Origin of the sequence: Paraburkholderia susongensis (assembly GCF_900177725.1) — a bacterium.
In the GTDB taxonomy this organism is placed as follows: Bacteria; Pseudomonadota; Gammaproteobacteria; order Burkholderiales; family Burkholderiaceae; genus Paraburkholderia; species Paraburkholderia susongensis.
Map to the genome: position 1 here is coordinate 857,483 of NZ_FXAT01000001.1, position 114,020 is coordinate 971,502.

Annotated in this window: 105 protein-coding genes, 2 tRNA genes and 1 other RNA gene (2 of these 108 running past the window's edge); 45 read left to right on the forward strand and 63 right to left on the reverse strand. The window is 64.7% G+C overall.

The genetic code is table 11. The features are described from left to right. The 8 genes from fabF to B9Z01_RS03955 form a co-directional block, all read right to left on the reverse strand. On the reverse strand, positions 1 to 751 hold the 5' portion of the coding sequence (gene fabF, locus B9Z01_RS03915) for a beta-ketoacyl-ACP synthase II (RefSeq protein ID WP_085480912.1). The gene continues 488 nt to the left of window position 1, outside the view; 751 of the gene's 1,239 nt are visible here — the first part of the coding sequence; its start codon is at positions 749 to 751; its stop codon lies beyond the left edge, outside the window. Between the two features lie 255 nt (positions 752 to 1,006). Beyond that, positions 1,007 to 1,246: an acyl carrier protein gene (gene acpP / locus B9Z01_RS03920; protein ID WP_004197638.1), complete on the reverse strand. Its 240-nt coding sequence runs from the start codon at positions 1,244 to 1,246 to the stop codon at positions 1,007 to 1,009. A gap of 151 nt (positions 1,247 to 1,397) precedes the next feature. Continuing rightward, complete coding sequence (gene fabG / locus B9Z01_RS03925; protein WP_085480913.1) at positions 1,398 to 2,147, reverse strand: 3-oxoacyl-ACP reductase FabG; 750 nt, start codon at positions 2,145 to 2,147, stop codon at positions 1,398 to 1,400. Positions 2,148 to 2,259: 112 nt separating this feature from the next. After that, complete coding sequence (gene fabD / locus B9Z01_RS03930) at positions 2,260 to 3,195, reverse strand: ACP S-malonyltransferase (RefSeq protein ID WP_085480914.1); 936 nt, start codon at positions 3,193 to 3,195, stop codon at positions 2,260 to 2,262. A gap of 131 nt (positions 3,196 to 3,326) precedes the next feature. Next, positions 3,327 to 4,316 carry a beta-ketoacyl-ACP synthase III gene (locus tag B9Z01_RS03935; protein ID WP_085480915.1) on the reverse strand — a complete coding sequence of 330 codons (990 nt, stop codon included), beginning with the start codon at positions 4,314 to 4,316 and terminating at the stop codon, positions 3,327 to 3,329. Next, complete coding sequence (gene plsX / locus B9Z01_RS03940) at positions 4,316 to 5,422, reverse strand: phosphate acyltransferase PlsX (protein WP_085480916.1); 1,107 nt, start codon at positions 5,420 to 5,422, stop codon at positions 4,316 to 4,318. Before plsX ends, B9Z01_RS03935 begins: the two co-directional genes overlap by 1 nt. Before the next feature lie 171 nt (positions 5,423 to 5,593). Continuing rightward, positions 5,594 to 5,773, reverse strand: a complete 180-nt coding sequence (gene rpmF, locus B9Z01_RS03950; RefSeq protein ID WP_006051932.1) for a 50S ribosomal protein L32 — start codon at positions 5,771 to 5,773, stop codon at positions 5,594 to 5,596. Positions 5,774 to 5,873: 100 nt separating this feature from the next. Then, complete coding sequence (locus B9Z01_RS03955) at positions 5,874 to 6,512, reverse strand: DUF177 domain-containing protein (RefSeq protein WP_085480917.1); 639 nt, start codon at positions 6,510 to 6,512, stop codon at positions 5,874 to 5,876. 308 nt (positions 6,513 to 6,820) lie between these two features. On the opposite strand from B9Z01_RS03955, the gene B9Z01_RS03960 reads away from it, so the two are divergent. Together B9Z01_RS03960 and B9Z01_RS03965 are read left to right on the forward strand one after the other, a co-directional pair. Beyond that, entirely contained in the window at positions 6,821 to 7,438 is a 618-nt protein-coding gene (locus B9Z01_RS03960; protein WP_085480918.1) for a Maf-like protein, read from the forward strand. Beyond that, a complete protein-coding gene (locus B9Z01_RS03965; protein ID WP_085480919.1) occupies positions 7,435 to 8,154 on the forward strand; it encodes an SAM-dependent methyltransferase in 720 nt (239 codons plus the stop codon). Before B9Z01_RS03960 ends, B9Z01_RS03965 begins: the two co-directional genes overlap by 4 nt. Before the next feature lie 138 nt (positions 8,155 to 8,292). Here the strand turns inward: B9Z01_RS03965 and B9Z01_RS03970 are convergent, their stop codons facing one another. Genes B9Z01_RS03970 through B9Z01_RS03985 form a run of 4 tightly spaced genes read right to left on the reverse strand, consistent with a single transcriptional unit; the run spans position 8,293 to position 11,439 of the window. After that, positions 8,293 to 9,297, reverse strand: a complete 1,005-nt coding sequence (locus tag B9Z01_RS03970) for a S49 family peptidase (RefSeq protein WP_085480920.1) — start codon at positions 9,295 to 9,297, stop codon at positions 8,293 to 8,295. Positions 9,298 to 9,327: 30 nt separating this feature from the next. Beyond that, entirely contained in the window at positions 9,328 to 9,741 is a 414-nt protein-coding gene (locus B9Z01_RS03975; RefSeq protein WP_085480921.1) for a Rieske (2Fe-2S) protein, read from the reverse strand. Further along, on the reverse strand, positions 9,738 to 10,397 hold the full coding sequence (locus B9Z01_RS03980; RefSeq protein WP_085480922.1) for an HAD-IIIA family hydrolase: 660 nt from the start codon (positions 10,395 to 10,397) through the stop codon (positions 9,738 to 9,740). Before B9Z01_RS03980 ends, B9Z01_RS03975 begins: the two co-directional genes overlap by 4 nt. After that, positions 10,390 to 11,439, reverse strand: coding sequence for an RluA family pseudouridine synthase (locus tag B9Z01_RS03985; protein WP_085480923.1), 1,050 nt, complete (start codon positions 11,437 to 11,439; stop codon positions 10,390 to 10,392). The genes B9Z01_RS03980 and B9Z01_RS03985 overlap by 8 nt, the downstream gene beginning before the upstream one ends. 738 nt (positions 11,440 to 12,177) lie before the next feature. Between B9Z01_RS03985 and B9Z01_RS03990 the strand changes: the two genes are divergently transcribed. From B9Z01_RS03990 to B9Z01_RS04010, 5 genes are all read left to right on the forward strand, one after another. After that, a complete protein-coding gene (locus tag B9Z01_RS03990) occupies positions 12,178 to 15,450 on the forward strand; it encodes an Rne/Rng family ribonuclease (protein WP_085480924.1) in 3,273 nt (1,090 codons plus the stop codon). Positions 15,451 to 15,639: 189 nt separating this feature from the next. Further along, positions 15,640 to 16,749: a GTP 3',8-cyclase MoaA gene (gene moaA, locus B9Z01_RS03995; protein WP_085480925.1), complete on the forward strand. Its 1,110-nt coding sequence runs from the start codon at positions 15,640 to 15,642 to the stop codon at positions 16,747 to 16,749. Between the two features lie 11 nt (positions 16,750 to 16,760). Then, the gene (gene mobA / locus B9Z01_RS04000; RefSeq protein WP_085480926.1) at positions 16,761 to 17,387 is read left to right on the forward strand and encodes a molybdenum cofactor guanylyltransferase MobA; all 627 of its coding nucleotides are present in this window, start codon (positions 16,761 to 16,763) and stop codon (positions 17,385 to 17,387) included. Between the two features lie 61 nt (positions 17,388 to 17,448). Continuing rightward, positions 17,449 to 18,762 (forward strand): molybdopterin molybdotransferase MoeA, encoded by a 1,314-nt coding sequence (gene moeA, locus B9Z01_RS04005; RefSeq protein ID WP_085481176.1) that lies wholly within the window; start codon positions 17,449 to 17,451, stop codon positions 18,760 to 18,762. A gap of 117 nt (positions 18,763 to 18,879) precedes the next feature. Further along, positions 18,880 to 19,155, forward strand: a complete 276-nt coding sequence (locus tag B9Z01_RS04010) for a hypothetical protein (RefSeq protein ID WP_085480927.1) — start codon at positions 18,880 to 18,882, stop codon at positions 19,153 to 19,155. Positions 19,156 to 19,353: 198 nt separating this feature from the next. Here the strand turns inward: B9Z01_RS04010 and B9Z01_RS04015 are convergent, their stop codons facing one another. From B9Z01_RS04015 to pncB, 5 genes are all read right to left on the reverse strand, one after another. Then, a complete protein-coding gene (locus tag B9Z01_RS04015; RefSeq protein ID WP_085480928.1) occupies positions 19,354 to 20,802 on the reverse strand; it encodes a DNA recombination protein RmuC in 1,449 nt (482 codons plus the stop codon). Continuing rightward, positions 20,799 to 21,788, reverse strand: coding sequence for a 2-hydroxyacid dehydrogenase (locus B9Z01_RS04020; protein ID WP_085480929.1), 990 nt, complete (start codon positions 21,786 to 21,788; stop codon positions 20,799 to 20,801). The genes B9Z01_RS04015 and B9Z01_RS04020 overlap by 4 nt, the downstream gene beginning before the upstream one ends. A 48-nt stretch (positions 21,789 to 21,836) precedes the next feature. Next, entirely contained in the window at positions 21,837 to 23,273 is a 1,437-nt protein-coding gene (locus B9Z01_RS04025; RefSeq protein ID WP_085481178.1) for a sodium:proton antiporter, read from the reverse strand. Between the two features lie 91 nt (positions 23,274 to 23,364). After that, positions 23,365 to 24,027 carry a LutC/YkgG family protein gene (locus B9Z01_RS04030; RefSeq protein WP_085480930.1) on the reverse strand — a complete coding sequence of 221 codons (663 nt, stop codon included), beginning with the start codon at positions 24,025 to 24,027 and terminating at the stop codon, positions 23,365 to 23,367. Between the two features lie 219 nt (positions 24,028 to 24,246). After that, positions 24,247 to 25,443: a nicotinate phosphoribosyltransferase gene (gene pncB, locus B9Z01_RS04035; RefSeq protein WP_085481177.1), complete on the reverse strand. Its 1,197-nt coding sequence runs from the start codon at positions 25,441 to 25,443 to the stop codon at positions 24,247 to 24,249. 270 nt (positions 25,444 to 25,713) lie between these two features. On the opposite strand from pncB, the gene fdxA reads away from it, so the two are divergent. From fdxA to B9Z01_RS04080, 8 genes are all read left to right on the forward strand, one after another. Then, positions 25,714 to 26,037, forward strand: a complete 324-nt coding sequence (gene fdxA / locus B9Z01_RS04045) for a ferredoxin FdxA (protein WP_085480931.1) — start codon at positions 25,714 to 25,716, stop codon at positions 26,035 to 26,037. Between the two features lie 126 nt (positions 26,038 to 26,163). Beyond that, positions 26,164 to 26,239 (forward strand) — tRNA-Asn (locus B9Z01_RS04050). 62 nt (positions 26,240 to 26,301) lie between these two features. Beyond that, a tRNA-Asn gene (locus B9Z01_RS04055) sits at positions 26,302 to 26,377 on the forward strand. A gap of 234 nt (positions 26,378 to 26,611) precedes the next feature. Beyond that, complete coding sequence (locus B9Z01_RS04060; RefSeq protein ID WP_085480932.1) at positions 26,612 to 27,088, forward strand: CreA family protein; 477 nt, start codon at positions 26,612 to 26,614, stop codon at positions 27,086 to 27,088. Between the two features lie 187 nt (positions 27,089 to 27,275). Next, entirely contained in the window at positions 27,276 to 28,118 is an 843-nt protein-coding gene (locus B9Z01_RS04065; protein ID WP_085480933.1) for a helix-turn-helix transcriptional regulator, read from the forward strand. A gap of 303 nt (positions 28,119 to 28,421) precedes the next feature. Next, positions 28,422 to 29,156, forward strand: coding sequence for an AzlC family ABC transporter permease (locus tag B9Z01_RS04070; protein WP_420814644.1), 735 nt, complete (start codon positions 28,422 to 28,424; stop codon positions 29,154 to 29,156). Further along, positions 29,153 to 29,476 (forward strand): AzlD domain-containing protein, encoded by a 324-nt coding sequence (locus B9Z01_RS04075; RefSeq protein WP_085480935.1) that lies wholly within the window; start codon positions 29,153 to 29,155, stop codon positions 29,474 to 29,476. The genes B9Z01_RS04070 and B9Z01_RS04075 overlap by 4 nt, the downstream gene beginning before the upstream one ends. 196 nt (positions 29,477 to 29,672) lie before the next feature. Then, a complete protein-coding gene (locus B9Z01_RS04080; RefSeq protein ID WP_085480936.1) occupies positions 29,673 to 30,440 on the forward strand; it encodes a DUF4088 family protein in 768 nt (255 codons plus the stop codon). 58 nt (positions 30,441 to 30,498) lie between these two features. Here B9Z01_RS04080 and B9Z01_RS04085 read toward each other — a convergent pair whose 3' ends face one another. Both B9Z01_RS04085 and B9Z01_RS04090 read right to left on the reverse strand, forming a co-directional pair. After that, positions 30,499 to 32,721 (reverse strand): ATP-dependent helicase, encoded by a 2,223-nt coding sequence (locus B9Z01_RS04085; protein ID WP_085480937.1) that lies wholly within the window; start codon positions 32,719 to 32,721, stop codon positions 30,499 to 30,501. Positions 32,722 to 32,960: 239 nt separating this feature from the next. Continuing rightward, positions 32,961 to 33,461, reverse strand: coding sequence for a hypothetical protein (locus B9Z01_RS04090; protein WP_085480938.1), 501 nt, complete (start codon positions 33,459 to 33,461; stop codon positions 32,961 to 32,963). A gap of 407 nt (positions 33,462 to 33,868) precedes the next feature. Between B9Z01_RS04090 and B9Z01_RS04095 the strand changes: the two genes are divergently transcribed. The 5 genes from B9Z01_RS04095 (at position 33,869) to fumC (ending at position 40,272) form a co-directional block, all read left to right on the forward strand. Next, positions 33,869 to 34,087, forward strand: a complete 219-nt coding sequence (locus tag B9Z01_RS04095) for an RNA-binding S4 domain-containing protein (RefSeq protein ID WP_085480939.1) — start codon at positions 33,869 to 33,871, stop codon at positions 34,085 to 34,087. A 373-nt stretch (positions 34,088 to 34,460) separates the two neighbouring features. After that, complete coding sequence (locus B9Z01_RS04100) at positions 34,461 to 35,873, forward strand: MATE family efflux transporter (RefSeq protein WP_085480940.1); 1,413 nt, start codon at positions 34,461 to 34,463, stop codon at positions 35,871 to 35,873. 205 nt (positions 35,874 to 36,078) lie between these two features. After that, the gene (panS, locus tag B9Z01_RS04105; RefSeq protein WP_085480941.1) at positions 36,079 to 37,038 is read left to right on the forward strand and encodes a ketopantoate/pantoate/pantothenate transporter PanS; all 960 of its coding nucleotides are present in this window, start codon (positions 36,079 to 36,081) and stop codon (positions 37,036 to 37,038) included. A 168-nt stretch (positions 37,039 to 37,206) separates the two neighbouring features. Further along, positions 37,207 to 38,856: a phospholipase D family protein gene (locus tag B9Z01_RS04110; RefSeq protein ID WP_208625846.1), complete on the forward strand. Its 1,650-nt coding sequence runs from the start codon at positions 37,207 to 37,209 to the stop codon at positions 38,854 to 38,856. A 15-nt stretch (positions 38,857 to 38,871) separates the two neighbouring features. Continuing rightward, complete coding sequence (fumC, locus tag B9Z01_RS04115; protein ID WP_085480942.1) at positions 38,872 to 40,272, forward strand: class II fumarate hydratase; 1,401 nt, start codon at positions 38,872 to 38,874, stop codon at positions 40,270 to 40,272. Between the two features lie 86 nt (positions 40,273 to 40,358). Here fumC and B9Z01_RS04120 read toward each other — a convergent pair whose 3' ends face one another. Continuing rightward, positions 40,359 to 40,865: an acyl-CoA thioesterase gene (locus B9Z01_RS04120; protein ID WP_085480943.1), complete on the reverse strand. Its 507-nt coding sequence runs from the start codon at positions 40,863 to 40,865 to the stop codon at positions 40,359 to 40,361. A 168-nt stretch (positions 40,866 to 41,033) separates the two neighbouring features. After that, entirely contained in the window at positions 41,034 to 41,177 is a 144-nt protein-coding gene (locus tag B9Z01_RS35420; protein ID WP_167387426.1) for a hypothetical protein, read from the reverse strand. A 262-nt stretch (positions 41,178 to 41,439) separates the two neighbouring features. Between B9Z01_RS35420 and B9Z01_RS04125 the strand changes: the two genes are divergently transcribed. The 3 genes from B9Z01_RS04125 (at position 41,440) to B9Z01_RS04135 (ending at position 45,724) form a co-directional block, all read left to right on the forward strand. After that, positions 41,440 to 42,153 (forward strand): ArsR/SmtB family transcription factor, encoded by a 714-nt coding sequence (locus B9Z01_RS04125; RefSeq protein ID WP_085480944.1) that lies wholly within the window; start codon positions 41,440 to 41,442, stop codon positions 42,151 to 42,153. 169 nt (positions 42,154 to 42,322) lie between these two features. Then, positions 42,323 to 44,839 carry a DUF6600 domain-containing protein gene (locus B9Z01_RS04130; protein WP_085480945.1) on the forward strand — a complete coding sequence of 839 codons (2,517 nt, stop codon included), beginning with the start codon at positions 42,323 to 42,325 and terminating at the stop codon, positions 44,837 to 44,839. Between the two features lie 306 nt (positions 44,840 to 45,145). After that, positions 45,146 to 45,724 carry an NnrU family protein gene (locus tag B9Z01_RS04135; protein WP_085480946.1) on the forward strand — a complete coding sequence of 193 codons (579 nt, stop codon included), beginning with the start codon at positions 45,146 to 45,148 and terminating at the stop codon, positions 45,722 to 45,724. Between the two features lie 121 nt (positions 45,725 to 45,845). Here B9Z01_RS04135 and B9Z01_RS04140 read toward each other — a convergent pair whose 3' ends face one another. After that, a complete protein-coding gene (locus tag B9Z01_RS04140; RefSeq protein ID WP_085481180.1) occupies positions 45,846 to 46,817 on the reverse strand; it encodes a thymidylate synthase in 972 nt (323 codons plus the stop codon). Positions 46,818 to 47,245: 428 nt separating this feature from the next. Continuing rightward, entirely contained in the window at positions 47,246 to 48,640 is a 1,395-nt protein-coding gene (locus B9Z01_RS04145; protein WP_085480947.1) for a sigma-54 dependent transcriptional regulator, read from the reverse strand. Between the two features lie 537 nt (positions 48,641 to 49,177). On the opposite strand from B9Z01_RS04145, the gene B9Z01_RS04155 reads away from it, so the two are divergent. Both B9Z01_RS04155 and B9Z01_RS04160 read left to right on the forward strand, forming a co-directional pair. Further along, positions 49,178 to 49,618 (forward strand): hypothetical protein, encoded by a 441-nt coding sequence (locus B9Z01_RS04155; RefSeq protein ID WP_085480948.1) that lies wholly within the window; start codon positions 49,178 to 49,180, stop codon positions 49,616 to 49,618. A 140-nt stretch (positions 49,619 to 49,758) separates the two neighbouring features. Then, on the forward strand, positions 49,759 to 50,259 hold the full coding sequence (locus B9Z01_RS04160) for a dihydrofolate reductase (protein ID WP_085480949.1): 501 nt from the start codon (positions 49,759 to 49,761) through the stop codon (positions 50,257 to 50,259). Positions 50,260 to 50,388: 129 nt separating this feature from the next. On the opposite strand, the gene pmbA is transcribed toward B9Z01_RS04160, so the two are convergent. Beyond that, positions 50,389 to 51,759, reverse strand: coding sequence for a metalloprotease PmbA (gene pmbA, locus B9Z01_RS04165; RefSeq protein WP_085480950.1), 1,371 nt, complete (start codon positions 51,757 to 51,759; stop codon positions 50,389 to 50,391). A gap of 251 nt (positions 51,760 to 52,010) precedes the next feature. Between pmbA and yjgA the strand changes: the two genes are divergently transcribed. Continuing rightward, a complete protein-coding gene (yjgA, locus tag B9Z01_RS04170) occupies positions 52,011 to 52,631 on the forward strand; it encodes a ribosome biogenesis factor YjgA (protein ID WP_085480951.1) in 621 nt (206 codons plus the stop codon). After that, positions 52,612 to 53,274 carry a molybdopterin adenylyltransferase gene (gene mog, locus B9Z01_RS04175; RefSeq protein ID WP_085480952.1) on the forward strand — a complete coding sequence of 221 codons (663 nt, stop codon included), beginning with the start codon at positions 52,612 to 52,614 and terminating at the stop codon, positions 53,272 to 53,274. The genes yjgA and mog overlap by 20 nt, the downstream gene beginning before the upstream one ends. 51 nt (positions 53,275 to 53,325) lie before the next feature. Here the strand turns inward: mog and orn are convergent, their stop codons facing one another. Next, entirely contained in the window at positions 53,326 to 53,943 is a 618-nt protein-coding gene (gene orn, locus B9Z01_RS04180; RefSeq protein ID WP_085480953.1) for an oligoribonuclease, read from the reverse strand. A 252-nt stretch (positions 53,944 to 54,195) separates the two neighbouring features. Here orn and B9Z01_RS04185 point away from each other — a divergent pair, with 252 nt between their 5' ends. From B9Z01_RS04185 to B9Z01_RS04195, 3 genes are read left to right on the forward strand one after another with little or no spacing between them, the layout of a single operon-like run. Beyond that, positions 54,196 to 55,455, forward strand: coding sequence for a M48 family metallopeptidase (locus B9Z01_RS04185; RefSeq protein ID WP_085480954.1), 1,260 nt, complete (start codon positions 54,196 to 54,198; stop codon positions 55,453 to 55,455). After that, positions 55,452 to 56,450 (forward strand): ribosome small subunit-dependent GTPase A, encoded by a 999-nt coding sequence (gene rsgA / locus B9Z01_RS04190; protein ID WP_085480955.1) that lies wholly within the window; start codon positions 55,452 to 55,454, stop codon positions 56,448 to 56,450. Before B9Z01_RS04185 ends, rsgA begins: the two co-directional genes overlap by 4 nt. Position 56,451: 1 nt before the next feature. Beyond that, positions 56,452 to 56,772, forward strand: a complete 321-nt coding sequence (locus B9Z01_RS04195) for a putative signal transducing protein (RefSeq protein WP_085480956.1) — start codon at positions 56,452 to 56,454, stop codon at positions 56,770 to 56,772. A gap of 114 nt (positions 56,773 to 56,886) precedes the next feature. Here the strand turns inward: B9Z01_RS04195 and B9Z01_RS04200 are convergent, their stop codons facing one another. From B9Z01_RS04200 to rpsP, 7 genes are all read right to left on the reverse strand, one after another. Further along, positions 56,887 to 57,825 carry a CobD/CbiB family protein gene (locus tag B9Z01_RS04200; RefSeq protein ID WP_085480957.1) on the reverse strand — a complete coding sequence of 313 codons (939 nt, stop codon included), beginning with the start codon at positions 57,823 to 57,825 and terminating at the stop codon, positions 56,887 to 56,889. A gap of 128 nt (positions 57,826 to 57,953) precedes the next feature. Beyond that, positions 57,954 to 58,727, reverse strand: a complete 774-nt coding sequence (locus tag B9Z01_RS04205) for an NUDIX hydrolase (protein WP_085480958.1) — start codon at positions 58,725 to 58,727, stop codon at positions 57,954 to 57,956. Positions 58,728 to 58,815: 88 nt separating this feature from the next. Next, a complete protein-coding gene (rplS, locus tag B9Z01_RS04210; RefSeq protein WP_085480959.1) occupies positions 58,816 to 59,202 on the reverse strand; it encodes a 50S ribosomal protein L19 in 387 nt (128 codons plus the stop codon). A 166-nt stretch (positions 59,203 to 59,368) separates the two neighbouring features. Then, positions 59,369 to 60,148 (reverse strand): tRNA (guanosine(37)-N1)-methyltransferase TrmD, encoded by a 780-nt coding sequence (gene trmD / locus B9Z01_RS04215; RefSeq protein ID WP_143808809.1) that lies wholly within the window; start codon positions 60,146 to 60,148, stop codon positions 59,369 to 59,371. Between the two features lie 13 nt (positions 60,149 to 60,161). Further along, a complete protein-coding gene (rimM, locus tag B9Z01_RS04220; protein ID WP_085480960.1) occupies positions 60,162 to 60,887 on the reverse strand; it encodes a ribosome maturation factor RimM in 726 nt (241 codons plus the stop codon). After that, positions 60,880 to 61,008, reverse strand: coding sequence for a hypothetical protein (locus tag B9Z01_RS36620; RefSeq protein WP_275937485.1), 129 nt, complete (start codon positions 61,006 to 61,008; stop codon positions 60,880 to 60,882). Before B9Z01_RS36620 ends, rimM begins: the two co-directional genes overlap by 8 nt. A gap of 14 nt (positions 61,009 to 61,022) precedes the next feature. Continuing rightward, positions 61,023 to 61,277, reverse strand: a complete 255-nt coding sequence (gene rpsP, locus B9Z01_RS04225; protein WP_013090118.1) for a 30S ribosomal protein S16 — start codon at positions 61,275 to 61,277, stop codon at positions 61,023 to 61,025. Between the two features lie 172 nt (positions 61,278 to 61,449). On the opposite strand from rpsP, the gene B9Z01_RS04230 reads away from it, so the two are divergent. After that, entirely contained in the window at positions 61,450 to 62,634 is a 1,185-nt protein-coding gene (locus B9Z01_RS04230) for a PQQ-dependent sugar dehydrogenase (protein WP_085480961.1), read from the forward strand. Between the two features lie 323 nt (positions 62,635 to 62,957). Continuing rightward, positions 62,958 to 63,425 (forward strand): NINE protein, encoded by a 468-nt coding sequence (locus B9Z01_RS04235; RefSeq protein ID WP_085480962.1) that lies wholly within the window; start codon positions 62,958 to 62,960, stop codon positions 63,423 to 63,425. A 22-nt stretch (positions 63,426 to 63,447) separates the two neighbouring features. Here the strand turns inward: B9Z01_RS04235 and B9Z01_RS04240 are convergent, their stop codons facing one another. Together B9Z01_RS04240 and B9Z01_RS04245 are read right to left on the reverse strand one after the other, a co-directional pair. Then, entirely contained in the window at positions 63,448 to 64,593 is a 1,146-nt protein-coding gene (locus B9Z01_RS04240) for a PA0069 family radical SAM protein (protein WP_085480963.1), read from the reverse strand. Positions 64,594 to 64,814: 221 nt separating this feature from the next. Further along, positions 64,815 to 65,303, reverse strand: a complete 489-nt coding sequence (locus B9Z01_RS04245; protein ID WP_085480964.1) for an Lrp/AsnC ligand binding domain-containing protein — start codon at positions 65,301 to 65,303, stop codon at positions 64,815 to 64,817. A 179-nt stretch (positions 65,304 to 65,482) separates the two neighbouring features. Here B9Z01_RS04245 and B9Z01_RS04250 point away from each other — a divergent pair, with 179 nt between their 5' ends. Then, a complete protein-coding gene (locus B9Z01_RS04250) occupies positions 65,483 to 66,769 on the forward strand; it encodes a D-amino acid dehydrogenase (protein WP_085480965.1) in 1,287 nt (428 codons plus the stop codon). A gap of 218 nt (positions 66,770 to 66,987) precedes the next feature. On the opposite strand, the gene B9Z01_RS04255 is transcribed toward B9Z01_RS04250, so the two are convergent. From B9Z01_RS04255 to B9Z01_RS04280, 6 genes are all read right to left on the reverse strand, one after another. Further along, entirely contained in the window at positions 66,988 to 68,778 is a 1,791-nt protein-coding gene (locus B9Z01_RS04255) for an acyl-CoA dehydrogenase (protein WP_085480966.1), read from the reverse strand. Positions 68,779 to 68,876: 98 nt separating this feature from the next. Beyond that, positions 68,877 to 69,812 carry an electron transfer flavoprotein subunit alpha/FixB family protein gene (locus tag B9Z01_RS04260; RefSeq protein ID WP_085480967.1) on the reverse strand — a complete coding sequence of 312 codons (936 nt, stop codon included), beginning with the start codon at positions 69,810 to 69,812 and terminating at the stop codon, positions 68,877 to 68,879. A 42-nt stretch (positions 69,813 to 69,854) separates the two neighbouring features. Then, a complete protein-coding gene (locus tag B9Z01_RS04265; RefSeq protein ID WP_085480968.1) occupies positions 69,855 to 70,604 on the reverse strand; it encodes an electron transfer flavoprotein subunit beta/FixA family protein in 750 nt (249 codons plus the stop codon). Positions 70,605 to 70,840: 236 nt separating this feature from the next. Beyond that, positions 70,841 to 71,638: a MetQ/NlpA family ABC transporter substrate-binding protein gene (locus B9Z01_RS04270; RefSeq protein ID WP_085480969.1), complete on the reverse strand. Its 798-nt coding sequence runs from the start codon at positions 71,636 to 71,638 to the stop codon at positions 70,841 to 70,843. 68 nt (positions 71,639 to 71,706) lie between these two features. Then, entirely contained in the window at positions 71,707 to 72,360 is a 654-nt protein-coding gene (locus B9Z01_RS04275; RefSeq protein WP_085480970.1) for a methionine ABC transporter permease, read from the reverse strand. Beyond that, positions 72,350 to 73,384, reverse strand: coding sequence for a methionine ABC transporter ATP-binding protein (locus B9Z01_RS04280; RefSeq protein ID WP_085480971.1), 1,035 nt, complete (start codon positions 73,382 to 73,384; stop codon positions 72,350 to 72,352). The genes B9Z01_RS04275 and B9Z01_RS04280 overlap by 11 nt, the downstream gene beginning before the upstream one ends. Before the next feature lie 238 nt (positions 73,385 to 73,622). Between B9Z01_RS04280 and B9Z01_RS04285 the strand changes: the two genes are divergently transcribed. Next, entirely contained in the window at positions 73,623 to 74,528 is a 906-nt protein-coding gene (locus B9Z01_RS04285) for an alpha/beta hydrolase (RefSeq protein ID WP_085480972.1), read from the forward strand. A gap of 89 nt (positions 74,529 to 74,617) precedes the next feature. Here B9Z01_RS04285 and B9Z01_RS04290 read toward each other — a convergent pair whose 3' ends face one another. After that, entirely contained in the window at positions 74,618 to 75,427 is an 810-nt protein-coding gene (locus B9Z01_RS04290; RefSeq protein ID WP_085480973.1) for an enoyl-CoA hydratase, read from the reverse strand. A gap of 129 nt (positions 75,428 to 75,556) precedes the next feature. Beyond that, entirely contained in the window at positions 75,557 to 76,480 is a 924-nt protein-coding gene (locus B9Z01_RS04295) for a histone deacetylase family protein (RefSeq protein WP_085481182.1), read from the reverse strand. 359 nt (positions 76,481 to 76,839) lie between these two features. Here B9Z01_RS04295 and mltB point away from each other — a divergent pair, with 359 nt between their 5' ends. Further along, on the forward strand, positions 76,840 to 78,003 hold the full coding sequence (gene mltB / locus B9Z01_RS04300) for a lytic murein transglycosylase B (protein WP_085481183.1): 1,164 nt from the start codon (positions 76,840 to 76,842) through the stop codon (positions 78,001 to 78,003). 125 nt (positions 78,004 to 78,128) lie between these two features. On the opposite strand, the gene cysM is transcribed toward mltB, so the two are convergent. From cysM to gyrA, 17 genes are all read right to left on the reverse strand, one after another. Then, positions 78,129 to 79,031, reverse strand: coding sequence for a cysteine synthase CysM (gene cysM / locus B9Z01_RS04305; RefSeq protein WP_085480974.1), 903 nt, complete (start codon positions 79,029 to 79,031; stop codon positions 78,129 to 78,131). A 299-nt stretch (positions 79,032 to 79,330) separates the two neighbouring features. After that, a complete protein-coding gene (locus B9Z01_RS04310) occupies positions 79,331 to 79,696 on the reverse strand; it encodes a ComEA family DNA-binding protein (protein WP_085481184.1) in 366 nt (121 codons plus the stop codon). Positions 79,697 to 79,774: 78 nt separating this feature from the next. Then, positions 79,775 to 80,767, reverse strand: a complete 993-nt coding sequence (rfaD, locus tag B9Z01_RS04315; protein WP_085480975.1) for an ADP-glyceromanno-heptose 6-epimerase — start codon at positions 80,765 to 80,767, stop codon at positions 79,775 to 79,777. A gap of 121 nt (positions 80,768 to 80,888) precedes the next feature. After that, a complete protein-coding gene (gene rfaE1 / locus B9Z01_RS04320; protein ID WP_085480976.1) occupies positions 80,889 to 81,896 on the reverse strand; it encodes a D-glycero-beta-D-manno-heptose-7-phosphate kinase in 1,008 nt (335 codons plus the stop codon). Next, on the reverse strand, positions 81,862 to 83,265 hold the full coding sequence (locus B9Z01_RS04325) for a UDP-glucose dehydrogenase family protein (protein WP_085480977.1): 1,404 nt from the start codon (positions 83,263 to 83,265) through the stop codon (positions 81,862 to 81,864). The genes rfaE1 and B9Z01_RS04325 overlap by 35 nt, the downstream gene beginning before the upstream one ends. Before the next feature lie 156 nt (positions 83,266 to 83,421). Beyond that, positions 83,422 to 84,597, reverse strand: a complete 1,176-nt coding sequence (gene lapB / locus B9Z01_RS04330) for a lipopolysaccharide assembly protein LapB (RefSeq protein WP_085480978.1) — start codon at positions 84,595 to 84,597, stop codon at positions 83,422 to 83,424. A 69-nt stretch (positions 84,598 to 84,666) separates the two neighbouring features. Then, positions 84,667 to 84,960, reverse strand: coding sequence for a LapA family protein (locus B9Z01_RS04335; protein ID WP_085480979.1), 294 nt, complete (start codon positions 84,958 to 84,960; stop codon positions 84,667 to 84,669). Positions 84,961 to 85,299: 339 nt separating this feature from the next. Continuing rightward, positions 85,300 to 85,623: an integration host factor subunit beta gene (locus tag B9Z01_RS04340; RefSeq protein WP_007180889.1), complete on the reverse strand. Its 324-nt coding sequence runs from the start codon at positions 85,621 to 85,623 to the stop codon at positions 85,300 to 85,302. A 21-nt stretch (positions 85,624 to 85,644) separates the two neighbouring features. Further along, entirely contained in the window at positions 85,645 to 87,360 is a 1,716-nt protein-coding gene (gene rpsA, locus B9Z01_RS04345) for a 30S ribosomal protein S1 (protein ID WP_420814645.1), read from the reverse strand. Between the two features lie 180 nt (positions 87,361 to 87,540). Then, positions 87,541 to 88,227, reverse strand: a complete 687-nt coding sequence (gene cmk, locus B9Z01_RS04350; RefSeq protein WP_085480980.1) for a (d)CMP kinase — start codon at positions 88,225 to 88,227, stop codon at positions 87,541 to 87,543. A gap of 46 nt (positions 88,228 to 88,273) precedes the next feature. Next, entirely contained in the window at positions 88,274 to 89,578 is a 1,305-nt protein-coding gene (gene aroA / locus B9Z01_RS36055) for a 3-phosphoshikimate 1-carboxyvinyltransferase (protein WP_244195915.1), read from the reverse strand. An 18-nt stretch (positions 89,579 to 89,596) separates the two neighbouring features. Next, positions 89,597 to 90,538, reverse strand: a complete 942-nt coding sequence (locus B9Z01_RS36060; protein WP_244195929.1) for a prephenate dehydrogenase — start codon at positions 90,536 to 90,538, stop codon at positions 89,597 to 89,599. A 56-nt stretch (positions 90,539 to 90,594) separates the two neighbouring features. Next, positions 90,595 to 91,722, reverse strand: a complete 1,128-nt coding sequence (hisC, locus tag B9Z01_RS04360) for a histidinol-phosphate transaminase (protein ID WP_085480981.1) — start codon at positions 91,720 to 91,722, stop codon at positions 90,595 to 90,597. A gap of 97 nt (positions 91,723 to 91,819) precedes the next feature. Next, positions 91,820 to 92,899: a prephenate dehydratase gene (gene pheA / locus B9Z01_RS04365; protein ID WP_085480982.1), complete on the reverse strand. Its 1,080-nt coding sequence runs from the start codon at positions 92,897 to 92,899 to the stop codon at positions 91,820 to 91,822. Positions 92,900 to 92,961: 62 nt separating this feature from the next. Continuing rightward, positions 92,962 to 94,044: a 3-phosphoserine/phosphohydroxythreonine transaminase gene (serC, locus tag B9Z01_RS04370; RefSeq protein WP_085480983.1), complete on the reverse strand. Its 1,083-nt coding sequence runs from the start codon at positions 94,042 to 94,044 to the stop codon at positions 92,962 to 92,964. Positions 94,045 to 94,280: 236 nt separating this feature from the next. Further along, positions 94,281 to 94,892, reverse strand: a complete 612-nt coding sequence (locus tag B9Z01_RS04375) for a DUF2059 domain-containing protein (protein ID WP_085480984.1) — start codon at positions 94,890 to 94,892, stop codon at positions 94,281 to 94,283. 123 nt (positions 94,893 to 95,015) lie between these two features. Next, positions 95,016 to 97,646: a DNA gyrase subunit A gene (gyrA, locus tag B9Z01_RS04380; protein ID WP_085480985.1), complete on the reverse strand. Its 2,631-nt coding sequence runs from the start codon at positions 97,644 to 97,646 to the stop codon at positions 95,016 to 95,018. Positions 97,647 to 98,123: 477 nt separating this feature from the next. On the opposite strand from gyrA, the gene ompA reads away from it, so the two are divergent. The 5 genes from ompA (at position 98,124) to B9Z01_RS04405 (ending at position 101,703) form a co-directional block, all read left to right on the forward strand. Continuing rightward, positions 98,124 to 98,768: an outer membrane protein OmpA gene (gene ompA / locus B9Z01_RS04385; RefSeq protein ID WP_085480986.1), complete on the forward strand. Its 645-nt coding sequence runs from the start codon at positions 98,124 to 98,126 to the stop codon at positions 98,766 to 98,768. 259 nt (positions 98,769 to 99,027) lie between these two features. Continuing rightward, positions 99,028 to 99,726 carry a bifunctional 2-polyprenyl-6-hydroxyphenol methylase/3-demethylubiquinol 3-O-methyltransferase UbiG gene (ubiG, locus tag B9Z01_RS04390; RefSeq protein ID WP_085480987.1) on the forward strand — a complete coding sequence of 233 codons (699 nt, stop codon included), beginning with the start codon at positions 99,028 to 99,030 and terminating at the stop codon, positions 99,724 to 99,726. A gap of 56 nt (positions 99,727 to 99,782) precedes the next feature. Continuing rightward, positions 99,783 to 100,496 carry a phosphoglycolate phosphatase gene (gene gph, locus B9Z01_RS04395; protein WP_085480988.1) on the forward strand — a complete coding sequence of 238 codons (714 nt, stop codon included), beginning with the start codon at positions 99,783 to 99,785 and terminating at the stop codon, positions 100,494 to 100,496. A 162-nt stretch (positions 100,497 to 100,658) separates the two neighbouring features. Next, positions 100,659 to 101,028, forward strand: a transfer-messenger RNA (tmRNA) gene (ssrA, locus tag B9Z01_RS04400). A 306-nt stretch (positions 101,029 to 101,334) separates the two neighbouring features. After that, a complete protein-coding gene (locus tag B9Z01_RS04405) occupies positions 101,335 to 101,703 on the forward strand; it encodes a COG4315 family predicted lipoprotein (protein WP_085480989.1) in 369 nt (122 codons plus the stop codon). Between the two features lie 155 nt (positions 101,704 to 101,858). Here the strand turns inward: B9Z01_RS04405 and B9Z01_RS04410 are convergent, their stop codons facing one another. Both B9Z01_RS04410 and B9Z01_RS04415 read right to left on the reverse strand, forming a co-directional pair. Then, entirely contained in the window at positions 101,859 to 102,125 is a 267-nt protein-coding gene (locus B9Z01_RS04410; protein WP_085480990.1) for a hypothetical protein, read from the reverse strand. A gap of 108 nt (positions 102,126 to 102,233) precedes the next feature. After that, on the reverse strand, positions 102,234 to 103,313 hold the full coding sequence (locus tag B9Z01_RS04415; protein WP_085480991.1) for a substrate-binding domain-containing protein: 1,080 nt from the start codon (positions 103,311 to 103,313) through the stop codon (positions 102,234 to 102,236). Between the two features lie 134 nt (positions 103,314 to 103,447). Here B9Z01_RS04415 and B9Z01_RS04420 point away from each other — a divergent pair, with 134 nt between their 5' ends. From B9Z01_RS04420 to B9Z01_RS04435, 4 genes are read left to right on the forward strand one after another with little or no spacing between them, the layout of a single operon-like run. Further along, on the forward strand, positions 103,448 to 103,933 hold the full coding sequence (locus tag B9Z01_RS04420; protein ID WP_085480992.1) for an NAD(P)H-dependent oxidoreductase subunit E: 486 nt from the start codon (positions 103,448 to 103,450) through the stop codon (positions 103,931 to 103,933). Beyond that, complete coding sequence (locus B9Z01_RS04425) at positions 103,930 to 105,504, forward strand: formate dehydrogenase beta subunit (protein WP_085480993.1); 1,575 nt, start codon at positions 103,930 to 103,932, stop codon at positions 105,502 to 105,504. The genes B9Z01_RS04420 and B9Z01_RS04425 overlap by 4 nt, the downstream gene beginning before the upstream one ends. 15 nt (positions 105,505 to 105,519) lie before the next feature. Further along, on the forward strand, positions 105,520 to 108,477 hold the full coding sequence (gene fdhF / locus B9Z01_RS04430) for a formate dehydrogenase subunit alpha (RefSeq protein WP_085480994.1): 2,958 nt from the start codon (positions 105,520 to 105,522) through the stop codon (positions 108,475 to 108,477). An 8-nt stretch (positions 108,478 to 108,485) separates the two neighbouring features. Then, on the forward strand, positions 108,486 to 108,743 hold the full coding sequence (locus B9Z01_RS04435) for a formate dehydrogenase subunit delta (RefSeq protein ID WP_085480995.1): 258 nt from the start codon (positions 108,486 to 108,488) through the stop codon (positions 108,741 to 108,743). An 82-nt stretch (positions 108,744 to 108,825) separates the two neighbouring features. Here B9Z01_RS04435 and B9Z01_RS04440 read toward each other — a convergent pair whose 3' ends face one another. After that, the gene (locus B9Z01_RS04440; protein ID WP_085480996.1) at positions 108,826 to 110,562 is read right to left on the reverse strand and encodes an FAD-dependent monooxygenase; all 1,737 of its coding nucleotides are present in this window, start codon (positions 110,560 to 110,562) and stop codon (positions 108,826 to 108,828) included. A 249-nt stretch (positions 110,563 to 110,811) separates the two neighbouring features. On the opposite strand from B9Z01_RS04440, the gene B9Z01_RS04445 reads away from it, so the two are divergent. Continuing rightward, the gene (locus tag B9Z01_RS04445) at positions 110,812 to 112,659 is read left to right on the forward strand and encodes a tetratricopeptide repeat protein (RefSeq protein WP_085480997.1); all 1,848 of its coding nucleotides are present in this window, start codon (positions 110,812 to 110,814) and stop codon (positions 112,657 to 112,659) included. Positions 112,660 to 112,798: 139 nt separating this feature from the next. Here the strand turns inward: B9Z01_RS04445 and tcuC are convergent, their stop codons facing one another. Beyond that, positions 112,799 to 114,020, reverse strand: the 3' portion of a protein-coding gene (gene tcuC, locus B9Z01_RS04450; protein ID WP_085480998.1) for an MFS transporter. The gene runs 80 nt beyond the window's last position; only the last 1,222 of its 1,302 coding nucleotides appear in the window; its start codon lies beyond the right edge, outside the window; its stop codon occupies positions 112,799 to 112,801.

Genomic DNA, 114,020 nt, shown 5'->3' on the forward strand with positions numbered 1-114,020 from the left:
CGCGCGCCTTCGCGTGCTCGTACTCTTCGAGCACCATCACGCCCGCGCCCTCGCCGAGCACGAAGCCGTCGCGATCCTTGTCCCACGGACGGCTCGCGGTCGCCGGATCGTCATTGCGTTGCGACAGCGCGCGCGCCGCCGCGAAGCCGCCGATGCCGAGCGGCGACACGGTCGATTCCGCGCCGCCCGCGATCATCACGTCGGCGTCGCCGTATTCGATCAGGCGCGAAGCCTCGCCGATGCAGTGCAATCCCGTCGTACAGGCGGTGACGATGGAAAGATTCGGCCCCTTGATACCGAACTTGATCGACAGGTGCCCGGAGATCATGTTGATGATCGAGGCCGGCACGAAGAACGGCGAAATACGGCGAGGGCCGCGATTGAGCAATTCGGTTTGCGTGATTTCGATCATCGGCAGACCGCCGATGCCCGAACCGACCACCACGCCAATACGCTCCGAATTCTCGTCGGTGACTTCGAGGCCGCTGTCCTGCATCGCCTGGATGCCCGCAGCCACGCCGTAATGGATGAACGTATCCATGTGGCGCGCTTCCTTACCGGGGATGTAGTCCTCGATATTGAAGCCCTTCACCTCGCCGGCGAAACGAGTCGAAAAGTTCGACGCATCGAACTTCGTGATATTGGCAATCCCAGATTTGCCGGCGACCAGATTGGCCCAGCCGTCGGCAACATTATTGCCAACAGGCGAAATCAGCCCCAGGCCTGTAACAACAACACGACGGCGGCTCACGGTAACCCCTTTTTCATAGATGACAAAAGCAAAAGCCACAGCGGCCACAGGAATCTGCCCTGCGTGCCCTGTGGCTGTTAAGTCGGCAATCGCGCGGAAAAGTGCGCTGTCAACATCGCTGCCTCCTGCATGGCAAACGGCGCGGCACATGGTGTGCCAACGGACACGCCCAACAGCGCCAGCCCCGCTGGCGCCGACAGGCGGCACGGCAGGGCGTCATGCGCGGCCCGTGCAGAAACGCAGGCGCGAATGACCTTAGGCCTTGACGTTCGCGCGAGCGTAGTCGATCGCTTGCTGAACGGTCGTGATCTTCTCGGCTTCTTCATCCGGAATTTCCATGCCGAATTCGTCTTCGAGGGCCATCACGAGTTCGACGGTGTCGAGCGAGTCGGCGCCGAGATCGTTCACGAACGACGCTTCGTTCTTGATTTCCGCTTCCGCAACGCCCAGTTGTTCCGCGACGATCTTCTTGACGCGCTGTTCGATATTGTCCATTACCCCTCCAAGGGAAAAGAAGTTCAAAAATACAGGTGCGCGCATTTTATCAGGTTTGACCCGGCAAAAAAGCCGCGCATCGGGTTCCTGTCAAGGCATGCGCCTCGTGCTTTTACAAACGCATCAAGGCGCGGATAGTAACCGAATTTGGCTACTGCATATACATGCCGCCGTTCACGTGCAGCGTCGTGCCGGTGATGTAGCCCGCTTGCGGCGACGCGAGAAACGCGACCGCATGCGCAATGTCTTCCGGGCTGCCGAGACGGCCGAGTGGAATCTGCGTCTTGAGCGCGGTCTGCTGCTCTTCCGCCAACGCCTTCGTCATATCGGTATCGATGAAGCCCGGCGCCACGCAGTTCACGGTGATGCCGCGGCTGCCGATCTCGCGCGCAAGAGCGCGCGTCATGCCCGCGACGCCGGCCTTCGCGGCTGCATAGTTGATCTGCCCCGGGTTGCCGGCCGAGCCGACCACCGAGGTGATGTTGATGATGCGGCCACCCTTCGCTTTCATCATCGGGCGCAGCACCGCGCGCGAGAGGCGGAACACCGACTTCAGGTTGGTGTCGATCACTGCGTCCCAGTCGTCGTCCTTCATGCGCATCGCGAGCTGGTCCTGCGTGATGCCCGCGTTGTTCACGAGCACGTGCAGCGCGCCGAATTCCTTCACCGTGCCGTCGATCAGCGCTTCGGCCGCGGCCGCGTCGTTCACGTTGAGCACGGCGCCCCGGCCGTTCACGCCGGCTGCGTTAAACGCCTCCGTGATCGCGGCGGCGCCGCTTTCGCTCGTTGCGGTGCCGATCACCGTCGCGCCCTGGCGCGCCAGTTCCATCGCGATCGCACGGCCGATGCCGCGCGAAGCGCCCGTCACGATTGCGATCTGCTTGTCGAGAGTCTTTTCCATCTGTCAGTCCGGATGCCCTTCGCAAAGGGCTGATTGATTCCTGATGTGGGTCGGCGTCGAGGCGCGCTGCAGTCTTGCTCCGCTGCGCCTCACGCGCTGGCGGAGCACACGCTCAGCCTGCCGTCACGAGCTTCAACGTTTCTTCGAGCGAAGCCGGATCGAACACCGATGCGCCAGCGAGGTTGCCGTCGATACGCCGGGTCAGGCCCGCAAGGACTTTGCCCGGACCACACTCGATCACGTGCGTGACGCCCTGTGCGGCCATCGCCTGGACGCATTCGACCCAGCGCACCGGACCGGCCGCCTGGCGCACGAGCGCGTCCTTGATGCCGGCCGGTTCGTTGACGATGGCAACGTCGACGTTGTTGATGACCGGAATCGACGGCACTCGCACGTCGACGCTCGCGAGGTATTCGCGCAATTGGTCCGACGCGGGCTTGAGCAGCGACGAGTGGAACGGCGCCGAGACCGGCAGCGGCAGCGCGCGCTTCGCGCCTTTCGCCTTCGCGACTTCGCAGGCCTTCTCGACCGCGGCCTTGTGGCCCGCGATCACGACCTGCGCCGGCGCATTGAAGTTGACCGCCTCGACGACGCCCACGGCCGACGCTTCCGCGCACACCGCGCGCACCGTGTCGTCGTCGAGACCGAGAATCGCGGCCATGCCGCCTTCGCCGACGGGCACCGCCGTTTGCATCGCCTGCGCGCGAAAGCGCACGAGCGGCACCGCATCGCGAAACGCAATCGCGCCGGCAGCGACGAGCGCCGTGTATTCGCCGAGGCTATGGCCCGCGACGATCGCGGGCGCCGGGCCGCCAGCCTGCTGCCACGCGCGATAGATCGCGTAAGCGGCGGTCAGCATGACCGGCTGGGTGTTGGTGGTGAGATTGAGATCTTCGGCAGGGCCTTCGGCGATCAGCTTGCCGAGGTCCTGATTGAGTGCGTCGGAGGCTTCCTGAACCGTCTCGCGCACGAGCGCGTGATCGGCAAATGCGTTGAGCATGCCGACCGCCTGCGAGCCCTGCCCAGGAAAAACGAACGCGAATTTCATATCGTCCCCAAAATCGGTTTAATCGGATGTGGCCGCGCGGATGTGGCCGCGGCAAGCGGTTCCCGCGCGGCGCGAGCAGCACGCCAGCCGAGCGGGCGCCGCAAGCGGCGCGCCTCGATGCGTCGCCGCGCCTAGTAGCGGATAACCGACGCGCCCCACGTAAAGCCGCCGCCGACGCCTTCGATCAGCACGTTCTGACCGCGCTTGATGCGGCCGTCGCGCACCGCGACGTCGAGTGCGAGCGGAATGGACGCCGCCGACGTATTGCCGTGCTCGTCCACTGTGACGACCATGCGCTCCTGCGGCAAGCCGAGCTTGCGGCAAGTGCTTTGCATGATGCGGATGTTCGCCTGATGCGGAATCAGCCAGTCAACCTGCTCGGGCTTCAGATTGGCTTTCTCGAGCGCTTCGACCGCGACCTTTTCGAGCACGTTGACGGCGAGCTTGAACACGGCCTGGCCGTCCATATACAGGAACGCGCTGCCCGTCACCACGCCGCCGTTCACGTTGCCCGGCGTGCAGAGAATGTTCGAGTGGCTGCCGTCCGCGTGCAGCGCGCTTGCCAGCACGCCCGGCTCTTCGGACGCCTGCAGGATCACAGCGCCCGCGCCGTCGCCGAACAGCACGCAGGTGGTGCGATCCTTGAAGTCGAGAATGCGCGAGAAGGTTTCCGCGCCGATCACGAGCGCCGTGCGATGCTGGCCGCTGCGGATGAAGCTGTCCGCCGTCGCGACCGCGTAAGCGAAGCCGGAGCAGACGGCCTGCACGTCGAACGCGGCACCATGATTCTTGATGCCGAGCTTGTTCTGCAGCAGGCAGGCCGTGCTCGGAAACACGAAGTCGGGCGTGGAGGTGGCGACGATGATGAGGTCGATCGATTGCGGGTCGATATCGGCCGCTTCGATCGCGCGTTGCGCCGCGATCAGGGAAAGGTCGCTCGTCGTGACATCGGGCTCGGCGAAGTGGCGCGCATGGATACCCGTGCGCGCGACGATCCATTCGTCGCTCGTCTCGACGCCCTCTCTGGCAAGACGTTCAGCCAGATCCTGATTGGTGACGCGATTGGGCGGCAGGTAGCTGCCGGTGCCCAGTACGCGGGAGTAGATTGTGGATTGAGCCATTATGCCTTCGAGGATTGCGCAGCGTAGGGCTCGGCCGGCTGGCCTGCGATCGGGCTTGCGTGACCCGCACCGCTTGCGTCGCGCGCCGCCTGTTCGAGAGAACTCGAGTTCTCTTCCATCGCTCGCGCAAGGCGCTCCAGCACGCCGTTTTTGACGGCATCATACCCGCGTTTGATGGCCCACTCAAACGCATAGGCATCGGCGGAACCGTGGCTTTTGATGACGAGGCCGCGCAAGCCCAGCAGCGCGGCGCCATTGTATTGCCGATGATCGACGCGTTTCTTGAAACGCATCAATACCGGCAACGCGAGCACGGCCATCACCTTGGTGAGCCACGAGCGGCCGAACTCTTCCTTGATGATATTGGACAGCATCTGCGCGAGACCTTCCGACGTCTTCAGCGCGACGTTGCCGACGAAACCGTCGCAGACGATAACGTCGACCGTGCCCTTATAGATATCGTCGCCTTCGACGTTGCCGTGAAAGTTCAGAGTGCTCGCGCGCAGCAGTTCGCCCGCGCGCTTGATGATGTCATTGCCCTTGATGACTTCTTCGCCGATGTTGAGCAGCCCGATGGTGGGCCGCTCCTTGCCCTCGAGCGCGGACACGAGCGCGTGCCCCATCTCGGCGAATTGCAGCAGATGCTGCGGCTCGCAGTCGACGTTGGCGCCCAGGTCGAGCATCATCGTATAGCCATTGGGGTTGGGCAATGCGAACGCGATGGCCGGGCGTTCGATGCCCGGCAGCGTTTTCAGCACATAACGCGAGACCGCCATCAGCGCGCCGGTGTTGCCGGCGGAAATGCAGGCTTGCGCCTCGCCTTCCTTGACGCGGTTCAGCGCCACACGCATGGACGAATCTTTTTTCTTGCGCAGCGCGACCTCGACCGGGTCGTCCATTGCGACGACCTCGGAAGCGGGCACGACGCTCAGCGCCGGCAGATTCTGAGCCTTCAACTTCTTTAGCTGCGCACGAATCGCACTTTCAATGCCGACGAGCAGCAACTGCGCGTCGGGATGCGAACGAACGAAGTTGACGGCAGCGGGAACGGTCACGGACGGGCCGTGGTCGCCTCCCATGCAATCTATCGTGAGCTTTACTGTCATGGAGTGCGACGAATTTCAGGCGCTCTGCATGGGACCGCAGTAAGCGCCAAACCGCCAATTGCGATCGACACAAAAAAGCGGCAGTTGAATGCCGCCTTCTTGCCGAACCGGGAAAATGTCAAGCGAGCCGATCGTCACGCGAAACGCCGAAGGGCGCAACGCAATGAACGATTAGTCGTTCTTCGTCTTGACGACTTTCTTGCCGCGATAGTAGCCGTTCGGGCTAACGTGGTGACGCAGATGCACTTCGCCCGTGCTCGGTTCGACGGCCAGCGGCGCTGCCGTGAGGAAATCGTGCGAACGGTGCATGCCGCGCTTCGACGGCGACTTCTTATTTTGTTGAACTGCCATGACTAACTCCTAAAAATTTTCCGAATTCTAACACAGCACGGCACGGTCTCCGCCACTGGCCGAATGGCCAATGCGCCCGCATCGCGCTCCCTGCAACTGTTCAGTGCTTCTTGTCACCCGGCTCGTCGCGCTTGAGACTTTCGAGCGCCGCGAACGGATTGGTCCGCTCATCGGACTGCTCGGGCTCACCGCCTTCGCCAGCCTCGTCCTCACCTTCGCTGCCGTCCGTACCCGAGACAAGGCTCTCGTGCACTTCGGGACAGACCTCGTGCTTGGGCACGAGCGGCAAGGAAAGCAGCAACTCTTCTTCGATCAAGTCGATGAGATCGAACTGGCGCGAGCCCACGATCACCTCGACTTCATCCTCGTCGAGCGGAAACTCTTCGGCTTCCGCCTCCGTATTGACGATCCGGTAAGTTGCATCGACGTTGAACGTCTGCGAATACGGCCTCAGGCACCGCTGACATTCGAGCCACGCGGCACCATGAATCGCCATCCTCAGATAAGGCTGGGGACCTTCAGTGCCGTCGTCCTGCAATTCCGGCTGCGTCGTCCCTTCGGCTTGCCACGTGAACGCGGTATCGCGATCTGGCGCATCCGCCGGGACTTCGTTTAACATGCGCGGCAGTTGCGAGACGCGCACGATACCCGCGGCCTGACGCCCACTTCGCGCAAATTCGAACAGATCGAGTTCATGCGGGTCGGACAGACCTGCAGGTTTGCCAGGATGTTGAGTCATGTGCGCTCCTGCGTCGGCAAGCATGTTGCCGGGGTGATCCGCGGAGGTCAATCCGCCGCGAAGATAAACCGCTTTGCGAGACAGCCCGCGGGGCTTGCAGCCGTTACGTTCAACGCTGTTCGCGAACCTTCTTCAACTTATTGGACCGCCGAAAACCGCTGAACACGCCCAAGCCCTTCAAGCGCAAGCATACCGTGAAAAGCCCGAAATCATATCCGTTTTGTCTTTTCGAGTCAAACACTTAAGCCCGTACGCGCACAAGCTCCGCGCGGCCCCGTACGACCCGCCTCCTTAGCCGTCCATCAATCATGCCCGATTCCCCCAAACGCCCGCCACGCCTGATTCTGGCGTCGAGTTCGCCGTATCGCCGCGAGCTGCTCGAACGCCTGCACGTGCCGTTCGATGTCGTCGTACCCGCGATCGACGAAACGCCGCTCGCCGGCGAAACCCCCGAAGCAACCGCGTTGCGCCTCTCCGAAGCCAAGGCCCGCGCGGTCGCTACAGGGCTTGGGGCCGGCGAGCGCGCGCTCGTGATCGGCTCCGACCAGGTCGCCACCTACGACGGCTTGCAGATCGGCAAGCCGGGCACCCACGACAAAGCGCTCGCGCAGTTGCAGGCGATGCGCGGCCGCGAAGTGCTGTTCCATAGTGCGCTGTGCCTGTTCGACAGCGCCGCGGACTCGGTGCAGACCGTCGACGTGATTACCCGCGTGCGCTTCCGCGATCTGCCGGACGCCGCGCTCGACGCCTATCTGCGCGCCGAGACGCCATACGACGTGGCGGGCAGCGCCAAATCTGAAGGACTCGGCATCGCGCTGCTGGACGCCATCCATTCCGACGATCCGACCGCACTCGTCGGTCTGCCGCTGATCGCACTGTCGCGCATGCTGCTCGCGGCTGGTTATCCGCTTCTGGAGGCTCGATGAACGGCACGCTCTATCTGATTCCTAACACGCTCGGCGAAGGCGACGCGCATGCGCTCGACGCCGTGCTGCCAGCGCCGGTGCGCGCCCGCGCTGCGTCGCTGCATTACTACATTGGCGAAAACGCGAAAACCACGCGTGCGTTCCTGAAAAAAGTCGGCACGCAACGGCCGATCCAGGAGATCGAGATTCGTGAACTGAACGTCAACACGCCCGCTGGCGAGATCGACCGTCTGCTCGCCCCGCTGCTCGCAGGCACCGACGCGGGTCTCGTCTCGGAAGCCGGCTGCCCGGCGGTTGCGGATCCAGGCGCGCTGCTGGTGCGGCGCGCGCACGAGCGTGGCGTGAAGGTCGTGCCGCTCGTTGGACCGAGTTCGATCCTGCTCGCGCTAATGGCCTCCGGACTCAATGGCCAGAGCTTCGCGTTCCACGGCTATCTGCCGGTCGACGCGACCGAACGCGCCAAGCGCCTGCGCGATCTGGAGCAACAGTCACGCAAGGGCAAGCAGACGCAGATTTTCATCGAGACGCCTTACCGGAATCGCGCACTGCTGGACACCCTGCTGGCGACCTGCGCGCCGTCGACGCTCGTCTGCGTGGCCGTCGACCTGACGTTGCCGACGGAAACCGTCGCGAGTCGCACCGTCGCGGATTGGAAGAAGAAGCCGGAGATCGACCTGCACAAACGGCCGGCCATTTTCCTGATTCTGGCGGCCTGAGCGCGGCGGCCCGGCACCGGCCGGCAGACAGGCTGCGCGAGAAACCCGCGCGATACAGACAAAAGCCCGCGCAATCAGCGATGATTGCACGGGCTTTCTTCTTTCTTATTAGCGGGTCAAGAACGAACCAACCGCGGCTCAGTGCACGTTCAGCTTCGCACCAAGCGCCATTGCCCGAACAGCGCCGGCGCCGACCGCCGCGCCGAACTTGCGCGCGACACGGTCCGTAATGCTCTCTTTTACCGTGTAATCGACGATATCCGGCGCCTTGAAAATCTCGCGCGCGACGTAATCGGCATCGCCGAAACCATCGGCCAGCCCTAGCTCGACGCTCTTCTGCCCCGTCCAGAACAGGCCCGAGAACATATCGGGCGTCTCATGCAGACGCTTGCCGCGCCCCTGACGCACCGCGTCGATGAACTGCGCGTGAATCTGATCGAGCATTTGCTGCGCATGTTCGTCCATCTTCGGCGTTTCCGGCGAGAACGGATCGAAAAAGCCCTTGTTCTCACCCGATGTGTGCAACCGGCGCTGAATGCCGAGCTTGTCCATCAGGCCGGTAAAGCCGAAGCCTTCCATCAGCACGCCGATCGAACCGACGATGCTCGCCTTGTCGACGTAAATCTTGTCGGCTGCAGCGGCAGCGTAATAGCCGCCCGACGCACACATGTCGCCCACCACGACATAGAGCGGGATCGACGGATACTTGCCGCGCAAGCGCCGAATCTCGCTATTGATAATGCCCGCCTGCACCGGACTGCCGCCGGGACTGTTGCAATAGAGGATCACGCCGGCCGTGTCGGAGTCTTCGAACGCGCTATCCAGGGCGGTGTTGATATCTTCCGCGTTCGCACTCGTATCAGTCGCGATTTCGCCGTCAAGCGTCACCATCGCCGTATGACGGCCGCTCGTGGCGACTCGCTCGCCGGAGAAGCTGACCGCACCCCATACAACCAGCGCAAAGACGATCAGCAAAACGAAGCGGAAGAAAATTCGCCAGCGCCGCGCGGCGCGCTGCTCGGTGATCGCCGCGAGCGCGATACGCTCGAGCGCGGCTCGTTCCCACCCCGGCTCGTCGGCAGGCGTACGGGGACGTCCGCTCAGGGTGGGTTCCTTCGGCTCGGGTGTCAAATTATCGGACATGCGGACAGTGGAAAGAGGGGAAAAGGAAAGTCAGGGCGCGGACGGCAGCAGTTCGCCGTCCGGCAGCCAGAATACCGCACGGCCTTCGGGCGTATCACGTTCCTCGACCTGAACCGGACGCAATCTACCGCCGCGGCACGGACCACCGACGCATTTGCCCGTATCCGGCGCGTAAATCGCGCCATGTGTGGCGCACATCAAGTATAAACCGGACGATTCGAAGAACTGTCCCTCCGACCAGTCGAGCTCCATCGGCACGTGGGCGCAGCGGTTCAGATAGCCGTACGCGCGGCCCTCGTAGCGAATGAAGAACACCACGACGTCGTGGCCGCCGAGCCGCGCGTCGTGCCGGATGCCCGCGCCGCCGTCGACCAGCCCTTCCGCGGCGCAGATGCGCACGGCCTGCGCCGCGGCAGTGGTAGCGCCCGCGTCGCCGCTGCTCATGCGTTCTCCCGCAGCCAGCCCGACAGATCGCTCACGCTCGACGCGACGAATTTCGGCGACATCGCGCTCAGCGAGTTGGCCGGATGCGCGCCGTAAGTCACGCCGATTCCCGCCACGCCGGCGTTGATCGCCATTTGCAGGTCGTGTGTCGTATCGCCGATCATGACCGTGCGCGCCGTATCCTGCCCCAATTCGCGGGTCAATTCGTGCAGCATTGCGGGATGCGGCTTCGAGAACGTTTCGTCGGCGCAGCGCGTGCCGTCGAACAGGCTCGTGAGGCGCGCCTGGTCGAGCGCGCGGTTCAGCCCGACGCGGCTCTTGCCGGTCGCCACGGCCAGCAGATAGCCCTGATCGCGCAATTCCTGCAGCATTTCCCGCACGCCTGAAAACAGCTCGGTGGTCTGATCCTTCACCAGATAATGGAAGCGGTAGCGCTCCGATAGGCGCGGATAGTCGGCCGGATCGAGCGTCGGCGCCGCAAGTTGCAGCGCGTCGCGCAAACCGAGGCCGATCACGTAGCTCGCGGCCTCGTCGGCGGGGACCGGCAGGCCGAGGTCGCGGCACGCCGCCTGGATGCTGCGTGTGATGTGCACGGTCGAATCCATCAACGTGCCATCCCAGTCAAACACAATCAGATCAAATTGCTCTCTAGCCATGCGGTGTCGTCTCCGGGTTGGACCCAGTGCGTAGTTCATTGAGTTGTGCGATGAAGCCGCGACAGTCGGCCGGCAGCGGCGCCTCGAGTTGCAGCGGCGCGCCAGTGGCCGGGTGCGTGAGCTTCAGCCGGTACGCGTGCAGGAACATGCGCTTGATGCCCGGCTTCGCGTTGGCGCGCGCCAGCGCCTTGTTCAGCGCGAAATCGCCATATTTGGCGTCGCCGACGATCGGCAGCTCCAGATGCTGCAGATGCACGCGAATCTGGTGCGTGCGGCCGGTCTTCAGCTCGGCCTCGAGCAGCGCGTACTCCGGCCAGCGGTCGATCAGATTGAAAACCGTGTGCGACGCGAGCCCGTCCGGCTGCACGCGCACACGCCGCTCGCCGTCCGACGTCACGTACTTGTGCAACGGCGCCTTGACCGCGCGGCGGCGGCCCCAGTCGCCCGCCCACTCGCCGTGGACGCACGCATAGTAGCGCTTGTCCATTTTGTTATCGCGAATCTGTTCGTGCAGATTGACGAGCGCCGCGCGCTTTTTCGCGAGCATCAGGATGCCCGAGGTCTCGCGGTCGAGCCGATGCACGAGTTCGAGGAATTTCGCCTGCGGCCGCGCCTCGCGCATCTGCTCGATCACGCCGAACGCGACGCCGCTGCCGCCGTGGACCGCCACGCCAGCCGGCTTGTCGATCACGAGCAGATGTTCGTCTTCGAAAATGATGGGAAAACCGCCGGCGGGCACCGGCACGTGCGCCGCGGCTTCATTCTGCTGCGCGACGCGGATGGGCGGTACGCGCACCAGATCGCCCAACTCGAGCCGGTACTGCGCGTCGATCCGGCCCTTGTTGACGCGCACCTCGCCGCTACGCAGGATGCGGTAAATATGGCTTTTGGGCACGCCTTTGCACACGCGCAGCAGGAAATTGTCGATACGCTGACCGGCTGAGCCGTCATCGATCTCGATCAGCGAGACCTGGTCGCTCGCCACCGCGCCTGGAACCGCGCGTGAAACCGATCTCTGGGATGTTTTGCCTAACTCTTTCATTCTGAATATAATTTGCCCAGCAGTCTGCGGCAGACGGCGCAGTGTCCGCACAGCGTCCGGAATGCGGATGGATTGCGCGAGCGCAAGCGATAAACCGTTATTTTACTTGCGCTGGGGTCTGGTTGCTCACCCTGAAAATGAGATGCAACAAGTTGCACGCACGAAGTCAGCCCCCGGCAGGGACGGCGCCCACAGGCGCGTTCGGCCAAGGCCGGCTTCGACGGTAACGGAATTTTGGTAAAAAAGAATTTAACTTTCAGCTTCGCGTTCGGGTGGCATGATGCCCCGCGGTACGAAGCTGCGAGTCGCGAAAATACGGCGTGCGCCCGAGGCGTTTTGTAGAAAGTACAAGACATGGCGACGTCAAAATGAGGCGAGACACCCCCAGCAGGAAAAGACGCGCCGCCTGCGCGAACTTCCCGCTGCGGCATGACCGCAGCCTTCGGCCTCTGCCCGCGCGCCCAGTTGGCGCCTCGGCGAGGAAGAACGAAGGCTTATGAAAGTCTGCCGGCAGAACCCGCGGCGTGTCGGGTCGTTATTTGAAGCCGTGTTCGCATGTGCCCTGCGGCACCGCGCCCATTTTTTAATGGGGCCGGGCCCTCTCAGGCAATTCTCCCGCCATTTTTCCCGCTCCAGCGTGCTTGTGAAAACACAATAAAGACGTGGCACGCCTGCTCCTCCGCTTTCGCGACTGACAACCGCGCAGCTGGGCCGGCGAGGCTGCTCTGGAGCCGTTCAATGAAACGCATGTTGTTCAACGCGACGCAGCAGGAAGAACTGCGCGTCGCCATCGTCGATGGGCAAAAACTCATCGACATCGACATCGAAACCGCCGGCCGCGAACAGCGCAAAGGCAATATTTACAAAGGCATCATTACCCGCATCGAGCCGTCGCTCGAAGCCTGCTTCGTCAACTACGGCGAAGATCGTCACGGCTTCCTGCCGTTCAAGGAAGTCGCCCGCCAATACTTCCGCGACGGCGTCGACATGCGTTCCGCACGCATCCAGGACGCGCTGAAGGAAGGTCAGGAACTGATCGTCCAGGTCGAAAAGGAAGAGCGCGGCAACAAGGGCGCGGCCCTCACCACGTTCATCTCGCTCGCCGGCCGCTATCTGGTGCTGATGCCGAACAACCCGCGCGGCGGTGGTGTGTCGCGCCGGATCGAAGGCGACGACCGTCAGGAACTGCGCGAAACCATGGCGCAGCTGCAACTGCCGGAAGGCATGAGCATCATCGCGCGCACGGCCGGCATCGGCCGCAGCGCCGAAGAGCTGCAATGGGACCTGAACTACCTGATGCAACTGTGGCGCGCGATCGAAGCCGCGTCGCAAAGCGGCACGGCCGGCCAGCCGATGCTGATTTATCTCGAATCGAGCCTCGTGATCCGCGCAATCCGCGATTACTTCCAGCCCGATATCGGCGAAATCCTCATCGACACGACCGAAATCCATGACCAGGCGCGCGCCTTCATGGACATCGTGATGCCGGACAACGTCAGCAAGGTGAAGCGCTACCACGATGACGTGCCGCTCTTCTCGCGCTTCCAGATCGAGCACCAGATCGAAACCGCGTACTCGCGCACGGTGCCGCTGCCCTCGGGCGGCGCGATCGTGATCGACCACACCGAGGCGCTCGTCGCGATCGACGTGAACTCGGCACGCGCGACCAAGGGTGCGGACATCGAGGAAACGGCCGCGCGCACCAACCTCGAAGCCGCCGACGAAGTCGCCCGCCAGTTGCGCCTGCGCGACCTGGGTGGCCTGATCGTGATCGACTTCATCGACATGGAATCGGCCAAGAGCCAGCGCGAAGTCGAGCAGCGCCTGAAAGACGCGCTCAAGCACGACCGCGCGCGCGTCCAGATGGGCAAGATCTCGCGCTTCGGCCTGATGGAACTGTCGCGCCAGCGTCTGCGTCCGGCTCTCTCCGAGGGCAGCCACGTGACCTGCCCGCGCTGTAATGGCACGGGCCACATCCGCGATACCGAATCGTCCGCGCTGCAAGTGCTGCGGATCATTCAGGAAGAAGCGATGAAGGAAAACACCGCGGCGATCCACTGCCAGGTGCCGGTCGAAGTGACCGCCTTCCTGCTGAACGAGAAGCGTGCCGAAATCAACAAGATCGAGTCGCGTTTCAAGGTCAACGTCGTGCTGATCCCGAACAAGCATCTCGACACGCCGCACTACAAGCTCGAGCGTCTGCGTCACGACGACGCGCGCCTCGACGACCCGCGCGCGTCGTGGAAGATGGCCGAGGAAGCGGCCCGCGAGCTCGAATCGGAAACCGGCTACAGCAAGCGCACCGAGGAAGTGAAGCCGAAGCAGGAAGCGGCGGTCAAGGGCATCACGCCCGAGAAGCCGGCGCCGAGCGCAGCGGTTCGTCCGGCGGCAACCCCGGCTCCGGTCGCGGTGACGCAGGCGAGCGGCGGCTTCATCGGCTGGTTGAAGAATCTGTTCGGCATGCAAGCGGCCGCACCGGCGCCCGCCGCGCCGGCTACGACCGACAAGCAGGCCCGTCCGCAACGCGGCGAACGCACGGAGCGCGGTGAGCGCGCGGGCGAGCGTGGCGGCGATCGCAACCGCAACCGCCGTGGCGGCGCAGGCGGCCGCGATGCGGCAGCCCGCGGCGAAGGTATGACGGGCGGCCGTCAAGGGCAAGGTCAGCAGCCGTCGCAGCGTCGCGAGGAACGCGAACCGCGCGAAGGCCGTGAAGCACGCGAAGGCCGCGAACCGCGCGGCAACCGTGAACCGCGTGAGGCTCGTGAAGGCCGCGAGCCGCGTGAAGCGCGTGAGCCACGCGAGGGCCGCGAACGCGACAACCGTAGCGCCGAACGCGCGGAAGCTGCCGAGGGCGCAGCGCGCGCCGAACGCCAGGAACGCGGCGAGCGCCGTGAGCGTGGCGAACGCGTCGAGCGCGGTGAACGTCGCAAGCCGCAGGCGGAAGCCGCAGCAGCAGCGCTGACGCAAACCGAAGCACCCGCGGCCGACGAACTGACCCGCAACCGCATCGTGGTGGACGAAAACGGCGCACCGGTCGATCAGGAAGCGGTGGCGCGTGAAGGCGAAGAGCGTCGCCGTCGCCGTCGTGGCCGTCGCGGCGGCCGTCGTGAGCGCGAAGAGGATGTGAACGGCAACCTCGCCGCGGATGTCGCGGAAGCCGAAGGCGAAAACGCTGGCGAAACCGTTGGCACAGGCGACGAAGCGCCTGTGCGCGCCGCGCAGCCGGCCGAGCACAAGGCTGACGTCAGCGAAGCGAAGGACGTGACGCCGGTCGAAGTGGTAGTCGCCGCTGTTGCGACGGAAACCGTCGTCGTGACCGAGTTGCACGCGACAGCCGAAACGCCGGTGCTAGCCGCGGAAAACGCAGCGAAGATCGAAAAGGCCGTGCCGCTCGAGCAGGCGCCGGCTGCACCGCAACCGGCAGTGGAAGCACCGGTGGCAGCGTCGCAGGCTGTGCCCGCCGCGAGCGAAACGGTTTCGCTGGCCGAACCGGTCGCGCGTGTCGAGGCTCCGGTTCAGGCTGAAGCACCGGTTGCACCAGCAGTCGAAACACAACCGGCAGCGCAACCGGAAACACAACCGGAAACACAACCGGAAACCCAAGCCGCCCCGGCTCCGGTCGCAACCGCTGCTCCGGCCGCCGTCGTCGCGGCACCGGCCGCCGAACCGGCTCCGCAAGTCGAGATCGCCGAACCGCAGCCAGTCGTCGCGGTGGAACCGGTCGCAGCAGAACCGGCCGTGGCCGAGCCGGCGCCCGCCGCAGTTCAGCAAGCAGTCCAGCAAGCGCAGCAGGCACCTGTGAGCCGCGCCGCATCGGCTGACGCACTGAAGCCGATCCTCGAACAGGCCGGCCTGATCTGGGTGAACACCGACGCCGACAAGCTGCGCGCCGCGCAGGAAGTGGCGGCGCAGGCGGTCAAGCCACCACGCGTGGTACGTGAGCGCAAGCCGCTGCCCCCCGTCGACAGCGCACCGATGCAACAGGTCGAAACGATCAAGCATCAGCAGTAAGCTGCGCTGTTGTCCGCAAAAGCCCGCCTCCCCGGCGGGCTTTTTTCATTCTGGAACACGCGAGGCGCGGCGGGCGCGCTATGCCGCTCCCCGTATACCCCGACACGGCCCGCAGCGTGCCTGCCGCTGGAAGCATTTCCGATAGAATGAATAATTCGCTACCCGTTCAAGCATCCGACGAAGCATTTCATGTCCCGACGCATCATTCCTGTTGCCGATCTCAGCACGGCTCCGGTTATCGCCGGCCCGGCGCAGACGCCTAGCGGCGAGCTGCACGACGCGCTCGCGCGTCCGCTGCACGATCTGCGCATTTCGGTGACGGATCGCTGCAATTTCCGCTGCGTCTACTGCATGCCGCGCGCGGTGTTCGACAAGGATTACGCATTCCTGCCGCACAGCGCGCTCCTGAGCTTCGAGGAAATCGAACGGCTCGCACAGTTGTTCGTCGCGCATGGCGTCGAGAAGATTCGTCTGACCGGCGGCGAGCCGCTCCTGCGCAAGAATCTCGAATTCCTGATCGAACGGCTCGCCCGGCTGACCACACCAGCGGGCCGCCCGCTCGACCTCACGCTGACCACCAATGGCTCGCTGCTCGCGCGCAAGGCGCGCAGCCTCAAGGACGCCGGGCTCAGCCGCGTGACCGTTAGCCTCGATGCGCTCGACGACACGCTGTTTCGCCGCATGAACGACGCCGACTTCGCGGTCGCCGACGTGCTCGACGGCATCGCCGCGGCGCATGCGACCGGGCTCGCGCCGGTGAAGGTCAACATGGTCGTCAAACGCGGCACCAACGACGGCGAAATCGTGCCGATGGCGCGTCACTTCAAAGATACCGGCGCGGTGCTGCGCTTTATCGAATACATGGACGTCGGCACCTCGAACGGCTGGAACATGACCGAAGTGCTGCCGTCCGCCGACGTCGTCACGCGCATCGCCGAGCACTTCCCGCTCGTACCGCTCGAAGCGCACAGCGCCGCCGAAACGGCCCAGCGCTGGGGCTACGTCGACGGCGGCGGCGAGATCGGCGTGATTTCGAGTGTGACGCGCGCGTTTTGCGGCAATTGCACGCGCGCGCGTCTGTCGACCGAAGGCAAGTTGTACCTGTGCCTGTTCGCGTCGTCCGGCCACGATCTGCGCGCGCTGCTGCGCGGCGGCGCGAGCGACGCCGAAATCGCCACCGCCATCGCCGAAATCTGGCAGGGCCGCAACGACCGCTATTCGCAACTGCGCGGCAGCCAGCCGGCCGACCCGGACGAACACGCCGGACGCCGCGTCGAAATGTCCTACATCGGCGGCTGAGCGGCCGGCGCATGCAAATCACACGTGAACAGATCACCGGCCTCGTGCTCGCGGGCGGCCGCGGCACGCGCATGGGCGGTGTCGACAAGGGCTTGCAGACGCTGCACGGCGAGCCGCTCGCCGCACACGTGCTGCGGCGTCTCGCACCGCAAACCGGCACGCTGCTGATCAGCGCGAACCGCCATTCCGACACCTATGCTGCGCTCGGCGCGGCCTATCGCGCGACCGTCGTCGCCGACACACTGCCGGGGTTCCCGGGCCCGCTCGCGGGCATGCTCGCCGGGCTGCGCGCTGCCGGCACCGCGTATCTGCTCACTGCGCCCTGCGATTCCCCGTGGCTGCCCGCCGACCTCGCCGCGCGCCTCGCGCACGCGCTGCAAGCGAACCAGGCCGACATCGCCACCGTCACGACCGTCGACGCTCGCGGCGAAGCATCGCTGCATCCGGTATTCGCGCTGTTGCGCACGGCGCTCGCGGACGACCTCGCGGCATTCCTGGCCAACCACGAGCGCAAAGTCCGCGCGTGGTACGCGCGCCACAAGACGGTCGAAGTCGTCTTTGCCGACGAGCGCCCGTTTTACAATGCCAACTCGTTACAAGAACTCGCCGACCTCGAACGTGATCGAGGTCCCGGCTGACATCCGCTCCGGCTGCCCGCCAATGGCCGCGCCCCTCTCCGGTCGCGACGCCCCGCTCTTCATGACCACGCTCAACGACTTTTCCCGCTGCGTCGCGCAGTACGATCCTCACGCGCTACCCGTTTCGGCCGCTCAGGCGATTGTCCGGCAATGGGCAACCCCGCTCGCGGCCGTCGAGCGCGTGGCGTTGCGTGACGCGCTCGACCGCGTGCTCGCCGCCGATATCGTGTCGCCGATCGACGTCCCCGCGCACGACAATTCGGCGATGGACGGCTACGCGTTCAATCGCGCGGCGCTCGCCAACGGCGCGCAGAGCGGCCTGGAAAGCGTCGAGCTGACGATCGCCGGCAAGGCGCTCGCCGGCCATCCGTTCACGCACCGCGTCGCGGCCGACCAATGCGTGCGCGTCATGACGGGCGCCTGCATGCCCGACGATTGCGACACCGTCGTGCCGCAGGAACTGGTGGAGCGTAGCGCGGACGCCGCTTCGATCCGTTTCGCAGCCAGCGCCGTGACGGCGGGTACGAACCGGCGCCGCGCCGGCGAAGACCTTGCGCGCGGGCAGATCGCGTTGCGTGCCGGGCGCATCGTGCGCGCGTCGGACCTCGGTCTGTTGGCGTCGCTCGGGATCAACGAAGTCAGCGTGCGGCGGCGCCTGCGCGTCGCGTTCTTCTCGACCGGCGACGAACTGCGCTCGCTCGGCGAGCCGCTCGACGCGGGCTCGGTGTACGACAGCAACCGCTACACGCTGTTTGCGATGCTGCGGCGCCTGAACGTCGACGCGCTCGACCTCGGCGTCGTGCGCGACGAACCGGCCGCGCTCGAAGCCGCGTTGCGCAGCGCCGCGGCCAACGCCGACGTGGTGCTGACCTCGGGCGGCGTGTCGGTCGGCGAGGCCGACTTCACGAAGCAACTGCTGCAGACCTTCGGCGACGTCGCCTTCTGGAGCCTCGCGATGCGCCCCGGCCGGCCGCTCGCGTTCGGCCGCATCTGGTCCGGCGCGCAGCCGGGGCTCGGCCAGCCTGCGCTATTCTTCGGCCTGCCGGGCAATCCGGTCGCCGTGATGGTGACGTTCTATCAGATCGTGCGCGAAGCGCTGCTGCAGATGTCCGGCGCGACGCCGCGGCCGCTGCCGGTGATTCACGCGACGAGCCGCGAGGCGCTGCGCAAGCGCGCGGGCCGCAGCGAATTCCAGCGCGGTGTCGCCGAACAGGACGCCCAGGGGGACTGGCATGTGACGCCCACCGGCTCGCAAAGCTCGGGCGTGCTCAGCTCGATGAGCGAAGCGAACTGCTTTATCGCGCTCGGCCACGACGAAGGCGACATCGCCGCGGGGGAGCGCGTTTCGATCATGCTTTTCGACGGCCTCATCTGACGTGTGCGCGGCGCATCCATCGGCAATTATCAGCAACCGTCGGCGACCCTCTGCAACCATTAACGGCCACAGGCGACTTCACCTACTACTATCACGACACACACGGGTTTGACTTACATGAAAAAACAGATCTCGTTCATCGCACCTGGACAGACGGCCAAAGCGCTCATCCTTGTGTACCTGACATTCTCGGTGCCGATCGTGCTGCTCGGCGTGGTGGTCGCGTTCGTGCGCTACGGTTCGGTGGAACTGAGCACGGTGTTCAGCGCGCTGCTGCTGAACGCGATTCTCGGCTTCGTGCTGCTGTGGATCGCATGCCATGCGTACAACTGGGTTGCATCGCGCTTCGGCGGCATCGAAATTCATCTGACCGACGCGCCGGAAGAAGCATGATGCCCGCGAAGATCGCGCCGCCACCCCCGTGGACACCAGCGCGATCTTCGCGTTGACCTGCGAACCCGCGCAGTTCGAAAACCTCACGTCTATCTTCATTGCAACCGGGACCTCAACGTCTGCACTCCCGAACACCGGGGAAAACGCGGCCCTTCGGTATCCCGCCCGACTCAGCGCCCTACCCCAACACCGCACTCTTCACTGCTCGTCGGGCCCCGCGCCCGAAAGCGCATCGCCGAGCAACCCGCTCGCGTCCTCGCCCGGCAATGCCTCGACATCGCGCAGCTTGCGATCCATCGCGCGCGTGCGGGTTTGCGCGGCCTCGATCGAGCGCGTAACGGTTTCGAGTTGCGCCTTCGTTTTCGCGAGCACGTCGCCGAACTTGCCGAACTCCGTCTTCACCGCGCCGAGCACCTGCCACACCTCGCTCGAACGCTTTTCGATCGCGAGCGTGCGAAAACCCATTTGCAGGCTATTGAGCAACGCGGTCAGCGTGGTCGGCCCCGCGATCGTCACGCGATAGTCGCGTTGCAGCAGATCCGACAGCCCGGGCCGGCGCAGCACTTCCGCGTAGAGCCCTTCGGTGGGCAGGAACAGCAGCGCGAAGTCGGTGGTGTGCGGCGGCGCCACGTACTTCTCCGCGATCGTGCGCGCCTCCGCGCGGATCCGCGCTTCGAGCGCGCGCGATGCTTCCTCCACCGCGACCGGATCGGCGCGCTCCTGTGCTTCGATCAGGCGCTCGTAGTCTTCGCGCGGAAATTTGGCGTCGATCGGCAGCCACACGGGCGCATTTGCGCCGTCCGGTTCGGAGCGCCCCGGCAGGCGAATCGCGAACTCGACGCGATCGGCGCTCTTCGGCACCGTCGCGACGTTCTTCGCGTATTGATCGGCGGTGAGCAGTTGTTCGAGCAATGCTTCGAGCTGCACTTCGCCCCACGTGCCGCGCGTCTTCACATTGGTGAGCACACGCTTCAGATCACCGACGCCTGCCGCCAGCGTCTGCATTTCGCCGAGGCCGCGATGCACCTGTTCGAGGCGGTCGGAGACAAGCTTGAACGATTCGCCGAGGCGCTGCTCGAGCGTCGCGTGCAGTTTTTCGTCGACGGTGCGGCGCATTTCCTCGAGCCGTGCCGCGTTGTTCGCCTCGATATCCTTGAGCCGCTGCTCGATCGTCGCGCGCACTTCCGCAAAACGCCGGTCGTTCACCTCGGTGAGCTGCCCCAGTTGCAGGCTCAGCGTGTCGCCGAACTGCTTGAGCGAGCGGCCCTGCTCGTCGCGCGCCTGCTGCGCCTGCACCTGCAAGCTGTGCCGCACCGCGTCGAGCTGCTGCGCAAAGCCGTCGATCTTGCCGCCTTGCACCGTCGTCATGCTGCTGAACTGCGCCGCGAGCGTCTGCTGAAACTGCGCGAAACCACCGCTTTGCTCGCTGCGCGATACGCGCGCCGTCTCGGCGATGTCGTTGCGCAGTTGCCGCTCGAGCCGCTCGGCGGTGTGCGCCTGCGCGTCGACGACGGCATCGAGGCGTTCGTTCAACAGCTCGAACTGCGCGCTCTGTTCCGTACGGCCATGCCCGCGCATGAGCAATGCCAGCGCGATCACCAGGGCGACCGCCAGCACCGCGACGGCCGCCACCAGAATCATTGTCATGAACGCGCCCTGCCGATCACGTCGGGATTGATCGGATTCGGCGGCTGGCCGGCGCGCGGCCCTTCACCGAGCGCGGCGATCAGGTTGTCCGCGGCGAGGTCCGCCATCGCGCGGCGCGTCGCTTCGGTCGCGCTAGCGATGTGCGGCGTCAGCACGACGTTCGGCACACCGAGCAGTGCCGGGTTCAGGTTCGGCTCGCCTTCGAATACATCGAGGCCGGCCGAGGCGATGCGCTTCTCGCGCAACGCCTCGGCGAGCGCCGCATCGTCGACGATGCCGCCACGCGCGATATTGGTGAGCGTCGCGCTCGGCTTCATGAGCGCGAGTTCGGCCGCGCCGATCGTGTGATGATTTTCCTTCGTGTAGGGCAAAACCAGCACGACGTGATCGGCGCGTCGCAACAGATCCTGCTTCGACACGTACTCCGCGTTCAGTTCGGCCTCGATCTGCGGCTCGACGCGCGAGCGGTTGTGATAGATCACCCGCATGTTGAAGCCCTTCGCGCGCCGCGCGAGTGCCTGGCCGATGCGGCCCATGCCGATCACACCGAGCGTCGAGCCATACAGGTCGCTGCCGAGGAAGCCGTCGTAGCTCCACTTCTGCCACCGCCCGGCGCGCAGCCAGTGCTCCGATTCGGCGATGCGCCGCGCCGCGGCCATCATCAACGCCCAGCCGAAATCGGCGGTCGACTCGTTGAGCACGTCCGGCGTATTGGTGCCCAGCACGTTCGCGGCGTTGAACGCGGCCATGTCGAAATTGTTGTAGCCGACCGCCATGTTCGACACCACACGCAGACGCGGCGCCGCCGCGAGCACGCCCGCATCGATCATCTCGCCGGCGGTCAACGCACCGTCCTTGTCGGCGATACGGCGCTTCAGTTCGTCGGCGGGCAGAGCGTCGCCCTGATTCCAGTCGACGTCGAAGTACTGTTTGAGCCTGTCGATCACATCGGGAAAGATCGAACGGGCAACGAGGATTTTTTGCATTGCAAGTCTCCGTAGGGCGCGTCGAGCGAAATCGCCTCGGCGTCGAAATCAGTGTCTGAAAAAAAGCCAGCCGGTCACCACGAACAGCGGCACCAGCACCGTGCCGGACCAGGCCAGATACGCAAAAAAACTCGGCATGCGCACGCCGCGCGATTGTGCGATCGCCTTCACCATGAAGTTCGGCGCGTTGCCGATGTACGTGTTCGCGCCCATGAACACGGCGCCGGCCGAAATCGCCGCGAGCGTGGTGGCGCCGCTCGTCATCAGCGTCTGCGCGTCGCCGCCCGCGAGGTTGAAGAACACGAGGTAGGTCGGCGCGTTGTCGAGAAACGAAGATAGCAGGCCGGTCGCCCAGAAGTACATGATGTCGCGCGGCTCGCCGGACGGCTCGTTGACCAGGTGGACGAGACCCGCGAACGCACCGGCCTCGCCCGCGCGCAGCATCGTGATGACCGGCACGATCGTCACGAAGATGCCGGCGAACAGCTTGGCGACTTCCTCGATCGGCGCCCAGTTGAAATCGTTGCCCGCGCGGGCCGCACGCGGCGTGAGCACGAGCGAGAGCAACGTGACGCCGACGAGTGCGACGTCGCGCACCACGTTCTGCAAGGCGACGTGCGTGCCGAATACGTCGAACGCGACCTCTGGCCGCCACAATCCGCTCATCAGCACGAGCGCAATCACCACGGCGAGCAACGCAAAGTTTATCTTGCCGTCGATACCGAACGGCCCTCCCTCCGGTGTCGGATCGAGAAAACGCGAGCCTACCTCTTCGCGCCGGTGGAAGTAGTACGAGTCGAGCGCATAGAAGCCGGCGAGCAGCACCCCGCTCACGAACAGCATCGGCAACGCGAGATGCGTGGTGGTCCAGAAGAAGCTCACGCCTTCGAGAAAGCCGAGGAAAAGCGGCGGGTCGCCGAGCGGCGACAGCGAGCCGCCCACGTTCGCCACGAGAAAGATGAAGAACACGACCACATGGGTCACGTGACGGCGATTGTCGTTCGCGCGCAGCAACGGACGAATCAGCAGCATCGCCGCGCCGGTCGTGCCCATCACGCTCGCGAGCAAGGTGCCGAGCGCGAGAATCGCGGTGTTCAGGCGCGGCGTGCCGCGCAGATTGCCGCGTACGCAGATGCCGCCCGCGACGGTATAGAGCGCGGTCAACAGGATGATGAACGGGATGTACTCGTCGAGTAGCGCGTGCGCGAGCGCGCCGACAGCGGCATGCGCGCCGAAGCTCAGTGCGAACGGCGCGAGAAACGCGAGCGCCCACGCCGCCGCGACCTTGCCGAAATGGTGATGCCAGAAGGCTGGCGCGACGAGCGGAAACACCGCGATGGAAAGCAGCACGCCCGCGAATGGCAAGCCCCATAGCGCGGACAGAAAGGCGCCGTCGAGCGTCGCGGCGAACGTGGGTTGCGACCAGCCCGCGAGCATGAGTGCAGCGGCCAGCCACAGGCTCGCCCGCGCGGCATGCCCTTTCACACCGCTGCCGCGCTGGCCATGATGAGCGGCCGGATATGCCACGTGCACCGCACGTGCCGCACGCGCGTTGAAACGCCGCCGCGCGGCCCGCTCAGGCACTCTGTACGACGATCGCATGCACCCGGTATGGGCCGTGCGCGCCCAACACGATGGTCTGCTCGATGTCACCGGTGCGCGAAGGACCGGAGACGAAATTGACCGCGCGCGGCAACTCGCCGCGCTCCTTGCGGATAAGGCCGAACGCTTCTTCATGACCGGCGACGATGCGCGACGCCGGCACGATCGCGATATGCGTTTCCGGCAGCAGCCCGGCCGACGCGTAGGTCTCAGGACCCGACAGCAGCACGAGCGTGCCGGTCTCGGCGGTTGCGCAGAAGCAGCCGGTAAGACCGACGACGTCGCTGTCTTGCGGCTTGCGGAATTCAACGGTGAGGCCGGCTTCGCCCCAGGGCAGATCGCGCAGCGTTTGCCACGCGATGGCCTGCAACGGCAAGCCGTGCCCGGTCAGATAGCGATGCGCGGCGGCGGGCACATCGGCGAGTGTTTGAACGGTGTCGACCGTGGTCGCCATTTTTTGCGCTTCGTCGATGAAACGCGCGCACAGATCGGCGGGCATGTCCGGACGCGGGCCGGCGGGATGACGCGCCAGATAGTCCGCTGCGGCTTCGCGTTCGGAAGCGCTCGGCTCGGGCTCGCGCCCTTGTGCTGCGCGGATGCGCGCCAGGATGTTGCGGCGGGCAATCGATGTGTCCATATGCGAGATCCTCGTGTCGACAGCCGTGCGATATGGCGAGGATTATACCGGCCGCCTCTCACGCGAACACCCTGGCCGAGCGGCATATTGCCGTGCGCCGCGAGCGCGGCGACACTGGTCGCCAGAGCTATCCAGCGCAACGATCCGAACGTGAGCCGCCCATGAACATGAACGACCCGTGAGCCGAAAAACCAGCGGCAAGGTGCGTCGGCAAGCAGCCTACTTCGCTGCCTCTTCCTCGGGCTGCGTGATGCCGAACACCTGCCGCAGATACGCGAGATAGGCCTTGTCCTCGCACATGTTCTTGCCCGGCGAATCCGACAGCTTCGCGACCGGCTGACCATTGCAGCGGACCATCTTGATGACGATCTGCAGCGGGTTGTAGCCGAGGTCGTTGGTCAGGTTGGTGCCGACGCCGAACGCGAGCTTGCAGCGGCCGCGAAAGCGTTCATAGAGCTGCAGGACCTTCGGAATGTCGAGCGCGTCGGAGAACACGAGAATCTTCGTGCGCGGATCGCAGCGGTTCTCCTCGTAGTGCTTGAGCAGGCGCTCCCCCCAGTCGAACGGATCGCCGGAATCGTGACGCGCGCCGTCGAACAGCTTGCAGAAGTACATGTCGAAGTCGCGCAGGAACGCCTGCATGCCGTACACGTCGGAGAGCGCGATACCGAGGTCGCCGCGATATTCCTTCGCCCACATCTCGAAGCCGAAGATCTGCGAATCGCGCAACCGCGGACCGAGCGCCTGGCAAGCCTGCAGGTACTCGTGCGCCATCGTGCCGAGCGGCGTCAGGCTGTGCTTCATCGCGTAGAAGACGTTGCTCGTGCCGGCGAACTGCTCGCCGAGACCGTCCTTGAGCGTGAGGATCACTTCCTCGTGCCACGGCTTCGAGAAGCGGCGGCGCGTGCCGTAATCGGCGATCTTGCAGTCGGCGAATTCGGGACGCGCGCCGAGCAGCTGGATCTTGTCGAGCAGACGGCCGCGGCCCACGTGGTAGTCAGGCGTTTGCTGGGTGTTGCGGAAATAGACTTCGTTGACGATCGCGAGCACCGGAATCTCGAAGAGGATCGTATGCAGCCACGGCCCCTTGATGTCGATTTCGATTTCGCCATTGCCCTTCGGCGACGGCGTGATCGAAATGTACTTCTCGTTCAGATGGAACAGCGCGAGAAACTCGATGAAGTCGCCCTTGATGAAGCGCATGCGCCGCAGGTAGTCGAGTTCGTCGTCGGTGAAACGCAGTTCGCAAAGCTTGCGCACTTCGTCGCGAATTTCGCCGATATACGGCACGAGATCGACGTTCGGCGTGCGGCAGCGGAAGCGGTACTCCACGTTCGCGGCGGGAAAGTGATGCAACACCACCTGCATCATCGTGAACTTGTACAGATCGGTATCGAGCAGCGAAGTAATAATCATGATGTACGAACTGAACCGCTGGAAAACGGATGGGCTCACACGACCCATTCAACGGACGCGCGTACGTCAGCCGTGCGCGTCAACCTCACGCATGTTACCCGAATGCGCCCGTATTCAGCGCGCTGGCGGCTCCCGCGCAACGCGCCATAAACTAATCACAAAAACGTATAAAAGGCGCTGCCCGATGCTTCATACGCCTCTTGACGTTACGTTACAATAGCGCTTTTGGCGTTTGCGCCTTCCCTGATTCCGCATGCAGGAGCTGCCTGAATGACTCACGTTGTGACCGAAAGCTGCATCAAGTGCCGCTATACCGACTGCGTCGATGTGTGCCCGGTGGACTGCTTTCGCGAAGGTCCCAACTTCCTCGCGATCGACCCCGATGAATGCATCGACTGCGCCGTGTGCGTGGCCGAGTGCCCGGTGAACGCCATTTATGCCGAAGAAGACGTGCCGGGGGACCAGCAGGACTTCATCCCGCTGAACGCCGATCTGGCGAAGAACTGGCCGAGCATCACGAAGACCAAGGCGCCGTTGCCGGAAGCCGACGAATTCAAGGACGTGAAGGAAAAGCTCGCGCTGCTCGCGCGCTAAGCAACGGCTTGGCTTGGCCTGTCACCCGCCCCGCCGGCTCCGGATTTAATATCGGGATAAGCGCAGGGTATTGACAGGCGCATGAGCTGCTTCTACAATTTCGCTTCTCTGCTGTTGTTGTTCTGTTCCTCGATAGCTCAGTCGGTAGAGCGCCGGACTGTTAATCCGTAGGTCCCTGGTTCGAGCCCAGGTCGAGGAGCCAAGAATTGCAAAAGCCCGTTAACCAAGACGGGTTTTTTTATGTAGATCAAGTTGCACCACTGTTCCTCGATAGCTCAGTCGGTAGAGCGCCGGACTGTTAATCCGTAGGTCCCTGGTTCGAGCCCAGGTCGAGGAGCCAGAATTTTGAAAGGCCCGCATCCGTGCGGGCCTTTTTGTTTTAGCGGCTGCTTTTTCGAGTAAAGCTATTTCGTGCACCGCGTGTTGAAGACCCCGGCACACGAAGCCCGGGTGTGACGGCGCGAATCATCGCCACGCAGGTTTGCATGTTCGGCCCGCACGCCGTTATACGATGGCAGCTTCGAGGCGCAATTCCCGCGCCCACTCCACTCCAGGCACCCAACCCGGCAAGCTCATGAAATCCACCTCGTTGCGCATCGCGCTCTCCGCCGTCGGCGCACTGCTGCTGTCTTCGGCGCACAGCGAAGAAGTCGCCAGCGTCAATACGAATTTCCGCATCACCGGTTCGGATCGCGTAGTCGTCGAGGCTTATGACGATCCCGTCGTGCAAGGCGTCACCTGCTACGTGTCGCGCGCGCGGACCGGCGGCGTCAAAGGCACGCTCGGCCTCGCCGAAGATCCGACCGAAGCGTCGATCGCGTGCCGCCAGGTCGGGCCGCTGCATTTCACCGGTCCCGTGAAGCAGCAGGCCGACGTGTTTTCGGTGAGCATGTCGCTGATCTTCAAGTCGCTGCACGTGGTGCGCGTGGTCGATGCGAAACGCAACACGCTGGTCTATCTGACCTACAGCGACCGCGTCGTCAGTGGCAGCGCGAAAAACAGCGTAAGCGCCGTACCCATGCCGGCCGGCACGACGATCCCCGTCAAGTGACTGGCGTCCGCAGTACCGCTGCGGACGCATTCGTGCCGCGCGTCTCGCTGTACCTGTCCCCGCCGGCGACGCGCCCGCCGATTATTTCGTCGCCGTCCGGCACGCCCAGCGGGATTTCCAGTTTGACCGGCACCCGCCGCGCGCACTCACGACGCGCTACACTGATCGGTCCAGCCGGACTTTCGTCATGACCGCCACCCATCGTTTCCGCGATTCCGCCCGCTACTGGCGCACACCGCTGCTGCCCGGCGCGGATCTGCTCACCGCCGAATATCGGGATCACGAGTTCGCGCCGCATTGGCACGACGCTTACACGATCCCGGTGATCGTCGCGGGCGCGGAATGCTACCGGTATCGCGGCGAGCACCATGTCGCCGAGGCGGGCAGCGTGCCCGTCATCAATCCGGGCGAGCTGCACACGGGGTCGAAGGCCGTCGAGGACGGCTGGCGGTATCGCGTGATGTATGCGCCGGTGGAGTTCATCCGCGATCTCGCCAATGAGGTGAGCGGCAAACCGCAAGCATTGCCGTGGTTCGCGCCCGGCGTGATCCGCGATCCCGATCTCGCGAAGCGTCTCGCGCACGCCCACCGTCTGCTCGAAGCGGGCGACGACGAACTGGCCGCCGAGGCTGCGATGCTCGACGCGCTGTCCACGCTGCTCGTGCGCTATTCTCAGACACGGCCGGCGCCCGCGCGCATCGCCACCGACGACGCGCGAGTCGCGCTCATGCAGGAGCGGTTGACCGGCGATCTGCTCGAGCCTGTGACGCTCGCCGAGGTAGCGAAAGCGGCGGGGCTGTCGCCGTTTCACGCGGCGCGCCTGTTCGCTCAGACGACCGGCTTGCCGCCGCACGCGTGGCGCAATCAGGTGCGCTTGCAGCGCTCGCTCGCGCCGCTGCGCGCCGGCGTCTCGGTGACGGATATCGCCGCCGCGAGCGGCTTCACCGACCAGAGCCATTTCACGCGACATTTCCGCCGCATGTTCGGCGTGCCGCCCGGCCAGTGGCAAGGGAGCGGGCGCGGAGCGTAAGCGCACGCGACAGGGCGCGGGCTTCGCCGGTTGTGCCCGCGGCGACCGGCGCAACCGCTGCAACCATTGCATCTGCCCTACCCACAGCCACCACCGGCACCCGCCTCCTCGCCCCGCGCACCCACAGCCACCACCGGCACCCGGCTCGCCCTACGCACCTCCACAGCAACTACTATCGCCCGCGTCACCCACCTGCCTCCCCCACGCCCCCGCCGCAAGAACGTACAAGCCCGCCGCACCCGTCCCCGCTATGCTTCCGGAATCAAGGAGGCCAGATTGAGCGATTCCACCCCAGCCCAGCCCATGCGGCCGGGCCATCTCAAAGAATTCACCGCCGGCGCGCGCGACATCATTCCGATGATGGTCGGCGCCGCGCCGTTCGGCGTCATTTTCGGCACGCTCGTGACGTCCGGCCCGCTGCATCTGTGGCACGGCCAGTTGATGTCGCTCATCGTATTCGCCGGCTCCGCGCAATTCATCGCGCTCGGCCTGATCGCCGGGCACGCGAGTTTCGCCGTGATCTGGGCGACCACGCTCGTCGTCAATCTGCGTCACGTGCTGTATAGCGCGACGCTCGCGCCGCACGTCGCGCATCTGCCCAAGCGCTGGCGCTGGGCGCTCGGCGCGCTGCTCACCGACGAGGTCTTCGCGGTTGCGTGGGAGCACTACCGGCATCGCGAGCCGGGCACGGTCGGCCCGTATTATTTCTTCGGCGCGGGCGCGGCGATGTATCTGAACTGGCAGCTCTGGACCATCGTCGGCCTGCTGTTCGGCGCGGCCTTCCCCGGCCTGCAATCGCTCGGCCTCGATTTCGCGATGGTCGCGACGTTCATTGCGATCGTCGTGCCGCAACTGGTCGCACTGCGCTTTATCGCGGCGGCCGCGACCGCGGGCACGCTGGCGTTTTTCTGGCAGGCGTGGCCGTACAAGCTCGGTCTACTTGGCGCGGTATTCGCAGGCGTTGCGGTCGGCGTACTGCTGTCGAGCTCGCGTCTGAACCTGCGCGGCTCGCGCACCACAGCGGAGGCCACGCGATGAGCTACGTCGTTCTGATCGTCGGCATGGCGGCTATTACGTGGCTGATCCGCGCCGCGGTATTCGTGCTCGGCGACCGGCTGGTGTTCCCGCCGCTTTTGCGCACCGCGCTGAGCTTTGTGCCCGTCACCGTGCTGACTGCGATCATCGTGCCGATGGCCGTTTCCCCGCACGGCAACAACGCCGAGCTGACCTGGCGCAATCCGCAGCTGGTCGGCGCGCTGGCCGCTGTCGTCGTCAGTGCGACGACGCGCCGGCCGCTGCTGACCATCGCGGTCGGGCTGGCGGTGTTCTTCGTCTGGCAGTGCTTCGTGCTGAAGTAGCCGCTGGGCTGCTGGCCCCCTCAAGTTTCCCTCAACCCCGCCGATAAGCAGTCGAGGTCCGCGCATCGGGATTCGTCCTGCTGGTTACGCGGCAACAGGCTGGAATAACCGCGCCGGCATCCGGTGTCGCGTAGCCCTGGTCCGCGTGCGGCCGGACACGCGACGAGCGCCGCGCGGCAGAAAAACGGGATAACACATGGGTCAAATCACCCTCAAGCTCAAGGACGAGACCATCGCTTCGCTGCGCAAGGACTTCGAGGCCTTTCTGCGGGTATCGCTGAAGCTCGATCCGCAATTCGCGACGCCGTCGTTTGAGGATTTCTTGCGCGCGAAGCTGCTCGACAACATGGTGCCGCTGACCGAGCACGCGGTGCAGCGGATGCTCCAGGGCGGCCAGTACGCATGGGCCAAGCGCACGCTCGACAAGGAGTTTCCCGACGTCGTCGCGATTCTGATGCGGCAGGCGGGAGAATTCGGCTTCGGTTTCGCGGCGCGCCCGGAATGGACGCCCGAGGAGCTTGCCAAGCAATGCCGCGACTGGGCGGCGGCGATCGTCAAGGAAGCCGAAGGCGACGCGGTACTGGTCGATCCGCTCGCCGCGCAGATCAAGAGCGCGGCACAGGACATCCAGACGCTCGAGGAAGTGATGCAGACGCCGGCCTGGCGGCTCGTCGAATCGCTGCGCCAGCGCGTCTACGAGGCGAAGGTCGCGTGCGAGACGAGCGTGGGCAGCACCGCGCGCGAGAAGCTCGGCGAACTACGCGGGCTCTTGCGCCTCGGCATTGCGCACGGCACGTTCCAGAAGCAGGAAGCGCAGCAGATCATGGAATATCTGCGCCTGCTCAAACCCGAGATTTTCGTCGAGGAGCCGTACGACGTGTTTTCCCGGCTCGCCGCGTGGTTGCGCAATTTCTTCGTGCCGCCGCGTCCGGTGACGCCGCAGCAGCAGCGGCAGTCGCGTTAAGCGCGGGTAGAGACGAATAAGGGCGAATAAGCACGAGTAGGCGCGCAGCGCTACTGGCTCAATCCCACATCTTCCTCAGTTTCGCGCCGATTTCGAGCTTCGCCCGCGCGGCAGCGGCGAGCCCCGCCGCGCTCGGCGCTGTCGGCACCGGCACGCGCGGCCACGCGTAGGCGTCGAACAGTGGCAGCATCGCCGTGGAAATGAAGCGCGTGCGCGACGCCCACACGTGACGGTCGCCGAGATGCGTCTGGTTGTGCACGTAAAAGCGCTGCGGCACGACGATATGCAGATCCTCCTTCGCGCGCGTCATCGCCACGTAGAGCAGGCGCCGCTCCTCGTCGATCTCCTCGTCGCTGCCCGTGCCGAGATCGGACGGAATGCAGCCGTCGACGCCATTGAGCACGAACACGTTGCGCCACTCCTGCCCCTTCGCCGAATGGATCGTCGACAGGATCAGGTAGTCCTCGTCGAGCAGCGGCACGCCGGATTCGTCGCTGGTCGCGTCGGGCGGATCGAGCGTCAGTTCGGTGAGAAAGCGCTCGCGCGATGGATACGTGCCGGCGATGCTCTCCATCTGCAACACGTCAGCGTGACGGATCGCGGCGTCTTCGTGATTGCGTTCGAGATGCGGCTCGTACCAGCGCCGCACCATTTCGAATTCGGCGGGCCACGGCGTTTGCCGCCCATATACGCTCGACATGAGCTTGACGAACGGATGCCAGTCCTCCTGCGCACGCGCGGGAGGACTAAACCCGGCAAGCGCGGCGAGCGCGCCGCCGGCTGTCGTGGCCATCGCGGCCGGATCGCCCGCGCCCGTGCCTGTGCCCGCGCGCGCCGCGATTTCGTCGAGCAGCTTCGCCGCGGTGGCGGGACCCACACCCGGCAGCAATTGCGTGACGCGAAAACCGGCGACGCGGTCGCGCGGATTCTCGGCCCAGCGCAGCACCGCGAGCACGTCCTTCACATGCACCGAGTCGAGAAATTTGAGTCCGCCGAATTTGACGAATGGAATGTTGCGGCGGGTCAACTCGATCTCGAGCGCGGCGCTGTGGTGCGCGGCGCGAAACAGCACCGCCTGTGACTTGAGCTTCATGCCCTGCTCGCGTGCTTCGAGCACCTGTTCGACGACGTAGCGCGCCTGCGCGGCTTCGTCGGCGACCGTGACGAGGCGCGGGCGCTGCGCCGACGCCTTGTCGGTCCAGAGATTCTTCGTGTAGCGCTCGCTCGCGAGTTCGATCACCGCGTTCGAGGCCGCGAGAATCGGCGCGGTCGAACGGTAATTGCGCTCGAGCGTGACTTGCCGCGCGGGCGGATCGAACTGCCCGGGAAAATCGAGGATGTTGCGCACGGTCGCGCCGCGAAACGAGTAGATCGACTGCGCGTCGTCGCCGACCACGGTGAGGCCGCGGCCGTCCGGTTTCAGCGCGAACAGGATCGACGCCTGCAGGCGGTTGGTGTCCTGATATTCGTCGACGAGCACGTGATCGAAGCGCGCCGACAGATCGGCCGCGATGGCCGGCTCGGCGGCCATATGCGACCAGTAGAGCAGCAGATCGTCGTAGTCGAGCACGCTCTGATTCTGCTTCGCGTCGACATACGCGGCGAACAGCCGGCGCAGATCGTCCTCCCATTCGCGGCACCACGGAAACGCGCTCTCGAGCACCTGGCCCAGTGACGCGTCCGTGTTCACGACACGTGAATAGATCGCAAAACAGGTGCTCTTCGCCGGAAAGCGTCGCTCTTTCGCGGACAGCCCCAACTCGTGGCGCACGAGATTCATGAGATCGGAGGAATCTTCGCGGTCGTTGATCGTGAAGGCGGGCGCGAGGCCGATCAGCTCGGCGTATTCGCGCAAGAGCCGGGCGCCTACGCTGTGGAACGTGCCCGACCACGTGAGCCCCTGCGCGAGCGCGGCTCCCGCGCCGGCTGTGGTGGCCGCGGCGGCCGTGATGCGCGTGACGCGGCGCGTCATCTCGAGCGCCGCGCGGCGCGAAAAAGTCAGCAGCAGGATGCGGTGCGGATCGGCGCCCTTCACCACCAGATTGGCGACGCGGTGCGCGAGCGTGTTGGTCTTGCCGGAGCCGGCGCCCGCGATCACGAGCAGCGCGCCGGGCGGAGCGTTCGGCGTGTCGGCCCCGTATTCGACGGCCTCGCGCTGCGCGTCATTGAGCTTCGCGAGCCAGGCGGCGGTATCGAACGGCGGAGCGGATTCGGCGACGGTGGACACTGATCGGTTTGCGCGTTGGGTGGATTCAGATGGCGACGCATACTGTATATCCATACAACTACTCGCGACAAGCGCCCTTTTTTGCGGGACGTGCGGGCGCGGATTGCGCGGTGACCAGCGGGAGGGTTGCGGGAGGGTTGCGGGCTACGGCCGGACATGACTCCGCCGGGAAATTCCCGGTGGAAAATCGGCGCCGGAACGCGCGGGTCTCCACGACCCTCACGCGCTCCGGAATCAAGGTTTAACGGCCTAAAACTAAAACCTGTTCACGCCAATAACGGGCTTGCGAAGGCTCAATGCTTGACGTCGGCCCCATCGGCCTGCGCACCCGCCTGCCCTTCCATGTTCATCTTCATTTCGTTATTGGCGGTCTGCTTGTCGGCCTTCTTATTGAGCTTCGCACCATGCACCTGCTCCTTGTACTGCGCCTTCGCGGCTTTCTGCTGCGTCCTCATTTCCGTCTTCGACGCCTTCTTCGATGCGCGATATTCCGCGTTGGCCTTCGCGTCGGCATCGCGTTTCTGCACGAGCGGATCGGTCGAATCCGGGGCCGTCAGACCGGCCGACGGCGGCGCAACCGGCTGCACGCCCTGGGCGGCGGGCGCTGCCGGGGCCTGCTGCATCCCCTGCGCGACAGGTGCCATAGGTGCCGGTGGCGCGGCGTCGGCGCCTTGCGTCTGGACCTGCCCCTGAGCGCCAATGCCCGCGGCCGGCTGGGCGGTCTGTGCGACAGCGGCCGTCGCGGCAAAAGCAGTGAGGGCGGTGCCGATCAGGAGCGAACGAATCTGGGTCATGGCTTGGGTCATGGCTAATCCTCTCTAAAGTTGTTGTGACGCGGACGTGCTGTCTGGCGCCGCAGTGACGGGGTGCCCCACGCGCCTCGTCCGGTCTTGCATCGCTGGACCGGTTGCCGACCGTCGGCTACCGTCATCCAGCGTGCTTTGCTGCAGAACTGCACTTTAGGAGTGAAATTCATCCAATACGACCGGTGTTACGGAGCGTTTCATTTTCCGACAACTGTATAACATCTGCTTTCAATTGCTTGCCGGCAAGCCGGTGTCATCATCGGGTTGATGCGCGGCGGCCTGTGTCACAGCTTTTGCCCTGCTTTTGCCGCGCTTCTGTCCTGCTGCTCTGCCGCTATCCGCTTGTGCTTTATGATGCGAACCCCAACCGCCTCCAGCGCCAAGGCGCAACCGCCATGCCAAACCTCAATTTCACACTCACCGGCGATTACGTCGAACTGCACAATCTGCTGAAGATAACGGGGCTCGCGGACAGCGGCGGCTCCGCGAAAATGATGGTCGCGCAAGGGGCCGTCACGGTCGACGGCCAGATCGAAACGCGGAAAACGTGCAAGATCCGCGCGGGCCAGGTCGTGCTGCTCGGCGACACGCGCATCGCGGTTCACGAAGCCTGACGCTGGCTGAAGCGGCCTGACGCCATCCGAAGCATTCGGCAGTAGTCTGCAACCGCAGTCCGCCACCCGCGCCGCACTCCGGAGATTCGCAGGAAAGCGCGCACCAGAATCGTGCGTTTGCCATCGACATCGGCCGGGCAAGACAATAAGCTGTCGGTTTCGACAGGTAAATCGACAGGCAAACGACGGACCACACCACCGGCCAGCGGAGTCGGCTAACCGGCTCGCCACGGATTCCCTCATCCGCTCCCGCCAAGTTGCCGAGCCGCCGGGCGCGCAGCTCCATGCAACGCGCCGCAGCTTTTGACCGCAGCTTTTGACCGCCGCGTTTGCCCGCCCCTCGCTGTCGCCACTTTCCGCCGCCAGGCATTTCATGACCCAATCCGGCTTCGCCCGGCTGGCCTCCCGGCCGCCGACCCTATCCCGCCACGCGGCCGACACCGCGCGGCTCGCCGCACCGCTCGCGATCGCGCAACTGTCGCAGATGGCGATGAGCGTCACCGACACGATCCTGCTCGGCTCGCTCGGCCCCGACGCGCTCGCCGCCGGCGGCCTCGGCGCGAACCTCTTTTTCGTCGTCGTCACGCTGTTGCAGGGCGTGCTGACCTCGGTCAGCGTGAGCGTCGCGCATGCGCGCGGCGCGCAGGACGACAGCCGCGTGCCGCATATCTACTGGACCGGCTTCGTGCTGTCGATCCTGCTGTCGGTGCCCGCGTTCATCCTGCTGTCGTTCGCCTCGCAGATCCTGCTCGCGTTCGGCGAACCGGGCCTGCTCGCGCACAACGTCGGCAAATACGCGGCGGTGCTGCGCTGGGCCGCGCCCGCGAGCTTGATCGGCGTCGGCCTGATGCGCTCGTTCCTGCCGGCGATCGGCGCGGCGCGGCGGCTCCTGTGGGTGTCGATCGCGAGCGTCGGCGTGAACGGCTTCCTGAACTACGGCCTGATTCACGGCGCGTACGGGCTGCCGCGGCTCGGCTTTCTCGGCTCGGCGGCCGCGACCACGATCACGGTATGGCTGACCGCGCTCGTGCTGATGGCGCTCCTGCATCTGCGGCCGCGCTTCAAGCATTTCGTCGTCGCGACGCGGCCGAAGCTGCCGCTGATGGGCGAGCTGTTCGGCATCGGCTGGCCGGTCGCGATTACCTACGGCGTCGAGTCGACGCTCTTTCTCGCCACCGGCCTGATGGTCGGCCTGCTCGGCGAGTCGCAGCTGGCCGCGCATCAGATCGCGCTGAACGTCGCGTCGGTGGCCTTCATGGTGCCGCTGTCGATCGGCCAGGCGGCCAACGTCCGGGTCGGCTTCTGGGCCGGCGCCGGCCAGCCGCTCGCCGCGCGTCATGCGGGCTTCGTCGCGATCGCGCTCGGCGTCGGCTTCATGTCGCTGTCGGGCGTCCTGCTGATCACCGCGCCGCACTGGATCGTCGGCCTCTATCTGCATCTCGACGACCCAGCCAACGCGCCGACCATCGCGCTCGCGAGTTCGCTGCTCGGCGTGGCCGCGATTTTCCAGATCGTCGACGGCATGCAGGCGGTCTGCTCCGGCTGCCTGCGCGGCCTGAAGGACGTGCGCGTGCCGATGATCGCCGCGGCGTTCGGCTACTGGGTGATCGGCTTTCCGACCGGCTACCTGCTCGCGTTTCACGCCGGGTTCGGCGCGCGCGGCCTGTGGTGGGGGCTCGCGGCAGGCCTCGCGAGCGTCGCGCTGCTGATGACGCTGCGGTTTCACAAGCTGAGCCTGCGGCAGACACCGGCGGCATCGGTCGCGCCGCCGGCGCAGTCGGTTTGAGCGAAGCCGCGGCAAACCCTACTCCTGAAGCGCTCCCTGCAAAAGGTAAAATGGCCGCCTCGGCACGCGAGCGTTCACCCGCGTTCGCGCGCTCCGGCGAAACCAGCGCCGGAGCGCCCGCAGCCTGAAACCGGCTCACCCGGCCGACGCGGGCTCCCCCCGTAGCACCGACTTCTCACGATAAAAAACCCAAGGACCCCTCGTCATGCTTGCCCGCGTCACCCGCCTGTTCCCACTCTGGGCCGTGCTCGTTTCGATCGCCGCGTATTTCTCGCCGGCGTCGTTCTCCGGCGTCGCGCCGCACGTCACCACGCTTCTCACGATCATCATGCTGGCGATGGGCGTCACGCTGTCGGCGTCCGACTTCCTGCGCGTATTCACACGGCCCGCGCCCGTGATCGCCGGCATCGTGCTGCACTACCTCGTGATGCCGCTCGCCGCGTGGGTGATCGCCAAAATGCTGCGCATGCCGCCCGATCTGACCGCGGGCATGGTGCTCGTCGGCAGCGTCGCGAGCGGCACGGCGTCGAACGTGATGATCTATCTCGCGCGCGGCGACGTTGCCCTGTCGGTCACGATCAGCGCGCTGTCGACGCTCGTCGGCGTGTTCGCGACACCGCTGCTCACGCGTCTGTACGTCGACGCGTCGATCGTCGTCGACGTGCACGGCATGCTCATGAGCATCCTGCAGATCGTCGCGCTGCCGATCGTCGCCGGTCTCGTCATCAACCATCTGTTCGGCAAGCTCGTGCGCAAGATCGAGCCGGTCCTGCCGCTCGTCTCGATGGTCGCGATCGTGCTGATCATCGGCGCGGTGGTCGGCGGCACGCAGAAGAGCATCGCCTCGGTCGGTCTCGTCGTGATGGTCGGCGTGGTGCTGCATAACGGCATCGGCCTGCTCGGCGGTTACTGGGGCGGCCGGCTGCTCGGGTTCGACGAAGCCATCTGCCGCACGCTCGCGATCGAAGTCGGCATGCAGAACTCCGGCCTCGCCGCGACGCTCGGCAAGCTCTACTTCACGCCGCTCGCGGCACTGCCGGGTGCGCTCTTTTCGGTGTGGCACAACCTCTCGGGGTCGCTGCTCGCGGGCTACTGGGCGGGACGTCCGGCGAAGGGTTCGACGTATCCCGAAGGCGAGCGCGCGCTGGACGCGGGGCGCGGATAAGTTGCGGCTCGCGCGCCGCGATGGCCGTTCTGGCAATCGCGGCGCGAAGCCGTGGGCGAAGAACGAAAACTACCCCGCCCGATTCCCTTAGAATGGTTTTCCCGACAGCGTGAGCGATCCATCCGCGCTGGCCGCCACGAGACGCTTGCGAAAAAGGGAGAACACCACGTGCAAGGGCATCTCGAACAGAACCAGAACACGCTGCGCCGCCAGCGGGCATTCAACACAACGAGATATTTTTTCCTGCTGTGCTGCGTCACGGCATTTTTGACTGCCTGCGCCACCAAGCCGCCCGCCACCGCGTACGACCGCGAAGTCACGCACGCACTGCCCGCCACCGCCGACACCCCGCTGCGCGCCGCGCTCGCGCCGCTCGAAGCGAAGCATCCGCAACAGTCGGGCTTCCGGGTGCTCTCGAGCGGCACCGACGCACTGCAGATGCGCATCGCACTCGCGCGCGCGGCGACCAAAACCCTCGACATGCAGTACTACATCGCCAACGAGGACACCACCGGCAAGCTGCTGCTCGGCGCCGCGCTCTACGCGGCCGATCACGGCGTGCGCGTGCGCATGCTCGTCGACGATCTGAACTTCAAGGACATCGACCGCATCATGGCGGGCCTGAACACGCACGACAACATCGAGATTCGCGTGTTCAATCCGTTCGGCAGCGCGCAGGAAGGCATGTTCGAGCGCACCGCGAACCTGTTCACGCAGATCGGCCATTTCACGCGCCGCATGCACAACAAGGCGATGATCGCGGACAACCAGCTCGCGATCGTCGGCGGCCGCAATCTCGGCGACGAATACTTCAGCGCGAGCGAAACGCTGCAGTTCCGCGACCTCGACGTGCTGGCGGCCGGTCCGATCGTCGCCGACGTGTCCGCGAGTTTCGACGACTACTGGAACAGCGGCCTCGCCTATCCGCTGCGCGTGCTCAACAAGCAGAAGTTCGATCAGAAGGAACTCGACCAGACGCGCGACGATTTGCGCCAGCACTGGCGCGTGAACGCCGACCCGTACGACGCCAAGCCGCTGAACGCGACGCCGCTCGCCGCGCAGATCACGAGCGAGCAGCTGGGCCTCACGTGGGCGCCGGCCGAATTCAGGGCGGATCTGCCGGAGAAGATCGAGCATCCGTCACCGGACTACGTGAGCCCGCCGATGCAGCGGCTGCGCGAACTGATGCGCGACGCGCACCACGATTTCCTGATCGTGTCGCCCTACTTCGTGCCGCACGAGGCGGGCGTGGAGGCGGCCGGCGAACTCACGCGGCGCGGCGTACGCATCGCCGTGCTGACCAATTCGCTCGCCGCGACCGACGCGGTCGCCGTGCAGGCCGGCTACAGTCCGTTCCGCGTGCCGCTCCTGCAACAGGGCGTCGAGCTGTACGAATTCAAGCCGCACCAGGAAATGCGACGCGTGAGCCTCGTGGGCTCCAGCTCGCGCGCGAGCCTGCATGCCAAAACCTATGTGATCGACCACGAGATTCTGGTGATCGGCTCGATGAATCTGGACCCGCGCTCGGCCAATCTGAACACCGAGCTCGCGCTCGTGATCCATAGCCCGGAACTCGCGAATCAGGTCGCGAAAATCTTCGACTTCGCCACCGAGCCCGAGCAGAGCTATCGCGTGACGCTCGCCGACGGCGCGCAGCTCGCCTACCTGCGCTCGATCGGTGCGCCGCTCTCGCCGCTCGTGTGGACCGACGTCGAGGACGGCCAGAAACACACCTACATTTTCGATCCGCAGGCGGGTTTTTACCGGAACGCGCTAACGGGTCTATTCTCCCTATTGCCTGTCAATGGAGAACTTTGAAAAGCGGAGTGCAACATGACTGAAGACGTACGAATGGAACGCGACACGTTCGGCGAAATCGCGGTGCCGAACGCTCGCTTGTGGGGCGCGCAAACGCAGCGTTCGCTGCAAAACTTCCGGATCTCGACCGAGAAACAGTCGCCCGAGCTGATCACCGCGCTCGCCGTCATCAAGCGCGCGGCGGCCGCGGTCAATCTCGGCCTCGGCGTGCTCGACGAAAAGAAAGCCCACGCGATCATGCAGGCGGCCGACGAGATCATCGACGGCAAGCATCCCAGCGAATTTCCGCTTGCGGTCTGGCAAACGGGCTCGGGCACGCAGACCAACATGAACCTCAACGAGGTGATCGCGAACCGCGCGAGCGAGCTGCTCGGCGGCGAGCGCGGCGAGGCGCGCAAGGTGCATCCGAACGACGACGTGAATCGCGGGCAATCGTCGAACGACGTGTTTCCGACCGCGATGCACGTGGCCGCCGCCTACGCGATCGTGAAACACCTGCTGCCCGCGCTGAAGACGCTGCGCGACACGCTCGACGGCAAGGCGAAGGCGTTCGCCGACGTCGTCAAGATCGGCCGCACGCATTTGCAGGACGCGACGCCGCTCACGCTCGGCCAGGAGTTTTCGGGCTACGTCGCGCAGCTCGATCACAGTATCCGTCACGTGGAATCGGCGCTGCCGCATCTGTACGAGCTTGCGCAGGGCGGCACCGCGGTCGGCACGGGCCTGAACGCGCATCCGCAGTTCGCGGACAACGTCGCCGCCGCGATCGGCAAGCTGACCAGCCTGCCGTTCGTGTCGGCGCCGAACAAGTTCGAGGTCATGGCCGGCGCCGACGCGCTCGTGTTCGCGCATGGCGCGCTGAAAACGGTGGCGGCGAGCCTGAACAAGATCGCCAACGACATCCGCTGGCTCGCCAGCGGCCCGCGCTGCGGCCTGGGCGAGCTGTCGATTCCCGAAAACGAGCCGGGCAGCTCGATCATGCCGGGCAAGGTGAATCCGACGCAGTCCGAAGCGCTCACGATGCTGTGCGCGCAGGTGTTCGGCAACGACGTCGCGGTGAACATCGGCGGCGCGAGCGGCAACTTCGAACTCAACGTGTTCCGCCCGATGATCGCGCACAACGTGCTTCAGTCGGTGCGTCTGCTCGCCGACGGCGCGCACAGCTTCAACGACAACTGCGCGGTCGGCATCGAGCCGAATCGCGAGCGCATCGATACCTTGCTCAACGAATCGCTGATGCTCGTGACGGCGCTCAATCCGCACATCGGCTACGACAAGGCCGCGCAGATCGCGAAGAAAGCGCACAAGGAAGGCACCACGCTGAAAGCGTCGGCGCTCGCGCTCGGCTATGTCACCGAACAGCAGTTCGACGAATGGGTGCGGCCGCAGGATATGGTCGGGCGCCCGGCGGGGTGAGTGGCTGAAGGTTCGCGCGAGCGGGTGGCTGCAACGGCCGCCTCGTCCGCTTCGCGCGATCCGTTCCGGTGCCGCCCCCGCTTCGCTTAAACCTTCCCCTGCGCCACTTCTTCCGGCTTCAGCTCGACGATCGCGTCGAGCGCTTCCTTGACGTCCATCGCGTACTTGGCGAGGCGTTTCTGCTCATCGGTTTGCGGCACGAACGCCGGCACCTGCACCGGATGGCCGTTCTCGTTGACGGCGACCATCACGACCAGGCAGTCCGTGGTTTGCAGCAGTTCGCCGCCCTTCGGATCGCCCGCCTGCACCGACACGTGAATGTGCATGCTCGTGCGGCCCGTCGCGACGACCCGCGCGCGCAATTCGACGAGATTGCCGACGAGGATCGGCCGCCGGAAGCGGATGTTGCCGACGCTGACCGTCACGCAATAACGCCCCGACCAGACCGCCGCACATGCGTAGGCGGTTTCGTCGATCCACTTCATCAGTGCGCCGCCATGCACCTTGCCGCCGAAGTTGACGGAGATCGGCTCGGCGAGAAAACGGAAGGTGGTTTCCGAACGATCCAGCGGTGCTGTGGAAAGAGTGCTCATCTTGACTCCGGTCAATCGGATGCGTTGAAAGGGGGCGATTATACGAGCGCAGATTGCCTGCGGCACGGCGTCGAGTGGGCGGAGAACAGGAATTTCGGCTGCGGGAAGCCGGGTGTGGGCCGATGCGCGGCGCAACCGCGCACAATCCGGCAAGGCCGCGCCTCACGCCTACTTATTATGGATGCTGATGCCCTCGTCGATCGTGCCGTACATATCGATGCTGCCGCTGCCCGCCGAGCCCGACCCGGCTCCGCCCTGAGCACAGGCGCTAAACAGCAGAGCCGCCGCGGCGACGGCCAGAAGAATTTTCATCACACCGTATTCCTGCAAAGACAGGCTTCGATTCTAGCCTGGCGGGCCGATACGGCGCCGCAACGCGGGCGCGGGGACGGCGCGGCCGGGGCGCTGTAGTTACCGCATTCGTTGCGGTATTCGATTGTTCACCCCAGACTGAAACATCGAATCGCGCAGGCGGATACAGTGGACAACATGGCGCGCAGCATGGCCGCCGTGTGCCGCTCGCCGCTGCCGCTCATCGCCCCCCATCGCATTCAGCAAGAACCAGGAGTCCCCCATGATCCCCCCCGCCACGGACGACCACAACCATTTCCCCGGTTTGAGCCGTATCGGCGCGCTGCTCGCCGACCCCGGCCGCGCCGCGATGCTATGGGCGCTGATGGACGGCAGCGCCCGCCCGGCCGGCGAACTGACGATGATCGCGGGGTTGTCGCCCTCGGCGGCGAGCGCCCATCTCGCGCGCCTCACCGACGGCGGCCTGCTCGCGCTCGAAGTGCGCGGGCGGCATCGCTATTTCCGCATCGCGACGCCGGAGATCGCCGCGTCGATCGAAGCGCTCGCCAACGTCGCGCAAGTCAGCGCGCCGCAACGGGCCGCGCCGCGCCCCGCGCGCACCGTGCCGCTCGAAATGCGCTACGCGCGCACCTGCTACGACCACATGGCGGGCGAGCTGTCGGTACAGGTGTTCGAGCGCATGCTCGCGCGCGGGCTGCTCACGCAGCACGGCGCGTCGCTCGAGGCCACCGCGCAGGGCGCCGTCCGTTTCGCCGATTGGGGCATCGATCTGTCCGCGCAGAAGAGCCGCAGGCGGCGCTTCGCCTGCACGTGCCCGGACTGGAGCGTGCGCCGCCCGCACTTGGGCGGTGCCCTCGGCGCGGCGCTGCTGGACGCGTGGTCGGCGCATGGCTGGGTCGAGCGGGCCGAGCGGCCGCGCATCCTGCGTATCACGCCGGCGGGCCACCGGCATTTCGACGCGTTTCTGGCGGAATGAGCGTTCGCTCCCGCGCGATAAAAGACGCGGTAAGGCTTGGTGAGACCTCGTGAGACCTTTTGTTACATGCCAGCGAATCCGCCTTACAAAAGTGGGGCCCTTGAAACATAGGCGGAGGGTAGAGTGACTTACGGACCCGGCGGATTGCCGCGTCCGTCGGAGATAAATCATGACAAACGTCACTCAGCCTGCCATGAAACACGGGATCGAACCCGCGACCCAACGCCGGATATCCGGCTATACGCTGATCGCCGCCGCGGTCCTCGCGCTGGCCGCGCAAACCGGCTTCGCGCAGCAAGCCGAACCCGCGGCGCCGGGCACGGCCGCCACGCAGAGCGGCGATCCGCCCGGACGCATCGCCCGTCTGAACTACACCGCCGGCACCGTGACCACCGAGCCCGCCGGCGCCACCGACTGGTCGTACGCGCAGATCAACCGCCCGCTCACGACCGGCGACCAGCTCTGGAACGACCAGAACGCACGCTCCGAGCTGCACATCGGCTCGACCGCGGTGCGCCTCGGCCAGAACACGAGCCTCGACGTGCTCAATCTCGACGACACGAGCGCGCAGCTGAAAGTCGCGCAGGGCACGCTGTCGACCCGCGTGCGCGAACTCGCGCCCGGTTCGTCCTATGAAATCGATACGCCGAACCTCGCGCTCGGCATGAACGGCCCCGGCGACTACCGCGTCGATGTCGCGCCGGACGGCAGCAGCACCACCGTCACCGTGCGCAGCGGCAGCGCGATCGCTTACGGCGATGGCGGCCAGGTGCCGCTCGCGGCGGGCCAGCAGATCCGCTTCGGCGGCACCAGCCTGCAGCAGCTCGCAGACAACCGGGCACCCGCTCCCGACGACCTCGACCAGTGGGCGGCCAGCCGCGACGCCACGGAAGACCGTTCGGTGTCGGCGCGCTACGTGTCGCGCGACATCCCCGGCTACGAGGACCTCGACGCCAACGGCACGTGGCGCGACAGCCCGCAATACGGCGAAGTCTGGGTGCCGCGCGCGACGCCGGCCGGCTGGGCACCGTATCACGACGGTCACTGGGTCTGGCAGGCGCCGTGGGGCTGGACCTGGGTCGACGACGAACCATGGGGCTTCGCGCCCTACCACTACGGCCGCTGGGCCCAGGTCGACGACACTTGGGCATGGGTGCCGGGTCCGCTTGAAGACGATGCGCCGCCCGTCTATGCGCCCGCGCTCGTGGCATTCGTCGGCGACGATGACGGAGGCGTCGACTGGGGTGTCAATCTGGCGATCGGCGGCGCCATCGCGGCGGGGGTCGCCTGGTTCCCGCTTGGACCGGGCGAGCCGTGGCATCCGCACTGGGGCGACCACGACCGCTGGAGCCCCGGGTACTACAACCGCGTGAACCGCACGACGATCGTCAACGACTACCATCGCGACGTGACGAACGTGAACATCCGCAACACGTACGTGAACTATCGCGCGCGGGGCGGCGTGACGGCCATGCCGGCGACGGCGTTCGTGCATGGTCAGCCGGTCGGACGTTTCGCGCAGAAGGTTGATCCGGGTCAGTGGCACAACGCGCGGATCAACCCCGGCGCGCCGGGCATCGCGCCGGTGCGCGAGAGCTTCGGGGCGGATCTGCGGCGCGCGAATTACCGGCCGTCGGCGAGCGTCGTCGCGCGGCCGGTCGTCGGCACGCGTAATCCCGCCATGCCGGCTGCCTGGCACGACGACCTCGCGCAGCGTTTCGCGCAGCAAAGCGGCGGACGGGTGCCGGGCGGCGGCCAGCCGGTCGTGCGGACTTCGGTGCCCGCGCATATGACGGGTGCACCGGGCGCGCAACAGGTGGCGAACGTGCGGGTCGTGCAATCGCATATCCCGGGACGGCCGCCGGGTATGGCGCCGGGTGCGCCGAATCCGGGTGCGCCTCGCGGTATCGAACAGGCTGGACAGCGGCCGGGCGAAGGCGCCGCTCCGGGGCCGCATGGCGCAGGGCCGCAAGAAGGGCCGCAAGCACGGCCTGGTGTGCCGCCGTCGATGGCTGGTAACGTACGCGAGCCTCAGGCGGCCGCAATCGCGCATCCGTCGAACGGCGTGCCGCGTCCGCCGCAGGCGGGCGGCGGCAATCCCGCCATTGCGCAGCAGCACGGCACGCCGCAGCAATGGGGCGCGGTCGGGCGCTCCGAGCCGGCATGGACGCAGCCCCATGCGCCGATGGCTCAGCAGGCACCGCGTGCACAACAGCCGGGTACGCCGCCGCAGCAACAACCGGGACGGCCGGGTTTCGCGCAGCAGCCTGGCGTGCCGCATCCGGTGGAGAATCCGGCCGCGCAGCAGCAGGCGCGTCAGCCGGAGTTTCATCCGCAGCCGATGCAACAGCCGCCGCGCGCTCAGGTGCCACAACAGTCACCACAACAGCCGCCACAACGGCCACCGCAACAACAGGCGCAGCAGCCGCGTATCGAGCCGCGTCCGCAGCCGATGCCGCAACAAGCGCGTCCCGAACCGCAATTCCGGCAAGCGCAGCAGCCGCATTTCGAACCTCGCCCGCAGCCGGCGCCGCAGCCTCGCCCTGAGCCGCGCCCGCAACAGGTGCAGCAGCCGCGTCCCGAACCGCGTCCCCAACAGGTGCAACAGCCACGGCCGCAACCGCAGCAACAACATGCCGAGCAGCACCAGGGCGGCGGTAATCGCGACGAGCATCACAAAGGCTGAGCGTAGCGGTAGCGGGCATCCCGCTACCGCTGCTACGGCAGCACGCGCAAGCGTGCAATAAATTTTGTACTCTTCACGATGCTGATGGTCGTTCGCGCGGTGCAGGTACGCAGAAGCTCCTGAAGCGCGCCAACGGCTCATGAAGGAGTCGAGCGGCTGCTTTTACAGGCTCGATGGTCCCGACAATGGGGCAATTGCGGGAAATGGGTGCCGGGGCTGCGCGAGCCTCCGCGCCCGTGTTGGCACAGCCAACGTCATGCGGGACAATCGCGACTATCTGGCGACATTTGTCGCGAGGAGCCTGCCATGTCGGTACTGATAGTCGGGTTGGTGATATTCCTTGGTTTGCATTCGGTCCGGATCTTCGCGGAAGAATGGCGCAAGGCGCGAATCGCTCAGATGGGCGAGAAGGGCTGGAAATCAGCGTATTCGGTCTTGTCCATCATCGGACTGGCGCTGATCGTCTGGGGATATGGCATTGCGCGGCGCGAACCTGTCACGCTGTGGTCGCCGCCGGCATGGGCGCCGCATGTCGCAGGCGTCCTCACTCTCGTGTCATTCATCCTCTTCCCGGCTGCGTACGTCCGGGGCAATCACTTCAAGGCGCTGCTCAAGCATCCGATGGTGATCAGTGTCGTGCTGTGGGCATTCGCTCATCTGCTGGCGAACGGGACACTGAACGCGGTTTTGCTGTTCGGCGCATTCCTCGTTTGGGCGCTCGCCGATTTCGCCGCTGCCCGGCGGCGGGATCGTGTCGAAAGTATTGTCTATCCCAATGGGATGCTCTCACGCGATGTGATTCCAGTCGTCGTTGGCGTCGTCGCGTGGATTGCGTTCGCGTTCTTTTTCCACGAGTGGTTGATTGGCGTCAAGCCGATGGCGTGAGGCCGAGGGCGTAAAGCGCGCGTCCCGCGGATGGTCTCACCAGCGGGCGCGCGTTCAACCAGGCACGATCTCCACCGCATCGTCAGCCTTTGCCGGCATCCCGCGCCGGCTGCACTCGGCGTCAGATCGCCATTGGTGCGGTCAGCGGTTCATGGTGCCGGTAGCCGGCCAGCGAAAAATCCGCCGGCTCGATTTTCTCGAGCCATTCCGGCTCGTACACGCCGGTTTTCGCATACTCGGGCACCCGCTCCGAGATCACGAGTTGCGGGCTCTCGTACGGCTCGCGCTGAAGCTGCTGCTGCAGCATGTCGAGCTGGTTCTCATAGATGTGCGCGTCGCCGATGAAATAGCTGAACCAGCGCGGCGTATAGCCCGTTAGCCGCCCGACGAGATGCAGCAGCGCCGCGCCTTCGGTCAGATTGAACGGCGTGCCGAGCCCGACGTCGTTGCTGCGGATGTACAGGCACAGCGAAATTTCACGGCGCGTGACGTTCGGCAGGAACTGATAAAGCAGATGGCAGGCCGGCAGCGCGATCTGGTCCAGCACGGCCGGATTCCATGCATGAAACAGAATGCGCCGGTCGGCGGGGTTTTGCATGATCGTGTCCAGACACTGGCGCAACTGGTCGATCGCCTTGTAGAGCAGCACCTTCGCGCGGCCGTCTTCCTCGAATTGCGTCATCACCCGGAAGCCGCGTGCCTGCGCATCGGCGAGCTGTGCGCTCGCATCGGCGTCGAGCACCTTGTAGGCCGGCCACTTGCGCCATTGCACGCCGTACACGTCACCGAGATCGTCCGGGCCTTCACGATACGGATTGGCGAGCCACTGTTCGTTCTGGTTCGCATTCGCGTCCCACACCTTGCAGCCGAGGTCGCGGAAATCCGCGGCGCTGCGCGATGCGCGCAAAAAACCGACCAGTTCGCCGACCGCCGACTTGAACGCGAGCTTCTTCGTCGTCACGGCGGGAAAGCCCTGCTGCAGATCGAAGCGCAGCATCGCGCCCGGCATGCTGATGGTACGGACGCCGGTGCGGTTTTCCTGCCACGTGCCGGTGTCGAGAATCGTGCGGACGAGGTCCAAGTATTGTTTCATGCGGTTTCCTTCGACGAGGCGCAAGCAAGGCTCGATCTGCGCCACGGGATTGAGCAAAACCCAATTCTAGCAAGCGCGACTGGACGACGTCCGGCTATGGAGAGCGGCGTTGGCGATTTCGGGAGGCTTCGGACGAGGCTGTAGACGGAAACGGGACGGCGCGTGACGGGTAAAACCGGGCACAACCCGCGGGGAGAACGGGCGCAAGCACAAACGCAAGCGGCAAGCGGACGAAACCCGCGCAACAACACAATGGAGCCGGCCACGCGGCAATCGAAGCGCGCCGCCATCTCGCTGCACCGGTATTGCGCCAGGTAGACAGACCCGATAGAAAAGACCGGCCTTGCCGCCACGACACGGCGGCCCATCATTCACAGGCCGCCGCCTTCATGGCACAGCAGCGCGTTAGCCGCGCATCCGCCCATGTCTCAAAGATGCTGCACCGAAGCCGGCAAATCGCCGTGCGGCGCCGCCATCGGCTCGCCTTCGATATGACGCATGCCGTGTGAGCACAAGAGCCGGTACAGCGTCACACGCGAAATACCGAGTTCCTGCGCCGCGTCGCCAAGCCGCCCGCGGTGGCGCAGCAGCGCGAGCTCGATCGCCTGCCGCTCGGCCGCTTCACGCGCCTGCGCAAGCGACACCGGCACGATCTCGACGTACTCGGCGAGTTCGAGGTCGCGCGCGGTGATCGCGCGGCCCTCCGACATCACGATCGCGCGGCGCACCCGGTTGATCAGTTCGCGCACATTGCCCGGCCAGCCGTAGTTATGCAGCGCCGCGATCGCGTCGGGCGCGAAACCGCGCAGGCGGCGGCTCGCATCTTTCTTGAAACGTTCCAGCATGTGACGCGCGAGCAGTTCGATGTCCTTGCCGCGCGCGCGCAGCGGCGGCTCGTCGATCTGCAGCACGCACAGCCGGTGGTACAGGTCCGAGCGGAAGCGCCCTTCGATCATCGCCGCGGTCATGTCCACGTGCGTGGCCGAGATGATGCGCACGTCGACGTCGATCGCGCTATGCCCGCCGAGCCGCTCGACCTTGCGCTCCTGCAGGAAACGCAGCAGGCTAGCCTGACTCTCGAGCGGCAGATCGCCGATTTCGTCGAGAAAGAGCGTGCCGCCGTTGGCCGCTTCGACGCGGCCGATCTTGCGCTGATTGGCGCCCGTAAACGCACCGCGCTCGTAGCCGAATAGTTCGGACTGCAGCAGATGAGGCGGAATCGCCCCGCAGTTGATCGGCACGAACGGCGCGTTGCGCCGCGCCGAGCGCTCGTGAATCGCCACCGCCGTCAGTTCCTTGCCGGTGCCCGACTCGCCCGAGATGAACACCGGAGCGTCGGTCATCGCGACCTTGCGGATCGAGCGGAACAGCGCGAGCATCGCGTCGCACGAGCCGACCATCTCGCCTTCGGCGCCCTGCGAGCCGTTGCTCGAGGCCGTTTCGCCGAGCGAGATCATGCCGTACGCGTGCCCGACCGAGTCGACGATGCGATCGCCCGAATACGGCACCGTGACGTAATCGAAACAGTAGTCGCGCACGAGCCGGCGCAACGCGGCGTCCTGCAACTGGCCAGGCGTGGTTGCCGCGACCCAGCCGACGTTCGGCATGGTCAGGCAGGATTCGAAAGCGGCGATCTCGTGCGGCTGGAAATCGCAGGAAAGATCAAGAAGGCCGCCAGCCGCCATGCCGGCGCGAACCGCCCGGCGCGCATCACGAGCCGATCCCACGACCTCGACATGCCAGCCGCGCTGATGAAAACGCGTATTCAACTCCGCGCTCGGATCGCGCGAAACGTAAATCAGTTGCCGCGTTGCGGGTTCCATTATTCAGATCCTCTCGTCAACGAACGTTAAGGACGACGCATGCACCTGAAACTTTAGTTCAGACACGCTGACTCGTTCGGGATTCGCGAATCGCAAAAACCGAACGGCCATTCCATTCCGTGCGGACAGCTGATCCCCAAGAAAGCGGCGTGTGTGTTTGAGACGGCCTGTTATGGGCCTTTTTTAAATTCAAGGCTGTTTTCGAGAGCTTACTATAGGTACGCCGCTTCGAAAACAATTATGCGAATTTAATCCCGAGTCCCTTATTCACCAAGGCTCAGCGCTCGATATCGAATTATTCAGCCGACAAATAAAACAATAGTGGAAACGCTTTTCCTGGCGTTCTCCCGAAGGGATTTCGTAACTTTCGGAATAATGAATTAAAGGTATTCTCTGCCGGCCCGTTTCACCACTGAAACGTTTTTCCCGATTTTACCGACACGACTCCTTCTTTAGCGGGCCGCATCCAGACGTATCAAAGGATTGCGGGCGATGGCACACGTTTCGCTAAATGGCCCCGTACCAGGGAGAAATTTCATGTCAATCGTTTTCCGCATTACTTTAATAAACCGGGCATCGTGCTTCGCAATTTGCGCAGTAATCGCCGTAGTAATCGCATTAAGCACGTTGCCGGCGGGCGCCAGCGCTCAGAGCGCACAAGCCGTATCGGCTCGATCCGCCGAGGCGGCGAAGCCAGAACTCACGGCGCGCGTTCCCACGGATGCCTGCAGCCAGTCCGACGCCCGCGTGCCGGGCGCATCCGGCGATGCTGCATCCTTGAACGATATTTTGCCCGGCGACCCGCCGCTGTCGCAGCAACGCGGCGGCGCGCCCGGCATGCTGAGGGTGGCCGCGATGTCGCAGCCCATGCAGGACGACGGCAACCAGGTGACGTTATGGGACGAAATCGCGCCGCCTTTGCCGCTGCCGGTTCCGGTCGACGCCGCGCACGCCGCTCAAGGCAACATCGGCATGTAGCAGGGACAGTAGCGCGAACGGCTCGACATGCGGGACCGGCCGCCGCGCTGGACCACATGAGCCACGCGCCGCCCCCTCGCGCGGCGGCCCTCGCCGGCGCGTCGGGTAGAATCGTCCGGTTACGTTCCCTTTTCCATTCGATGACGACGCTCACCCTGATCGTCGCTCGCGCCAGCAACGGCGTGATCGGCCGCGACAACCAGTTGCCCTGGCGACTGCCCGAAGACCTCGCGTTCTTCAAGCGCACGACGATGGGCGCGCCCATCATCATGGGCCGCAAGACGCACGAGTCGATCGGGCGGCCGTTGCCGGGACGCCGCAACATCGTCGTGACGCGCGACGCCGCGCGGCGCTTTCAGGGGTGCGACACCGCCACCAACCTCAAGGACGCGCTGCTGCTCGCCGGACAGGATCAGGCGCCGCAAGCGTTTCTGATCGGCGGTGCGCAACTGTACGACGAAGGTCTGCGTCACGCGGACAAGCTCATCGTCACCGAGATCGCCGCCGATTTCAGCGGTGACGCGACCTTCCCCGCCATCGACAAAAACGTGTGGGAAGAAATCGCGCGCGAAACGCATCACGCCCACGCGCCGAACGACTTCGACTACGCGTTCGTGACGTACCAGCGCAAGGACGTCTGAAGGCGAGCGCGGCGGCCGGCTCGTCCGGGCAGCACAACGCTTCCAGTAAAAAAGGCCACGCAACCTTCGTTGCGTGGCCTTTTCATTGCTACGGAGCGAGCGGGCCGAAGCCCCTGAGACTCGCCCCGCTCACTGTCCCGCGATCGTCATCCGCTCGATCAGCACCGAGCCGGTCTGCTTGGTGCCGCGCGTAATCGTATCCGCGCCGATCGCGACGATGTGGCGGAACATTTCCTGCAGCGTGCTCGCGACCGTGATCTCCTCGACCGGATACTGAATCTTGCCGTTCTCGACCCAGAAGCCCGAGGCGCCGCGCGAGTAGTCGCCTGTCACGTAGTTCACGCCCTGCCCCATCAGCTCGGTCAGCAGAAGACCGGTGCCGAGCTTCTTCAGCATGGCTTCGAAATCGTCTTCGGGACGCGTGTTCGAGCTGAGCAGCGAGAGGTTGTGCGAGCCGCCCGCGTTGCCGGTGGTCTGCATGCCGAGCTTGCGCGCCGAATAGGTGGACAGGAAGTAGCCTTCCACGACGCCGTTCTTGACGACCGAACGCTGGCGCGTGCGCACGCCTTCCTCGTCGAACGGCGCGCTGCCCATCGCGCGCGCGACGTGCGGATCTTCGAGCACCTGCACGTGCGGCGCGAACACCGGCTTGCCGAGGCTGTCGACCAGAAACGAGGTCTTGCGATACAGCGCGCCGCCGCTCGTCGCCTGCACGAATGCGCCGAGCAGCCCGGCCGCGAGCGGCGCTTCGAACAGCACCGGCACCTTACGCGTATCGAGACCGCGCGCGCCGATGCGCGCGAGCGCGCGCTGCGCCGCGTAGCGGCCCACCGCTTCGGGGTCCGCGAGCTCGCCGGCGCTGCGCGTCGACGTGTACCAGTCGTCGCGCTGCATGTTGCGGCCGCTGCCCGCGATCGGCGCGCACGCAATGTAGTGGCGCGAATACGGATAGCCGGCGAGAAAACCGCGCGACGTAGCCAGCACGAACTGCGAGTGCTGCGCCGACACGCTCGCGCCTTCCGAATTTTTGATCTGCGGATCGGTGGCGAACGCGGCGTCTTCGGCGCGGCGCGCGATTTCCACCGCTTCGTCGGCGGACAGGTTCCACGGGTGATAGAGATCGAGGTCGCGCGGCGCGGTTTCGAGCAGTTCGGCTTCGGCGAGGCCCGCGCAGTCGTCTTCGGCGGTGAAGCGGGCGATGTTGTAGGCCGCCGCGACCGTGTCCTTCAACGCTTGCGACGAAAAGTCCGAGGTGCTCGCGTTGCCGCGCTTCTTGCCGATGAACACCGTCACGCCGACCATCTTGTCGCGGTTGTGCTCGATCGTCTCGACTTCGCCACGCCGCACGGAGACGGACAGGCCATCGCCCTCGGAGATTTCGGTTGCGGCATCGGTGCCGCCGAGCGCCTTCGCGTGACGAAGGATGTCCGAGGCGATTTCCTTCAGTTCGTCCTGGGTATGCGGAAAAAAGCGCTGCTTGACGTCCATGTCTGCTGCCATTGTGGTTGCCGTCCTGTTCGGGGCCGCGCGGCCCTGGGTAGGCGCGCTCTGCTCGCCCTTGCCACGCGAAGGTGCGCGTGACGGCGTATGAGCGCGGAATAAATATATCCCGCGATCATAGCAAGGTACGCGACGCCGTACCTGGCATTCGCGAGCGCGCGTAAGGGCTTCGCACCCGCGCCGCCGCCGCGGCGGTAAATCAGCGGACCCGCGCGGCCGGTTGGGCACACGCCGCACGTTACAATATCGGCATGACACGCAAAACCCGCATTCAACCCATCGAATCCGTCGTGACAGAAGTCGACGAGAACGGCTACGACCGCCCCAGCAAGTCCCAGATCAAGCGCGAAATGCATGCGCTGCAGGAACTAGGCGCGGCGCTCGTCGAGCTGCCCAAGGACGCGCTCAAGCGCATGCCGATGCCCGAAAAGCTCGACGAAGCCGTGCGCGAAGCGCGCCGCATCACCGATCACGAAGGCAGGCGCCGCCAGATCCAGTACGTCGGCCGCGTGATGCGCACGCTGCACGGCGAGGAAACCGCCGCGCTGCGCACCGCGCTCGACGCCTACAAGGGCGTCAACAAGGCGGAAACGGCGAAGCTGCACTGGGTCGAGCGCACCCGCGAGAAGCTGCTCGCCGACGACGCCGCGCTCACCGAGTTCATCCGTCAGCACCCGGGCGCCGATCCGCAGCAGGGCCGTACGCTGATCCGCAACGCGCGCAAGGAAGCACTGCAGGGCAAGCCGCCGCGCTACTTCCGTGAACTGTTCCAGTGGATCAAAAACGCGGCCGGCACGGACGAAGCCGACACCGACGACGCTCAAGACGCTGACCTCGCCCCGGAAGACGACGATGACGACCGCGACGCCTGATCCACGCAAGCAACGTAATCACCCCGACGAAATCGTGATCGGCCTCGTGTCGATCAGCGACCGCGCATCGGCGGGCGTGTACGAGGACAAGGGTATTCCGGCGCTGCAGGAATGGCTCGGCCAGGCGCTGACGTCGCCGTGGCGGGTCGTCACGCGGCTGATCCAGGACGATGCGCCGACCATTTCCGCGACGCTGATCGAACTCGTCGACGTAGTGAACTGCGATCTCGTGCTGACCACGGGCGGCACGGGTCCGTCGCGCCGCGACGTGACGCCCGAGGCGACGCTCGCGGTCGCGACGAAGGAGATGCGGGGCTTTGGCGAGCAGATGCGGCAGATCAGCCTCAATTTCGTGCCGACCGCGATCCTGTCGCGTCAGGTCGCGGTGATCCGCGAAACGGCCACGCACGCGGCGCTCATCATCAACCTGCCGGGGCAGCCGAAGTCGATCCGGGAAACGCTGGAAGGTCTGCGAGACGGCGCAGCGGGAGAAACGGGCAAGGCGGCGCTCAAGGTGCCGGGAATTTTCGCGGCGGTGCCCTACTGCATCGATCTGATCGGCGGCCCGTACGTGGAAACCAACGCCGACGTGGTCAAGGCGTTCCGGCCGAAGAGCGCGCTGCGCGCTCCACGGCCGGACTGAGGTTTGGCTGGCGCTTATCCGCCGTCGTTACCGGCCGTCGTTATCCGCCGCCTATTCGGCGCTCGCGGATGCGTCCGGCGCCGGCTGTGACGGCACGAGGAAATGCTCGCGGTAGTACTTCAGCTCGTCGATCGACTCGTGGATGTCGGCGAGCGCCGTGTGCATCGCGCGCTTCTGGAAGCCTTTGTAGATGGCCGGCTGCCAGCGCCGGCACAGTTCCTTGAGCGTGCTCACGTCGAGATTGCGGTAATGGAAGAAGCGCTCGAGGTCCGGCATCCAGCGCGCCATGAAACGGCGGTCCTGGCAGATCGAATTGCCGCACATCGGCGACTTGCCGGGCGGCACGTAAGCGCCGAGAAAATCGCGGATCAGCTCGGTAGCATCCGCCTCGCTGACCGTCGACGCCTTCACGCGATCGATCAGCCCCGAGCGGCCATGCGTGTTCTGGTTCCATTCGTCCATTTTTGCGAGCGTTTCATCGCTCTGATGGATCGCCAGCACCGGGCCTTCGACCATCCTGTCGAGCGTCGAATTCGTCACCACCACCGCGATTTCGATGATGCGGTCGGTGTCGGGCTCGAGCCCGGTCATTTCCATGTCCAGCCAGACGAGATTCATGTCGCTGCGCACGAGCGGCGGCTGTTCGGTGGATGCGAGGATGTCAGTCATGAAGGCAACCCTGATGGCCTGGCGGCGGAGTTCGCTGGAAACCCGCGCCGCGGCGTGTGTTCGTTTGAAATGGATTCGCTGTTCGAGCCGGCCCGTCGGCGCTGAAGCGGCGGTCGCGGACCGCTGCTTTGGAGCAGCGCTTCGAAGCGCCGCCTTGCATTGCTGTCTTGAACCATTGCTTTGAGCCGTATCGCCCCGCCGCGAAGCGGGAAGAAACATATAATTCTCGCATAGATACCACGGAATCCCCGGATGCCTACCCTGTACTTCACCGCTCTGTTCGTCATCGCCGTCGTCGCGATGGTCGGCACCAAACTCTGGCTCGCGTCGCGGCAGATCCGCTTCGTCGCCGCCCACCGCGAACAGGTGCCGAGCCAGTTCGCGACCACTATCGCGCTCACCGCGCACCAGCGCGCCGCCGACTACACCGTCGAGCGCACGCGGCTTGCGATGATCGAGATCGTCGTCGGCGCGGCCGTGCTGATCGGGCTCACGCTGCTTGGCGGCGTGCAGGCGCTCGATCTCGCGATCTCCGACTGGCTCGGGCGCGGCTATGCCGGCCAGATCGCGCTCGTCGCAGCCGTCATCGCGATCACGGGAGCGATCGACCTGCCGTTCGATTACTACCGGCAGTTCGTCGTCGAGCAACGCTTCGGCTTCAATCGCATGAGCAAAGGCCTGTTCTTCTTCGACCGGCTCAAGGGCGCCCTGCTCGGCGTCGCGTTCGGTCTGCCGCTGCTGTTCGTCGTGTTGTGGCTCATGAACCGGGCCGGCAGCTTGTGGTGGCTGTGGGCGTGGGTCGTGTGGGTCGCGTTCCAGATGTTCGGTCTGCTGATTTTCCCGACCTTCATCGCACCGCTCTTCAACAAGTTCGAGCCGCTCAAGGACGACGCGCTGGTGAGCCGCATCGAAGCGCTGATGAAGCGCTGCGGCTTCGCCGCCAAGGGCCTGTTCGTGATGGACGGCAGCCGCCGCTCGGCGCACGGCAATGCGTACTTCACCGGCTTCGGCGCGAGCAAGCGCATCGTGTTCTTCGACACGCTGCTCGCGCGCCTGTCGGGCCGCGAGATCGAAGCGGTGCTCGCGCACGAACTCGGCCACTTCAAGCGCCGTCACGTGATGAAGCGCATGCTCGTCACGTTCGCGATCAGTCTCGCGATGCTCGCGCTGCTCGGCTGGCTGACGCAGTGCGTGTGGTTCTACGAGGGGCTCGGGGTGCGGCCGTCGCTGATCGGCGGCAATAGCGGGCTCGCGCTCGTGCTGTTCTTCCTCGCGCTGCCGGTGTTCATGTTCTTCGTTACGCCGCTCGGCAGCCTCAGCTCGCGCAAGCACGAGTTCGAAGCCGACGCGTTCGCCGCGACACAAACCGACGCGCAAGATCTCGTCAATGCGCTCGTCAAGCTGTACGAGGACAACGCGTCGACGCTGACGCCCGATCCGCTCTACACCGCCTTCTACTACTCGCATCCGCCGGCCTCGCAGCGGATCGACCGACTGCTGCGGCACGCATGAGCGGCCGCGCCCCGAAGAAGGCGTCGCGCGGCGCGCAAGCCGCCGCGTCCGGCACGCATGGCGCGCGCACGGGCGGCCTCGTGGTGGCCGCGCATGGCCGCCACTATCTCGTTGCGCCTGAAGACGGCGGTGCGTTGCTGCAATGCTTCCCGCGCGGCAAGCGCAGCGAGGTGGCGGTCGGCGATCGCGTGATCTACGAGCCGACTTCCGCGGATCAGGGCGTGATCGTCGAGATCGGCGAACGGCGCAACCTGCTCTATCGCTCGGATCAGTACAAGTCGAAGCTGTTCGCGGCCAATCTCGACCAGTTGCTGATCGTGCTCGCGACCGAGCCGCATTTCAGCGAGGACCTGCTCGGCCGCGCGCTCGTCGCCGCCGAGGAGAACGAGCTGAAGCCGCTGATCGTGCTGAACAAGATCGACGTGACCGATGCTTTGGACGGCGCGCGCAGGCGGCTGGAACCGTATCGCGCGCTCGGCTATACGGTCCTCGAAGTGTCGATCCGGATGCAGCCCGAGGCCGCGCGCGCCGTGCTGACCGAACATCTGCGCGGTCACGCGACGCTGCTGCTCGGCCAATCCGGCATGGGCAAATCGACGCTCGTGAACCTGCTGATTCCGGACGCCGAAGTCGCGACGCGCGAGATTTCAACCGCATTGAACAGCGGACGGCATACCACGACGTTCACGCGTCTTTATCCGCTGCCGACCCCGGACAGCACGGACGGCATGGTTCGCGTGAATGGCGCGGCCGGCGCATTGATCGATTCGCCGGGCTTCCAGGAATTCGGCCTGCATCACCTGACCGAAGGCAAGCTCGAACGCGCATTCCCTGAATTCCGGCCGCTGCTGCCGAACTGCCGCTTCTATAACTGCCATCACTTGCACGAGCCCGGCTGCGCGATTCTCGAAGCCGTCGCGGACGGCCGCATCCGGCGCGAACGGCATGCGCTCTATGCGCAGCTCGTGCACGAAGCCAGCCAGATCGTTCGCTGACATGAAGCTGATGCGCGCGCCGAACCTGATCACCGGACAGCATTGGGTCAACGTGCTCGAGACCGCGGGTATTGCGTGCGAATTGCACAACCGCTATCTGAACGGCGCGCTCGGCGAGATTCCGGCGGATCAGTGCGCACCGGAGTTATGGCTCGTCGACGAACGCGACGAGGCGATCGCGCGGCGTCTGATCGAGGCGGCATCGCAGGGTCCGGCACCGGGCGCGCCGGGCTGGCGATGCCAGCATTGCGGCGAAATGCTCGAAGCGCAGTTCACCGTGTGCTGGCAATGCGGGACTGCGCGCGATCCGCTGAAGGGATGACGCGAAGGCAGGCTGGTCGCGATGCTTGCCGCGCTATCCGTAGGGCGGCCGGGAATTGAAAAAGCCAGGCGATACCCCGGCTTTTTCATTTGATGCGCGAGCGACGCGGCGGCTTCAGGCAAGCCATACCGCGATGGTCAGCATCAACAGCAGGATCATCCATAGCACGACTGCGCGCCATACGAGACCCACCGCCGATTGCAGCGTGCGCGGCGTGCAGTCGTCGCCGACCTGCATCGGACCGCCGTCGCCAGTGGCGAGTGCGTCGAGGCTCGACGGTTCCGCGAGCGGCCCGGCGAGGCGCGCGCCGAGCGCCCCGCTTCCCGCGGCGAGCAGTACGCCATCGTTCGCATCGGGCCATTGCCGCGCGTGATTGCGCCACGCGTAGATCGCGTCCTCGAAATTGCCGACGATCGCAAAGCCGAGCGACGTCAGCCGCGCCGGCACCCAGTCGATCACGAAGAACGCGCGCTGAGCGAAGCTCGAAAAGGCGACGGTACGATCGTCGGCCGGCCGCGCCCATGCGCGCGCGAGGTATTCGGCGCAGCGGTACAGCACGGCGCCCGCGGGACCGACCGGAATCAGGAACCAGAAGAACACGCCGAACACGTGACGGTGCGACGCGACCACCGCGTGAATCAGCGTATGACGCACGATCTCGCTGACCGGCATGTCGACGGTATCGAGCCCGGTCCATTCGTTGAGGATTTCGCGCGCGCGCGGCACGTCGTCGTTGTTCAACGCGAGATGGATGTCGGTGAAGTAATGGCTGAACTGCCGGAAGCCGAGCGTGAAGTACAGCACCACGACGTTCCACATGAACGCCAGCAGAAAGTGAATGTGATACAGCACGTAGTAGACGAGCGCGACCGCGAGCGTCCAGGGCACCACCACCACGAGCCATGCGAGCAGACCGTGTCGTTGCTTGCCGGCGTCGAATCCGTGCGCCGCCGACTCCGCATGGTATTGAAGCAACGCGGACACCGGATTGTTCGGTGACAGTGCGCGTACCTGTTCAATGATCAGAGCCAGCAATACGGAGAAAAAAGTCATGCGGTGCGCCGTGCTTTTTGAGTTTTTACGATTGTTTTATAACGATAGCACAGGGTCGGATGCGACTGAACGTGGACACTGACAAACCACCGACAACTGCATCGTCCGCGCAACTCTGCCCGTCCAACTCATGCGGCGAGGAAGCGATACAGGTTGCGCAGCATCGCCGCCGTCGCGCCCCAGATGAAATGATGGCCGCCCTGCACGGCTGTTTGTTCGCTTGCTGCTTCCGTTGCCTGTAGGCTTGCCTCGCCGCTTCGCCGTTGCGTGGGGTTTATCGTTGCCGCCAGTTCATCGCGCGGATACGGCATCGCGAAAAAGCGGCGCTCGCCGCCTTCGTAACGGAACAGACGCTCTTCGTGGTTCGCGGGGTTCATCAGGAATGCGAGCGGCACTTCGAACACCTCGGCCACTTCGAGCGCATCCATCTGCAACGTGAACGGCGGATGCACGAGGCCGATCACCGGCGACACGCAAAAACCGGTGCCCGTCAGATAGTCGGGCAATGCACCGAGAATTTCCACGCGCGACGCATCGAGGCCGACTTCCTCGCGCGCCTCGCGCAGCGCGGTCGCGATGGCGTCGGCGTCGAACGGTTCCTGACGGCCGCCGGGAAAACTCACCTGGCCGGCGTGATCGTTCAGATGGTCCGCGCGCTGCGTGAGCAGGACCGTGAGGCCGTGCTCACGCACCACGAGCGGCACCAGCACCGCGGCCACGCGCGGATCGATCTCGGTATTGCGCCACGGCGCATCGGCAATTTTCTCGGGGGTCCAGGCAAGCGGCCGCTCGAAGCGTGCCCGCAGTGCATCGGGCGTAAGACGGTCGCCCGCCACCGCCGGCAGATCGGCGCCGGTCGCGATGACAGGCAGGCTTTCGGGCTCAAAGACGGGGCGGATCAACGGGTTCTCTGATGAGCGGGTGGGGATACCGCTATTTTGACCTGGCAAACAAAAAAGCACCCGCGAGGGGTGCTTTTTCTTACAGCATTTACGCTTCCGGAGCAGCGCGGTTTTTCGAAACCAGCTTTTCCTTGATTCGAGCCGACTTGCCCGAACGCTCGCGCAGGTAGTACAGCTTTGCACGACGCACGTCACCGCGACGCTTCACGACGATGCTTGCCAGCAGCGGCGAATACGTCTGGAACGTACGCTCGACGCCTTCGCCCGACGAAATCTTGCGGACGATGAACGACGAATTCAGACCACGGTTACGCTTGGCGATCACGACGCCTTCGTAAGCCTGCACACGCTTACGCGTGCCTTCAACCACGTTCACGCTGACGATGACCGTATCGCCCGGACCAAAATCGGGAATGGTCTTTTCGCCGAGAACGCGCGAGATTTCTTCCTGCTCGAGTTTTGCAATCAGATTCATCACTGACTCCTAGATCCATCTTGTCGGCGTTCGTACCTGCCTTGCGCTGGTTTCCCGCAGGTTGCCCTGCTGCGCTCGGCTACGGCCCCGATAGAGGATGGGTTCACATCTGGCGCCGCACACGCATGTACGGCACCGCCTTGTGTCCGCTCGAAAGACCGGGGCCTCAGGCCTTCGGTTCTCCCTTCGCGAGACTTGCGAGCCATGCCTCGTCGGCACGGCTCAACATCTTGTTCTTCCTGGCCTTCACGATCAGATCGGGCCGTTTGTTCAGCGTGTTGCGCAACGCTTCGCGCCGCCGCCACGCTTCGATTTCCGCATGATGGCCGCCGAGCAGCACATCGGGCACCCGCACGCCCTCGTATTCCTCGGGCCGCGTGTAATGCGGACAATCGAGCAGCACGTCGACGAAGCTGTCCTGCACCGCCGACTGCGAATCGTTGAGCACGCCGGGCAGCTGACGCACGACCGCGTCCATCAACGCCATCGCAGGCAACTCACCGCCCGACAGCACGAAGTCGCCAAGGCTGACTTCCTCGTCGACGACACGGTCGAGCAGACGCTGGTCGATCGCTTCGTAACGACCGCACAACAGGATCAGACCGGGTTCGGCCGCGAACTTCATGACGCGCTCGTGATTGAGCGTTGCGCCTTGCGGCGACATCATCACGACGCGCGGCGTACCAATGCCCTGTTGCGCCTGCGCCGCTTTCGCGGCATCGATCGCTTCTTCGAGCGGTTTCGCCAGCATCACCATGCCGGGGCCGCCGCCGTACGGGCGATCGTCGATCGTACGGTAGTTGTCGGTTGTGAAATCGCGCGGATTCCACGTGCGCAACCCGTAGCGCTCCTGCTTCACTGCCCGGCTGGTGATACCCCAGTCGGTCAGCGCACGGAACATCTCAGGAAAGAGCGTCACGACATCGAACTGCACCGCTCTCTCCATTCAACGAAAGATTTCAATAATCGGCTTCCCAGTCGACGACGATCTGCTTCGCTGCCTGGTCCACCGTTTTGACATAGACGCCGACGAACGGGATCATGCGCTCGCCTGCTACCGGCTTGCCGCTCTTGTCGGTAGCCGGATATTCGATACGCAGCACCGACTGCGCGCCGTTGTCGATCATGCTTGCCACCCTGCCGAGGTTGAGCCCGGCGAGGTTCACCACATCCATGCCGATCAGGTCGACCCAGTAGAATTCGTCGGCTTCGAGAGCCGGAAATTCGTCGCGGCTGACGTACACGCGAAAGCCGCGCAAGGCCAGCGCCACGTCGCGGTCAGCGACGCCGCCCAGATGGGCAACCACACTGTCGCTATGAGTTTTGGCCTGCAAGGCCGGCACCGATCTACGCTCGCCGTCTTTGAGCAGCCACCAGCGTTTCGCGCTCAGCAAGGCGTCGCCGCCTCGCCCGGCACCTGCATGCGCGGCCACCTTGACCCAGCCTTTGAGGCCGTAAGCGTCGACGATCGCACCGACCTCGATCACGTCGGCCGGCCAGCTTGCCGCCGTTTCCGTGCGCATTTCCGCGGCTTCGGAACCAGCGTTTGCCGCAAGGGCTTTCGCCTTGTCTTCGGTCCGTTCGACCGGCTTGCGGACGAATGCACCGAACGACGTCTGACCAGACGCCTTTGCGCGCGAAGCTGCTCCGGCGCGACCAGAACTGCCGGAATCACGCTCAGACATGAGATAACCTCGGAGACAACGTCGCCGCCAGCTTTGGCGTCTGTTTCAGTAAAACAATTTGCGCATCGAACTGCTCACGCAAGCTGCGCGAGCCGCCGGCCGAACCGACGACGATACGCACACGAGCCGCCATTATCAGGCAGCCGGTTGCGCCTTTTGCGCTTCCTTCACGAGACGCTCGACGGTCGGCGACAGTTGCGCGCCAACACCTTGCCAGTACGTCAGGCGGTCCTGAGCGATACGCAGGGACTCGCCCTTCGTAGCGACCGGGTTGTAGAAGCCAACGCGCTCGATGAAGCGGCCGTCACGACGGCTGCGCGAGTCGGTGGCAACGATGTTGTAGAACGGGCGCTTCTTGGAGCCGCCACGAGCCAAGCGGATGATGACCATACTAGAATCCTTGAAAACCGGGGTTCGGAACGACTGAAACACGCGATTATAGCTGGAAACTGACGCCATAACAAACACTTACCGGGATAAACTGAGCAACCGGGCTGCGCCGGCCACCGGCCAGGGGGCCCGCGAACCCGCCCAAACGCCCGGAATACCTGAAGGAGCGCTCGTGAAACGCCTGCAGCCCATCCCGGTTCTGTCCGTTTTTTTGCTCTTTTTCGTGCGCTTTTCGGGACTTGCTTGCGCTGCGCGAGGCCGCGTTCTACGCGCGGCGGCCGCGACGCTCGTCGCCACACAGGCCCTGACGGCGGCCGCGGCACTGCCCGTCGAGAAAATCAGGGTCCCGCCGGGCTTTCATATTGAAGTGTTGTCGGACGAAGTGCCGAGCGCACGCGCGATGACACTTTCGCCGAAAGGCATTCTCTATGTAGGCAGCCTTGACGGGCACGTCTACGCGCTCGAACTGCAAAACGGCCATGTGACGGGCCGCCACGTGATTGCTTCCGGCCTGCAGTTGCCGGCTGGAGTGGCATGGCACGACGGCGCGCTATATGTATCCGCAGTGTCGAAGATCGTGCGCTTCGATGCGATCGACTCCCACCTGAGCGATCCGCCGCAGCCCGTTATCGTGACTGACAAGCTGCCCACGGAGACGCATCACGGCTGGAAATTCATCGCTTTCGGTCCGGACGGCAAGCTGTACGTGCCGCAGGGCGCGCCGTGCAACATCTGCGAAAAAGACCCCAACCGGTTTGCGCTGATTGGCCGCATGGACCCGGACGGCAGCCACTATGAGGTCGTGGCGCGCGGCATACGCAATTCGGTCGGCTTCGCGTGGCATCCCGTCACACACGAACTGTGGTTCACCGACAACGGCCGCGATCTGCTCGGCGACGACATCCCGAGCGATAAGCTGAACCGCGCGCCACGAGTCGGGTTGAATTTCGGTTTTCCGTACTGTCATGGCGGCGACACGCCGGACCCCGAATTCGGCAAGGACCATCCGTGCAGTGATTTCACGCCGCCCGTGGTCAAACTCGGCGCGCACGTGGCTTCGCTCGGCATGCGTTTTTACGATGGCCCAATGTTTCCACCCGACTACCGCAACAGTATTTTCATCGCCGAGCACGGCTCCTGGAACCGCAGCAAGAAGGTCGGCTACCGCGTCGTGCGCGTGATCGCCAATGCGGACGGCAGCAACGCGCGCCAGGAAGTCTTTGCCGAAGGCTGGCTGCAACCCGGCGAAGCCGTCTGGGGCCGGCCCGCCGACGTGCTGCCGCTGCCGGACGGCTCGCTGCTCATCAGCGACGATTACGCCGGCGCGATCTATCGCGTGACGTATTCGGCGCCTTAGTGCCCGTCAAGGCGCTGACCTTGGTGGTGGGCGAACCCTTCGCGAAGCCCGCCGAGTTCGCAGCCGCGCCAAAGACAATCCCTCCGGCCCGTACATCGGCTCCGGCACGAAGGCACCAAAGCTCCCTCTCCAACCCCGACATCCGCTTCGCCGCGGAGGCATCAAAGACGTCCAGCCCGCGCCGCGCGCCGCCGCTACCCGTCTTCGGCCCTTTGCCCACCCGCGACGTGACCGCCGGCGCGCGGCAGGCGTAGAATGCGCGTCGGTCCGCGCCCTGCGGCGCGCCGCTCCTTTCGACCGCCCATCACTCTGCCCAAGCGTCCATGTCCACCGTTGCTTCGACTTCCCCACGCTTCAGATCCAAGACGATTACCGCCGCGCTGGCGTTCTTCTTCGGCAGCCTCGGCGCCCACCGCTTCTATCTGTACGGCGCCCGGGACATTTACGGTTGGGCTCATCTGATCGGCACGTTGATCGGCATTCCCGGCGCAATGCTGCTCGTGGCAACCGAGCGCGCTTCGATGCTCGGCTGGGCGCTGGCGACCCTCGGCGCAATTTCGCTTCTTGCCGCGTTTCTCGCCGCAATCGTCTACGGGCTGCGCCCCGACGAAAAGTGGGACGCGCAGTTCAACGCCCACACGCAGCGCAAAAGCCGCTCCGGCTGGACGGTTATCTTCATCGTCATCTTTTCCCTGTTGATCGGCGCCTTCCTGCTCATGAGCGGTCTCGCCATCTCGTTTCAGACCTACTTCGAGAGCCAGGTGGAAGCGGCCAAAACGATCTCGCAGTGACGGCGACAAGCTCCGCGAGGCGCTAGAAAAGCCTTAGTTGCGGATTGTCGTGTGACGGCCCCCGCTCACGCGACGGCTCACCTCGCCGAAAGTGCGACATGTCGAGAATGCCTCGCTCGCGCCCGTTCAATCCCAGACGGCGCACGGCCTTGTGAAAGCGCTGCTTGAGCATGTCCGCCCATAAGCCCTCTCCTTTCATACGCGTCGAGAACGACGAATCGTAGTCCTTGCCGCCCCGCATGTCGCGCACGCGGCTCATGACCCGTTCGGCCCGGTCGGGAAAATGCGCGGCGAGCCAATCCTTGAACAGCGGCGCGACTTCCCAAGGCAGACGCAGGACGATATAGCTCGCGTTGCTCGCGCCCGCTTCCGCGCAAGCCTCGAGCACGCGCTCCATGTCTGGTTCGGTGACGAACGGAATGACCGGCGCAATGCTGACGCCGACCGGAATGCCCGCCTCGCTCAAAGTGCGGATCGCACGCAAGCGCCGCGACGGCGTGGCCGCCCGTGGTTCGAGCGTGCGCGCGATGTCCGCGTCCAACGTCGTGATCGTGATCGCGGCCATGAACTGCCCGCGCGCGGCCATCGGCGCGAGCAGATCGATGTCGCGCTCGATCAGCGACGATTTGGTGATTGCCGCGAATGGCTGGTTGCGCTCGCTGAGCACCTCGATCACGCGGCGCGTGAGGCGCAAGTCGCGCTCGGCCGGCTGCCACGCGTCGGTGGCGACACCGAGCGCGATCGGCTCCGGCACGTAGGACTTCTTCGACAATTCGCGCTCGAGCAGCTCCGGCGCATTGATCTTCGCGTAGATGCGGCTTTCGAAATCGAGCCCCGGCGACAACCCCAGATAGCTGTGCGTGGGCCGCGCGAAGCAATAGATGCAGCCGTGCTCGCAACCGCGATAGGGATTCAGCGACACGCTGAACGGAATATCCGGCGAGGCATTGCGCGTAAGGATCGACTTCGCGCGCTCTTCGAACACCTGCGTGCGCAACCCTTTCGGCTCGCCGTCTTCTTCGGCGGCTGGCTGCCAGCCGTCGTCAACGGCTTCGCGCTGGTCGACCTCATAGCGGCCTTGCAGGTTCGTCACCGCTCCACGCCCTTTGCGAGGCGCGGGCGGCGCGATCGGAAATTCAGGAACGGAAGAAGTATCGGAATCAGTCACGGCAGGCCACGGCTAGAGCACTAAAAACGGCGCAACAAAGAAATACGAACCGGAAATACAGCCCGCAGGACAAACGCGCGCCCAACAAAAAACGGCGCAAAACACCTGTATAAATATACAGTGTTTACGCCGTTTGTCGAGTCCCGCTTTTCCGCCCGCGACCCGGCCGCGAACCCGCTACCAGGACCGCCGTGATGTTCCGGTCCGCGCTTATTACGTCCCTATTCGCCCACCGCGATCGTCAGCGTCTCCTTGATCTCCTCCATCACCACATAGCTCTTCGACTGCACCGCGCCCGGCAACTGCAGCAGGATGTCGCCGAGCAGCTTGCGGTAATCAGCCATTTCGCCGATGCGCGCTTTGATCAGATAGTCGAAGTCGCCCGACACGAGGTGGCATTCGAGCACCTCGGGAATCTTCTGCACCTCGCGCCGGAACTGGTCGAACATGTTGCCGCTCTTGTGATCGAGCGTGATCTCGACGAACACGAGCAGCGCCGCGCCCAGTTCGACCGGGTTCACGCGCGCGTAATAGCCCATGATCACGCCGTCGCGCTCCATCCGCTTGACCCGCTCGATGCACGGCGTCACCGACAGCCCCACCTGCTCCGCGAGGTCTTTCATCGCCATCCGGCCGTCCTGCTGCAGGAGCCGCAGGATCTTGTGATCGAGCTTGTCGAGAGCCCGCACGGGCTGCCGCTGTGTACGCATGATGTTTCTGCTGAAAATGATGAAAATACGATAACAAAACCTGCCTGACTGTTAATAGTATAGCGGTTAACACTGGGCAAACCGCGTTATACCTCGGGTTACGACTCGTTAGCCGAACGAGATCGAATCCACCGACGAACGCCGTGCCCTCCCAACCTTTCTGAATACCTGGAGCAGCTATGCGAGTCGTCGTTTTGGGCAGTGGCGTCGTCGGTGTGACGAGCGCGTATTACCTCGCGCGCGCCGGTCACGAAGTAACCGTCATCGACCGTGAAGCCGGCCCGGCGCTCGAAACCAGTTTCGCCAACGCCGGCCAGATCTCGCCGGGCTATGCGTCGCCGTGGGCCGCGCCGGGCGTGCCGTTGAAGGCCGTCAAGTGGATGTTCCAGAAGCACGCGCCGCTCGCGATCCGCCTCGACGGCACGGCATTCCAGCTGCAATGGATGTGGCAGATGCTGCAGAACTGCACGACCTCGCGCTATGCGGTGAACAAGGGCCGCATGGTGCGCCTCGCCGAATACAGCCGCGACTGCCTGCAGGCGCTGCGCGCCGACACCGGCATCCAGTACGAAGGCCGCACCGGCGGCACGCTCCAGGTGTTCCGCACGCAGCAGCAATTCGACGGCGCCGCGAAAGACATCGCCGTGCTGCAGGAAGCCAACGTGCCGTACGAACTGCTGTCGGCGGAAGAACTCGCGAAAGCCGAGCCGGCGCTCGCCGCGGTATCGCACAAGCTCACGGGCGGCCTGCGCCTGCCGGGCGACGAAACCGGCGACTGCCAGATGTTCACGACGCGCCTTGCCGCGCTCGCCGAGGAATTGGGCGTCAAATTCCGCTACAACACACCGATCGACGCACTCGCGATGGCGGGCGACCGTATCGCCGGCGTGCAGTGCGGCAGCGAACTCGTGCGCGCGGATTCGTTCGTCGTCGCGCTCGGTTCGTACTCCACGCGCTTCCTCGACGGCATCGTGAAGATTCCGGTCTATCCGCTGAAGGGCTATTCGATCACCGCGCCGATCGTCGACGCAGCGGCCGCGCCGGTGTCCACGGTGCTCGACGAGACCTACAAGATCGCGATTACGCGCTTCGACGACCGGATTCGCGTCGGCGGGATGGCGGAGATCGTCGGCTTCGACAAGTCACTGCGCAAGGCGCGCCGTGAAACGCTCGAACTGTGCGTGAACGACCTGTTCCCGGGTGGCGGCGATACGTCGAAAGCGACGTTCTGGACCGGTCTGCGGCCCATGACGCCGGACGGCACGCCGATCGTCGGCCGCACGCCGGTCGCGAACCTGTTCCTGAACACGGGGCACGGCACGCTCGGCTGGACCATGTCGTGCGGCTCGGGCCAACTGCTGGCCGATCTGATGTCGGGCAAGCAGCCGGCCATCCGCGCGGACGATCTGTCGGTGCATCGTTATCTCGGCGAGACGGCCGGCGAGCATCGTCCGGCTTATGCCTAAGCTAAGTGACGCCAGGCGGCAAGCGGATGCGCTGATGCACTCGGCGCGTTAATCAGCGCATGCGGCGGAATCGAAGCAGTAAAAAAGTAACAGCGAAGTAGCAGCGAAGCAACAGCGACAAACGGCGCCTCGCGAGGCGCCGTTTGCATTGAAGCCGGGATGAATATCCGCACAACATCTGAATATCGTCCGGCCACGATCACGTCATCAACCCGCGCTCAGAACTGATCCTCCGACAACGCCAGCACGCCTTCCCCACCCTTCGCACTGACAATCGCCACTTCGAGCGCCGCCGCCTGCGGCAATACGTGCTCCGCATAGAACCGCGCGGTGGCGATCTTCGCGTCGTGGAACGCAGGATCCGCGTCGCGCCTGACCGCAGCCGCGAGCATCGCACGCGCCATCTGCCAGCCTCCGAGCACGATGCCCGCGAGCTTCAGATAAGGCACGCTGCCCGCGAACACCGCGTTCGGATCGCCCTTCGCATTCGCGACGACGAAATCGACGACCGCGCTCATCGCGCGCTGCCCCTGCGCAAGCTGCGTCTTCATCGACGCGAATGCCGGCCCCTGCTGCGCACCGAGCGCGTCGACTGTCTGTGCGATACCGGCAAGCAGTTCTTTCGCGACCTTGCCGCCGTCACGCAGCGTCTTGCGGCCAATCAGATCATTCGCCTGAATCGCGGTCGTGCCTTCGTAGATCGGCAGGATGCGCGCATCGCGGTAGTACTGCGCGGCGCCGGTTTCCTCGATGAAGCCCATGCCGCCGTGCACCTGCACACCGAGGCTCGCGACGTCGATCGACAGTTCCGTGCTCCAGCCCTTCACGATCGGCACGAGGTATTCGTAGATCGCCTGATGCGCGGCACGCGTCGCTTCGTCCGGATGACGATGCGCGAGATCGCAATGCGACGCCGCGACATAGGCCAGTGCGCGCGACGCTTCGGTCAGGCCGCGCATCGTCGACAGCATGCGGCGCACGTCCGGGTGCTGGATGATCGCGACCGGCTGCTTCGCCGAGCCATCGACGGGGCGGCTCTGCACGCGCTCCTTCGCATACGCGACCGCCTTCTGGTACGCGCGGTCCGAGATCGCGACGCCCTGCATGCCCACTGCGAAACGCGCGGCGTTCATCATGATGAACATGTACTCGAGCCCACGATTCTCTTCGCCGATCAGTTGGCCGATCGCGCCGCCATGATCGCCGAACTGCAGCACCGCGGTCGGGCTCGCCTTGATGCCGAGCTTGTGTTCGATCGACACGCAGTGAACGTCGTTGCGCTCGCCGAGCGAACCGTCCTCGTTGACGAGAAACTTCGGCACGATGAAGAGCGAGATGCCCTTCACGCCCTCGGGCGCGCTCGGTGTGCGCGCGAGCACGAGATGCGCGATGTTCTTCGCCATGTCGTGCTCGCCCCACGTAATGAAGATCTTCGTGCCGAACAGCTTGAACGAACCGTCGGCCTGCGGCTCGGCGCGCGTGCGCACGAGCGCGAGATCGGAGCCGGCCTGCGGCTCGGTCAGGTTCATCGTGCCGGTCCATTCGCCGGAAATCAGCTTCGGCACATAGGTCTGTTTCTGCGCTTCGCTGCCCGCGGTCAGCAGCGCTTCGATCGCGCCGTCGGTCAGGAGCGGACACAGCGCGAACGACAGGTTCGACGCGTTGAGCATTTCGACGCACGGTGTCGCGATGAGCTTTGGCAGCCCCTGCCCTTCGTAGTCGAGCGGATGCTGCACGCCCTGCCAGCCGCCCTCGGAGAACTGGCGGAACGCTTCCCTGAAACCCGGCGTCGCGGTCACGACGCCATCCTTCCAGCTGCTCGGATTGCGATCGCCGTCGACGTTCAGCGGCGCGAGCACTTCGCCGCACAGTTTCGCCGACTCGTCGAGCACGGCCTGAGCCGTGTCGAGGTTCGCGTCTTCGAAGCCGGGCAGCCTCGCGATGTCTTCGAGTCCGGCCAGTTCTTGCATCACGAACAGCATGTCCTTGATGGGCGCCGTATAGCTCATTTCGGTTCTCCTCCCTTGATATGAAAAAAGGGCGCGGGACTTGGTCGGTCCAGCGCCCTTCGCTTGCTGTCAGCCGCCTGTTCGAGGCGCTGCGGCGCTTAGCCGAGTTCGCTCACGAGCTCCGGCACGACGGCGAACAGATCGCCGACCAGACCGTAATCGGCGACGCTGAAAATCGGCGCTTCCGGATCCTTGTTGATCGCGACGATCACCTTCGAGTCCTTCATACCCGCCAGATGCTGGATCGCACCCGAGATGCCGACCGCCACGTACAGTTGCGGCGCGACGATCTTGCCGGTCTGGCCGACCTGATAGTCGTTCGGCACGAAGCCCGCATCGACCGCGGCGCGCGAGGCGCCCAGTGCCGCGCCGAGCTTGTCCGCGAGCGGCTCCAGCACCTTCGTATAGTTCTCGCCGTTGCCCAGCCCCCGGCCGCCCGACACGATGATCTTCGCGCTCGTCAGCTCCGGACGGTCCAGCTTCGTGACTTCACGGCTAACGAACTGCGAGAGGCCGCTGTCGGCCGCGGCTTCGATCTTCTCGACTGCTGCGCTGCCACCTTCGGCTGCAACCGCGTCGAAGCCCGTCGAGCGCACGGTGATGACCTTGATCGGGTCAGCCGATTGCACGGTCGCAATCGCGTTGCCCGCGTAGATCGGACGCTCGAACGTGTCTGGCGAATCGACTGCGGTGATGTCGCTGATCTGCGCGACGTCGAGCTTTGCCGCGATGCGCGGTGCGATGTTCTTGCCGTAGGCGGTGGCCGGCGCGAGGATGTGCGAGTAGTTCTTCGCGATGTTCAATACGGTCGCTTCGACGTTTTCCGCGAGACCCGCTTCGAGTTGCGGCGCATCGGCGAGCAGCACCTTGCTGACGCCCGCGATCTTCGCTGCCGCATCGGCCGCAGCCTGCGCGTTGTGACCCGCAACCAGCACGTGAATGTCACCGCCAATCTTTTGTGCCGCTGCGATCGTATTCAGCGTCGCGGCCTTGATCGACGCGTTGTCGTGTTCTGCTATTACCAGATTCGTCATTTGCTCTGTCTCCAGTCCCATGCAACATAGTTGCCGTTCTACTTAAAGCACCTTCGCTTCGGTCTTCAGCTTCTCAACCAGCGTCTTCACGTCCGGCACCTTCACGCCGGCGGAGCGCTTCGGAGGCTCGGCGACTTTCAGCGTCTTCAGACGCGGCGTGACATCGACGCCGAGATCTTCCGGCTTGACGACTTCCAGCGGTTTCTTTTTCGCCTTCATGATGTTGGGCAGCGTGACGTAGCGCGGCTCATTGAGGCGCAGGTCGGTGGTGACGACCGCCGGCAGCGTCAGCGACAGCGTTTCGGCGCCGCCGTCCACTTCGCGCGATACGGTGGCCTTGCCGTCTGCAACGACAACCTTCGAGGCGAACGTCGCCTGCGGCAGGTTCGCGAGCGCGGCGAGCATCTGGCCGGTCTGGTTGGAGTCGTCGTCGATGGCCTGCTTGCCGAGGATCACCAGTTGCGGCTGCTCCTTCTCGATCAGCGCTTTCAAAAGCTTCGCCACCGCGAGCGGCTGCAAATCCTCACTCGATTCGATCAGGATCGCGCGGTCCGCGCCGATCGCGAGCGCGGTGCGCAGCGTTTCCTGCGCCTGCGTCACACCGGCCGACACGGCAATCACTTCGGTCGCCACGCCCGCTTCCTTCAGACGCACGGCTTCTTCCACCGCGATTTCGTCGAACGGATTCATCGACATCTTCACGTTCGCAATGTCGACACCCGTGCCATCCGACTTGACCCGGACTTTCACGTTGTAGTCGACCACTCTCTTCACTGGCACCAGGATTTTCATGCACACGCTCCAAAGTTACGAATACGTCAACCCGACGAACATTATAACGACTGCCTCATGGCAGCCCTATCGCGGGCCCATTAGCGGGAGGATATCGCTCCTCTGCGGCGCGACGACAATAGCGAACGATCGTTCTATTTTAATCTCTAAAAAACCCGGGCGGCAACCCCGGGTTCCGACTCGCACTTCTAATTTCGCATTGCCGTCGTCTTCCTGCGAATCTGGCGGGCGGCGGCTTACCAGGCGGTAATGACCGAGCCGCCGAATTTGTTGTCGATGAACTGCTTCACTTCCGGCGAGTGGTACGCGGCGACCAGCTTCGCGACCCACGGCTTGTTGCGGTCGGCCTCGCGGATCGCGATGATGTTCACGTAAGGACCCTTCGGGTCTTCGATCGCGATCGCATCCTGCTTCGGCTTCAAGCCCGCTTCCATCGCGAAGTTGGTATTGATCGCGGCCGCATCGACGTCGCCCAGCGAACGCGGAATCTGCGCCGCGTCGAGTTCGACGATCTTCAGTTTCTTCGGATTCCCGACGATGTCGAGCGGCGTCGCCTTCAGCCCCGCATCGGCGCGCAGCTTGAGCAGGCCCTGCTTTTGCAGCAGCAGAAGCGCGCGGCCGCCGTTGGTCGGATCGTTCGGCACGGCGATCTTCGCGCCCGGCTGCAATTCGGCGAGCGACTTGATCTTTTTCGAGTAGATACCCATGGGGTACGTGACCGTGTCCGCGATACGGATCAGCTTGTAGCCGCGGTCCTTCACCTGCGCCTGAAGATACGGGTCGTGCTGGTAGCTGTTCGCATCGAGATCGCCGCTCGCAAGCGCCGCGTTCGGCTGCACGTAGTCGGAGAACTCGACGATCTTGATGGTGAGGCCGTTCTTCGCCGCGACGCTCTTCACGACGTCCATGATCTGCGCGTGCGGGCCGCCGGTGACGCCGACCTTGATCGTGTCGTCGGCATGCGCCGCGGTGGCGGCGAAGAGCGTTGCCGCGCCGAGCGCAGCAGCGAGCTTGAGAATGAAGCGACGTTGCATGATGGGTCTTTTCCGAATCTGCGAATCTTGTAAATGAGCTGCCGGTCAGGGTTGCCGGCAACCGTTGTTCATTTGTGGCTCAGGCGACGCACGAGCCAATCCCCAAACGACTGCACCAGTTGCACGAACACGATCAGGATCACGACGACCGTCAGCATCACTTCAGGCAGGAAGCGCTGATAGCCGTAGCGGATGCCGAGGTCGCCGAGACCGCCGCCGCCGATCGCGCCGGCCATCGCCGAATAGCCGACCAGCGACACGAATGTGATCGTGAGCCCGGCGACCACGCCCGGCAGCGACTCGGGCAGCAGCACCTTGAAGACGATCTGGCCGGTGGTCGCGCCCATCGCCTGGGCCGCTTCGATGAGCCCGCGATCGACCTCGCGCAGCGCCGTTTCGACGAGCCGCGCGACGAACGGCGCGGCGGCGATCGTCAGCGGCACGATGGCGGCCGCCGTGCCGATCGACGAACCCACGACGAGCCGCGTAAACGGAATCACCGCGACGAGCAGGATGATGAACGGCGTCGAGCGCACCGCATTGACGATCACGCCCATCACACGATTCAGGGCGACGTTTTCGAGCACGCCCTGACGGTCGGTCAGATACAGCAGCACGCCGAGCGGCACGCCCGCCACGGCGCCGATCAGTCCGGAAATGCCCACCATGATGAGCGTTTCCCAGAACGACTGGACGAACATATCGAACATTTCACTCAACATGCGAAAGCTCCTCTACCACCACACCCTGTTCGCGCAGATACGCGAGCGCCTGCGCCACCTTGGCCGGTTCGCCGCCCGCGAGCACCGCGAGCGAGCCGAACGCCTGCCCCTGGATCTCGTCGATCTGGCCGTGCAGGATGTTGAAGTCGAGTTCGTAGCGGCGAATCGTTTCAGACAGGATCGGCTGATCGACGCCCGAGCCCGTGAACGCAAGGCGCAGCAGATGACCGCTGCCGGTCTTCAGACGCTGCGCGACGCGCGCTTTCATCGCGGGCGGCAGCTCCTGCGCGATCACGTCGCCGATCAGCGCGCGGGTGACTTCGTGATGCGGTTGCAGGAATACGTCGATGACCTTGCCCTCTTCGACGACGCGGCCCGCGTCGAGCACCGCGACACGGTCGCAGACCTGCTTGATCACATCCATCTGGTGCGTAATCAGCACGATCGTGAGGTTCAGTTCGCGATTGATGCGCTTGAGCAGTTCGAGGATCGCGCGCGTGGTTTCGGGGTCGAGCGCGGAGGTCGCCTCATCCGAGAGCAGCACCTTCGGCTTGCTCGCGAGCGCGCGCGCAATGCCCACGCGCTGCTTCTGGCCGCCGCTGATCTGCGCCGGATAGCGGTCCTTCTGTGCCGACAGCCCGACGAGGTCGAGCAGCGGCAGCACGTTCGCTTCGATTTCGTCGCGCTTCATGCCGGCGAGTTCGAGCGGCAACGCGACATTCTCGTACACGGTGCGCGACGACAGCAGGTTGAAGTGCTGGAAGATCATGCCGATCTCGCGGCGCGCCTCGCGCAACTGCGCGGCGGGCAGCGTCGTCAGATCGCGGCCGTTGACGACGATGTTGCCTTCGGACGGCCGCGTGAGCAGGTTGATCGTGCGCACGAGGGTGCTCTTGCCCGCGCCGCTGCGGCCGATGATGCCGAACACCTCGCCGGCCGGAATCGACAGATTGACGTTGTGCAGCGCCTCGACCCAGCCCCGGGGCCCGGCAAACCGCTGGGAGATATTGCGTATTTCAATCATGGAAAACGAAACGGCGGCGACTGCCGGCGAGCGTATTGCTCCCGGCAAGCGGCCGCCGTTGCTTTTATTGGGATTTGAGGCCGCTATTCTACCGCAGCGACGACATACTCTTTAATAATCAATTCCGATCTTTTCATAACCTGAGGGCATTAGAGGGGCGCACGATGCGCGATGCTCGCGCACGCTGCGCCGCTGCGACTATGATCGGGCGACATCCAATCAGGACAAGCCGCAAACCATGCAGACATCCCCGAGCCACACCGTGCGCGCGAGCGCGGGCAACCCCAGTAGCGACGTACCGCAGCGCACCTCGGTCACGGCCGCCGACGGCGTGCAGTTGCCGCTCTATCGCTGGCAACCCGGTGGGCCGGCGCGCGCGACGGTCGCGCTGCTGCACGGTCTCGCCGAGCACGCCGGCCGCTACGCCGCGCTCGCCGGCCGGCTCAACGGGGCGGGCATCGAACTGGTCGCGATCGATCTGCGCGGCCACGGCCATGCACCCGGCAAGCGCGCGTACGTGAAGCGCTTCGACGACTACCTGCTCGACGCGCAGGCGCTCGTCGACGCCGCCGCCCAAAGCTGCGTGCCGCTCTTCCTGATGGGACACAGCATGGGCGGCGCGGTGGCCGCGCTCTATGCGATCGAACGACTCGCCGAGAGCGGCCGTCGATTGAGCGGCCTGATCCTGTCGAGTCCCGCGCTCGCGCCGGGCCGCGACGTGCCGCGCTGGATGCTCGCGGCGAGCCAGGTCATCAGCCGCCTCTACCCGGGCTTCCCGGCAATGAAGATCGACGCCGCGCTGCTCTCGCGCCTTCAGCCGGTGGTGAACGCCAATCGCAACGACCCACTCGTGCATCACGGCGCGATTCCGGCGCGCACGGGCGCCGAGCTGCTGCTCGCGATGAAGCGGATCGAGCACGGCCGGGCGGGTCTGCGCATGCCGCTTTTCGTCTATCACGGCACCGCCGACAAGCTGACCGAGCCCGACGGCAGCCGCGCATTCGGCGAGCACGCGGGTTCGCCGGACAAGACGCTCACGCTATACGAAGGCAGCTATCACGAGACGATGAACGACCTCGACCGCGACCAGGTGATCGGCGCGTTGATCGAGTGGATCGAAAAGCGGGTAGTGGGACGAAGCTGAGCCGGGCTCGCAGCGCGCTCTCGCCGTGACATCGAATTGGCGGCTGCGCCCAGCCACGGTTGATGAACCAAACCAGCGTTTGCAACCGCCTAGCGCTTCCAGTCCGGCGCGCGCTTGTCGATGAACGCCTGCACGCCTTCGAGCGCCGAGTCGTCCATCATGTTGCAGGCCATCGTCTGGCCGGCGAGCTGATACGCGGCCTCGATGCCCATTTCGAGCTGCCGGTAGAAAAGGCCCTTGCCCGCGCTCACGGCTTCGACCGGCTTCGCGCAGATGCTCGCGGCGAGCCGCGCGAGTTCGTCGTCGAGCATGTCCGCCGGAACCGTGCGGTTCACGAGACCCTGCTGCTGCGCTTGCGCAGCGTCGATGAAATCGCCGGTGAGCAGCATTTCAAGCGCCGCCTTGCGCGACAGGTTCCGCGACAGCGGTACCGACGGCGTCGCGCAGAAAAGCCCGAGGTTCACACCCGAGACGGCGAAGCGCGCAGTATCGGCGGCCACCGCGAGATCGCACATCGCGACAAGCTGGCAGCCGGCTGCCGTCGCGATGCCGTGCACGCGCGCGATCACCGGCTGCGGCATGCGCTGGATCGTCATCATCAGCTTCGTGCAGCGCGCGAAAAGCTGCTGGTAGTAAGCAAGCGACGGCGCCGCACGCATTTCCTTCAGATCGTGTCCCGCGCAGAACGCGCGCCCCGCCCCGGCGATCACGACGACGCGCGCATCCGTCCGCGCAATCGCACTCAGGCTCTGCTGAAGTTCGTCGAGCAGCGCCTCGGATAGCGCATTGAACGCATCGGGCCGGTTCATCGTCACGCGCACGACGCCCGGCACGCGATACGCGTCGTGTTCGATCTCGACCAGTGAAGCGTTGCCGCTGTCTGCGGGACTGGCGTTCATGGCTCGCTCCTCGCTGCGTTGCCTGACTGTGTTGCCTGACTGTGTCGCTTTACTGCGTTGCTTGCCCACGTTGCGCTACGTTACGTTGTGCCGTTCAGGATGCGCCGAATACCGGGACCGCTCAGAGATTCAGATACCGGCGAGCGCACGCACGTGCGCGACCACGCTGCGGCCGAGCGCCGACAGGTTGTAGCCGCCCTCGAGACAACTGACGATGCGCCCGCGCGCGTAGCGCGTCGCGATCTCGCGCATCTGCTCGGTAATCCACGCGTAATCGTCTTCGACGAGCCCCATGTTGCCGAGGTCGTCCTCGCGATGCGCATCGAAGCCGGCCGAGATGAACAGCATCTCCGGCTTGAATTCGTGCAGGCGCGGCAGCCACAGCATGTCGACCGCCTCGCGCACCGCCATGCCGTTCGAGCGTGCCGGCATCGGCACATTGCACATGTTGGGCGCCTGGTTGTCGGCGCCCGTGAACGGATAGAACGGATGCTGGAAGATGCTGCACATGAGTACGCGCGAGTCGCCCGAGAACGCGGCCTCGGTGCCGTTGCCATGATGCACGTCGAAGTCGATGATCGCGACGCGCGCGAGGCCATGCACCTCGAGCGCGTGACGCGCGGCGATCGCGACGTTGTTGAAGAAGCAGAAGCCCATCGCGCGCGCCGGCTCCGCATGATGGCCGGGCGGCCGCACGCTGCAAAATGCGTTGTCGTAGCGGCCTTCGAGCACCGCGTCCGTCGCGGCCACCGCCGCGCCCGCGGCGCGCAGCGCGGCTTGCCACGTGTGCGGGTTCATCGTCGTGTCGGGGTCGATCTCCGCGGTGCCCTCGGTGGGCGAACGGCTGCGGATGTAATCGACATGCGCCTGCGTATGCACGCGCAGCAGCGCGGCTTCGTCGGCGAGCGGCGGCGATTCGCGCCCGATCAGCGCGTCGATGCGGCTCGCGATCAGCTGGTCCTCGATCGCCTGCAGGCGCGCGGGACATTCGGGATGCCACTGCCCCATGTCGTGCAGCAGACAGTCGGCGTGGGAATAAAAGCCTGTTGCCATAGTTCTCTTGTTTCTCTTGTGCGCCTCTTCTACGCGCGGCGCATTCGATGCGCGCAGCGTGTCTCCGTCGAGCGGCGCGCGCCCCGGCGCGCCGATATTCATCAAGTTACCACACGATGGCGCGGTAGGGCCGCTGCGCCGCCGCTGTGGCGTGTTCGGCACGGTTTTGCGGAGGGCGTCGGGTATACTGCCCCCGGCCCGTTTCCTTCGATTACCCTCGGCGTTCCCCGTCGCCCCCCGTCTCTCACGCACTGCGCTTCCTGCTCACTATGACCGTCAAGCTTGCTCTGCCCGCACGATCCACATGCAACCGGTTACGCCTTGGCATGCTGGCCGCCTCACTGTCCGTCGCATCGTGCATGTTCATGGCAGCCAGTCCGGCGAATGCGAAGAAGTCGCCGGTGCAGATCGCGCAAAGCCAGCCGCAGCAGCCGGTGCAGCAAGGGCAGACGTTCGAGGAAGAGATCATTCCGCAGCGCTACGCGAACAACGCGAATGTCGATGCGTTCATCAACGAGATGGTGGCCCGCTACGACTTCGACGAAAACGCGCTCCATGCGCTCTTTGCCGGCGTCAGCTATTCGGCGACCGCGGTGAAGCTCGTCACGCCGTCGCCCTCGCCGTCGGTCAAGAACTGGCGCGTGTATCAGGCGCGCTTTCTGGACCCTGTGCGCATCAATGCCGGCGTGCGTTTCTGGCGCGAGAACCAGGCCACGCTGCAACGCGCGTATCAGGAGTTCGGCGTGCCGCCGGAGGTGATCGTCGGCATCATCGGCGTGGAAACGATCTACGGCCGCTACATGGGCAACTTCCGCGTGCTCGATGCGCTGACCACGCTCAGCTTCGATTATCCGAGCACGGCGAATCGCGCGGACCGCCAGGCCACCTTCCGCAAGAATCTCGAAGACTATCTCGTGTGGACGCGCGACGCGCAGATCGACCCGACCACCGTGCTCGGCTCCTACACCGGCGCAATCGGCATTCCGCAGTTCCTGCCGAGCAGCATCGTGCAATACGCGGTGAATTACGACGGCAACAAGCGCATCGATCTGCGCACGAGCGAGGCGGATGCAATCGGCAGCGTCGCGAATTATCTGCGTCAGAACGGCTGGGAGAGCGGCCGGCCGGTGGTGTGGCACATCGCCACGGACGCGGGCAGCCTCGGCGTCGCGCAAGCGGCCGCCAACGGTCAGCCGGAGCCGCGCTGGCCGCTCGAACAGTTGCTGCGCGCCGGACTCGTGCTGAACGAGCCGAACCTCGATATCGCCACGGAAGCGGGTACGCCGGTAACGGTGGTCGATCTGCCGTCGCCGGGACGCGGCACCGAGTTCGTGCTCGGCCTGAAGAACTTCTATGTGCTGACGCGCTATAACCGCAGCTTCTTCTATGCGCTCGCGGTGTATCAGTTGGGTCAGCGGGTGAAGGCGCAGATGCAGGCGATGGATGCGGCGAATAGTGCGGCGCCCCAAGGTTCGCAGGGACCGCAAAGCCCGGTCAATTCGCCGAACACCGATTCGCAATAAGTTCGGCTGCCGGGGCTCAGCGTGCGCCCCGCCTCGAGCGACATGACAAAAGCGCCGGCTTGACCGGCGCTTTTCATTGGCTCACGCGACCCGTGTGACTCATGTGACTCGCGCAACTCGCTTGCTCAGGCGGGAAACACGCCCGTGGACAGGTAGCGGTCGCCGCGATCGCAGACGATGAACACGATCGTCGCATTCTCGACCTGGCGCGCGACACGCAGCGCGACTTCACACGCGCCGCCCGACGAAATGCCGGCGAAGATACCTTCGACCGAGGCGAGACGCCGCGCCATTGCCTCAGCAGCGGACTGGCTCACGTTCTCGACGCGGTCCACGCGGCTGCGATCGAAAATTTTCGGCAGGTAGGCTTCCGGCCACTTGCGGATGCCGGGAATACGCGAGCCTTCCTCGGGCTGCGCGCCGATGATTTCGATCTGCTGATTCTGCGTTTTCAGATACGTCGACACGCCCATGATCGTGCCGGTCGTACCCATCGACGACACGAAGTGCGTGATGCGCCCTTCGGTGTCATGCCAGATTTCCGGGCCCGTGCCCTCAATATGCGAGGCCGGATTGTCCGGATTCGCGAACTGGTCGAGGATGATCCCCTTGCCTTCGCGCTGCATCTGCTCGGCCAGATCGCGCGCGTATTCCATGCCGCCCGTAACCGGCGTGAGAATGATTTGCGCACCATATGCAGCCATGCTCTGACGGCGCTCCACCGACAGGTCTTCCGGCATGATCAGCACCATCTTGTAGCCGCGGATCGCGGCCGCCATGGCGAGCGCGATGCCGGTGTTGCCGCTCGTCGATTCGATCAGCGTGTCGCCCGGCTTGATGCGCCCGCGCGCTTCCGCTTTCTTGATCATCGACAACGCCGGGCGATCCTTCACCGATCCCGCGGGGTTATTCCCCTCGAGCTTCGCAAGGACTACGTTATTGCGGCTGCGGATCTCGTCGTCGGGAAGACGGACGAGTTGCACGAGCGGTGTATTGCCGATCGTGTCTTCAATCGTTTTGTATGCCATGTCGGGTTCTGAATCTATCGATGTGCGTTTGTCTTCAATCTATCGATTCTAAACCACCATGTTCAACGCTGCCGTGCAGCCCTTCTGCGCGTATGGATGCCTGCGTTTGCGATGCAATAGACCCGCGGCGGTGAACCGCGGGAGCCAGTCATGTGAATGACAGTTCAAGAAGTGCCCGTTCACTCCACTAGCGAAGGAGGAATGACAGCAGAAAAAAGCGGGAAACGATCGTGGACCGCGCGCCCGCAGACCAGCGGCGCTTGATTACGCAGGGTTGCATACACGCGGCCCGCCTCCGCTTACTTCTTCACCGCCACGGCAGGGTTGTTTTTAGCCGTGGCGGCTGGAACGGCCTCGCCCTTTGTCGGCGAAGTCGCCGCAACCTGCGTGCCAGCAGCCGCGCCAGCCGGACCGACAGCGAGACCCTCCGCCTGCAGGCGCTCGACGGTATGCCCGCCCATGCCCTTGACGCGCTTGCCGAGATCGGCCATGTCCTTGAACGGACCATGCGCGGTGCGCTCTTCGAGAATGGCTTTCGCTTTCGCGGCGCCGATGCCCTTGACGCCGCGAAGCGCGTCTTCGTTAGCCGTATTGACGTCGACCATCGCATACGCGTGGCCGAAAGCGGCGAGCATGGCCGCGGTAACCAGAACTTTTCGAAACATATTGGAATCTCCCTGTTCGTACTGACCGGCGACCATCACCGGTCAGGAGATTCCAGTTTAAAGAGGACTGCGAAATATTTACACCTGGCCGAACAGCCAACGTACATAGCGATCGACACCTTCCTGCACGCTCAGAAACGGCGCGTCGTAGCCGGCCGCGCGCAGCTTCGACTGATCGGCCTGCGTGAAGCACTGATACTTGCCGCGCAGTGCATCGGGGAACGGAATGTATTCGATCAGCCCGCGCTGCACCTGATCCGCGAGCGACAGCGCCGGCTCGTTGTTCAGCGCGCGCAGCGTGTTGACCACGGTGCTCGCGATGTCGTTGAACGGCTGCGCGCGGCCGGTGCCGAGATTGAAGATGCCCGACTTCTCCGGGTGATCGAAGAAGAACAGGTTGACCTTCACGACGTCTTCGACCGAGATGAAATCGCGCGTCTGCTCGCCGGCCGCATAGCCGTTGTATTCGCCGAACAGCTTGACCTTGCCCTCGGCGCGGAACTGGTTGAAGTTGTGAAACGCGACCGACGCCATGCGCGCCTTGTGCGTTTCGCGCGGACCGTACACGTTGAAATAACGGAAGCCCGCGATCTGGCTCTTCGCGCTGGGCAGCACGCGGCGGATCACCTGGTCGAACAGGAACTTCGAATAGCCGTACACGTTCAGCGGCTGCTCGACTTCGCGCTCCTCGACGAAGCGGCTCGAGCCGCCATACGTCGCCGCCGACGACGCGTACAGGAACTGGATGTTCTGCGCGAGGCAGACGTCGAGCACGTCGCGGCTATAGCGGTAGTTGTTGTCCATCATGTAGCGGCCGTCGGTTTCCATCGTGTCCGAGCAGGCGCCTTCGTGGAAGATCGCGCGCACCTTGCCGAAGTCGCCGCGCTGGAAGCGTTCGACGAATTCGGTCTTGTCGAGATAGTCGTCGATTTCGCAGTCGACCAGATTTCTGAACTTGTCCGCGCGCGTGAGATTGTCGACGGCGATGATGCGTTGTTCGCCGCGCTCGTTGAGCGCCTTCACGAGATTGCTGCCGATAAAACCGGCCGCGCCGGTGACGATGACGGTCATGATGATCCTGCGGTAGTGAGCGTTGCGTGGGATTGGAGTCAGCCAGCGTTCGGCGAGCCCCTCGCGCACGTTGCGCACTGCAAACGCACCTGCACACGCGAGGGGAACCCGGCGGGCTGCATCAATGAAAGAGTTCGTCGTAGTCGACGGTGGCGGTGCCGAGTTTGCCGACCACGATGCCGGCTGCCCGATTCGCGAGCCCGACCGCGTCGACGAGCGAGAGACCCGCGCCGATCATGGCGGCGAGCGTCGCGATCACGGTGTCGCCCGCACCCGAGACATCATACACTTCGCGCGCAACGGCCGAAGCGTGCAGGATGCCGTCATCGGAGAAGAGCGTCATGCCCTCTTCCGAGCGCGTCAGCAGCAGTGCCTTGAATTCGAGTTCGGCGCGCAGCCTGGTCACGCGCGCGATCAGATCCTCTTCGGATTTCCACTGCCCGACCACTTCGCGCAACTCGGCGCGATTCGGCGTAATCAGCGTGGCGCCGCGATAGCGCTCCCAGTCGTCGCCCTTCGGATCGACGAGCACCGGCTTGCCCGCAGCGTGCGCCTTCGCGATCATCTGCGTGACGTGCGTGAGGCCGCCCTTCGCGTAATCGGACATCAGGATCACGTCGTGCGCCGGCAGCAGTTCGTCGAAACGCGCGAGACCCGATAGCAGCACCTCATGCGCCGGCGAGTTCTCGAAGTCGACGCGCAGCAGTTGCTGCTGACGCGACAGAACGCGCAGCTTGATCGTCGTGAGCAGCGCCGGGTCGCGTTCGAGATGCGGCGTCACGCCGCTTTCGTCGAGCAGTTGCACGATGCGCTCGCCCGGCTCGTCATGGCCGACCACGCACAGCAGGCCCGCCTGCGCGCCGAGCGCGACCGCATTGCGCGCAACGTTCGCCGCGCCGCCCAAGCGATCTTCCTGACGCTGAACATGCACGACCGGCACCGGCGCTTCCGGCGAAATGCGGTTCACGTCGCCGAACCAGTAGCGGTCGAGCATCACATCGCCGACCACGAGCACGCGCGCCGCGCCAAGCTGCGCGCGCGGCACCATGGTGAGCTTCGACTCCGGCGTGGACGCGGGCGCGGCAGGCATGGCCTCAGGCATCGGCCGGAAGTTCAGAGGGTTGGGCATAGGGGCGTCCAATCGCGTGATAATCGATGCCGAGTTCGGTCATCGCGTCGGGCTCGTACAGATTGCGGCCGTCGAAAATCAGCGGCGTCTTTAGCACCGATTTCAGATGCACGAAGTCCGGACTCTTGAATTCCTTCCATTCGGTCACGATCACGAGCGCGTCGGCGCCCGTCAGCGTTTCGTCCTGCGTGCTCGTGAAGGTGAGACGCGCGAGCTGCTCCGGCGCCGCGTGCAGATCCATCGCGAACACGCGGCGTGCTTCCGTGACCGCAACCGGATCGTACGCGCGCACCTGGGCGCCGCGCGCGAGCAGCTCGCCGATCACGCGGCGGCTCGGCGCCTCGCGCATATCGTCGGTATTCGGCTTGAACGCGAGGCCCCACACCGCGAACGTGCGGCCGCTCAGATCCTCGCCGAGCTTCGCCGCGATCTTGCGCACGAGCACGTCCTTCTGCTCATGGTTCACTTCCTCGACCGCTTCGAGAATACGCAGATTGTGGCCGCTTTCGCTCGCGGTGCGGATCAGCGCCTGCACGTCCTTCGGGAAGCACGAGCCGCCGTAGCCGCAGCCCGCATACAGGAAGTGATAGCCGATGCGCGGATCGGAGCCGATGCCGCGGCGCACCGCTTCGATATCGGCGCCCACTTTATCCGCGAGATTCGACATCTCGTTCATGAACGAGATGCGCGTGGCGAGCATCGCGTTGGCCGCGTATTTCGTGAACTCGGCGGAGCGCACGTCCATGTACAGCGTGCGTTCGTGATTGCGGTTGAACGGCGCGTACAGACGCTTTATCAGTTCGCGCGCACGCTGGCCAGCTTCGTCTTCGTCGATGCCGATCACGATGCGGTCGGGGCGCATGAAGTCGTCGACGGCCGCGCCTTCCTTCAGGAACTCGGGATTCGACACGACCGAAAAGCGATGCTGCTTGCTGTTCGCGAGGCCACGCTTCGCGAGCTCTTCCTCGACCACCGCGCGCACGCGCTGCGCGGTGCCGACCGGCACCGTCGATTTGTCGACGATCACCTTGAAGCCGTTCATCGTGCGGCCGATATTGCGCGCCGCCTCGAGCACGTATTGCAGATCGGCCGAGCCGTCTTCGTCGGGCGGCGTGCCGACCGCGATGAACTGGATGTCGCCGTGCGCGACGCTCGCTTCGACATCGGTCGAAAACGTGATGCGGCCCGCCGCGCGCGTACGGGCGATGATCTCCTGCAAGCCCGGCTCGTGAATCGGCACGCCGCCGTTGTTGAGGATGTCGATCTTGCGCGGATCGACGTCGAGACAGAAGACGTCGTTGCCGATCTCGGCGAGACACGCGCCGGTGACGAGGCCCACATAGCCCGTGCCGATAATGGTGATTTTCATATGCTTTCCGGTAGAGGGTTCCGGTGATGACTGCCGTTCATGAGGCCGGCGATGAACTCGTGGCGAAATGCGCTCGCGCGGGCGCGACCGGCATACAGGCGGTACAGCGGGTGCACTACCGCTGCCGCCGCGCTTGCCGGTCCGGCCGGCGCAACGTCAGTTCGGCGCCGTGATCGGTTCGACGCGACGCGGCGCATAGGTTTCCCAACCGCTGCAACCCGGGCACTGCCAGTAGAAAAGCCGCGCCCTGAAACCACAATTCTGGCACGTATACCGCGGCAGATTCTTGGTGCGCTGGCGGATCAGCGTACGCATCAGTTCCAGCTCGCTGCGCCGCGGCTCTTCCGCGACCGCCTGCTGCGCTTCGAGCAGACGCGTCATGCCGGCCAGATTCGGCGACTTCTGCATCTGCGTGCGCGCGAGCGCATGGGCCGCGTCGACGCCGCGCAGCGACTCGACGTACTGATAGGCAACGTCGAGCAGGTCGTTGCTCGGATGACGGTCCACCCAATTCGTGAGCAGGTCGGCACCCTCCTGCGGACGGCCGAGCGCTTCGTACGCCTTCATTATCTTTTCGGCGACGAGCGGCAGATACGCGGGGTTCTGCTCCTCGACGCGCCGCCATTGCGCGATTGCCGCTTCGGGCGCGTCGCCGGTTGCGTCGACGTCGCCGAACAGGATCGTCGCGCGCACGTTGGTCGGGTTCGCCTTCAGCGCGAAGCCAAGCTGACGGCGCGCCTCGTCCGGCTTCTTCTGCTGCAACGCTTCCTGCGCGAGTTCGCAGTGGAACTGCGCGATTTCCTTGTCGAGCGAGGGAGCGCCCATCGTTTCGAGATGACGCGCGGTGTCGATCGACTTGATCCAATCCTTCTCGATTTCGTAGATCGTGAGCAGCGCGCGTTGCGCGCCCAATGCGTAGTCGCCGGACTGAAGCGAGCGGAAGGTTTCTTCCGCGCGATCGAGCAGGCCGGCTTTCAGGAAGTCCTGCCCCAACTCGTAGAGCGCGTGATCGCGTTCGCTGACAGGCAGGTCCGCGCGGCTCAGCAGATTCTGATGCACGCGAATCGCGCGGTCCGTTTCGCCGCGGCGCCGGAACAGATTGCCGAGCGCGAAATGAAGTTCGATCGTTTCAGGGTCGAGCTTGACGACTTCGATGAACGCGTCGATCGCCTGGTCCGGCTGCTCGTTGAGCAGGAAGTTCAGGCCGCGAAAATACGAACGCGGCAGGTTCGCGCTTTCGGACAGCAGCGTCTTGAGGTCGTAGCGCGCCGCCATCCAGCCGAATGCGAATGCGACGGGTATGACGAGCAGCCACCAGAAGTCTAGATCCATGCGATTAATGCAAATGTTCGGGAAAGCGGAAACGAAAAGCCGCGCTCAACGCGCGCGGCACAGGAAAGCTCAGATCAGCGGCGGCAGCGGCGGCTGTTCGACGACGGCCGGGGTTTCGCGCGCCACGCGCAACTCGCGCTTGAGACGGCCATTTTCCATGCGCAAACGCACGGCGGCCGGCATTGCCGACACGAGCCCCGCGAGCAAGCCGACCACGAAAAACGCGAGGCCAATCAGAATCAAAGGCGCCGACCAGGTATAGCCGGCGAAGAAATTCAGCGTAGCAGGTTGCGCGTTGGAGAGCGCCAGCACCAGCAGCAGCACGAACACCAGCACACGGATCAGCCAGACGATAAATTTCATGAGTAGATCTCTTGACGGCAGTTGCGGGGTGACGCCGGCTTGATGACGCGTCGCGCCACGGTGTTGCCCGCGCCGAAGTGACCCGTATTGTAATTGAAGCCCTCGTGGCTGGGCAGGAAGTGACTGACCGGGGGTATGTGGCCGCGAGCGCGAGTATGGATGGTTATAAAACCAGCAAACCCGTTTAGCTGCGAAGCGGCGCTGGAATAGCCATGGACCCGCGACCCGCAAATCACAAACGAAAAAAAAGCGCCCGAAGGCGCTTTTTCTGATCTTTTGCCGACTGGCTTTGGCCGCTGACGCTGCCTGTGCCACGCTGCAAGACGCTCAGCGGAGCATTTACAGGTCGTCATCCGGCTCTTCGGCCTTCAACGGCTCGCCCGCGCGACGGTCCACCCGTTCGCGCAATTCCTTGCCTGGCTTGAAGTGCGGCACGTACTTCTCGGGTACCAGCACCTTCTCGCCCGACTTCGGATTACGTCCGACGCGGGAGGGACGGCGATTCAGGCCGAAGCTGCCGAAGCCGCGAATTTCGATGCGATGACCGTTGGCAAGCGCCTCCGACATCGCATCAAGCATCGTCTTCACCGCGAAATCCGCATCTTTGAGAACAAGTTGCGGAAATCGCGTAGCCAGCTGGGCGACCAATTCCGATTTGGTCATACTGCAGCAGACCTCTCAGGCTTACTGGTTCTGGCCGTCGAGCTTGGCCTTCAGCAGCGCGCCGAGGTTCGTCGTGCCGGTGGCGGCTGCGCTCGAATCCGAAGCAGCGAGGCCACGGATAGCTTCCTGCTGCTCAGCCGAGTCCTTCGCCTTGATCGACAGGTTGATGCCGCGCGACTTGCGATCGATGTTGATGATCATCGCGTTGACCTTGTCGCCTTCCTTCAGCACGTTGCGAGCATCTTCCACGCGGTCTTGCGCGATTTCCGAAGCGCGCAGGTAGCCTTCGACTTCAGCCGACAGCTGAACCACTGCACCCTTCGCGTCCACCGTCTTGACCATGCCGTCGACGATCGAACCCTTGTCGTTCATTGCAACGAAGTTGCTGAACGGGTCGCCTTCGAGCTGCTTGATACCGAGCGAAATGCGTTCCTTCTCGACGTCGATGCCGAGAACGATCGCTTCCACTTCGTCGCCCTTCTTGTACTTGCGAACCGCTTCTTCGCCCGTTTCGCTCCACGACAGGTCCGACAGGTGAACCAGACCGTCGATGCCGCCCGGCAGACCGATGAAGACGCCGAAGTCGGTGATCGACTTGATTGCGCCTTGCAGCTTGTCGCCCTTCTTGAAGTTGCGGCTGAAGTCGTCCCACGGGTTCGGCTTGCACTGCTTCATGCCGAGGCTGATACGGCGGCGGTCTTCGTCGATCTCGAGAACCATGACTTCGACTTCGTCGCCCAGTTGCACAACCTTCGACGGTGCAACGTTCTTGTTGGTCCAGTCCATTTCCGACACGTGGACGAGGCCTTCGATGCCCGATTCCACTTCGACGAATGCGCCGTAGTCGGTGATATTGGTGACCTTGCCGAACAGGCGCGTGCCCGACGGGTAACGGCGCGAGATGCCTTCCCACGGATCGTCGCCCAGTTGCTTGATACCGAGCGAAACGCGGTTCTTTTCCTGGTCGAACTTGAGGATCTTCGCGGTGACTTCCTGGCCAACCGACAGAACTTCGCTCGGGTGACGCACACGACGCCATGCGATGTCGGTGATGTGCAGCAGGCCGTCGATGCCGCCGAGGTCAACGAACGCGCCGTAGTCGGTGATGTTCTTGACCACGCCTTCCACGATCGCGCCTTCCTTCAGCGTTTCGAGCAGCTTCGCGCGCTCTTCGCCCTGGGTCGCTTCGATCACGGCACGGCGCGACAGCACGACGTTGTTACGCTTGCGGTCGAGCTTGATGACGCGGAATTCGAGGGTCTTGCCTTCGTACGGGGTCGTGTCCTTGACAGGACGCGTATCGACCAGCGAACCCGGCAGGAACGCGCGGATGCCGTTGACCATGACGGTCATGCCGCCCTTGACCTTGCCCGTGATCGTGCCGGTCACGAGTTCGTTGTTGTCGAGCGCTTTTTCCAGCGACAGCCACGAAGCGAGACGCTTCGCCTTGTCACGCGACAGGATCGTGTCGCCATAGCCGTTTTCCAGCGCGTCGATCGCGACGGAAACGAAGTCGCCCGCCTGCACTTCTACCTCGCCCGCGTCGTTCAGGAACTCTTCGAGCGGAATGTAGGCTTCGGACTTGAGACCAGCATTAACGACCACGAAGTTGTGGTCGACACGCACGACTTCGGCGGAGATCACTTCGCCAGCGCGCATGTCCTGCTTGGTCAGCGACTCTTCGAACAGAGCCGCAAAAGATTCGGTATTCGGGGTAGAGGTTTGCAGGTCGGACATAAAAATCAGAATTTGCACGGTTTTCGCAGCGCCTGGCTCACCGGACTGGTCAGCGACTTCGGCAAACACGCGAATGCCACGCGGGGTTAAAGGGTTAAACACAACGCTTCGCGACCATCGCGAAGCACCTACCAGCAACGGAACTGCCTTGCTTCGCCGCTGATGCGTTACCGTTTGAGGTCACGCATGCGGGACCAGCGCTTCATACCATTGCACCACCTGCTCGACCGCCTGGTCGACCGACAATGCAGAGGTATCAAGCAGCTTCGCATCCGCCGCGGGCTTGAGCGGCGCGGCCGCGCGCTGACTGTCACGCTCGTCGCGCTCACGCAAATCCCGGAGCAAGTCATCTATATTAGCAGAAAATCCTTTTTGGATCAATTGCTTATGCCGGCGCGTCGCGCGGGCCTCGACGCTCGCGGTCATGAATACCTTGAGCACGGCGTCCTGGAAGATCACGGTGCCCATGTCGCGGCCGTCGGCGACCAGCCCCGGCTCCTTGCGAAACGCCCGCTGACGTGCCACCAGCGCAGCCCGCACGGGCGCGTGCACGGCGATCGCCGAGGCCCGGCTGCCCACTTCCTCGGCGCGAATTTCGGTTGACACATCGACGCCGTCGAGCTGCGCGAGCCCCTCGCGAAACGTGATGTGGAGGTCGTCGATCAGTTCGACAAGAGCGTCGGTATCGTTCCCGGCGATGCCATAGCGCAGGCTCGCGAGCGCCGCGAGCCGATACAGCGCGCCGCTGTCGAGCAGGTGAAAGCCGAGGCTGGCGGCGACCAGCGCGGCCACGGTGCCTTTGCCGGAGGCGCTGGGGCCGTCGATCGTAATGACGGGCGTCTGGTGAAAGGGACGGGTCGGTTTCATCGAAAAAGTCGCACGTCAGTCGATTCTGGAGCGAATCTGGGTTGGATCAGGATTGGGCCAGCGCGGTGAAGCGCTCGAAATAATCAGGAAACGTCTTGCCGACGCACTTCGGGTCGTTGATCCGGACCGGCACGCCGCCGAGGCTGACGAGCGAAAAGCACATCGCCATGCGGTGATCGTCGTAGGTGTCGATCGCGGCATTCGGGATCAGCTTTTCAGGCGGCGTGACGACGAGGAAATCCTCGCCCTCCTGCACCGTCGCGCCGACCTTGCGCAGCTCGGTCGCCATCGCGGCGATCCGGTCGGTTTCCTTCACACGCCAGCTCGCGATGTTGCGCAGCGTGGTCGTGCCGTCCGCGAACAGCGCGGCGACGGCAATCGTCATCGCGGCATCGGGAATCAGGTTGAAGTCCATGTCGATCGGATCGAGCTTGCCGTGGTCGTTGCCGACGCCGCGCACCTCGATCCAGTCCTCGCCCATCTGCAGGTTCGCGCCCATCCTGATGAGCGCATCGGCAAAGCCGACGTCGCCCTGGATGCTCGCGCGGCCGACGCCCTCCACTTTCAGCGGCCCGCCGCCGAGCGCACCCGCCGCGAGGAAATAGGACGCCGACGACGCGTCGCCCTCCACCATGATCGTGCCCGGCGACTGATAGCGCTGCCCCGCCGGCACGACGAACTGATGCCAGCCGTGGCGCTCGACCTTGATGCCGAAGCGCGCCATCAGCTTGATCGTGATCTCGATGTACGGCTTCGAGATCAGTTCGCCGTCCACCTGCACGGTGCTCACGCCGCTCGCGGTGCGCAGAAGCGGCAGCGTCATCAGAAGCGAGGTCAGGAACTGGCTCGACACGTCGCCGCGCACGCGGATCGGCGCCTCGGCGGAAATCTGCGCGGGACGGATGCGCAGCGGCGGATAGCCGTCGTTCTGCTCGTAGTCGATGGTCGCGCCGATCTGGCGCAGGCCGTCGACGAGATCGCCGATCGGCCGCTCGTGCATGCGCGGCACGCCGTGAATCCGGTAGTCGCCGCCGTTCACGGCAAGCGCCGCGGTGAGCGGGCGCACCGCCGTGCCCGCATTGCCGAGGAACAGGTCGGCCGTGCGCGCGGTGAATGCGCCGCGCGTGCCGGTCACGACGCAGGTGTCGCCGTCGCGCTTCAGACGCACGCCGAGCTTTTCGAGCGCGTCGAGCATCACCCGGGTGTCGTCGGAATCGAGCAGATTCGTGATCGTCGTCTCGCCCTCGGCAAGCGCGGCGAGCAGCAGCACGCGGTTCGAAATGCTCTTCGAGCCTGGCAGACGAACCGTGCCGGACGCACGGGAAAAAGGTCCGAGATCGAGGAATTCCATGATGAGTCCAGTTTCCGGTTATTTCGACGCGTCGCTGCCGGCTACGCCGGACGCGCGCTGTTCCTGCCACTGACTGCGCGCCACGCGCGAGCGGGCGAACACGGCTTCGAGCGCGGCGCCGTCGCCGGCTTCGATGGCCGAGCGCAGACGCGCGAGCACCTCGGTGTACGCGTCGAGTTCGTCGAGCAACGCAACGCGATTGGCGACGCACACGTCGCGCCACATCTCCGGGCTCGACGCGGCGATGCGCGTGAAGTCGCGAAAGCCGCCCGCCGCGAACGAGAATTTCAACGCGGCGTCGGGAGAATTGAGAATCTGCTCGACCAGCGCGAACGACAGCACGTGCGGCAAGTGACTGACCGACGCGAACACGCGGTCGTGCTGCTCGGGCGTCATGTTCCGCACGAGCGCGCCGGTTGCGCGCCACATCGCCGCGACGCGCTCGACCGCCGCCGGGGCATTCTCCGGCAACGGACACAGCACGACGTTGCGATTCACGTACAGATCAGGCAGCGCGGCATCGACGCCGCTCGACTCGCGGCCGGCGATCGGATGTCCCGGCACGAACTGGCCGATCCGCGCGCCGAGCGCCGCGCGCGCGGCGGCGACCACGTCGGACTTGGTGCTGCCCGCATCGGTAACGATCGTGCCCGCTTCGAGATACGGCGCGATGCGCTCGAGCAACGGCTGCGTCTGCGCGACGGGCGCCGCGAGCAGCACGAAGTCCGCGCCGGCGAGCGCGTCGCGCAGCGCGGCATCGTCGTCGAGCGCCGCGGCGCCATCGATCACACCGAGCGCCAACGCACGCTCGCTCGACGCGGAGGTCCGCCCCACACCGATCACCGTGCGCGCCCCATCGGCTTCGCCGCGTTCACGCAACGCGCGCGCGAGCGATCCGCCGATCAGGCCGACACCGAAAATCACGAGCTTGTCAAAAGAGTAGGCGGCCACGTCGGTCACAAAATAAGCGCGCTGGCCTGGCTGGCCGGACGCGCGGGTCAAGAATCAGCGCTTGCTCACAGCAAACGCGTGGCAGGCGCGACGAGCGTCTTTTCGAGCGCCGCGATAAACGCCTCGTTTTCTTCGGGCAGCCCGATCGTAATGCGCAGCCACTGCGACAAGCCGTAGTTGTCGACCGGCCGCACGATCACGGCCTGCTTCAGCAACGCGAGGTTCACGCGGGCGCCAGCAGCGTCGTCGTTGCCGACGCGCACGAGCACGAAATTACCTTCGGACGGCACATATTCGAGGCCGAGCCGGTCGAACGCTTCGGTCAGACGGCGATAGCCCTGTGCATTCAGTGCCGCGCTCTTCTCGAGAAACGCGCGGTCGTTGAGCGCGGCGATTGCCGCGGCCTGCGCGAGCGTGTTCACGTTGAACGGCTGACGCAGGCGGTTCAGCAGATCGGTCAATTCAGGCTGAGCGATCGCAAAGCCGATGCGCAGGCCCGCGAGGCCGAACGCCTTCGAAAACGTGCGCGACACGAGCAGATTCGGGTAACGGCGCACCCATGCGATCGAGTCGTAGCGCTTGTCCGCCGACAGATATTCGGTGTACGCCTCGTCGAGCACGACGACCACATGGCGCGGCACCTTGTCGAGAAACGCCTCGAGCCTCGGGCCTTCGATGAACGTGCCGGTCGGATTGTTCGGATTCGCGACGAAGACGAGACGCGTGTCGCCAGTGATCGCGGCAAGCATCGCGTCGAGGTCGTGACCATGACGAAGCGCCGGCACGACGATCGCGCGCGCGCCGACGCCTTGCGTCGCGAGCGCGTAGACCGCGAACGAATACTGCGAGAACACGACCGACTGGCCCTTCTCGACGAACGCATGCGCGGCGAGTTCGAGGATGTCGTTGCTGCCGTTGCCGAGCGTGATCCACTCGGCCGGCACGCCGTAGCGTTCGGCGAGCGCGGCCTTCAGCTCGAAGCCGTTCGAATCCGGATAGCGGCCGAGATCGCCAATCGCCTGCGCCATCGCGCGCTGCGCCGACTCGGGCATGCCGAGCGGATTTTCATTCGATGCCAGCTTCACGATGCTCGCCTCTTCGAGGCCGAACTCGCGGGCCACTTCCGAAATCGGCTTGCCGGCGATATACGGCGCGATCGCACGCACGTAGGAAGGGCCGAAAGACGCTGTCATGAAAATCTCCGAACGACGATGGGTGATGGAATATACAGCCGGAATATACAGCCGGGCAGCGCGCTGGACGCCGCCCGGACTGCGCTGCCGAAGACCGTTAGCGGGCGCGCGGATACGAGCCGAGTATCTTCAGGAACGCGGCCTTCTCGCCGAGTTCGGCGAGTGCGGCGGCCACGGCCGGGTCGTCGCGATGTCCCTCGACGTCGATGTAGAAGTAATACTCCCATGTGCCGATACGCGCCGGACGCGATTCGAAACGCGTCATCGACACACCGTGGCGCGCGAGCGGCTCGAGCAGCTTGAACACCGCGCCCGGCTCGTTCATGACCGAGACGATCAGCGAGGTCTGGTCGCGGCCGCTCGGGCCGGTCGGCTGCTTGCCGATCATCACGAAGCGCGTGCGGTTGTGCGGGTCGTCGTGGATCAGCGCATTGGTGACCTGCAAGCCGTAGTGGATCGCGGCGCGATCGCCGGCAATGGCCGCTACGGTCGGATCTTCGGCGGCCATGCGCGCAGCTTCGGCGTTACTCGCCACCGCCTGACGCTTCAGATGCGGCGCGTTCGTCGACAGCCAGCGCTGGCACTGCGCGAGCGCCTGCGCATGCGCGCACACGCGCGTGACGCCAGCGAGACCATTCAACGTCAGCAGATTGTGGTGGATCGGCAAGGCCAGTTCGCCGCCGATGATGAGCTGCGTTTGCAGCAGGAGATCGAGCGTGCGCGAGACCGCGCCTTCGGTCGAATTCTCGACCGGCACGACGCCGTAGTCGGCGGCGCCCGCCTCGACCGAGCGGAACACTTCGTCGATCGACGGACACGGCAGCCCTTCGATCGACTGACCGAAGTACTCGTGCATCGCCTGTTCGCTATAGGTGCCGACCGGCCCGAGGTAGGCGGCCTTGAGCGTCTTTTCGAGCGCGCGGCTCGCCGCCATGATCTCGCGCCAGATCGCGCCGATGTGTTCGTCCTTGAGCGGCCCAGCGCTCATCTCCTGCAGACGCGCGATCACCTGCAATTCGCGCTCGGGGCGGAACACCGGCGCATTGAAATGCTTCTTGACCTCGCCCACTTCGAGCGCCACCGCCGCGCGCTGGTTGAGGAGCGCGATCAGTTGCGCGTCGAGCGCGTCGATGCGATCGCGCAGAGGTTTGAGTCGTGTATTGAGTTCGTCGTCCATGCGTGAAAACGGTTCTGCCGGGTAACTGCTGGAAAAGATGCGCGCGCGCCGGTGAATACGGCTCAGGCGCTGCGCCGCTCGAATTCCTTCATGTATTCGACAAGCGCTTTGACGCCTTCGAGCGGGACGGCGTTATAGATCGACGCCCGCATGCCGCCGACGGACTTGTGGCCCTTTAGCTGCACCAATCCCCGCGCTTTCGCGCCGGCCAGGAAATCTTCGTTGCGCGACTCGTCGGCGAGGAAGAACGGTACGTTCATTCGCGAGCGCGAGCCACGCTCGACCTTGTTCAGATAGAAGCTGCTCGAGTCGATCGCGTCGTACAGCAGTTTCGACTTTTCGAGATTGCGCGCTTCCATGGCGACGAGGCCGCCCTGCTTCTTCAACCACTTGAACACGAGCCCGGCGATGTAGATCGCGTAGGTAGGCGGCGTGTTGTACATCGAATTGTTCTCGGCGACGGTCTTCCATTCGAACGCCGACGGGCAGATCGACATGGCGCGATCGAGCATGTCTTCACGCACGATCACGACGGTCACACCCGCCATGCCGATGTTCTTCTGCGCGCCGCCGAACAGCACGCCGTATTTGGCGATGTCCATCGGGCGCGACAGAATGTGCGACGACGCATCCGCGACGAGCGGGATGTCGCCGAGATCGGGAATCTCGAAGGTTTCGACGCCGTGAATGGTCTCGTTCGTGCACAGATGCACGTAGGCCGGGTCGTCCGACAGTTGCCATTCCGAGCGCGCCGGCGCGCGCGTAAAACCATTCGCGCTCTGGCCGGTCGCGGCCAGATGCACGGTGCCGTATTTCTGCGCTTCCTTGAACGACTTCTGCGACCACGAACCGGTAATGACGAAGTCCGCACGCGGTTTCGCGCCCAGCAGGTTCATCGGCACGATTGCGTTTTCGCCGAGCCCGCCGCCTTGCAGGAACAGGATGCGGTGGCTTGCCGGCACCTGAAGCAGTTCACGCAGATCGGTGAGCGCTTCCTCATGGATCGACATGAATTCCTTGCCGCGGTGGCTCATTTCCATCACGCTCATGCCGCTGCCGTGCCAGTTGAGCATCTCGTCGGCTGCCTGGCGCAGCACTTCTTCGGGCATGGCCGCCGGACCGGCGGAGAAATTAAAGACGCGCATGTGGAGTCCTGGAAGCGGGCGCGAAAAACACGGATCGCGCGGAAATCGGCAAAAAGATCGGCGAAATTGCTCGCCGAAAATAGAAAATGGCCGTCTGCGCGTGTGCGCAAACGGCCATTATCGCATTGTCGCCGCTAACCCGCCACGCCGTATGGCCCAGCGGGTGCGCCTTGCGGGCACTTGCCCGGCGGACGCGGCGGCAGGCTGCCCAATAGAGGCAGCCTTGCGAGCGGAATTTACTTGGCAGCCGGCTTGACCGATGCGACTTCCTTGTCGGCCTGGTCACGCGTTGCCTTGATCGATTCCGGCATGTACTTCTGCATCAGGCTGTTCACGACGTCGCGGCCAACCTGGTCTTGCACCTGGATGAATTTGCGGCCGGTCGGGCTCTTGTAGAACGTGGTCAGATCCTTGATTTCCGACGTGCTGTAGTACTTCGCGTAAGCGTCGTACTGAGCCTGCATCGCATCCTGACGGAAAGAGTCCGTTGCGAAGACCTGGCCCGCGCTGTCAACCAGCTTCGGCACCGTGTTCTTCTGCAGCGTCGGCACGGCAGCCTGCTTCTGCTTGTCCGTCATCGTCTTGTTTTCGCTCAGCGCGTCCGACAGGATTGCCGGCACGAGCTGCTTGGCTTGCATCTGTGCGCTGTTGCCGATTGCGCCGACCAGCTTCTGCGCGTCGATGGCGTCGAGCAGGTCTTTGATAGCAGCCTGCTTGGCCGGATCAACCGGTGCTGCGGCAGCAGCCGGAGCCGCTGCGGCCGGTGCCTGGTTCTGCAGCGCTTGAGCCATAGCGAAGGTCGGCACGACGGCAGCCAGCAACATCAGTTGTTTGAATCGTTTTTGCATCATTACTCCCTAAGAGAAATTAACTTGAATCGCGCGCCGCGCGGGGAGGCGTATCGGCCCGATACGCAATGATTCCCGGCGCAGCTTTCAACTTGTTACTGAGACTGCAAGCCGCCACGCGGATCAGGCCGCATCGCCGCCTTCCCCGTCGTTGTCACTTTCGGCGGGATTGTCGGAATCGCTTTCCGCCTCGCCCTCAGCCTCAGCCACCTGTTGCAGACCGGACAGCTTGGTCCCTTCGTCAAGGCTGATGAGTGTAACACCTTGGGTCGCACGTCCCATTTCTCGAATTTCCGACACGCGCGTACGGATCAGCACGCCCGTCGTGGTGATCAGCATGATCTGCGCCTCCTGATCCACGAGCGTGGCGGCGACTACCTTGCCGTTACGCTCCGAGGTCTGGATCGCGATCATGCCCTTCGTGCCGCGGCCGTGACGCGTGTACTCGGTGATCGGCGTGCGTTTGCCGAAGCCGTTTTCAGTGGCGGTAAGCACCGACTCCTGCTCGTCGCCGGCCACCAGCAACGCGATCACGTTCTGCCCGTCTTCGAGCTGCATGCCGCGCACGCCGCGCGCCTCGCGGCCCATCGGACGCACGTCGTTCTCGTCGAAACGCACTGCCTTGCCCGAATCCGAGAACAGCATCACGTCGTGCTGGCCGTCCGTGATCGCGGCACCAATCAGGTAATCGCCCTCATCGAGACCGACCGCAATAATACCCTTGCGCAGCGGACGGCTGAATGCTTCGAGCGGCGTCTTTTTTACCGTTCCTAACGCAGTCGCCATGAACACGAACTTGTCGGCCGAGAATTCCTTGACCGGCAGCACGACCGTGATCTTTTCGCCTTCCTGCAACGGGAACATATTGACGATCGGGCGGCCGCGGGAATTCCGCGAGCCCTGCGGCACTTCGTAGACCTTGACCCAGTACACGCGGCCACGGTTCGAGAAGCACAGGATGTGGTCGTGCGTATTCGCGATGAAGAGCGTGTCGATCCAGTCGTCTTCCTTCATGGAAGTCGCCTGTTTGCCGCGACCGCCGCGCTTCTGGGCCCGATATTCGGACAACGGCTGCGATTTCACGTAACCCGCGTGCGACATGGTCACGACCATTTCCTGCGGCGTGATCAGGTCTTCGGTGTTCAGCTCGGTTGCGTTCAGCTCGATCTTCGAGCGGCGCGCATCGCCGAATTCGGCCTTGATCGACGTGAGTTCGTCGACGATGATCGCAGAAATGCGCTCCGGGCGAGCGAGGATGTCGAGCAGGTCGGCGATCTGCGCCATCACGTCGCGGTATTCGCCGATGATCTTGTCCTGCTCGAGACCCGTGAGGCGCTGCAGACGCATCTGCAGGATTTCCTGCGCCTGGGTGTCGGACAGACGGTAGAGGCCGTCGGCCTGCATGCCGAACGACGGGTTCAGACCCTCCGGACGGTAGGCTTCGCGGCCGCCGGCCGTCGCGTTCTCCGTCTCGGCGCGCGACAGCATTTCGCGCACGAGCGATGAATCCCACGCGCGCGCCATCAATTCCTGCTTGGCGATAGGCGGCGTCGGCGCGGCCTTGATGAGCGCGATGAATTCGTCGATGTTCGCGAGCGCAACCGCGAGGCCTTCGAGCACGTGACCACGTTCGCGCGCCTTGCGCAGTTCGTAGACCGTGCGCCGCGTCAACACTTCCCGGCGATGCGACAGGAAGCACGACAGCATTTCCTTCAGATTCAGGAGCTTCGGCTGGCCGTCGACGAGCGCGACCATGTTCATGCCGAAGGTGTCCTGAAGCTGGGTCGCCTTGTACAGGTTGTTCAGCACGACCTCGGGCACTTCGCCGCGCTTCAGCTCGATCACGACGCGCATGCCGCTCTTGTCGGACTCGTCGCGGATGTCGGAAATGCCTTCGAGCTTCTTCTCGTTGACGAGCTCGGCGATGCGCTCGAGCAGCGAGCGCTTGTTCACCTGGTACGGCAGCTCGTCGACGATGATCGCCATGCGCTGGCCGCGGTCGATTTCCTCGAAGTGCGTGAGCGCGCGCATCACGACGCGGCCCCGCCCCGTGCGATAGCCGTCGCGCACGCCGGCCACGCCGTAGATGATGCCGGCGGTCGGGAAGTCGGGCGCGGGAATGATCTCGATCAGCTCGTCGATCGTCGCCTCGGGGTTCTTCAGCAGATGCTGACAGGCGTCGACGACCTCGTTGAGGTTGTGCGGCGGAATGTTGGTCGCCATGCCGACCGCGATGCCGGACGAGCCATTGATCAGCAGATTGGGAATGCGCGCGGGCAGGATGGCCGGTTCGTTTTCGCTGCCGTCGTAGTTCGGCACGAAGTCGACGGTTTCCTTGTCGATGTCGGCAAGCAGCTCGTGGCCGATCTTCGCCATGCGGATTTCGGTGTAACGCATCGCCGCGGCGTTGTCGCCGTCGACCGAACCGAAGTTGCCCTGGCCGTCCACGAGCATGTAGCGCAGCGAAAAGTCCTGCGCCATGCGAACGATGGTGTCGTAGACAGCCGTGTCGCCGTGCGGGTGGTATTTACCGATGACGTCGCCGACGATACGCGCCGACTTCTTGTACGCGCGGTTCCAGTCGTTGTTCAACTCGTGCATCGCGTACAGCACGCGCCGGTGCACCGGCTTCAGGCCATCGCGGACATCGGGAAGCGCTCGCCCTACGATCACGCTCATCGCGTAATCGAGATACGAACGGCGCATTTCCTCCTCTAGGGAGATTGGCAGAGTCTCTTTGGCGAATTGATCCATTATCCGTATCTTTTACGTGCGAAGGCGGCGAGTTCGCCGCACCTTCGCGTAAGCATTGCAGGCGCAACGCATCACGCGATTCTAACATGCCGCGCATTCGCCCCCGGCGATGGTACGTATACATATTAGAGGGGCAGCCGAAAATGCCGCCCCGGCATTCCACTTTTCGCAACGATCGGGCTCGATTCGTGCGTGCGGCAATTTGCCCGCTGAGCCAGAGCTGGCGCACTCCTGCGGCGAATGCATTTGTTGCGCATGCACCACAATTGGAAGGGGATTTGATGGGGGGCAGATTTTTTTTTCGTCGGAAGGGAACGATATGGCAAAATGCCAACGCACAAAGAGTCAGACGCTGCTCGAAGTCTACACAAACGGTTTTTGTTCCGCACCAATGTTATACTTCGAGCAATGTATGACTTGTCTTCGTCAACAGGCTCGCAGTAAACCTGCGGTAATCTCAATTTCGAGAGGAGAAATATGAATAAACTTTCAAAGCTCGCGTTCATTGCAGCTACCGCAGTTATGGCTGCATCCGCCGCGGCGCAATCCGTGCCGGCGTCGCGACAAGCTGTCAACGACAACTGGGTGAATGGTACGGGCGAATACGTGTGGATGAACGGCACGAACGAGCTTTGCTGGCGCGATGCATTCTGGACGCCTGCAACGGCTAACGCCAAGTGCGACGGCGCCCTGGTTGTCCAGGCTCCGACGCCGCCGGCTCCGGCTCCTGCGCCGGCCATCTCCAGCGAAAAGATTACGTACCAGGCTGACGCGCTGTTCGATTTCGACAAGGCAATCCTGAAGCCGGCTGGCAAGGAACGTCTGGGCGAACTGGCAGCGAAGATCGAGGGTATCAACCTCGAAGTCGTCGTGGCAACGGGTCACACCGACCGCATCGGCACGGACGCGTACAACGACCGTCTGTCGATGCGCCGCGCTCAAGCTGTGAAGGCATTCCTGGTCAGCAAGGGCATCGAAGCCAACCGCATCTACACGGAAGGCAAGGGCAAACGCAACCCGGTCACGACTGGTTGCAACCAGCGGAATCGCAAGCAACTCATCGCCTGCCTCGCACCGGATCGTCGCGTGGAAGTCGAAGTTGTCGGCACGCCGAAGCAGTAAGCTGCAAATTACCGCAGTATCGAAAGCCCCGCTCAGGCGGGGCTTTTTTTATGCGCGCTTATCCAACGGTCGCAGCGCCCGCACCGCTTTCCGGCACGACGCGCAACGCCTGCCGCGGTAAGCGGCGCAGGCGTCCGCTATCACATGCCTGCACGCGCGCCTTGGCAAGCCGCCCTTTTGCCGCCCTTTCTCTCGCCCTATATACTCGGGTTTTATCCTCGAGCGCTCGCTCACCGCTCTCATCGAGGCAGCTTTCGCCATGACCAACGCCGACCCCCACGAACTACAGAAATTCAGCGACCTTGCGCATCGGTGGTGGGACCCGAATGCCGAATTCAAGCCGTTACACGAACTCAACCCCATTCGTCTGAGCTGGATCGACACACACGCGCATCTCGCGGGAAAGAAGGTATTGGATATCGGTTGCGGCGGCGGCATTCTGTCGGAATCGATGGCGGGTCTCGGCGCCCATGTGAAGGGCATCGATCTGTCGACGCAGGCTCTCGGCGTTGCCGATCTTCACAGCCTTGAAAGCGGTGTAACCGTCGACTACGAAGAAATCGCCGCCGAGGCGCTCGCTGCCCGCGAACCGGCCAGCTACGACGTGATTACCTGCATGGAAATGCTCGAGCACGTGCCCGAGCCGGCTGCAATCGTCCAGGCATGCAAAGAGCTCGTGAAGCCGGGCGGCTGGGTATTCTTCTCCACGTTGAACCGCAATGTGAAGTCGTACCTCTTCGCGGTGATCGGCGCTGAATACATCGCGCGAATGCTTCCCAAAGGAACGCACGACTACGCGCGCTTTATCCGCCCGTCGGAACTGGCGGGCTTCGTGCGCGCCGCTGGCCTGCACACGAGCGATATCAAAGGCATTGTCTACAACCCGCTCAGCAAGCATTTCACGCTGTCGGCCGACACGAGTGTCAACTACATGCTCGCCTGCCGCCGCGACGCCTGAGCCACCCCGCCCGAACCTGTCCGAATTTGCCTTGACCCGCCGCCCCCGAGCGAACAATGAGCGACCCGACTCCCCTGCCCCAACGCGAAGATAACGACGACGTGCTCGGCCTCTGCCAAGCCGTGCTTTTCGACCTCGACGGCACGCTAGCCGACACGGCGCCCGATCTCGCGGCCGCCGTCAACAAGATGCGCCACGACCGCGGACTGGAGATGGTTCCGCTCGAACAGCTGCGCCCGCTCGCTTCCGCTGGGGCGCGCGGGCTGATCGGCGGCGCGTTCGGTATTGGCCCCGACAACCACGAATTCACGTCGATGCGCGAGGAGTTCCTCGCGAACTACGAAGCCGATTTGTGCATCGAGACCACGCTGTTCCCCGGCATCGCCGAACTGCTCGACGAACTCGACGCGCGCAGTGTGCGCTGGGGCATCGTGACGAACAAGGTCGCGCGGCTCACCGAGCCGCTGGTCGCGCAACTGGGTCTCGAGGAACGGGCCGGCTGCGTGGTGAGCGGCGACACGACCCCGCATTCGAAGCCGCACCCCGCGCCTTTGCTGCATGCTGCACGCGAGCTGGACGTCGCGCCGGAGCGCGTCGTCTATGTCGGCGACGATCTGCGCGACGTGCAGGCAGGCTTCGCCGCCGGCATGAAAACCGTCGCGGCGGCGTACGGCTATTGCGGCAACGACATCCCGCCGACGCAGTGGCACGCGCAGCATGTCGTCCAATCGCCGGCTGAGTTGCAGAAGCTACTGCGTGAAATCGGCTGATGCGCGCGGCGCATCCCCGCGCATCACGCCCCGCATCAGCGCTACCTGACACACTTGCGCGGCGTGGGCGGCCCCGCTAACAGAAAGGAAGCGATAACGGGACGCGGCCGTCAATCTATTGTAAAATCTGCGTTGGCTCATATGTTCTGAGCAACGAACCGCGGGGGCGACCTGGTTTCGACAGGGGTTGCGAAGCGGCTAGGGCATGTCGAGGACCCGTCACCTCGTTAATCAATGGGAAAAACGTAACTGCAAACGACGATACGTTCGCACTGGCAGCCTAAGGGCCGCCGTCCTCTGCCTAGTTCACTGACGGGCTAGTGTCGCAAGACCGGTAGCAATACCGACAGAGGTCATATACGTCAGTTAAGCCTTGGCGGCGTCACGACGTCCGGGTCGAAAATTTAGTGAATCGCCGTAGCGCAGCGTGTTCGTCCGCGTCGCTGCGGTTAAATCAAAAGACAGAACTAAACATGTAGAACTAGTCGTAGAGGACTTCTGGACGCGGGTTCGATTCCCGCCGCCTCCACCAAACACCTTCGGACGTTCATCAGGAACGCCCCTCAAACCCCGGCAGCAACCCTGCTGGGGTTTTTCATTTCAATGGCGTGAAAGCGTCCAGCCGCCCCTCGCTTCCTCGGCCCGCCCGCGGAATACTCCCCGCCCTCACCCGTTCATTCCATTGCACACGCAACAGCGGGCCGCGACTCCATCCGCCGAGTCTCCATTCGCTGCCTATACTCGAACCGAACCATCTCAAACGCGATCTCAAGCACGATCTCAACCGCGCTGTCAAAACCGCACCCTCCAACCCGTCGCCGACACAGGAGCCCGCATCATGCGCAAGTCGATCCTCTTCCTGGCCCCGCTTGCATTAATTGCGCTGCAACAGAGCGCCTTCGCCGATCCACCCAAAGTGAACAGCGGCCGCTTCGTCAATGCTGACGGCATGACGCTCTACACGTTCGACAAAGACACCACGCCAGGCGTAAGCGCCTGCACGGGCGGCTGCATGAACTACTGGCCGCCGGCGACGGCGACCTCGACGGACAAGCCGTCCGGTGACTTGACGCTGGTCCCCAATGCGGACGGCAAACAGCAGTGGGCGTACAAAGGCCATCCGCTCTATCGTTATGCGGCCGACAAGCAGGCGGGGGATACGAAGGGAGACGGTTTCAAGGACATGTGGCACATCGCCAAACCTTGAGCGGACACCTGCGGAAAACGTCGGCCGGTATAGACCAGCCGCAAAGGACCGCAAAGGACCGCAAAGCGCCGCAAGGGGTCGCAAGACCCCGCAAAGCACAACGCCGGCGTAAAGCCGGCGTTGTATCAGGCATCGAGCGGATTCGATGCGAAATCCTAGTTGTCTTGAGGGCACTGCAGATTGCAGCCGTTCGGATCCCCCATGTCACCGCGCTTACGGGCCGCCGAGCGTGTGCCATGCTGATACTTGGCTGACGGCGCGGAAGCCGCGAACGGCATTTGCGGATGCTCGTTGAGACGGAACTCGTCCTGCAGGATGCCGCCCGGCACGCCGGGCGAATTCTGCGCGAAAGCAACGGAGACGGTGGCGCAAAGCACACCTGCCGCTGCAACTGCGGCACATGCGTGGAGAAGGGCTTTCATATCGGTTCAGCGCAACGTGGCGCGCGGTTAAAGCGGAAGCGAAGCTAACAGAGTATCCGAAACGAACGCACTTCGCAGCGGTACCGGCAGCCTTATGTTTACAGCCTCTTACGCCACCGCTTCGCCGAGGCCCTCGGCCAGATCCACGAGCCGGCCGCAGTCGCGCGGATCGTAACCATCGAGCAGCTCGACACTATGGCGAAACGCGCTGCCGCGCAGCAGCCCGATCACGGACGCAAGCGGCGTGCGCGTGAGATGCGCGCGGTCGCAGGCAAAGTAGTAGTCCTCGTCGACGACCGGAATGAAGTCGAGCCCGAAGTGATGCGCGGCCGGCTCCACGCCGAAGCCCACATCCGCCATGCCGCTCGCGACAAAGGCCGCAATCGCCGAATGCGTGAGCTCGGTCGACGCATACCCATTGACCCGGTCCGGGTCCACGCCGATCCGGCGCAGCGCGAGATCGAGCAGCATGCGCGTGCCGGAGCCGGGCTGCCGGTTGACGAAGCGAATGTCGTCGCGGGCGAGATCGGCGAGGCCGGCGATCCGCTTCGGATTGCCCTTGCCGATGAAAAGCCCCTGTTTGCGCCGCGTCAGATGCACGAGCACATGACGCTGCGGGTCGAGCCAGCGCCGGTAGGTATCGGCGCAGGCCGCGCGAAATTCGCCGAGCGGCAGGTGAAAGCCCGCCAGATCGCATTCGCCGCGCGCGAGCGCGCTGACGGCGTCCGCACTATCCCGGTATTTGATGTCGACCGGCAGATCGCGCGCGACGAGCGCTGTCACGAGCGCGGCCACCGCGTAACCGTGCGATGCGTGGATGCGCACGTCGTCGGCGGGCGGCGCGAGCCAGCGGTTCAGATCGCTCGCCACCTCGCTCGCGAGCGCCTGCAGATTGCCGTCGAGCCGCTCGCCGCACAGCCGCTGCGCGCGCAGCACCGCCTGGCCGAGCTCGGAGAGCACGGAGCCGCGCCCGCGCTCTTTCGCGATCAGCGCCCCGCCCAGACGCTCCTCGATGCTGCGCAGCAACCCCCACGCGTGCCGGTAGGACAAACCCTTAAGCGCCGCGGCCTGCGCGATGCTGCCCGATTCGTCGACGAGCGCGAGCAGCGGCACCACGTCAGACAGGCTGGCCTCGCGGCCGTCCGCGCCCTTCACCACCAGTTCGACCTGGCATTCGATCCTGACCATATATGCTCAACTCTTTCCTATTGCGCGTACCGTCTGGCCCGCCTATCGTTCAGCTATACCATATCGGATAAGCGAAGCATACGTGCACACATTATGAATAACAAGTGCATATATCGCTTTGAAGGAGCCCCCAATTGGATGATTCTCTCGCCCTCGCGCCGGATCAGCTCGTGCAGCGTCACGCGCAGCCGGGCAGATCGCTGCTGACCATCCTGCACGCGATCCAGGACGATCTCGGCTACGTGCCGCCCGCCGTGGTTGAACCGCTCGCTCGCGCGCTGAACCTCTCGCGCGCGGAAGTGCACGGCGTCATCACCTACTACCACCATTTCCGCACCACGCCCGCTGCGCCCGTGACCGTGCAACTGTGCCGCGCCGAAGCATGCCGCAGCATGGGCACCGAAGCACTCGCACAGCACATCGAGGCGCACACCGGTTGCCGTTTCGACACCGGGCATCAGGACGGCGCCAACGTGGAACTCGAATCGGTGTACTGCCTCGGCCAATGCGCGCTATCGCCGGCGCTGATGCTCAACGGCACCCTGCACGCGCGCGTGTCACCGCAAAAATTCGACGCGCTGTTCGCCGCGGCCCGCAAGCGCGTGGAGGTGCCGGCATGACGCGCATCTATGTCCCCCGCGATTCATCGGCGCTCGCGCTCGGCGCCGATGCGCTTGCTGAAGCCATCGCGACCGAGGCCACGCGCCGCGGCATCGACATCGAACTCGTGCGCAACGGCTCGCGCGGGCTGCTGTGGCTCGAACCGCTCGTCGAGGTTGCGACGCCCGAAGGCCGCATCGGTTACGCGAACGTCGAAACGCAAGACGTCGCCGCGCTATTCGATGCGGGTTTCGTCGACGGCGGCGAGCATGCGCGGCGCGTCGGCGTGGTCGACGAGATTCCGTATCTGAAGAAGCAGCAACGCCTGACCTTTGCGCGCATCGGTATCACCGATCCGCTGTCGATCGACGACTACCTCGCCAACGGCGGCCTCGACGGCCTGCGCGCGGCACTGCAAACCGACGGCGACGCCGCCTGCGCAGCGCTGATCGAATCCGGCCTGCGCGGTCGTGGCGGCGCGGCGTTTCCGGCCGGCATCAAATGGCGCACGGTGCGCGGCGCGAAGGCGGCGCAGAAGTACATCGTCTGCAATGCCGACGAGGGCGACTCGGGCACCTTCTCCGATCGCCTCGTGATGGAAAGCGACCCGTACATGCTGATCGAAGGCATGATCATCGCGGGCGTCGTGACGGGCGCCACGGTCGGCTACATCTACGTGCGCAGCGAATACCCGCATTCGATCGCGACGCTCGAAGCGGCCATCGCCCACGCGCGCAAAGCGGGCTGGCTCGGCGACAGCGTGCTCTCGAGTACGCACCGCTTCGAGCTGTTCGTCGCGAAAGGCGCGGGCTCATACGTGTGCGGCGAAGAAACCGCGCTGCTCGAATCGCTCGAAGGCAAGCGCGGCATCGTGCGCGCAAAGCCGCCGGTGCCGGCGCTTGCCGGTTTGTACGGCCAGCCGACCGTCATCAACAACGTCATCACGCTCGCGACGGTGCCGATCATTTTCGCGCGCGGCGCGGCGTTCTATCAGAACTTCGGCATGGGCCGCTCGCGCGGCACGCTGCCGTTCCAGCTCGCCGGCAACATCAGGCGCGGCGGGCTCGTCGAACTTGCGTTCGGCGTGACACTGCGCGAGTTGCTCGAAGACTACGGCGGCGGCACGGCGAGCGGCCGGCCGGCGCGCGCGGTGCAGGTGGGCGGCCCGCTCGGCACGTATCTGCCGCAAAGCCAGTGGGACATTCCGATGGACTACGAAGCGTATGCGGCAGTCGGCGCGGTGATCGGCCACGGCGGCCTCGTCGTGCACGACGACACCTCGAATCTCGCCGAACTCGCGCAATACGCGATGCACTTCTGCGCGCTCGAATCATGCGGCAAATGCACGCCGTGCCGGATCGGCTCGACGCGCGGCGTCGAGGTGATCGCGCGGATTCGCAACGGCGACACATCCACGCGCCAGGTGCAATTGCTGCGCGATCTGTGCGACACGATGGTGTCCGGTTCGTTGTGCGCGATGGGCGGCATGACGCCGTACCCGGTGCTGTCCGCGCTCGATCATTTCCCCGAAGACTTCGGTCTCGCCGGCGATCACACTGCCGATCACGCCACCAAAGCGGCCGCGGCCTGACCCAGGAGCCACATCATGTCCGATCAGTTCAACTCCTCCACTGGCGGCTGCGGTTCAGGCAATTGCGCGTGCAAGTCGCAGGCGCAAGCACGCGCCGCCAACCCCGCTTTGAACCCCTTCGCCGACGACATCGATTACGGCACACCCGAGCGTCACGCCGACGTCGACGTCACGCTCGAAATCGACGGCCAGGCGGTGACCGTGCCCGCCGGCACGTCGGTGATGCGCGCGGCGATCGAAGCCGGCGTCAACGTGCCGAAGCTCTGCGCGACCGATTCGCTCGAACCGTTCGGCTCGTGCCGCCTGTGCCTCGTCGAAATCGAAGGACGGCGCGGCTATCCGGCTTCATGCACGACGCCGGTCGAAGCCGGCATGAAGGTGCGCACACAGACTGACCGTCTGCAGACGCTGCGCCGCAATGTGATGGAACTGTACATCTCCGACCATCCGCTCGACTGCCTCACCTGCCCCGCCAACGGCGACTGCGAGCTGCAGGACATGGCGGGCGTGACGGGCTTGCGCGAAGTGCGCTACGGCTTCGACGGCGCGAATCATCTGAAGGACCAGAAGGACGAATCGAATCCGTACTTCACCTACGATCCGTCGAAGTGCATCGTCTGCAATCGCTGCGTGCGCGCGTGCGAGGAAACGCAGGGCACGTTCGCGCTGACGATCGCCGGACGCGGCTTCGAATCGCGCGTCGCGGCCAGCGAAAACCAGCCGTTCATGGAATCGGAGTGCGTCTCGTGCGGCGCGTGCGTGGCCGCGTGCCCGACCGCGACCCTGCAGGAAAAGAGCGTCGTCATGCTCGGCCAGGCCGAGCATTCGGTCGTCACGACCTGCGCGTATTGCGGCGTCGGCTGCTCGTTCAAGGCCGAGATGAAGGGCAACCAGGTCGTGCGGATGGTGCCGCACAAGAACGGCCAGGCCAACGAAGGCCATGCGTGCGTGAAGGGCCGCTTCGCCTGGGGCTACGCGACGCACAAGGACCGCATCACGAAGCCGATGATCCGCGCGAAGATCACCGACCCGTGGCGCGAAGTGAGCTGGGACGAAGCGATCTCGTATGCGGCGTCGGAATTCCGCCGCATCCAGACCAAGCACGGGCGCGATTCGATCGGCGGCATCACGTCGTCGCGCTGCACGAACGAAGAAACGTATCTCGTGCAGAAGCTCGTGCGTGCCGCGTTCGGCAACAACAACGTCGACACCTGCGCGCGCGTGTGCCATTCGCCGACCGGCTACGGCCTGAAGACGACGCTCGGCGAATCGGCGGGCACGCAGACGTTCGCGTCGGTCGATAAAGCCGACGTCATCATGGTGATCGGCGCGAATCCGACCGACGGCCACCCGGTGTTCGGCTCGCGGCTAAAGCGTCGCGTGCGCGAAGGCGCAAAGCTGATCGTCGTCGATCCGCGCAGGATCGATATCGTCGACACACCGCATGTGAAGGCATCGCACCATCTGCAATTGCGGCCCGGCACCAACGTCGCGATCATCAACGCGCTCGCGCATGTGATCGTCACCGAAGGTCTGCTCAACGAAGCATTCATCGCCGAGCGCTGCGAGACGCGCGCGTTCGAGCAGTGGCGCGATTTCGCCGCGCTGCCGGAGAACGCGCCGGAAGCAACCGAAGCAGCGACCGGCGTGCCGGCCCAGCAGGTGCGCGAAGCGGCCCGCATCTACGCAACCGGCGGCAACGCCGCGATCTACTACGGGCTCGGCGTCACCGAACACGCGCAAGGCTCGACGATGGTGATCGGTATCGCGAACCTCGCGATGGCGACCGGCAACGTCGGCCGCGAAGGCGTCGGCGTGAATCCGCTGCGCGGCCAGAACAACGTGCAGGGCTCGTGCGACATGGGCTCGTTCCCGCACGAGTTGCCGGGCTATCGCCATATCGGCGACACGGTGACGCGTTCGCTCTTCGAAGACGCATGGAGCGTCACGCTGCAACCCGAGCCCGGCCTGCGCATTCCGAACATGTTCGACGCCGCGCTGCACGGCAGCTTCATGGGTCTCTACTGCCAGGGCGAGGACATCGTGCAGTCGGACCCGAACACACATCATGTGGCGGCGGCGTTGTCGTCGATGGAATGCATCGTCGTGCAGGACATTTTCCTCAACGAGACCGCCAAGTACGCGCACGTGCTGCTGCCCGGCTCGTCGTTCCTCGAAAAGGACGGCACCTTCACGAATGCCGAGCGCCGTATCTCGCGCGTGCGCAAGGTGATGCCGCCGCTCGCAGGTTACGCGGACTGGGAAGTCACGCTGCTGCTCTCGCACGCGCTCGGCTACGAAATGAACTACACGCATCCGTCGGAGATCATGGACGAGATCGCGCGACTCACGCCGACCTTCCACGGCGTGTCGTATCGGAAGCTCGACGAGCTCGGCAGCCTCCAGTGGCCGTGCAACGAAGACGCGCCCGACGGCACGCCGACCATGCACGTCGATACCTTCGTGCGCGGCAAGGGCCGCTTCGTGATTACGAAGTTCATCGCATCGCCGGAAAAGGTCACGCGCAAGTATCCGCTGCTGCTGACGACCGGCCGCATCCTCTCGCAATACAACGTCGGCGCGCAGACGCGCCGCACCGACAACTCGCGCTGGCATGACGAGGACCGGCTCGAACTGCATCCGCACGACGCGGAAGAACGCGGCATCAAGACAGGCGACTGGGTCGGCATCGAATCGCGCGCAGGCCAGACCGTGCTGCGCGCGAAGGTGACTTCGCGGATGCAGCCGGGCGTGGTCTACACGACGTTCCACTTCCCCGAATCGGGCGCGAACGTGATTACGACCGACAGCTCCGATTGGGCGACCAACTGCCCCGAATACAAGGTGACCGCGGTGCAGGTGATGCCGGTCGAGCAACCGTCGCAATGGCAGAAGGACTATTCGCGCTTCAACCACGAACAGCTCGAATTGCTCAGGCAGCGCGAGTTGGCCAACGTAAGCGCGGGCAAGTGAGGCGAGCGATGGACAATCGGAATCTGATCGACATGGCGAACCGGATCGGCGACTTCTTCGAATCGATGCCGGACCACGAAGAGGCGCTGACCGGCGTCGCCGAACACATCCGCCGCTTCTGGGAGCCGCGCATGCGGCGCGCGCTGCTCGCGACGCTCGACGAAGCGCCGGATGCGTATGACATTGCGCTATCGGACTTCGTGCGCGAGGCGATCGTCGGGCATCGCGCGCAGTTGACGCCGGTGGAGACCTCGACGACGGCTTAGGTCGCTTCGGCGTCTCAGCCCGCTACGGCGATTTAAGCCGCCGCGGCCCGAGCCGCAGCTCACGCCCAGGCGGCGCTCGCCATCACAACGCCACCCGCTCCGGCACCTCGCCCCCCACCGCGAACCACGCCTCGCAGTGCCGCAGCAGACCGAGCAGATCCGATCCGGTCCGTCCGCGCGCACTGATATACCCATCGGGCCGCACGAGATAAAACGACGGCCGCGTGCGTCCATACGATTCGGCAAGCGCGGGACCACCGTCACCGCTCGTATCGGTAATGCGCCAGATCCGCACCGCGCCCGGCAGCAGGCGCTCGATCTCGGCCGCGAGCTTCTCCACCTCCGGGTCCGGCGGCGGCGCATGCTTCGCGGCGGGATCGAGCGGCGTGCCGTCGACGGGCAACGGCGGCACGAGCAGAAACAGCGAGAAAAACGCCGGATCGTGCAGATCGAAGATGCAACCCACGCCGGGCGCGCGCCCAAGCGGCCCATCGACGACATGCACGAGCGCATCGGGTGCGCGTTCGCCCGCACGCGGGCCGCCGTCGAGCACGCGCTCGAACGTGAGCGGACTGCGCCGGTACTGGATCGACAACTCGCTGATCGTCGCGCGCGCGGCGTCGCGCAGCGGACCGAGCGCGGCGAGCACCGGCATCACGCGCTCGCGCAGCAGCTTGAGCGGACCATGACCAGCCTCGGCCATCTGCATGATGAAGCCGGTCTGGCGCAGCACCTCGCGCTCGATCGGATGCCGTTCGAGGTGATACGTGTCGAGCAGGCGGTCCGGCGCCGCGCCGCGGATCACGCGCGCGAGCTTCCAGCCGAGGTTGAGCGCTTCCTGGATACCCGTGTTCAAGCCCTGCGCACCGGCCGGACTGTGCACGTGCGCGGCGTCACCGGCAAGAAAGATGCGGCCCACGCGCAGGCGGTCCACCATCCGGCTATTGACGTGGAAATACGAGGACCACGCGAGATCCGATACGTCGACGCGCTCGCGCACGCGCCGCGCGATCAGCGCCTTGCATTGTTCGAGCGACGGCGCCAGGTCTGGGTCCAGTACCGGGGCCGACGGTGACTCGCCGGGCGCCGCGGACGCCGGCGGTACGGCGATGCCGAACGGCCGGGCCGCATGATCGGCGATCAGCCGATGGCGGCCGTGGCCCATCGGAAAGAGCGCGACCAGCCCCTCGCCGGACGCGAAGATGTGGAACTCGTCGTCGGGCCAGTCGGTTTCGGCGCGCAGGTCGGCGAGCAGGAAGGTCTGCTCGAAGGTCTTGCCCTCGAAGCTCAGGCCGAGCCGCTGGCGGATCGAGCTATGCGCGCCGTCGGCGGCGATCAGGTACGACGGACGCATCGGTTCGGTGTGGCCGTCCGCGCGGCGCAGCGTCGCCTGAATGCTCGCCGAGCCTTGCATGAACATCGTCAGTTCGACGCCGCGCTCGACCGTCACGCCGAGCGTGGCGAGATGCTCGGTGAGCAGCCGCTCGGTGGTCGATTGTTCGAGAAACAGCAGATACGGATAGCGCGTGTGCAGCGGATCGAAATCGAGCTGCGCGAGCCGCATGCCGTTCGAGAAGAGATTCGCGACGCGCGCGCGATGGCCGAGTTCGAGAAACGGTTCGATCAGCCGGTGCTGCTCGAGCAGCTCGAGCGTGCGGGCCTGAATGCCGATCGCGCGCGAATGCGGATTCGGCTGCAGCGCCTTGTCGATCAGACGCACGGGAATATGGGCACGCGCGAGACTCAACGCTGCGGCAAGTCCGGTGGGACCGGCCCCGACGATCAGCACTGGCGACGCATCGTATGCGGCAGCGTCCATGCAGAACTCCGGCGGCAACAATGCGCTCTAGTGTACGCCGCCGATAATGCACACACGCGTGCGCTGCATCAATCGTGGAAGCGGCTGGTGGGGTACGGCGGCGCATCGTGCATCGCACAGGCAAGTCGTGTTGCCGGCCATCGTGCCGTACCTTGCCCCGTCCTTCCGGTCCCCCGCCCAAATCCGGGCTCCCCGCGCCAAGTGTGGGAAAATGCGGCCTCAGTCTGATCCGAATGCCATTCCTCCGTCATGCAACCTGTATTTGACCGCGCGTTCGCGGCGCATCGTGACGGCCGCCTCGACGACGCCGAGCGCGACTACCGCGCCACGCTCGAGCACAATCCCAGCCACGTCGACGCGCTGCACCTGCTCGGCGTGCTGCGCCATCAACAGGGCCAGCACGAGGAAGCCGTGGCGCTCGTGCGGCGCGCGGTCAATCTGCGCCCCGAAGACGCCGCGCTGCAACTGAACCTCGGCAACGCGCTGAAGGCGCTCGGCCAGATCGACGCGGCGATCGAACAGTTCCGCAACGCGCTCACGCTCGCGCCGACGTTCCCGATGGCGCACTACAACCTCGGCAACGCGTATGCGTCGGTGGGCCGTCACGAAGACGCCGCCGACGCGTTCGAGCGATCGCTGCGCCTGCAACCGGACGACGTGTCCTCGCACAACAATCTCGGCAACGCGCTGCACGCGCTCGGCCGCCATGAAGAGGCGATCACGTCGTTCAGGCGCACGCTCGAGCTGCGCCCCGGCCACGCGGGCGCGCTGAACAACATGGGTATGTCGCTGAACGCGCTCGATCGCCCGCACGAAGCCGTGCCCTGCTTCGAAGCCGCGCTCGCCGCCGAGCCGCGCTTCGTCGCCGCGCACTTCAATCTCGCCAATACCTTCGACGCCACCGGCCGTCATGCCGAAGCGGTCGCGTCGTTCGAAGCGGTGCTGCGCCTGCAGCCGAACCTGCCGCCCGCGATCTACGGGATGGGCAACGCGCTCGCGGCGCTCGGCCGCCCCGGGCAGGCGCAACCGTATCTGGAGCGCGCGGTCGGTCTCGACCCGCAATTCGCGCTCGCGTGGCTCGCCCTCGGCGCCGTGCATCAGGCGCTCGGCGCGCATACGGCCGCGGTGCGCGCGCTCGATCAGGCGCTGCGCCTGAGTCCCGATCTCGCGTCCGCGCATATGAACCGCGCGCTTGCGTGGCTCGCGATGCGCGATTTCGCACGCGGGCTGCCGGAATACGAATGGCGCTCGCAAATCGTTGCGCAACCGGTCATCGAGACACTGCCGCGCTGGCACGGCGAGCCGATCGAACAGCGCACGCTGCTGGTCCATGCCGAACAGGGTTTAGGCGACACGCTGCAGTTCGTGCGCTTCATGCCGCTCGTCGCGCAGCGCGCTGCGCGCGTCGTGCTCGAAGTGCAGCCGCCGTTGCTGCCGCTCCTCGCGCCCGCCGCGCAGGCGTGGCGCGTGACGCTGATCGCGCAGGGCCAGCCGCGCCCCGCCGCCGATCTGCAGATTCCGCTGTTGAGTCTGCCGCTCGCGCTCGGCACGAGCTACGACACGATTCCGGGCCACACGCCGTATCTGAGCGTGCCGCCTGCCTACGGCCGCAAATGGCGCGGCTCGCTCGGCGGCCAGGCGAAACGCAAGATCGGGCTCGCGTGGTCGGGACGCATCCAGCGCAACGAAACGCGCTCGATGCCGCTCGCCGCGCTCGATCCGCTCTTCGCGCTCGACGGCATCGACTGGATCGTGCTGCAGCCCGATCTCAGCGACGAGGAACGCGCGGCGCTCGACGCGCATCCGCGCGCCGGATCGATTCATCGCCTCGACAGGCGTATCGGCGACTTCGCCGATACCGCGGCGATCGTCGCGCGGCTCGACGCGGTCGTGTCGATCGATACGTCGATCGCGCACCTGGCCGGCGCGCTGCGCAAGCCACTCTGGCTGATGCTGCCGTTCGCCGCCGACTGGCGCTGGTTCGATGGCGATACACGCAGCCCGTGGTATCCGGGCGCAACGCTCGTGCGTCAGCCGCGGCCCGGCGCGTGGGACGAGGTCGTCGACGTGGTGGCGAAGGAATTGCGCAACGGCTAGCGGCGAGCGCCGCCTTGTCTGATCGAAACGCGCGCGGCACGTCATGGGCCTTCGCTTCATTGGCCGTCACTTCATGCGCCGCAAAACAAAAACCCCCGCATTCGCGGGGGTTTTCCGTTTCAGAACACTAGGTAGCGCGTCAGGCTGCCCGGTACTGATTGCGTGATTCCGGCGTGCGATACAGGAACAGCGTCGCCAGCAGGCCGCAGATCGCCGCCACGCCGAGGAACAGACCCGGCGCCGCCTTGTTGCTCGTCACGTGAATGAGCAGCGTGGCGATGGCCGGCGTGAAGCCGCCGATCGTCGTTGCAAGACTGTACGCGAGCGAGAAACCGGCGGTGCGCACTTCGACCGGCATCACTTCGGTCAGCGCCACGACCATCGCGCCGTTATAGCAACCGTACAGGAACGACAGCCACAACTGCACGGCGAGCAGACGCGCGAACGACGGCTCGGCAACGAGCCACTGCAGCGCCGGATACGCCGTGATGATCGTCAGGATCGTGAACACGATCAGCACCGGACGGCGGCCGATACGGTCCGACAGCGCGCCCGAGAGCGGCAGCCAGACCAGGTTCGAGAGACCGACGCAGACCGTGACGACGAGCGTGTCGATGGACGAGAGCTTGAGCACTTCCTTGCCGAAGGTCGGCGTGTACGCGGTAATCATGTAGAACGACACGGTCGTCATGATGACCATGCCCATGCCGCCGAGCACGATGGGATAGTGCTCGGCCATCGACTTCATGATCTCGCCCATGCTTGGACGATGCTTGCGCGCCGCGAACTCCTCGGTTTCCTGCAACGAGCGGCGGATGATGAACAGGAACGGCACGATCAGACAGCCGATCAGGAACGGCACGCGCCAGCCCCATGCGGTCATCTGGTCGGCGGGCAGAATCTTGTTGAGCAGCACGCCGATCAGCGCGGCGAACACCACCGCGACCTGCTGGCTGCCGGACTGCCACGAGCAGTAAAAGCCCTTGTTGCCCTTGGTGGCGATCTCCGACAGATACACGGACACGCCGCCGAGTTCGACACCGGCGGAGAAGCCCTGCAACAGACGGCCGAGCAGCACGAGCACCGGCGCGACGAGACCGATGGTCGCGTAGCCTGGAATCGCCGCGACAGTGAGCGTGCCGAGCGCCATCAGGCTCAGCGTGAGGATCAGGCCTTTGCGGCGACCGTGATGGTCGATGTAGGCGCCGAGCACGATCGCGCCGATCGGGCGCATCAGGAAGCCCGCGCCGAACACGGATAGCGACAGCATCAGCGAGGCGAATGCGTTGCCGCTCGGGAAATAGGTCTTGGCGATCGCCGAAGCGTAGTAGCCATAAACCATGAAGTCATACATCTCAAGA

Bases quoted from the DNA above. Each gene is read 5' to 3' on its own strand.
- B9Z01_RS03990 (WP_085480924.1), top strand. From the start codon at position 12,178: ATGAAACGCATGTTGTTCAACGCGACGCAGCAGGAAGAACTGCGCGTC.
- fdhF (WP_085480994.1), top strand. From the start codon at position 105,520: ATGTCCGATCAGTTCAACTCCTCCACTGGCGGCTGCGGTTCAGGCAAT.
- B9Z01_RS04120 (WP_085480943.1), bottom strand. From the start codon at position 40,865: ATGAGCACTCTTTCCACAGCACCGCTGGATCGTTCGGAAACCACCTTC.
- moaA (WP_085480925.1), top strand. From the start codon at position 15,640: ATGTCCCGACGCATCATTCCTGTTGCCGATCTCAGCACGGCTCCGGTT.
- B9Z01_RS03970 (WP_085480920.1), bottom strand. From the start codon at position 9,297: ATGTCCGATAATTTGACACCCGAGCCGAAGGAACCCACCCTGAGCGGA.
- B9Z01_RS04075 (WP_085480935.1), top strand. From the start codon at position 29,153: ATGAGCTACGTCGTTCTGATCGTCGGCATGGCGGCTATTACGTGGCTG.
- mltB (WP_085481183.1), top strand. From the start codon at position 76,840: ATGTTCATGGCAGCCAGTCCGGCGAATGCGAAGAAGTCGCCGGTGCAG.
- B9Z01_RS04280 (WP_085480971.1), bottom strand. From the start codon at position 73,384: ATGATTGAAATACGCAATATCTCCCAGCGGTTTGCCGGGCCCCGGGGC.
- B9Z01_RS04235 (WP_085480962.1), top strand. From the start codon at position 62,958: ATGTCCACCGTTGCTTCGACTTCCCCACGCTTCAGATCCAAGACGATT.
- B9Z01_RS04260 (WP_085480967.1), bottom strand. From the start codon at position 69,812: ATGACGAATCTGGTAATAGCAGAACACGACAACGCGTCGATCAAGGCC.
- B9Z01_RS04060 (WP_085480932.1), top strand. From the start codon at position 26,612: ATGAAATCCACCTCGTTGCGCATCGCGCTCTCCGCCGTCGGCGCACTG.
- B9Z01_RS04245 (WP_085480964.1), bottom strand. From the start codon at position 65,303: ATGCGTACACAGCGGCAGCCCGTGCGGGCTCTCGACAAGCTCGATCAC.
- pheA (WP_085480982.1), bottom strand. From the start codon at position 92,899: ATGGACGACGAACTCAATACACGACTCAAACCTCTGCGCGATCGCATC.
- panS (WP_085480941.1), top strand. From the start codon at position 36,079: ATGCTTGCCCGCGTCACCCGCCTGTTCCCACTCTGGGCCGTGCTCGTT.
- B9Z01_RS04415 (WP_085480991.1), bottom strand. From the start codon at position 103,313: ATGGTCAGGATCGAATGCCAGGTCGAACTGGTGGTGAAGGGCGCGGAC.
- fabG (WP_085480913.1), bottom strand. From the start codon at position 2,147: ATGGAAAAGACTCTCGACAAGCAGATCGCAATCGTGACGGGCGCTTCG.
- B9Z01_RS04080 (WP_085480936.1), top strand. From the start codon at position 29,673: ATGGGTCAAATCACCCTCAAGCTCAAGGACGAGACCATCGCTTCGCTG.
- yjgA (WP_085480951.1), top strand. From the start codon at position 52,011: ATGACACGCAAAACCCGCATTCAACCCATCGAATCCGTCGTGACAGAA.
- B9Z01_RS04100 (WP_085480940.1), top strand. From the start codon at position 34,461: ATGACCCAATCCGGCTTCGCCCGGCTGGCCTCCCGGCCGCCGACCCTA.
- B9Z01_RS04275 (WP_085480970.1), bottom strand. From the start codon at position 72,360: ATGTTGAGTGAAATGTTCGATATGTTCGTCCAGTCGTTCTGGGAAACG.
- B9Z01_RS04270 (WP_085480969.1), bottom strand. From the start codon at position 71,638: ATGCAACGTCGCTTCATTCTCAAGCTCGCTGCTGCGCTCGGCGCGGCA.
- B9Z01_RS04325 (WP_085480977.1), bottom strand. From the start codon at position 83,265: ATGAAAATCACCATTATCGGCACGGGCTATGTGGGCCTCGTCACCGGC.
- B9Z01_RS03960 (WP_085480918.1), top strand. From the start codon at position 6,821: ATGCCCGATTCCCCCAAACGCCCGCCACGCCTGATTCTGGCGTCGAGT.
- B9Z01_RS04250 (WP_085480965.1), top strand. From the start codon at position 65,483: ATGCGAGTCGTCGTTTTGGGCAGTGGCGTCGTCGGTGTGACGAGCGCG.
- serC (WP_085480983.1), bottom strand. From the start codon at position 94,044: ATGCGCGTCTTTAATTTCTCCGCCGGTCCGGCGGCCATGCCCGAAGAA.
- B9Z01_RS04445 (WP_085480997.1), top strand. From the start codon at position 110,812: ATGCAACCTGTATTTGACCGCGCGTTCGCGGCGCATCGTGACGGCCGC.
- B9Z01_RS04020 (WP_085480929.1), bottom strand. From the start codon at position 21,788: ATGCAAAAAATCCTCGTTGCCCGTTCGATCTTTCCCGATGTGATCGAC.
- B9Z01_RS04015 (WP_085480928.1), bottom strand. From the start codon at position 20,802: ATGACAATGATTCTGGTGGCGGCCGTCGCGGTGCTGGCGGTCGCCCTG.
- rpmF (WP_006051932.1), bottom strand. From the start codon at position 5,773: ATGGCAGTTCAACAAAATAAGAAGTCGCCGTCGAAGCGCGGCATGCAC.
- B9Z01_RS04295 (WP_085481182.1), bottom strand. From the start codon at position 76,480: ATGGCAACAGGCTTTTATTCCCACGCCGACTGTCTGCTGCACGACATG.
- B9Z01_RS04340 (WP_007180889.1), bottom strand. From the start codon at position 85,623: ATGACCAAATCGGAATTGGTCGCCCAGCTGGCTACGCGATTTCCGCAA.
- pmbA (WP_085480950.1), bottom strand. From the start codon at position 51,759: ATGGCAGCAGACATGGACGTCAAGCAGCGCTTTTTTCCGCATACCCAG.
- B9Z01_RS04135 (WP_085480946.1), top strand. From the start codon at position 45,146: ATGTCGGTACTGATAGTCGGGTTGGTGATATTCCTTGGTTTGCATTCG.
- B9Z01_RS03955 (WP_085480917.1), bottom strand. From the start codon at position 6,512: ATGACTCAACATCCTGGCAAACCTGCAGGTCTGTCCGACCCGCATGAA.
- B9Z01_RS03980 (WP_085480922.1), bottom strand. From the start codon at position 10,397: ATGGCTAGAGAGCAATTTGATCTGATTGTGTTTGACTGGGATGGCACG.
- B9Z01_RS04425 (WP_085480993.1), top strand. From the start codon at position 103,930: ATGACGCGCATCTATGTCCCCCGCGATTCATCGGCGCTCGCGCTCGGC.
- B9Z01_RS04405 (WP_085480989.1), top strand. From the start codon at position 101,335: ATGCGCAAGTCGATCCTCTTCCTGGCCCCGCTTGCATTAATTGCGCTG.
- orn (WP_085480953.1), bottom strand. From the start codon at position 53,943: ATGACTGACATCCTCGCATCCACCGAACAGCCGCCGCTCGTGCGCAGC.
- B9Z01_RS04070 (WP_420814644.1), top strand. From the start codon at position 28,422: ATGCGGCCGGGCCATCTCAAAGAATTCACCGCCGGCGCGCGCGACATC.
- B9Z01_RS04335 (WP_085480979.1), bottom strand. From the start codon at position 84,960: ATGAAATTTATCGTCTGGCTGATCCGTGTGCTGGTGTTCGTGCTGCTG.
- B9Z01_RS04095 (WP_085480939.1), top strand. From the start codon at position 33,869: ATGCCAAACCTCAATTTCACACTCACCGGCGATTACGTCGAACTGCAC.
- B9Z01_RS04310 (WP_085481184.1), bottom strand. From the start codon at position 79,696: ATGTTTCGAAAAGTTCTGGTTACCGCGGCCATGCTCGCCGCTTTCGGC.
- trmD (WP_143808809.1), bottom strand. From the start codon at position 60,148: ATGGAGAGAGCGGTGCAGTTCGATGTCGTGACGCTCTTTCCTGAGATG.
- B9Z01_RS04130 (WP_085480945.1), top strand. From the start codon at position 42,323: ATGACAAACGTCACTCAGCCTGCCATGAAACACGGGATCGAACCCGCG.
- rpsA (WP_420814645.1), bottom strand. From the start codon at position 87,360: ATGTCCGACCTGCAAACCTCTACCCCGAATACCGAATCTTTTGCGGCT.
- plsX (WP_085480916.1), bottom strand. From the start codon at position 5,422: ATGACAGTAAAGCTCACGATAGATTGCATGGGAGGCGACCACGGCCCG.
- B9Z01_RS04140 (WP_085481180.1), bottom strand. From the start codon at position 46,817: ATGAAACAATACTTGGACCTCGTCCGCACGATTCTCGACACCGGCACG.
- rfaE1 (WP_085480976.1), bottom strand. From the start codon at position 81,896: ATGCCCAACCCTCTGAACTTCCGGCCGATGCCTGAGGCCATGCCTGCC.
- acpP (WP_004197638.1), bottom strand. From the start codon at position 1,246: ATGGACAATATCGAACAGCGCGTCAAGAAGATCGTCGCGGAACAACTG.
- B9Z01_RS04285 (WP_085480972.1), top strand. From the start codon at position 73,623: ATGCAGACATCCCCGAGCCACACCGTGCGCGCGAGCGCGGGCAACCCC.
- B9Z01_RS04085 (WP_085480937.1), bottom strand. From the start codon at position 32,721: ATGGATATACAGTATGCGTCGCCATCTGAATCCACCCAACGCGCAAAC.
- B9Z01_RS03975 (WP_085480921.1), bottom strand. From the start codon at position 9,741: ATGAGCAGCGGCGACGCGGGCGCTACCACTGCCGCGGCGCAGGCCGTG.
- cysM (WP_085480974.1), bottom strand. From the start codon at position 79,031: ATGGCATACAAAACGATTGAAGACACGATCGGCAATACACCGCTCGTG.
- rplS (WP_085480959.1), bottom strand. From the start codon at position 59,202: ATGAATCTGATTGCAAAACTCGAGCAGGAAGAAATCTCGCGCGTTCTC.
- B9Z01_RS04010 (WP_085480927.1), top strand. From the start codon at position 18,880: ATGAAAAAACAGATCTCGTTCATCGCACCTGGACAGACGGCCAAAGCG.
- B9Z01_RS04375 (WP_085480984.1), bottom strand. From the start codon at position 94,892: ATGCAAAAACGATTCAAACAACTGATGTTGCTGGCTGCCGTCGTGCCG.
- fabD (WP_085480914.1), bottom strand. From the start codon at position 3,195: ATGAAATTCGCGTTCGTTTTTCCTGGGCAGGGCTCGCAGGCGGTCGGC.
- B9Z01_RS03965 (WP_085480919.1), top strand. From the start codon at position 7,435: ATGAACGGCACGCTCTATCTGATTCCTAACACGCTCGGCGAAGGCGAC.
- mog (WP_085480952.1), top strand. From the start codon at position 52,612: ATGACGACCGCGACGCCTGATCCACGCAAGCAACGTAATCACCCCGAC.
- B9Z01_RS04155 (WP_085480948.1), top strand. From the start codon at position 49,178: ATGTCAATCGTTTTCCGCATTACTTTAATAAACCGGGCATCGTGCTTC.
- aroA (WP_244195915.1), bottom strand. From the start codon at position 89,578: ATGGAATTCCTCGATCTCGGACCTTTTTCCCGTGCGTCCGGCACGGTT.
- hisC (WP_085480981.1), bottom strand. From the start codon at position 91,722: ATGACAGCGTCTTTCGGCCCTTCCTACGTGCGTGCGATCGCGCCGTAT.
- fdxA (WP_085480931.1), top strand. From the start codon at position 25,714: ATGACTCACGTTGTGACCGAAAGCTGCATCAAGTGCCGCTATACCGAC.
- rsgA (WP_085480955.1), top strand. From the start codon at position 55,452: ATGAGCGGCCGCGCCCCGAAGAAGGCGTCGCGCGGCGCGCAAGCCGCC.
- ompA (WP_085480986.1), top strand. From the start codon at position 98,124: ATGAATAAACTTTCAAAGCTCGCGTTCATTGCAGCTACCGCAGTTATG.
- B9Z01_RS04410 (WP_085480990.1), bottom strand. From the start codon at position 102,125: ATGAAAGCCCTTCTCCACGCATGTGCCGCAGTTGCAGCGGCAGGTGTG.
- B9Z01_RS04200 (WP_085480957.1), bottom strand. From the start codon at position 57,825: ATGACTTTTTTCTCCGTATTGCTGGCTCTGATCATTGAACAGGTACGC.
- B9Z01_RS04030 (WP_085480930.1), bottom strand. From the start codon at position 24,027: ATGGACACATCGATTGCCCGCCGCAACATCCTGGCGCGCATCCGCGCA.
- B9Z01_RS03985 (WP_085480923.1), bottom strand. From the start codon at position 11,439: ATGAAAGAGTTAGGCAAAACATCCCAGAGATCGGTTTCACGCGCGGTT.
- B9Z01_RS04440 (WP_085480996.1), bottom strand. From the start codon at position 110,562: ATGGACGCTGCCGCATACGATGCGTCGCCAGTGCTGATCGTCGGGGCC.
- rfaD (WP_085480975.1), bottom strand. From the start codon at position 80,767: ATGACCGTCATCGTCACCGGCGCGGCCGGTTTTATCGGCAGCAATCTC.
- B9Z01_RS04065 (WP_085480933.1), top strand. From the start codon at position 27,276: ATGACCGCCACCCATCGTTTCCGCGATTCCGCCCGCTACTGGCGCACA.
- mobA (WP_085480926.1), top strand. From the start codon at position 16,761: ATGCAAATCACACGTGAACAGATCACCGGCCTCGTGCTCGCGGGCGGC.
- gph (WP_085480988.1), top strand. From the start codon at position 99,783: ATGAGCGACCCGACTCCCCTGCCCCAACGCGAAGATAACGACGACGTG.
- rpsP (WP_013090118.1), bottom strand. From the start codon at position 61,277: ATGGTCATCATCCGCTTGGCTCGTGGCGGCTCCAAGAAGCGCCCGTTC.
- fumC (WP_085480942.1), top strand. From the start codon at position 38,872: ATGACTGAAGACGTACGAATGGAACGCGACACGTTCGGCGAAATCGCG.
- B9Z01_RS04125 (WP_085480944.1), top strand. From the start codon at position 41,440: ATGATCCCCCCCGCCACGGACGACCACAACCATTTCCCCGGTTTGAGC.
- gyrA (WP_085480985.1), bottom strand. From the start codon at position 97,646: ATGGATCAATTCGCCAAAGAGACTCTGCCAATCTCCCTAGAGGAGGAA.
- B9Z01_RS35420 (WP_167387426.1), bottom strand. From the start codon at position 41,177: ATGAAAATTCTTCTGGCCGTCGCCGCGGCGGCTCTGCTGTTTAGCGCC.
- lapB (WP_085480978.1), bottom strand. From the start codon at position 84,597: ATGGATCTAGACTTCTGGTGGCTGCTCGTCATACCCGTCGCATTCGCA.
- B9Z01_RS04255 (WP_085480966.1), bottom strand. From the start codon at position 68,778: ATGAGCTATACGGCGCCCATCAAGGACATGCTGTTCGTGATGCAAGAA.
- rimM (WP_085480960.1), bottom strand. From the start codon at position 60,887: ATGTCTGAGCGTGATTCCGGCAGTTCTGGTCGCGCCGGAGCAGCTTCG.
- ubiG (WP_085480987.1), top strand. From the start codon at position 99,028: ATGACCAACGCCGACCCCCACGAACTACAGAAATTCAGCGACCTTGCG.
- B9Z01_RS04160 (WP_085480949.1), top strand. From the start codon at position 49,759: ATGACGACGCTCACCCTGATCGTCGCTCGCGCCAGCAACGGCGTGATC.
- moeA (WP_085481176.1), top strand. From the start codon at position 17,449: ATGACCACGCTCAACGACTTTTCCCGCTGCGTCGCGCAGTACGATCCT.
- B9Z01_RS04185 (WP_085480954.1), top strand. From the start codon at position 54,196: ATGCCTACCCTGTACTTCACCGCTCTGTTCGTCATCGCCGTCGTCGCG.
- cmk (WP_085480980.1), bottom strand. From the start codon at position 88,227: ATGAAACCGACCCGTCCCTTTCACCAGACGCCCGTCATTACGATCGAC.
- B9Z01_RS04435 (WP_085480995.1), top strand. From the start codon at position 108,486: ATGGACAATCGGAATCTGATCGACATGGCGAACCGGATCGGCGACTTC.
- B9Z01_RS04090 (WP_085480938.1), bottom strand. From the start codon at position 33,461: ATGACCCAGATTCGTTCGCTCCTGATCGGCACCGCCCTCACTGCTTTT.
- B9Z01_RS04145 (WP_085480947.1), bottom strand. From the start codon at position 48,640: ATGGAACCCGCAACGCGGCAACTGATTTACGTTTCGCGCGATCCGAGC.
- B9Z01_RS04290 (WP_085480973.1), bottom strand. From the start codon at position 75,427: ATGAACGCCAGTCCCGCAGACAGCGGCAACGCTTCACTGGTCGAGATC.
- B9Z01_RS03935 (WP_085480915.1), bottom strand. From the start codon at position 4,316: ATGGCTCAATCCACAATCTACTCCCGCGTACTGGGCACCGGCAGCTAC.
- pncB (WP_085481177.1), bottom strand. From the start codon at position 25,443: ATGATTATTACTTCGCTGCTCGATACCGATCTGTACAAGTTCACGATG.
- B9Z01_RS04195 (WP_085480956.1), top strand. From the start codon at position 56,452: ATGAAGCTGATGCGCGCGCCGAACCTGATCACCGGACAGCATTGGGTC.
- B9Z01_RS04265 (WP_085480968.1), bottom strand. From the start codon at position 70,604: ATGAAAATCCTGGTGCCAGTGAAGAGAGTGGTCGACTACAACGTGAAA.